Origin of the sequence: Nonomuraea diastatica (assembly GCF_004349015.1) — a bacterium.
Taxonomy (GTDB): domain Bacteria; phylum Actinomycetota; class Actinomycetes; order Streptosporangiales; family Streptosporangiaceae; genus Nonomuraea; species Nonomuraea diastatica.
This window is the reverse complement of sequence record NZ_SMKP01000001.1, coordinates 54371-136442: the sequence shown is the minus strand read 5'-3', so window position 1 is coordinate 136442 and position 82072 is coordinate 54371. Positions and strand designations below refer to the sequence as shown.

Below are 82072 nucleotides of genomic sequence, written 5' to 3'. Positions count from 1 at the left end.
ATCCGACAACCGCTCCACCAGCAGCATCCCGACACCCTCAGCCCACCCGGTGCCATCCGCCCCAGCAGCGAACGCCCGACAACGACCGTCAGGCGACAAACCCCGCTGACGCGAGAACTCCACGAACGTTCCGGGCGTCGCCATGACCGTCACACCGCCGGCCAGCGCCAGTTCGCACTCGCCCGACCGCAGGGCCTGCACCGCGAGGTGCAGCGACACCAGCGACGACGAGCACGCGGTGTCCACCGTCACCGCCGGACCCTCGAACCCGAACGTGTACGACACCCGCCCGGACGCGATGCTGCCCGAGTTGCCGGTGCCGACCAGCCCCTCCAGCTCCTGGGGCACGGTGGCGGGGGCGTAGTCGTGGTACATCACCCCGGCGAACACGCCGGTACGGCTGCCGCGCAGCCCGGCGGGATCGATCCCGGCCCGCTCCATCGCCTCCCACGACGCCTCCAGCAACAACCGCTGCTGCGGATCCATCGCCAGCGCCTCACGCGGCGAGATCCCGAAGAACGCCGGGTCGAACTCCCCCGCCTCGTACAGGAAACCGCCGTGCCGCGAATAGGTGGTCCCGTGACTGTCCGGGTCCGGGTTGTAGAGCTTGTCCAGGTCCCAGCCGCGGTCGGCGGGGAACTCGCCGACCGCGTCCTGGCCGGAGGCCACCAGGTTCCACAGGTCCTCGGGTGAGAGCACCCCGCCGGGGAAACGGCAGGCCATTCCCACGATCGCGATCGGCTCGCGCGCCGCCTCGGCGAGAGAACGGTTCTGCGCACGCAGCCGTTCCGTCTCCTTCAAGGAGGAACGCAGGGCCTCGATGAGCTTGGTGTCGTTCGCAGCCATTCTCGCCTCGTACTCTTCGTGCTACCGAAAGGGGGATCTACGCCTGGGCGGCGGGGATGTTCTCGGTGATCGTCCGCATGACCGCGGCGGCGTGGTTGTTCAGGTAGAAGTGACCGCCGCGGAAGACGTGCAGGTCGAACGCGCCGCTGGTGTGCTCCTTCCAGCGCGCCGCCTCTTCCGTGGTGACATGGGGGTCACGGTCGCCGGTCAGGACGACGATCGGTGCGCCGATCCTGGCGCCGGGCGTGCAGCGGTAGGTCATGATGGCCGTGTAGTCGCCGCGCAGCGACGGCAGGATCATGCTCTGGAGCTCGGGGTCCTCCAGCATGCGCACGTCGGTGCCGCCGAGCCGCCGCACCTCGGCGATCAGCGCCTGGTCGCCCTCCTGGTGCACGGTCTCGACGCGTACGCACGAGGGGGCGCGCCGGCCGGAGGCGAAGAGCACCTGCGGTGCGATGTCCCGCTCCATCAGCCTTCTGGCCACCTCGAACGCGACCACGGCGCCCATGCTGTGCCCGAAGAAGGCCATCGGCCGGTCCGCCAGCGGCACGATCTCCGCCGTGACGCGGTCCGCGAGCTCGCCGATGTCGTCGATGCACGGCTCGTGGCGGCGTTCCTGCCGGCCCGGATACTGGATCGCCAGGACGTCGAACCGCGGCGTGAGCTGCTTGGCGACCGGGTGGAAATAGGAGGCCGAGCCGCCCGCGTGCGGGAAACAGATCAGGCGCGTGGCGCTCTCACGGCTGTCCGGTGCGGCGAAGAAGCGCCGCACCCACGTTCCGGTTTCGGTGATCACTGGGTTTTCCTTCCGTTGATGTCCGCACTCACCCTGGCGACCAGGAGTTCGGCGCCTGGAATGTGTGCGGCTCGTCCCAGGCGGGCGGCCGCGAGGAGGCGCCGGTGTACTGGCCGCCGTACCGTCCGCTGGGCCAGGACCGGCCGTCCCGGCCGTCCGCCCGCGTCGCGGACCAGGGCGGCGGTGGGGCGTTCCCCTCCTCCGCGCCTGGCGCGAGGCGGTGCAGCAGCGCCGTCACCACCGCGGCCAGCTCCTCCTGGTCCAGATCGCCGCGTACGAACCTGAACACCGCCCCGTCGCCGCCCATCACATCGGCAGGTTTCCGTGCTTGCGGTACGGGACCTTCGCGGTCTTCGCGCGGAGCATGGCCAGCGACCGCGCCAGGACGGCCCTGGTCTCGGCCGGGTCGATCACGTCGTCGACCAGCCCGCGCTCCGCGGCGTAGTAGGGGTGCATCAGCTCCTGCCGGTACTCCCTGATCAGCCGGACGCGGGCAGTGTCGGGGTCGTCGGCCGCGGCGATCTCCTTGCGGAACACGACGTTCGCGGCACCCTCGGCACCCATGACGGCAATCTCGTTCGTGGGCCAGGCGAAGGACAGGTCCGCTCCGATGGAGCGAGAGTCCATCACGATGTACGCCCCTCCGTACGCCTTGCGCAGGATGACCTGGATGCGCGGAACGGTGGCGTTGCAGTACGCGTACAGCAGCTTGGCCCCGTGCCGGATGATGCCGGCGTGCTCCTGGTCGCGGCCGGGCAGGAAGCCGGGGACGTCGACCAGGGTGACCAGGGGGATGCTGAACCCATCGCAGAACTGCACGAACCGGGCCGCCTTCTCGGAGGCGTTGATGTCCAGCACGCCCGCCAGCGAGGCCGGCTGGTTGGCCACGATGCCGACGACCTGGCCGTCGATCCTGGCCAGGGCGCAGACGACGTTGGTGGCCCACGTGCTGTGCACCTCGAAGAAGTCGCCGTCATCGGCGATCTCGTGGATGACCTCGCGCATGTCGTACGAGCGGCTCAGCTCCGAGGGCACGATGTCGAGCAGCGCCTCGCACCGCCGGTCCGCCGGGTCGGCGGTGGCCAGGCCGGGCGGCGACTCGCGGTTGTTGGCGGGCAGGAGGGAGAGGAGGTAGCGGACCTCCTCCAGGCAGTCGGTCTCGTTGTCGTAGACGAAGCCCGCCGCGCCCGAGACGGTGCCGTGCACCTGGGCCCCGCCGAGCTCGTCGTGGCTGATCTTCTCGCCGGTGACCGCTTCGACCACGTTGGGGCCGGTGATGTACATCTGCGAGATGCCGCTGACCATGAAGGTGAAGTCGGTGAGCGCCGGGGAGTAGGTGGCGCCGCCCGCGCAGGGGCCGAGGATCACGCTGATCTGCGGGATGACCCCGGAGGCCTGCACGTTGCGCTGGAAGATCCCGCCGTAGCCGGCGAGCGCGGTCACGCCCTCCTGGATGCGGGCGCCGGCGCCGTCGCTGAGGCTGACGAGCGGCGCGCCGGTCGTCATGGCGAGATCCATGAGTTTGTGGATCTTCTGGGCGTGCGCCTCGCCCAGCGACCCGCCGAAGATGCGGAAGTCGTGCGCGTAGACGAAGACGGTGCGGCCGTGGACCTTGCCCCAGCCGGTGATCACGCCGTCGGTGTAGGGCCGCCGGTTCTCCATGCCGAAGCCGCTGGCGCGATGCCGGCGCAGCGGCTCTATCTCGGTGAAGGTGCCCGGGTCGAAGAGCAGGTCGAGCCGCTCGTCGACGGTGAGCTTCCCCCTCGCCCGCTGCGGGTCCTTGGCCTGCCGAGCTTCCCCGCCGCGCGCCTGATCCTTGATCATGCCGAGTTCGGCCACCCGCTCCCGCAGGGAGAGAGGCGGTTCCAAGCCGCGTTCTGTGGTCAGAGTCACGTTGCGTATATCCTCTCGGCCTATGAGCGGGATATCAGCGAATACGCCCTTCGAGCGCGTGCCCGGATGCCCCGCCCCAGTCACGTTTCATTCCAGCCCATGGGGCTGCGGCCTAGCTACGGGATTCGCCCCCTAATATCCGCCTGCATTCCCCTACGGAATCCCCTAGGAGGGGGCGAGGAGAAAGCGCGGCATTCCAGGGGATCGGCCGGAGTTTTCCGCGGTGCCGTCACCGCGGTTCAGGGGGGCGATAAGGGTTGCCTGCTCCGGGCGGCCGGGCCCGCCGCGAGCAGCACGTCTAGTGGGGCATAGGGGTTACCCCACGCTTCCCGCATCGCGAATACTGGTGCCGCTCGGCAACCTGAAATCTCGCCGGTGTGCCCGGCCGGGGCGCACCAGCGCGGCGTGTAAGGAGACACCGGTGGACTTTGGTTTATTCTATTTCGCGGACGGTGTCCGGACCGGAACCGACCAATACCGGCTGCTGCTCGAAGGGGCCAGGTTCGCCGACACCAACGGTTTCTCCGCGGTGTGGACACCCGAGCGGCATTTCCATGAATTCGGCGGCCGTTACCCCAATCCGGCGGTGACCGCGGCGGCCGTCGCCGCCGTGACGGAGAACGTCGCGATCCGCGCGGGAAGCGTCGTGGCCCCGCTGCACCACCCGGCGCGCATCGCCGAGGAATGGGCGGTGGTGGACAACCTCTCGGGCGGCCGGGCCGGCGTCTCGTTCGCGCCCGGCTGGCACGTGGTCGACTTCGCGCTGCGGCCCGAGAACTACGCGGACCGCCGCCAGGTGACGATGGACACCATCGACACGGTGCGGCGGTTGTGGCGGCAGGAGGAGGTGGAGCTGGTCGACGGCGCGGGGGAGTCGGTCAAGCTGCGCACCCATCCGGTGCCGGTCCAGCCGGAGCTGCCGACGTGGCTCACCAGCTCGGGCAACCCGGAGACGTTCCGCCAGGCGGGCGACCTCGGCGTCGGCATCCTCACCCACCTGCTCGGCCAGAGCCTCGACGACCTCGTCCGCAAGGTCGCCGAATACCGCGAGCACTACGCCAGGGCGCACAACGGGACAGGCCACGTAGCGCTCATGTTGCACACGTTCGTCGGGGAGGACCGCGCCAAGGTGCGGCAGGTGGTGCACGATCCGTTCACCGACTACCTGCGCAGTTCACTCGGCCTGGTCCTGAAGGCGGCGGAGGAGCTGATGCCGGGCATCGACCCGGACCAGATGGACCCGGAGGACATCGAGTTCCTCCTGGAGGTCTCCTTCGAGCGGTACTTCGAGACGGGCGGCCTGTTCGGCACCGTCGACGACGGCATGGCGCTGCTGGGCTCCCTGGAGAAGATCGGCGTCGACGAGGTGGCCTGCCTCATCGACTTCGTCCCCGACACCGATGCCGTCCTCGACGGCCTGCGCCATCTCGCCCAGCTCAAGCAGCGGTGGGAAGCACGGTGAGCGCGCCGCCGGCCGGCGCCGTCATGATCGACAGCGTGCGGTTGAGACGTGCGCTCGGTCACTATCCGACGGGCGTCGTGGTGATCGCCGCCCTGGCGGACGGCGAGCCGCACGGTTTCACCGTCAACTCCTTCACCTCCGTCTCCCTCGACCCGCCCATCGTGAGCTTCTGCGCCGCCCACACCTCGACCACGTGGCCGTACATCCGGGCCGCGGGCGCGTTCACCATCAGCATGCTGAGCGCCGGTCAGGAGCGGGTGTGCCAGTCGTTCGCGAAGAAGGGGGCCGACCGGTTCTCCGGAGTCGGCTGGACGGTGAACGGGAGCGGCCATCCGGCGATCACCGGCGCGGTCGCGTGGATCGACTGCGTGCTCGACTCCTGCCACCTGGTGGGAGACCACGAACTGATCCTCGCCAGGGTGATCGACCTGACCACCAACGACGACGCCGGCGACGACCCGCTGGTCTTCCACCGCGGGCGGCTGGGCAGGGTGCTGCTCTGACCGGTGGAAACGACGCGGGCGCTCTCCGGCCGGAGAGCGCCTGGCCGAGATCCGGCAGACTGACGCCGAGCCCGCCGCCCGCCACTTCGTGATGATGCGCGACGGCGCCACGGCCGCCGGCTGCCCGTTCGACCCGGCGCTGATCTGCGAGACCTTCCTGCGCGGAGTCGAGAGGTCCCGCAGGTTCATGCCGCCACCGGCATGGGACCGGCGGGGGCCTGAAGACTCCGCGGACGCGGCCTGGGCCACTCAGAAACCGAAAACCCTAGCTCAACGCTTCGAGCTAGGGTTTCTGTGTGGTGCGCCGCCAGGGACTCGAACCCCGGACCCGCTGATTAAGAGTCAGCTGCTCTGACCAACTGAGCTAGCGGCGCAACAGGTGTAACTGTATCAGCCGCCGGACAGTGCCCGCACATCATCCGAGCCGGGCCGCCAGCCCTTCGTACGCCCCCAGCACCAGGTCCCAGAACCGCTTCACGTCCAGCGCCGTTCCCACCTGCGCGTTCGCCCGCCGGTCGCCGACCCTGAAGTCCGTCACCGTCATCCCCCGGGTGTAGAGCCCGGCCGTCTCCACGTTCACCACGGCGGGGACGCAGCTGAACAACGACGGGTCCAGCACGTACGCCACCGCGCACGCGTCGTGGATGGCCGGCCCGCTGTCGGCCGTGACCACGCCGTAGAACCGGGCCGCCGGCTCCAGCAGGTCGCGGCCCAGCCGCCCGAGCGGGCGCATGCGGTCGAGCACGCCGGACGTGACCACGGCCGACAACGTCACGTCCAGCCCCATCATCGTCACCGTCCACCCGGCGTCGAAGACGATCGCGGCCGCCTCGGGGTCGGCCAGCATGTTGAACTCGGCCGCCGGGTTGTGGTTGCCCCGCGTGAAGGAGCCTCCCATGATGACCAGGTCGCGGGCCCACTCGACGACGCGCGGCTCGCGGCGTACGGCGAGGGCGAGGTTCGTCAGCGGCCCGACGGCCACCAGGGTGATCTCGCCGGGAGCGGCCCGCAGCGTCTCCACGATGAAGTCGGCCGCGTGCCCCTGCGACGCTCCCCGCTCGGCCGCGGGCAACCTCACGTGGCCGAGCCCGGTGGCGCCGTGCACGTGCGAGGCCCGGACGGTGCGCCGCAGCAGGGCGCCGGCGCTGCCCGGCGTCACCGGCACGTCGCCGAGCCGCAGGAACTCCCTGAGCGCCACGGCGTTGGCGGTGGTCAGCTCCAGGTCGACGTTGCCGCCCACCGTGGTGATGCCGGCCAGGCGCACGGACGGGGAGCCCGCGATCAGTGCCAGGGCGAGAGCGTCGTCGATGCCGGGATCGCAGTCGATGAGAACCTTTTTCACGAAAGGTGAGGATACGCATGGATCGGGCCGGGCAGTTCCCCCAAAGCTGCCCGGCCCGATCGGTGGCGGTCCTGGCCGACGTCTTCCCCCAAAAACGCCGACGGTCCCGCACTCGCGAACCGCGGTCCCCCTCCGCGTCCGCTCCGGTGAAGGTCTATTGGCCTCTCGACCTGCTACAACGCTACCGAGGCGAATGCAACGGTCGCGTCATAACGGGGTCGAATATCTGTTTAATCCCACCTACGGAAGTTCCAACCGAACCTCCGTACCTTCCTGAAGTGACCTGCTCACCGTGCAGTACTTCTCGTGCACCCGCTCGGCCACCGCCTCGAAAACGGCGCGGGCGTCCTCCGACGGCAGCTCCACGTCATAGGTGACCGTCACGGGGCCCAGCTTGCTCTTCTCGACCTTCTCCGCCTGCACGGTCATCTCCAGGCGTACGAGCCGCTTGTTCCGCTGGGCCGTGAGCGGCTCGACGGTCACGATGTTGCACCCGCCCACCGCCGCCAGCAGCAGCTCGACCGGAGTGAACACGCCGTCCTCGTCGCCACCGCCGATCCGCACCTCGGCGCCGCGGGCGTTCGTGGCCCGGAATCCGCCGTCATCCGTCCGCTCCACATGCACATTTGCCATGTTCCCGACCTTAGCCACCCCGCGCAGCGGCCGGTCCAGGGGCGTGGCGGCGGCCCATTTAGCTGATTCCTCAGCTGTGCTCAGAAACCTTTCATCTTCGTTCAGCACCGTGATGGACATGGCTAGCGAGGCGAATGCGAACCAAGGTCCCGTCCTCTTCTGGTGCGGTGTCGCGGTAGCCGAGTTCGGCGCGATCCAACCGGGTCTCGGCCATCCGTGGAGCCCCACCTCCTACCTCACCGCGGCACTGCTCGCCGGGGTCGGCCTGCTCAGCGTCAAGGCCGCCGGCCACCTGCGCACGGAGGAGGCCAGGCAGCGGCTGCGGCTCGGCGGCTACCTGACCGGAACGCTGCTGGTGGCGTACCACGTCGGCGCGGCGCCCCAGGCGACGGAGCCCGGCCGCGTGGCCTGCCTGCTCCTGTATGCGCTGGCAGCCGTCATGGCGGTCCTGAGCCACCGCGTCCCGCCGGAGAGCAGGCCGGTCCTGCTGATCGCCACCGGCGTCGATCCGCGCTCCCTGCGCGCCCGCCTGGCGAGGGCCGCCAACACCGTGGCCGTCTACCGGACCGAGCGCGCCACCGATGAGCTGCGCGATCTGGAAGCCAGGTACGGTCTCGTCCTCGTCGTCGGCCGGGAACACGACCCGAGGGTCAAGGAGCGCCTGAGCGCCTCCGGGCTGAGCCGCGAGATCCCCGACATCGCCGAGCGCCAGGTGGTGGTGGCCGGTCCGCGCCCGTTCAAGCGGTACGTCAGCGGCGCGTTGTCACGCCTCGCCGTTCCCAGATCACAGATCCGTTTCGAAAACGGACATAAGGTTTAGGCCGACGTTACGCGTCATCTGAGACGGTGGGTGACGGACAAGGAGGCAAGGTGACGACTTTCCCCGGAACCGCCCGTGTCGAGATGGTCATGGGTAGGCCCGTCAGCGTGGACATCCGCACGGCGCTCCCGGCACGCGAGCTGACCCCTCTGCTGGACGACGCTTTCGCCTGGCTCAGGTGGGTGGATGACACCTTCAGCCCGGTCAAGGAAGACAGCCAGATCGGCCGGCTCAACCGCGGCCAGACCATCAAGCAGATCCCCGAACTCATCGAGGTCCTGCACCGCTGCGACGAGCTCAACCGGCTCACGGACGGCTGGTTCGAGGCCCGCATCAACGGCGTGACCGACCCGTCCGGCTACATCAAGGGCTGGGCGCTCGAACGCCTGTCGCGCGCGCTGGTCAACGCGGGCGCCGGCGACCACCGCATCAACGCGGGCGGAGACATCAGGCTGCGCGGCTCGGCCGCCCCCGGCAAGCGCTGGCGGATCGGCATCCGAGACCCGCGCACGGACCTGGTCCGCAAGGTCGTCCTCGCCCACGACCTGGGCATCGCCACCTCGGGCGGCGCGCCCATCGTCAACCCGCGCACCGGCGAGGAGCAGCGTGGGCTCGGCTCGGTCACGGTGATCGGGCCCGACCTCGGCATGGCGGACGCCTACGCCACCGCCATCTACGCCATGGGGCCCGTCCTGGCCAGGCGCTTCGCCACCCGGCTCGCGGAGTCGGGGCCGTACCAGACGATGTTTATTCTGCGGGACGGGCAGGACGTCAGCACGCCCGGCTTCGCCCAGTACAGCGGCAGCCAGGCCCAGCTGGCGGGCTGAATCGGGGCGAGGGCTAGGCGTCGGGGTGTTTACGCAGATATTCCAGGTAGATCGGACGCAACGCCTCCCCCAGCTCGCCCTCGCCCGACGCGATGGCGTCACTGAGCAGCGCCGAGACCCTGCTGAGGTCGTTGGCGCTCTCGTCATGGTGACCGGTGGCGGCTTCGGCGGCGGGGATCACCTTCAACAGGTCCCACAGAAACCCCAGGTCCCCATGGCGTACGGCATAACGCACCGCCCGATCGTGCAACTCGTTGGCCGGCAACGACTCGAGCCCGTTCGCGTTCATCTCGTACCTCCCCTGCACGCACCTTCCCGAGCAGGACGGGCCATAACCGGCGACCACCGGCGGTGACCGCCGCGCATCGTTGTGCTCGCGCCTCTATCGCGGCGCCGTTCCCAAGTGGGAGGATCAAGCAGCGTGAGATTCATCATCAGAACCCTTGCGGCAGCGGTGGCCCTGTGGGTCGCCATCCAGCTCGTCCCGGGCATCGGCGTCGATCTCGAGACGAACACGGCGCAATACTGGGGCGTCCTGGTGATCGTGGCGCTGATCTTCGGCATCATCAACGCGATCGTCAAGCCCATCGTCAAGACGCTGGGGTGCGCCCTCATCGTGCTGACGCTCGGCCTGTTCCTGCTCGTGATCAACGCCGCCATGCTGCTGTTGACGAGCTTCATCGCCGACCAGGTCGACATCCCCTTCCACGTCGACAACTTCTATCCGGCCGCGTTCTGGGGCGCGATCATCGTCAGCGTGGTGAGCTGGCTGCTCGGCCTGTTCATCCCCGACAACGACTGAGTCCCCCATGGAGCTCGACGGTGCCGGCCTGACGTGCGCGCAGGTGCACGAGGCGGCGTACGACGGGGCCCGGGTCACGATCTCCTCCCTCGATCGGGCCCGGGCCGCGTGGGCCACCGCCCAAGGGCTGCGGGGCCCCGTCTACGGACGGAGCACCGGAGTCGGCGCCAACAAGGCCGTCACTGTGGAAGCCCCCGGTCTCGACCTGCTGCGCAGCCACGCGTGCGGCGCCGGCGCACCGATCTCGCCCGCACGGGCCAGGGCGATGCTCGTCGTCCGGCTCAACCAGTTCGTCGCGGGCGGATCCGGCATCGACCCGGCCGTGCTCCCGGTGCTGGCGCACGCCGTCAACGCCGGTTTCACCCCGCCGATCAGGACGTACGGCGCCATCGGCACCGGCGACCTGACGGCCCTGTCCATCACCGCCCTGTGCCTGCTGGGCGAGCACCCCTGGCGCCACGACGGCGCCTCACCGGCCGAGGAGCCCCGCTTCCCGCTGGCGTCGAGCGACGCGCTGCCGTTCATCAGCTCGGGGGCCGCCACGCTCGCCGACGCCGCCATCGCCTGCCACCGCCTGCGCCTGCTCCTCGAAGCGGCGGTCGACGTCGCCGCGATGTCGTTCACCGCCGTCGACGCCTCCGCGGAGCCGCTGGCCGCCGCCGTCCAGGAGGCCCGCCCCCATCCCGGACAGGCCGTCGTCGCCACCCGCCTGCGGGCCCTGCTCAGCCAGGGGCTGGCCACCCGCATCCAGGACCCGTACGGATTCCGGGCCTTCGCCCAGGTGCACGGCGCGGCCGTGGACGCGCTCGACCGGACCACCGCGACGATCGAGATCGACCTCAACGCGGCGACCGAGAACCCGCTCATCTCCGGCACCCTGGCCTGGCACAACGGCAACTCCCACGCGGCCCCGGTGGCGCTGGCCCTCGACGCGCTGCGGGCGGCGATCGTGCAGACCGCCCAGCTCAGCACCGCCCGCCTGGCCGCGCTCATGGACCCCGCCTACACCGGCCGCCTGCCGTTCCTCGCCCGGCAACGTGGCTCCTCCGGGGCCCTGATCCTGGAATATGTGGCCCAGGACGCCATGGCCGTGCTGCGCCACCTCGCGGTGCCGGTGACGACGGGCACGGCGGTGATCTCGCTCGGCACGGAGGAGCACGCGAGCTTCGCCACCCAGGCCGCCCGCCTCACCCTGCGCTGCCTGGAGCCCTTGGCGCTCGTCCTGGCCTGCGAGCGCACCGCGGCTCTCAGGGCCCGCCAGGCTCCGCCCCCGGACCGGCCACTCACCGACGACCTGGAGGAGTCACGCCTCGCCCTTTCGGCACCGGGACACCTGGCGTGACGCGTTACCGGAGGGCGGACGCCCGGGCGACCGAGCCGCGTTCCCTGAGCGCGGGCGCCTGCACGACGTGCCGCCGCCGGGTGCCACCGTCGGCCGCCGCGGCCATGAGCCGGACCGCAGCCCGCACGATGCCGTCGATGCCCCAGTCGACCGTCGTCAGGCCGGGCGTGAGCAGGCCCGACATGGGATGGTTGTCGTAGCCCATGACCGACACGTCGCCCGGGATCGACAGCCCGAGCTCCTGAGCGGCCGCGTAGACGCCGTAGGCGATCGAGTCGGCGAAGCAGAAGACGGCGCTCGGCTCTTTCGCCGCCAGGATGTCGTGGGCCACCGCCGTCGCGTCGGCCAGGCCGTGGGGCGAGGTGGCGACCTGGATGTCCAGGCCCAGCCGCTCGGCCTCGGCCATCACGTGCACGTCGGCGGGGCGGTCGGGCGTGCTGGCCCGGGTGGGCGTGAGCACGGCGATGCGGTGGTGGCCGAGGGCGCGCAGGTGCTCGAGGGCCAAGGTCACGCCGCGCCGGTTGTCGAAGACGACCTCGCCGGCCGTGCCCGCGATCGAGTCGCCGACCGCGATCACCGGCAGCGACTCGCACAACTCCGGCCAGAACGCCGCCGCCGGGTCGATCGGCTGCACGATCATGCCGTCGACCCGCTGGTCGCGGAGCTGCTGAGCCACCGCCCGCTCCCTGGCGGGATCGCCGAACGCGTCGAGGATCAGCGAGTAACGATCCTTCTCGCGCAGCCCCCTGCTGATGCCGACCGCCAGGGACTGCTGCCACAGGTCCTCCAGCGAGCCGCACAGCAGGCCGATCATGCCGGTGCGGCCGCTGGCCAGCGCCCTGGCGATGGGATCGGCCTCGTAGCCGAGCTCGGCCGCCGCGGCCCGCACGCGCTCCTTCGTCTCCTCGGACACCTGCAGGCCGCGCAGCGCGTAAGAGACGGCCGCGGGGGACAGGCCCGTCGCCTGAGCCACCTCGCGGATCGTCGCTCTCTTTCGAGGCATTAGGCCAGCCTATTGGGTGCCACCGACAGAAGCTGATTTCCCGACGCAGGCATGTCGGCTCCGTCATCCGACGGTGAGGACATGTCTTCAGCATCCATCCTGACGCACCGCGTGTCGAGCCGCGGGACCCGGTCCTCGGTGACCCGCCCGCGGTCGGCGCGCGGGCAGTTGACAAGCGTCAGGTGAAGCGGTTCACTGAATCGTATCACTGAACCGTTTCACGTAGCGGATTTCGCTGCGTAGACGCTTTGCATGTATTGTGAGTAGGAAATAGGGGAAGGAGTGACCCGTGAGCATCGACGTGCACCAGCACCTCTGGACCAGTGCGTTCGTCGACGCCCTGCGCGCTCGCACCTCCCCGCCCCGCCTCGACGGCTGGACGCTGCTCCTCGACGGCGAGCCGCCCTACGACGTCGACCCCGCCGACCACCAGCACCGCGACACCACCGGCCTGGAGCTGGCGCTGGTGTCGCTGTCCAGCCCGCTCGGCGTCGAGTTCCTGCCGCCCGAGGAGTGCTGGCCGCTGATCGACGCCCACCACGACGGCGCCCTGGCGCTGGGCGAGCCCTTCGGCGCGTGGGCGGCCACCTGCCACCGCGACGTCGACCCCGACCGCCTGGCCAAAGATCTCGCCAGAGGCTTCGCCGGGCTGCAGATGCCGGCGACGGCCGTGCCCGACGACCGGCTGCTGGAGGTGCTGACCGGCCTGGACCTGCCGCTGTTCGTGCACCCCGGGCCGGCCGCCCCTTCCGAGGGCGCGCCGCCGTGGTGGCCCGCGCTGGTGCCGTACGTGCAGCAGATGCACGCCGCATGGCACCACTTCCACGCCGTCGTCAGGCCCCGGCACCCGAGGCTGCGCGTCTGCTTCGCCCTCCTGGCCGGGCTGGCGCCGCTGCACTCCGAGCGCCTCATCGCCAGGGGCGGCGGCGGGCGCGGCCTGATCGACCCCGGCTTCTACGTGGAGACCTCCTCCTACGGCCCGCGCGCGATCGACGCGATCGTCCGCGAGCTCGGCATCGACGTCGTCGTCAACGGTTCCGACGCGCCCTATGCCACCGCACCCGACCCCGGACTCGGCGCCGCGGCCGCGCACGCCATCCGGGTCGTCAACCCCCGCCGCCTACTCAGCAGAAAGGAGTCTCGTACGTGAGCACCGACCAGATTCAGGACGAGGGCATTTGCACCCGGCTCCCGGAGCGCGCTCTCGACCGGCGTGAGCTCCGCGACCTGGTGAACGACCTGGCCGCCCGCCCGGAGGAGTGGCTCGGCCAGGTCGACTTCCCCGCCGACGGCGGCAGGCACTACGCCTCGCTCTACCGCGACGCGTACGTGGACGTCTGGCTGCTGTGCTGGCGTCCCGAGGACGACACGGGCTGGCACGACCACGACATCTCCTCGGGGGCGGTCCACGTGGTGCGGGGCGCGCTGCTGGAGTGCAACCCGCGCATCGGCGGCCAGCACCTGGAGACCGTGGTGACGGAGGGCCAGTCGTTCGCGTTCGGGCCCGACCACATCCACCGGCTCACCGGCGCGGTCGACCACAGCGTCTCCATCCACGCCTACTCGCCGCCGCTGTGGCGGCTCGGCCAGTACTCGATCGAGTCGAGCGGCGTCATGCGCCGCGTCTCGGTGAGCTACGCCGACGAGCTCAGGCCGTTGGACGAGCCGGTCGGTTCTGTGGCCTGAGCACGCAACAACTCCCGCAGGGCTCCACGTCGGGCAGGGTGATCCACAGGCAGCAGGTCCTGCGGAAATAGCCGTCGCCGGCGGGCTCGATCAGCCCGTCGACCGGCGGGCCGACCTCCCTCAGCAACCGCATGTAGTCGCCCTCGACGATCGAGGTCAGCGGATGGGCGACGGCCTCGGCGGTGGACCCCCACAGCGTGCGCTCGCCCACCTTGGCCAGGGAGCCGAGGGCCTTGACCAGCGGCGCCTGAGACTCGGCCAGCGCCTCACCGATCGCGCCCGCGCCCGAGCCCCAGCTCACTCGCGTCGCCGCGAGGGTCACCCCGGCGGCGGACACCTTGAGGTAGGTGTCACGCAGCCGCATGAGCGGCACCTTCCCGTCCAGCGCCCACCCGAGCACCATCGGCAGGGTGTGCCAGTAGCCGTAGGTCTTCCAGAACAGCGCCGCGCCGACGTGCCGAGGCGCGTTCCAGCGCGCGGCCGTCTCGTCGGCCAACTCGGCGAGCAGGGTGTACGGCTCCCGCACCAGCTCGGCGGCGGGCGTCCAGCTCTCGTCGGGCTCGATGACGAGGCGGGGCTCCACGCCGAGGATCCCGCCACGCGCGTCGGCGACCCGCTGGAGCACCTCGGTCAGCACCGCGAACCCCCGCACATCCGTAGGCAAGCCTTACCTGCCCAACGTAGCAGGGCGTCCGGCCTTCGACCCCGCCACGATCTGCACCGCGAGCACCCCTAGCCCGGCCATCAGCGGCACCGACCATCCGCCCGAGACCTCCCTGAGCAGCCCGAACACCATCGGTCCCAGCGCCGCGACGCCATATCCGACCGACTGGGCCACCGCCGACAACGCGGTCACCGTGGCCGGGTTCGCCGGGCGCAAGGCGATGATCAGCAGCGCCAGCACGAACGAGGCGCCCTGGCCGACGCCGAGCACGATCATCCACAACCACGGCAGTGTCGTCGGGGCCAGCAACATCCCCAGATACCCGAGCACGGTCAGCACGCCCGCGCCCACCACGTACGGCACCTGCGAGCTCCGCCGCCCGGCCAGCACCGGAACGGCGAGCGAGGTGCCCACCTGGACGAGGTTCGTCAGGCTGAGCAGGTAGCCGGCCTGGTCGGCGGGCACCCCGGCCTCCAGGAAGATCGTCGGCAGCCAGGCCAGCATGACGTAGAAGGTCAGCGACTGCAGCCCCATCAGGGCGGTGACGTACCACGTCACGGGGCTGCGCAGCACCGTGCCGATCGGCCGGGGGCCCTCCTGCCCCCCGGCGCGTCCGCGCCGCGCCTGCGGGAGCCAGAGCACGGCCGCGAGCAGCGCGGGCACCGCCAGCAGCGCCGAGACGCCGCGCCAGCCGTACCCTGTGACGTGTTCGAGCGGGATCACCAGCGCCGAGGCGGTGGCCGCGCCGGCGACGACGGAGGAGACGTAGACGCCGGTCATGAGGTTGAGCCGGGAGGGGAAGTGTTGCTTGACGACGCCGGGCATGGCGACGTTCATGACGGCGATCGCGGTGGCCGCCAGGGCCGAGCCGAGGTAGAGCATGGGCGCGCCGTCGAGACCGCGCAGCGAGACGCCCGCCGCGATGACGAGCAGGCCGGCGAGGAGCGTGCGGTCGAGCCCGATGCGCCGGGCGAGCAGCGGCACCACCGGCCCGAAAACGCCCAGGCAGACCACCATGACCGTGGTGATCGCGCCGCCGCCCGCAGGCGAGAGCCCGACGTCGTCCATGATCTCGTCGAGGAGCGGCGAGATCCCCGCGATCGCCGGACGGAGGTTGAGCGCGGCCAGCACGAACCCCGCGACGAGCGCCACAGATCGCAACGACATAGGCGACTACTCTCGCATAACCGGTTGACAACGTTGTCGGACCCCTCGTCGGTGAGACATGATCCTGGCGTGAGACCGACGATGAAGGACGTCGCCTCGGCGGCGGGCGTGGCGCTCAAGACCGTCTCGCGCGTCGTGAACGGCGAACCCGGCGTGCACCCCGCCACGGCCGAGCGGGTGCGGGCGGCCATCGACCGGCTGGGCTACAGCCGCAACGAGAGCGCGAGAGTGCTGCGCAGAGGCAGGACCGCGACGATCGGACTGGTCATCGAGGACGTCGCGGACCCGTTCTACTCCGGCCTGAGCAGGGCCGTGGAAGAGATCGTCATCGACCACGGCTGCCTGCTGCTGAGCGGGTCGTCGGGCGAGCAGCCCGGCAGGGAGCGTGAGCTGGTCGAGACGTTCTGCGCGCGCCGGGTCGACGGGCTGATCGTGGTGCCCGCCGGCGAGGACCACACGTACCTGCGCAGCGAGCTGGAGGCCGGGACGCCCGTGGTGTTCGCCGACCGGCCGCCGGGCGCGGGACTCGACGTCGACACCGTGCTCGCCGACAACGTCAGCGGAGCCGGGCAGGCGGTCCGCCACCTCCTGGGCCACGGCCACGGCCGGATCGCCTTCCTCGGCGACGACCCGGCCATCTTCACGGCGGCCCAGCGCCTCCAGGGCTACCGCGCGGCCCTCGGCGGCCTGTACGACGAGCGGCTGGTGGCGATGCGGCCGCCGTCGCTGGAGGCCGTACGCGCCGACCTGGCCGGCATGCTGGCCCTCGACGATCCGCCGACGGCGGTGTTCGCCGGCAACGGCCGCTACACCGTGACCGTGCTGCGCGCCCTTGCGGGGCAGCGGCTGGCGCTGGTCGGGTTCGACGACTTCGAGCTGGCCGACCTGCTGCAACCCGGGGTGACGGTGGTGGCTCAGGACCCGTCGTGGATGGGGCGGGTGGCGGCCGAGCTGCTGTTCCGCCGCCTGCGGGGCGACGTGGGGCCGTCCGAGCACATCGAACTCCCCGTCCGTCTCATCCCTCGCGGCTCCGGTGAGATCCCCGCCGCCCCTCACCCCTGACCACGGCCCCGCACCCACCGACCGGCCCGCCTCGGACCGGGTCACCTCGGCGGCCACCTGCGGAAGAGCCGCTTCCCGGATCCGCGCGTCGCGGCGCTGTGACGCGCCCGCCCCTCGGCGACGTCTTGGTCAACGGCTAGCGTTTCCCCGGAGCGATGCCGCCGCTGACGTATAGTCGTTGCGCATCAGTTCTGCAAAAGTGTTCACACACGTCATTCAGGAGCGCGCGCATGAATGCCGCCGACGTCGCACCCGAGGCGCAGACCCGATTCCCCCATGAGCTGATGTACACGGCGGCGCAGCAGTACTACATGGAGGACGCCACTCAGGGCGACATCGCCAAACGGCTGGGCGTCAGCAGGGCGACCGTCAGCCGGCTGCTCACGGAGGCCCGCAAGCAGGGCATCGTGGAGATCAAGGTGCACCGGCCCGCCTCGATGGAGGACGGCCCGCTGGCCGCTGAGGTGGCGCGGGCGCTCGGCCTGGGGCAGGTCTTCATCGTGCCCAAGGTCAGCGGCCCCGCGCTGGGCCCGTGGCTGGCCCCCGGCGTGGCGCGCGCGCTGGCCGGGGTGGGGCTGGAGTCGGGCGACGTCGTGCTCGTCTCGTCGGGCACCACGGTCTACGAGTGCGCCCGCGAAGGGCTCGGGCACTATCCGGGCGTCACGATCGCGCCCGCCGTGGGCGGCCAGGAGGAGCCCCAGCCCTGGTTCCAGACCAACGAGACCACCCGCATCCTGGCCGAACGCGTCGGCGGCGTGCCCGCCTACCTCTACGCGCCCGCCCTGCCGGGCCCCGAGCTGTTCTACTCACTCCAGCACGAGCCGTCCGTGCGCCGGGTCATGGACCTGTGGGCGCACGCCAAGTGCGCCCTCGTGGGAGTCGGCTCGGCGCCGCTGATGCGGCAGATGACGCCCGCTTTCATGCCGCGCGACGCCGAGGCCCTGCGCCAGGCCGTGGGCGACGTCTGCATGCGCGTCTACGACAGGGAGGGCATCCCGCTGACCTACCCGGGCAGCGAACGCCTGGTCGCCGCGCGGCTGGAGGAGCTGCGCCGCATCCCGGCCACCATCGCCGTCGCCGTCGGCGCGGAGAAGGTGCTCTCGATCATCTCCGGCGCCCGTGGCGGCTACTTCAACCAGCTCGTCACGGATGCCCCGACGGCGGAGGGCATTGTGGCCGCCGCACGCCAACTCTGAACATCTTTGCTGGACAAAGTTTCTGAACGCGCGCTAACGTGAGCCGCACCACAGGATAAGCCCCTGGTGAGGGGCTATGTCCATGTCTCGGGGGCAGCGAGCGTTTGGATCCGTCCGCGAGGACGTAGCGAGTGAGGAACGAACCCGTGAACAGAGCTCAGATGCGGACCACCGCGTTCGCCGTGGCGGCAGTGCTCGCAAGCTCGGTGCTGGCCGCGTGCGGCTCAGACTCCGGCTCGACCGGCGGGGACACCGCTGCCGGCGGCGACGTGCAGAACGCCAAGGTCGCCTTCCTCATGCCCGACCTCGCCTCGACCCGTTACGAGCTGCAGGACAAGCCGTTGTTCGAGGCCAAGATGAAGCAGCTCTGCCCGAGCTGCCAGGTCATCTACCAGAACGCCGACTCCGACGCGGCCAAGCAGCAACAACAGGCCAACTCCGCGCTCGCCCAGGGCGTCAAGGCGATCGTGATCGACCCGGTCGACTCCGCCGCCGCGGCCACCATCGTCAAGTCGGCCCAGTCGCAGCAGGTGCCGATCATCGCCTACGACCGGCCGATCCCGGCCACGCCGGCCGACTACTACATCTCGTTCGACAACGAGAAGATCGGCTCGATGATCGCCCAGTCCCTGGTCGACCACCTCAAGGAGGAGCAGGCCGAGGGCGGCATCCTCCAGGTCAACGGCTCCCCCACGGACGCCGCGGCCGGCCTGATCAAGAAGGGCATCCACAGCGCCGTCGACCCGAGCGGCTTCAAGCTGCTGGCTGAGTACGACACCCCCGACTGGCAACCCGAGAAGGCGCAGACCTGGGTGAGCGGCCAGATCACGCAGTACAAGGGCCAGATCGCCGGCGTGGTCGCGGCCAACGACGGCACCGGCGGCGGCGCCATCGCCGCGTTCAAGGCGGCGGGCGTGGAGGTGCCGCCGGTCACCGGCAACGACGCCGAGCCCGCCGCCGCCCAGCGCGTCATCGCGGGCGACCAGTACAACACGATCTCCAAGCCCATCAAGATCGTGGCCGAGGCCGCGGCGAACGTGGCCTGGGGCTTCATGCAGGGCGAGAAGCCCGCGGGCAAGGCCACGCTCTACGACACGCCGTCCGAGCTGTTCGTCCCCACGGTGGTCACCAAGGACAACATCAAGGAAGTGCTCTTCGACAGCGGCATCATGAAGGCCGCCGACATCTGCACGGGCGCGTACGCCAAGGGCTGCGACGAGCTCGGCATCAAGTAGGAGAGCACCGATGACCGTCCTGTCGCTGCGCGGGATCAGCAAGACCTTCGGCGCCGTGGCCGCGCTCACCGACATCGAGCTCGACGTCGCCGCGGGCGAGGTCGTCGCGATCGTGGGAGACAACGGCGCGGGCAAGTCGACCCTGGTCAAGATCCTGGCGGGCGTGCACGCGCCCGACTCGGGCAGGGTCACCTTCGAGGGCCGCGACGTCGAGATCCCCACGCCGGCCGCCGCGCACAAGCTCGGCATTGCCACCGTCTTCCAGGATCTGGCGCTCTGCGAGAACCTCAACGTGATCCAGAACCTGTTCCTCGGCCAGGAGGTCCGCCCGCTGCGGCTGGACGACGTGGCCATGGAGACCCGCTCGTGGGAGTTGCTGCGCCAGCTCTCCGCCAAGATCCCGAGCGTGCGGGTGCCGGTCGCGGCCCTGTCGGGCGGCCAGCGGCAGACCGTGGCCATCGCCAGGTCACTGCTCGGCGACCCCAAGGTGATCATCCTCGACGAGCCCACGGCCGCGCTGGGCGTGGCGCAGACGGCCGAGGTGCTCAACCTCGTCGAGCGGCTGCGCGAGAACGGCCTGGGCGTCATCATGATCAGCCACAACATGGCGGACGTGAAAGCCGTCGCCGACACCGTGGTGGTGCTGCGGCTCGGCCGCAACAACGGAGTCTTCGGCGTGGCCGACGTCTCCACCGAGGACATCATCGCCGCCATTACCGGCGCCACCGACAACGCGGTCTCCAGACGAACCGGCAAGGGAGCGTCGTCGTGAAGGAGCGCCGTCGCCTGGAGGAGCGCCCGGAGCGCAGCGACCAGAGCAGGGGAAGGCGGCGGCATAGGGCGACCGAGCCCGCCGAACGAAGTGAGGCCATGAAAACAGTGACCACGACCGCTGACAGGCAGGACGAGCGCCTGCAGGATCGCGCGGGGCTGGCCGGCGCGGTCACCGACGTGATCGAGCGCGCTCGCGGCGGCGACCTGGGCGTCATCCCGGTCGTGGTCGGGCTCGTGGTCATCTGGACGGTGCTGCAGGTCCTCAACCCGATCTTCCTGTCCAGCGCGAACCTGGTGAACCTCACGCTGGAGTCCGCCGCCGTCGGCATCATCGCGCTGGGCGTCGTGTGCGTGCTGCTGGTCGGGCAGATCGACCTGTCCGTCGGGTCGGTCAGCGGGCTGTCCGGCGCGGTGCTCGCGGTGCTGTTCGTGAGCGAGGGGTTGCCTGTCTGGCTCGCGATCGCCGCCTCGGTGCTCATGGGCGCGGCCGTCGGCTGGTTGTACGGGCAGCTGTTCAACCGGTTCGGGGTGCCGAGCTTCGTGATCACACTGGCCGGCCTGCTCGGCTTCCTGGGCCTGCAGCTGTACGTGCTGGGCGCCAAGGGGTCGATCAACCTGCCATTCGACTCGGGCCTGGTGAACTTCGCCCAGCTCGACTTCGTCCCTGCCTGGTTGTCGTACACGTTCGCGGTGGTCGCGGCCGTGTGGTTGTTCGCCAGCGGGTTCCTCCACGCCCAGCAGCGGCGCAAGGCCGGGTTGTCGGCGAGAACCGTCACCGCCCTGGCCGTCAGGAGCGCGGCGCTGCTCGTGGTGCTGGCCTTCGTGGTCTGGTATCTCGGCCAGACGCGCGGCGTCGGCTGGATGTTCGTCTTCTTCGTGGCGCTGGTGCTGATCATGCACTACCTGCTGTCGCGGACGAAGTGGGGCAGGGCCGTCTACGCCGTCGGCGGCAACGTCGAGGCCGCGCGCCGCGCGGGCATCAACGTCAGAGCGATCTACACCTCCGTGTTCGTGCTCTGTTCGACGTTCGCCGCGGTCGGCGGCATCCTGGCCGCCGCCAGGCTCGCGGCAGCCAACCAGAGCAGCGGCGGCGGCGACGTCAACCTCAACGCCATCGCGGCGGCCGTGATCGGCGGGACGAGCCTGTTCGGCGGGCGCGGCACGGCGTTCGGCGCGCTGCTCGGCGTCATCGTGATCCAGTCCATCTCCAGCGGGCTGACGCTGCTCAACCTGGACTCCTCGATCCGGTTCGTGGTCACCGGGGTGGTGCTGCTGCTTGCGGTGGTCGTCGACTCGGTGTCGCGCCGGTCGAGGACCTCACACGGCAGGGCCTGATGGCGATCATCTGCGTGGACGCGGGGACCACGGTCATCAAGGCGGTCGGCTACGACTCCTCGGGGGCGGAGTCGTACGTCGCCCGGCGGGAGACCACGGTCTCCCGGCCGGCGCCCGGCCACGCCGAGCAGGACATGGACGCCGTCTGGGCCGCGGTCGCCGACACGGTCCGCGAGGTCGCGGCCCGGATGGGCGAGCCGGGCGCCGGCGCAGGTGCGGGGCCGGGTGCGGGGCCGGGTGCGGGCCCAGGTGTGGACAGGGTCGACTTCGTGGCGGTGACGGCGCAGGGCGACGGCTGCTGGCTGGTCGACGCCACCGGCCGGCCGACCGGGCCGGCGATCCTCTGGAACGACGCCAGGGCCGCCGCCACGGTCGACGCCTGGACCCGTTCGGGGCTCGCGGCGGCGGCCTTCCGCCTGAACGGCTCCTCGGCCGCGTCCGGGCTGCCGCACGCCATCCTGACCTGGTTGCGCGCGAACGACCCCGGCCGGCTCGACCGGTCACACGCCAACCTGACCTGCGGCGGCTGGATCTTCTCCCGGATGACCGGGAAGCTCGTGGCCGACGAGTCCGACGCGTCCGCGCCGTTCATGGACCTGCGTGCGCGGGCGTATTCAGCCGAGCTTCTCGGCATGTTCGGCATGGAATGGGCCGGGCGGCTGCTGCCCGAGATCCGTTCCTGCCCGGTCGCCGAGCTGACGGCGGGCGCCGCCGCGTCGCTCGGCCTGCCCACCGGCACGCCGGTCGTGATGGCCCCCTACGACATCGCCTCGACGGCCCTGGGCGCGGGCGCGGTGGCGCCGGGGCAGGCGTGCGGCATCCTCGGCACCACGCTGTGCACCGAGGTCATCGTCGGAGCCCCCGACCTGGACGGCGACCCGATCGGCATCACGATCGCGCTGCCCGGCGGCTATCTGCGGGCCTTCCCCACGTTCGCCGGCACGGAGGTCGTGCAGTGGACGTGCCGCCTGCTGGGCCTGGACGACCCGGCCGAGCTGGGCGAGCTGGCCCGGCAGAGCCCGCCGGGCGCGGGCGGCCTGACGTTCCTGCCCTACCTGTCGCCCGCCGGGGAGCGGGCGCCCTTCTCCGACCCACTGGCGAGGGGCGCGCTGCACGGCATGTCGTTCGAGCACGGCCGCGAGCACGTCGCCAGGGCCGCGCTCGAAGGGCTCACGATGGTCATCCGCGACTGCCTGGCCGCCACCGGCACCGCGCCGACGGAGCTGCGCGCGAGCGGGGGCGGCTCGGCCAGCGCCACCTGGCTGGCGATGATCGCCGACGTCACCGGGCTGCCCGTGCGCCGCCCGGCCGACGCCGAGGTGGGCGCGCGGGGCGCGTACCTGGTGGGGCTGGCCGCCACGGGCGCCGCGCCGTCCGTCGCCGACGCGGCGGCCCAGCACGTACGCCTGCGCGACGCCGTCGAGCCCGATCCCGGGCGCCAGGCCCGCTATACCCGGCTCTTCGACGACTTCCTGAGCCTCCGGGGCGCCAGCGCAGGCACGTGGCCGCTGCTCGCCGACATGAGGGGCTGTACATGAGCGTGTGGATCGGCGTCGACCTCGGGACGCAGAGCGTCCGGGCGATGGCCGTCACCGGCGGCGGCGACGTGCTCGGCGCCGCCGCGCGCCCGCTGACCAGCCACCGTGACGGTCCCCGCCACGAGCAGGACCCCGAAGAGTGGTGGCGGGCGCTGGCCGGCGCCACCCGCGAGGCGCTGCGTGACGTGCCTCCGGGGCGGGTGGCGGGAGTGGCGGTGGACGCCACCTCTGGAACGATCCTGCTCGCCGACGCCCGCGGCGGGGCGCTGACGCCCGCGCTGATGTACGACGACCGGCGGGCGGCGGACGAGGTCGCGCGGGTCAACGAGGTGGGCGGGCACGTGTGGGAGCGGCTCGGCTACCGGCGCATGCAGCCCAACTGGGCGCTGCCGAAGCTGCTGTGGTTGCTGCGCGACGCGCCGCAAGGGGCGCGGCCGGCGCACCAGAGCGACTTCGTCAACCGGCGGCTGACCGGCCACGAGGTGGCCACCGACCTGAGCAACGCGCTCAAGACCGGCGTCGACCTGATCGAGGAGCGCTGGCCCGCCGAAGTGCTCGACGCGCTGGGGGTGCCCGCGGAGATCCTCCCCGAGGTCGTACGGCCGGGCGCCCGGCTGGGTGTGGTGTGTCCTGAGGCCGCCGAGCAGACCGGCATCCCGGCCGGCACGCCGGTGGTCGCCGGGACCACGGACGGCTGCGCGGCCCAGCTCGGCGCGGGGGCGCAGCAGGCCGGCAGCTGGAACTCCGTGCTGGGCACCACGCTGGTGCTGAAGGGCGTGACGGAGGAGCTGATCCACGACCCGCTCGGCGTCGTCTACTCGCACCGCGCGCCGGACGGCTCGTGGTTGCCCGGCGGGGCGTCGAGCACGGGAGCGGGCGTGCTGAGCCGGGACCTCCCCGGCCGTGACCTCGACACGCTCAGCGCCCAGGCCGCCGCCAGGTTCGGCCCGGATCCGGGATCGCCGGGTCTCTCTGCCGGATGGCCGAGGGCGATCACCTACCCGCTGGTCTCCCGGGGGGAACGGTTTCCCTTCGCCGCGCCCGACGCGGAGTCCTTCACGCTCGGCTACCCGGCCGACGACGTCGACCGCTACGCGGCGATCCTGCTCGGCGCGGCCCTCGTCGAACGGCTCTCCTTCGACTACCTCGACCTGCTCGGCGCCCCCGCGGACGGCGAGATCATCCTGACCGGCGGCGCCACCAGGAGCGCGTACTGGACCCGGCTCAGGGCCGACGTCCTCGGCCGCCCGGTGACGTTGCGGGAGAACGCCGAACCCGCGCTCGGCATGGCCGTGCTCGCGGCCGGCAGCGCCACGGGTGGGCTCGATGGCGGGTCTCCCGGGGAACACGGCCGGATGATCAGGACGCGGGCCGTGGTCGAGCCATCAGGGGCCGACCTGCGCGAGGCGTACCTGCGTTTCGTCGCCGAGCTGGAACGCCGCGGCTGGCTCGGCGAGGCCGCCGCACGACACGCCCGTGAAAGGACCGCCCGATGACCGAGCTCGTGCTCGTGCGCCACGGCGAGACCGTCTGGCACGCCGAGAACCGCTACGCCGGGCTCACCGACATCGAGCTGACCCCGCGCGGCCACGAGCAGGCCGCCCGGCTCGCCGGATGGGCCGCGACCGCGGGCCTTGAGGGCGTGTGGGCCTCGACGCTGAGCCGGGCCCGCATCACCGCCGAGGCGAGCGCCACAGCGGCGAAGGTGGCGACGCGCGTGGACGCCAGGCTGCGCGAGCTGGACTTCGGCCAGGGCGAGGGCCTGACGTCGGCAGAGATGGCGGCCCGCTTCCCCGAGGCCCGCGCCGCGTTCGAGGCCGACCCCGCAGCACACCCGCTGCCGGGAGGCGAGGACCCGCGTCAGGCCGCCGAGCGTTTCGTCGCCGCGCTGCACGACATCGCCGCCGCGCACCACGGCGGACGCGTGCTGGTGGTCGCGCACACCACCGCTCTCAGGCTCGCCCTGTGCCACCTCATCGGGGTGCCGCTCGGCGAATACCGGCGGCTGTTCCCCCGTCTGGACAACTGCGCGCTGACCGAGCTGCGGCTGAACGCGGGACGGCCGGCGCTGCTGCAGTACAACTCCCCGATTGGAGCCGTTCGTTGACCATCCGAGTCCTTGCCGCAGGCGACCACTTCGTCCAGAACCGCCTGCTCATCGACGCGCTCAGGCGGGAGGTGCCCTCCGAGGTGGACTTCCGCGAGCTGACGCTGCCGTGGCCGGTGGAGCCGTTCGGCCGGGTGGGCGAGGTCGAGGAGGCATCCGACGTGGAGGACGCGCTGATCGAGGCGCTGCGCGGCGTCGAGGTCTGCGTGACCCAGATGGCCCCGCTGACCAAGCGCGTCCTGGACGCCTCCCCCGATCTGCGGCTGTTCTGCGTGAGCAGGGGCGGGCCGGTGAACGCCAATCTGGAGGCGGCCGCGCAGGCGGGCGTGGCCGTGACGTACGCGCCGGGCCGCAACGCCGTGGCCACCGCCGAGCACACGCTCGCCATGCTGCTCGCCGCCACCCGCAGGATCCCGCGGACGCACGCCGACCTGGCGGGCGGCGTGTGGCGGGGCGACTACTACACCTACGACAACGTGGGCCCCGAACTGGAGGGCGGCACGGCCGGCCTGATCGGGTACGGCGCCATCGGCAGCCGCGTGGCCCGCATGCTGGCGGGTTTCGGCGCGGAGGTCCTGGTCCACGACCCGTACGTGGACGTGCCCGGCAAGGTGAAGCTCCCCGAGCTGCTCGAACGCTCCCGTTTCGTCTCCCTGCACGCCCGCGCCACCCCCGAGACCACCGGCATGATCGGCACGGCCGAGATCGCCGCCATGCCGCAGGGTTCGGTCCTGGTCAACTGCGCGCGCGGCGCGCTGCTGGACTACGACGCGCTGTGCGACGCGCTGGAGTCCGGGCACCTGTTCGGTGCCGCCATGGACGTCTTTCCCGAGGAGCCGATCCCGCCGGGCTCGCGCCTGCTCGCCGCGCCGAACCTGGTGATGACCCCGCACCTGGCCGGGGCCAGCAAGGAGACGGCGATGAAGGCGGCCTCGATCGTGGCCGCGGACGTGGCCCGCTACGTGCGCGGCGAGCCACTGGCCCATGTGGCTACCCCTTGAGCGCGCCCGCCATGAGCCCGCGCATGAAGAACCGGCCGAGCAGGATGTAGATCAACATCGTCGGGATGGACGAGAGGATGGCCGCCGCCATCTGCTGGCTGTACGGGGTGGCCTGCGCGCCCGCGATGTTGTTCAGCATGACGGTCGCCGGCCAGCTCGTCGGCCCGGTCAGGAACACGGCGAACAGGAAGTCGTTCCAGAGCGAGGTGAACTGCCAGATGACGACCACCGCGATCGCGGGCGCCGACACCGGCAGCACCACCGACCAGTACGTCCGCAACATGCCCGCGCCGTCCACCCGCGACGCCTCGATGAGCTCGTCGGGGATCGTGACGTAGTAGTTGCGGAAGATCAGCGTGCAGATCGGGATGCCGTAGACGACGTGGGCGAGCACCAGCCCGGGGATGCCGCCGTAGAAGACGCCCTGCAGCCCGGTCAGGTCGTTCAGCCCGACGAGCAGCTGCACCAGCGGGATCATCACTCCCTGGTACGGGATGAACATGCCGAACAGGAACAGGGTGAACAGCAGGTCCGCGCCGGGGAAGCGCCACTTGGACAGCACATAGCCGTTCATGGAGCCCAGCGCGCACGACAGCAGCGAGCCGGGCACGGCCAGCAGCACGCTGTTCCACAACCCTGGGGCGAGTTTCTCCCAGGCGACCCGCCACGCCTCGGTCGTCCACGTCTGCGGCAGGTTCCAGGCCTGGCTGGGGTCCGCCTCCGTGAGCGGCTTGAAGCTGGTGACCAGCAGGACATAGATCGGGATCAGGAAGATCACCACGAAGGCGATCAGCACGCCGAACCGCGTCCAGGCGAACGCCGTGCCCCTCCGCCCGGCCCTCACCGCTGTCATTGACGCCTCTCCTTACGCACGGACCAGATCAGGTACGGGATCACGAAGATCGCCACGCTGAGGACGATGTAGGAGGCGATCGTGGCCCCCTTGGCGGGATCGTGGGAGTCGAAGACCGCCACCCACATGAACACCGCGGGAACGTCGGTGATGATCTGCTTGCCCGACACCGCGACGATCAGGTCGAAGACCTTGAGCGAGATGTGCCCCAGGATGATCAGCGCGGACAGGGTCACCGGCCTGAGCAGGGGCAGCACGACGTGCCGGTAGACGCCCCACTCGTTGCAGCCGTCCACGCGGGCGGCCTCGCGCAGTTCCTCGGGCACACCGCGGAAACCGGCCAGGAACAACGCCATGACATATCCGGACATCTGCCAGATGGCCGGCAGCGCCATCGCCGCCATGCCCCAGTCCGGATCCCTGAACCACTGCCACTGCGGCAACCCGATCGCGTCGAACAGCCGGTTGAGCCCGACCGCCCGCTCGCCCGTCCCCGAGTTCATCAGCCACCGCCACACGATCCCGGTCGCGACGAACGAGATGGCCATCGGGAACAGGTAGATCGCCCGGAACGTCCCCTCGCCCCTGATGCCCTTCTCCATGAGGAACGCCAGCAGCCACCCGAGCACCAGCGCCCCGAGCACGAACACGACCGTGAACACGATCGCGTGCTGGACCGACAGGTGCCATCGGGCCTGGTCCCAGATGTCGATGAAGTTCTGCAGCCCCACGAACTCGCCCTCGGACACCTCATCGTGCTTGTCCGTCATGGCCAGCCGGAAGTTCCAGCCGAGCATGCCGTACACGAAGACGCCGATCAGAATGATCGACGGCGTGACGAGGAGAAGCCCGGGCAGCCACGTGCGCGCCCGCCTCACAAGCAATCCCTCCCACGGACGCGGCAGGCCGCCGAGTGCGGCCTGCCGGGCCCGTCGCGTGGTTGTCCTACCGGATCCTCTACTGGGCGTTGGCCGTGGCCGCGTCGGCCAGCCCCTGCTGCAGCGCCTTGACGTCCTTGGTGCCGAGGAACAGGCCGACCTGCTCGTTGATCGCGGCCAGCCACGGCTGGTTCACCGCCACACCGTGCTGGACCGACCCGGCGAGCTTGTTGCTCGACCAGTCCTTCAGCGCGTCGGCCAGGTAGTCGGTGTAGAGCGACTCGTCGGCATCCTTGCGTGCGGGGATCGAGCCCTTCTTCGGGTTGAAGGCGTCCTGGCCCTCCTTGCTTGCCGCGACCTTCAGCCAGGCCAGCGCCCCGTCACGGTTCTTCGCGCCCTTGGGCAGGGTGAAGCTGTCGGACAACCACAGGTACGTGCCCTCGGTGCCGGGAGCGGGCGCCCAGTCGAAGTCGGTCTTCGACTCCTTGCCCAGGCCGCCCTCCGGAGGGTTGTGGAAGTAGCCGTAGGCCCAGTCGCCCATGATGTTGAAGGCGGCCTCGCCGTCGGCGACCTGCTTGGCCGCGGGCTGCCAGTCGTCCTGCGGGTCGCCCGCGTACTCCATGATCTTGGCGAAGTTCTGCAGGGCCGTGGTCACCTGCGGGCTGTTCCAGTCGGCGCCCGGATTGAACAGGGCGTTGTACGCGTCGGTGCCCAGCGAGCCGAGCAGCACGCTCTCCAGCAGGTGGGTGACGGTCCACTCGGAGCCGATCGACAGCGGGATCTTGCCCTTGGCCTTGACCTTCTCCAGGGCCGCGACGAACTCCTCGATCGTCTTGGGCGCCCCGGCCACACCGGCCTCCTTGAGCACCGCCGGGTTGAACCACAGGACGTTGGACCGGTGGATGTTCACCGGCACCGAGTAGATCTTGCCCTCCACGCTGATCTGCTCGACGAGCTGGGCCGGGAAGACCTCCTTGAGCTTCAGCTCGTCGTAGAGCGAGGTCAGGTCCTCCAGGTTGCCGGCCTTGATGTAGCCCTGCAGCTCGGCACCCGCGTGGCCCTGGAAGGTGTCAGGAGGGGTGCCCGCCTGGAGCTTCGACTGCAGCAGGGCCTTGGCCTTGTCGCCGGAGCCGCCCGCCACCGCCGCGTCGAAGAAGGTATAGGTCGGGTTCTGGTCCTCGAAGATCTTCCGCATCGCGGCAAGGCCGTCGGCCTCACCCGGGCCCGTCCACCAGGAGAAGACCTCAACCTGCTGTTTCCCGCCGCTGTCGGCGGAGGGCGACTGTGCTGTCTGCGCACCGCCACCGCCGCAGGCCGTCAGGCCCAGCACGCTCACCATCGTGATCGAGGCGGCCACCAACCACCGTCGCATCGCACACCATCCCTTCGAAGCCCCCCGAAGCAGGTGATTCTTGACAACGTTGTCAACAACGGCTATCAACCCACTTTCCCCGCCGCGCCGTCAAGGGAGAGCGGGTAACAGGTCCGCATAATCAGCTCAAGCGCGCCTCAACACGCCGCCGGGACCCGACACCACCGTGACGCTGAAACCGTGGCCCCCCGCCAGGTCGTCGCCGTGCGCGGCGACCACCGTCGCCCCCTTCGACACGCCCAGCGCGATCAGGGCCGGCAGGTCGCAACCCCCGCCGGGAGTCCACGTGGCCAGCACCACGTCCGACTCGGTCAGGCGTACGGGCCGGTCGAGCTCGGCCATCCTGGCCAGCAGGTCCGCGTGCGACAGCCGGCGGCCGCCGGCCGGCAGGAGCGCGGTCTGGCGCCTGGCGTCGAGCACGGGCAGCGCGGTGGGCGCGAGCGAGACCAGCTCGCTGAAGTCGATCGTGTCGAGCGCCGCGCCCAGCGAGACGATCTGCCGCACGCGGGACCGCTCGGCCGCGCGCACCGCCGTCGCCGCCAGGTCCGGCGTTGTGACGAGGGTGCGCGCGTCGCACTCCCGCAACCACGCGGCCAGCTCGTACGCGCCGAGCGCCGGATCGATGGGCGCCGCCACCCCGCCCGCGGCCAGCACCGTGTGCACGGCCAGCGTCTGCGCGCCCGCCGTCGAGACGTGCACGCCCACCACCTGATCACGCCGCGCACCCCTGGACACCAGGCCCGATGCCGCCCTGGTCACCTCGGTCACCAGCTCGCGGTAGCCGTAGACGCGACCGCCCCGCACGTCGACGAGTGCCGGCCGGTCGCCACGCCCGTAGGCCAGCCGGAAAACCTCGTGGATCACGGTGCCGGTGGTCGGCTTCATGCCTGACAACGTACGGCCGCCTGACGGGACCGGCATCCGCCGATGTGTGTAGGCCGATATGCATTATTCGGGCGGGCCCGAGCCCTGCGTGGCTCGAGCCCGCGGTCACGCGCCCACGACCGGACCGCCACCCCTCCGAGGAGGCCCGGCCGGCACGGACACGTGACGACCCACACGCGAGGCAAGCCCCGCGATCGAACGGTAAGCCCTCCGGGCACCCCCGCACATGCTCTGACATGGCCATTCGACGATGTAGACGGCCGGCGCGGCCATGTGTAGAAGCTCAACGGCTGCCGATCATCCATGCGGCGATCTGTGTACGCGTGGAGAAGCCCAGCTTCGACAGGATGTTGGCCACGTGGCGGGCGGCGGTCGCCGGGCTGATGACCAGCTCGTCGGCGATCGCCCGGTTGCTGAGCCCTCTCGCGACCAGCTCGGCGATCTCGCGTTCCCTGGCCGTGAGCCTGCTCTCCTGGACGACCGGGACGAACGCCGCCGCCGGCGGGTCGGGCCGCGTGCCGTCGAGCACGCAGGACACCGCCTGGTCGGCCGTCATCTTCGCGCCCTCGGCCCAGAGCACGGCCACCAGCTCGTCGCCGAGGAGCGCCCGCGCGGGACGCAGGACGTTCTCGGTGCGCGCGTCGGGCTGGCGGCCGCGCAGCGCCACGGAGGCCGCGATCAGCAACACCCCCAGCCGGTGGTCGCCCTCGGCCGTGGCCAGGCTCGCCCACGCCTCCAGCCTTCTGGCGATGCCGCAGCGCAGCCCGGCGTCGCGGCTGAGCACCAGCGCCTCGGTGAGCATGGCCCTGGCCGTCGCCAGGTCTCCCTGGTCGAGCGCCACACCGCCGAGCCCGGCCAGGCCGCTCGCCTTCTGCTGCCTGGCGTCGACGTGCCCGATGAGGCTCAGCGCCGACTCGTAGTGCCGCTTGGCCGCGGCCAGGTCTCCCGTGCTCCTCGCCACCTGCGCCAGGCCGATGTGGCCGGACGAGCGCCCGACGTGGTTGTCGAGCTCCTCGTTGATCGCCAGGACCTCGCCGTACGCGCGCCGCGCCTCGCGCAGCCGGCCCTGGCGCAGGGCCGACGCCGCCCTGCCGCTGTGGGCCAGCGACTCCAGGATGCGGTCGCCGGACCGCTTGGCCGCATCCAGCGCCCGGGCCGTCATGTCGTGATCGCCGGTCAGCCAGGCCAGCACGATCAGGCCGGCGGCCACGCCGTACATGTCGTGGGCGGTCGCGCACGCGGCCAGCCCGGCGCGGACCCACCGCAGAGCGGGCTCCCTGTCACCCGCCGCCAGGGCCAGCTCGCCGCGCAGGATCGTGGCCTGTCCGCGCAGCGCCGGCGGCACCCGCGGGGCGTCGAGAGCCAGCAGCCGGTCGAGCCGGTCGGCCACGTCGAGCTTGCGCCCGCAGCCGGTCAGCAGGAAGCGCACGTCGGTCAGCATGGTGAGCGCGGTCTCCGGCGCCTGGGTGGAGATCGACCAGTCGCAGGCCGCGGCGACCTCGGCCTTGAGCCCGTCGAACAGGTTGATGTAGCGCTCCACCACCGGCCACGACATGCGCCGCTCCGGCGCCACCACCCTCCTGAACCCGGCCGCCATGCCGGCCAGCGCCATCAGGTGGCGGTGCCGCACCTCGGTCGCCTCCCCCGACTCGGCGAGTTGCTCCAGCGCGTATTCGCGAACCGTCTCCAGCAGCCGGTAGCGCGCCTGGCCAGCGATCTCGCCGTCGAGCGCCACCAGCGACTTGTCGACCAGGTCGCACAGCCGGGGCAGCACCTCCTCCTCGGGCAGGCCGGGGCCCGAACACACACGTTCGGCCAGGTCGAGCGTCCACCCGGCGCGGAAAACGGTCGTACGGCGCAGCAGCACCCGCTCCTGCGGGCTGAGCAGCCGGTAGCTCCAGTCGACCGCCGCCCTGAGCGTCCTGTGCCGGGCGGGAGCCGTCCGCGGGCCGCCCGCCAGCAGCCGGAACCGGTCGTCGAGCCGCTCCACGAGCTGGCGTACGGACAACACCCTGACCATGGCGGCGGCCAGCTCGATCGCCAGCGGCAGCCCGTCGAGCTCCCGGCACAGTGTCACGACCAGCGGCAGCGTGTCGGCGGTCAGCTCGAAGCCGGGCCTGGCGGCGGCCGCCCTGGCCGCGAACAGCCGCACGGCCTCGCTGCCCTCGCCGTCGATCGACAGCGGCGGCACCCGCCAGACCGTCTCCCCGGGCACGCGCAGCGGCTCCCTGCTGGTGGTCAGGACGGTGAGCCCGGGACATGAGCCGAGCAGGTCGCGGCAGAGCTCGGCGCACTCGCCGATCACGGGCTCGCAGTTGTCGAGCAGCAGCAGCACACGCCGGCCGCCGATCAGCGCGCCCGGGTCGCCCGTGACGCCCAGCGACGCCGCCACGTGCGCTCTGACCTCGCCCTCCCCCACGTCGGCCAGCTCGGCCAGCCGCACTCCGCCCGCGTGGACGGGGGCGACCCGCGCCGCGAGCCGCAGGGCCAGCCGGGTCTTGCCGATGCCGCCCGCCCCGCACAGCGTCACCACCCGCGAAACGCGCATCAGCTGGACAAGCTCGTCCACATCGGACTCCCGGCCCACGAACGTGTTCGACTCGGCCGGCAGGTTGGTGAGGTCAGCGAATCGCAGCATCACTGTGAGTGTGTCACCAACTACGTCGCGCGCCCACAGTGAAATCCACGAGAAGTATGGGTGCCCGCGCACACTGACCTCTGAACCCTCCACTCCACCGCCTGCCGCTCCCGTCACGCCAGGGCGGCCTCGATCACCGCTCGCGCCACCTCACCCACCGCGTCCGCCCGGTGCCCCGGGTTCTCCAGCACCACCCCCACCGCCACCTCCGGCGCGTCCGCCGGCGCGAACGCCGTCACCAGCGCATGGTCTCCCGTGACCATGCCCTTCTCGGAGGTGTCGGACTTGGCGGCGACCTCCACCCCGGGGATGGCCGCCGGGCCGCCCGCGTGCGTGACCGTCGTCATCATCGCCGCCAGGTACCTCGCCAGCACGGGTGACAGGGCCGTACGGTAGGGCGCCGGATTAGCCCGGCCGATCACCGAGCCGTCCGGCAGCCGCTGCTCCTCCACCAGGTACGGCCGCATCAGCACCCCGTTGTTGGCCACGGCCGCCGACAACATGGCCAGCATCAGCGGCGTCACCCGGTCGTAGTGGCGGCCGATCGCGGACAGCGCGGTCCGCGCCCGGTCCATGGCGACCGGATACCTGCTGGGCGTCGTGCCCAGCGGGATCGTCAGACCCGTCGCATTGAACCCGAAAGCCTCGGCCTGGTCCCGCAGCAGGTCCTGCCCAAGCTGGAGCCCGATGCCGGCGAACGCGGTGTCGCACGACGCCATGAACGCGTACGCGAGTGTCGGCCGCTCCTGCGCGCAGCGGTCGCCGTTGTCCACGTACATGGGGGTGCCGGGCAGTCGCAGGCGGGCGGGCGCGTCCACCACGGTCGACGGGGTGTACTCGCCGGAGGCCAGCGCCGCCGCCGTGGTGACCAGCTTGAACGTGGACCCGGGCGGATACAGCCGGTGCAGCGCCCGGTTCACCATCGGCCGCGCGGGGGCGTCGCGGAACCGCCTGGCCGTCTCGGCGAGCCGGTCGGGGTCGAAGGTGGTCAGGGCGTTCGGGTCGTAGGCCGGGTAGCTGGCCAGCGCCAGGATCGCCCCCGTCGCCGGGCTGATGGCCACCGCCGCGCCCGGGACCCCGGTCGCCTTGAGACTCTGGTAGGCCGCCCACTGCGCCCGCTCGCTGATCGTCAGCCGGACGTCGGCCCCCTCCACGACGCCGTCCCTGACCAGCGACTGCACCCGCACCTTGGCGTCGTCGCCGGACAACACCGCGTCCTGCGCGCGTTCGATGCCGGTGGAGCCCGACAGGGAGACGTGGCCGGTGACGGGCGCGTACAGCTCGCCGTGCCGGTAGACCCGCCGGTAGAGGTACGGGCCCTCGCCGGTCGGGCGGCTGACGGCGACGGGCGTGCCCTCGTAGGTGAGGATGTCACCGCGCGGACGTTCGAACCTGGCGATCAGGGGCCGCTCGTTCCGGGGGTCGGCGTTGAGCGTGTGCGAGCCGAACGCCTGGATGAGCGTCACGTGCGCCAGCAACACGAACAGCATGGCCGCGCACGACCTGGCGACGCGGCGGAGCGGGATGTCGATCCGCCGCGCCCACGATGCCATGCCCTTCGGTCTACCAACCGGGGCGCAAAGCCCGGGCTAGATGAGACTGCGGTAGTAGGAGATCTTGTTACGGATGTAGCTCTGCCGCTCGCCGAGGTTCGCGATCTGCGCCCGCACCTGGTCGTCGTGCTCCTCCAGGAGCTTGATGCGGTCGGGGATCGTGTGGTCGCCCGCGCGTACGAGCTCGGCGAAGCGGAGCATCTGGGCGATGGGCATGCCCGTGTCGCGCAGGCAGCGCAGCGTGCCCAGCCAGCCGATGTCCTCCTGGCTGAACCGGCGTTGCCCGGCCGCGTTCCTGCCGACGCGCTCCAGCAGGCCGATCTTCTCGTAATAGCGCAAGGTGTCGATGCTGAAGCCGGTTTCCTGCGCGACTTGGGCGGGTGTGTACACGCTCATGTGTCCTCCTCCGCCGGCCACATCCGGTCGTGACGCTGCTCCACGCGCCCAAGCATCCCACCTGGAGCGCACTCCAGGTCAACCGGTCCGGCGGGGCTTGACACGGAGTGCGCTCCAGCTCCCAAAGTCAGACCCATGAACATCGCCATCGGCACGATTCCCTTCGGCACGACCGTCGACCTGCACGACACCTTCGCCATTCTCGACCGGTTCCACGAGGCGGGCGGCACCATGCTCGACACGGCCAACAACTACCCGTTCTGGGTGGAGGGCCGCACGGGGGACGAGAGCGAGCTGGCCATCGGCAAGTGGCTGGCCGCGCGGGGCAACCGCGACGAGATCTTCATCAGCACGAAGGCCGGCGCCCGGCCCACCGTCCCCGGCGACACCACCCTCGACTCGGCCGAGGGCCTGTCCGCCCCTGTCGTCGCCAGGGCCGTGGAAGGCAGCCTCAGCAGGCTCGGGACCGACCACATCGACCTGTACTGGTCGCACATCGAGGACCGCTCCGTACCGCTGGAGGAGACCCTGGGTGCGTTCGACGAGCTGGCCCGGAAGGGCAAGATCCGCGCGGCGGGGGCGAGCAACATCGCGACCTGGCGGCTCGAACGGGCCAGGAACATCTCCGCCGCGAACGACTGGATCGCCTACACCTACGTCCAGCTCCGGCACACGTACCTGCGGCCCCGGCCGCTCACCAGGCCGGCGGAGGCGGGGCACACGCTGGCCTCCGACGAGACCTTCGACTACCTGGCCGCCGAACCGGACATGACGTTGTGGGCGTACAACACGCTGATGTTCGGCGCGTACACGCGTCCCGACCGGCCCATTTCCGAAATGTACGATCATTCGGGCACGACCCGGCGCCTGGCCGTGCTCCACGAGGTCGCCAAGGAACTGGGCGCGACCCCGAACCAGGTCGTCCTCGCCTGGCTGATGGCCGACGGCATCGTCCCCATCGTCGGCGTCTCGACGATGGCCCAGCTGGAGGAGGCCATCGGCGCCGCCGACCTCAAGCTGGACCAGGACCTCCGCGCCCGCCTGGACTCCCCCGTGTGACCTGGCTCCCGCGCCCTCACGGCGGGGCCACCGGCGCGAGTGCCGAGTGGGTGCTGCTCAGGGGAGGTGGTCGGCGAGGTAGCGGCGGACGAGTTGCTTGCACTCGGCGATCAGCCTCGCGTCGCCGCGGGGATCGGTTCTGAAGGCCAGTTTGAGCACCGCGTCCGTGGCCTCGACCGCCACCAGCAACGCCCGGTCCAGGCCGGGGCCCACGGGCGCGCCCAGGAGTTCGAGGGTGAGCCTGCGCAGCCGGTCGGCCACCACCGCGTTGTTCTCGTGGGTGCCGTCGAGCGCCTGCTTGCTCCCCTCCACCGGAATCCCGCCCGTGGTGACCAGCACCTCGCCGAAGTCCATGACCGAGAACCCGGGAGTCGTGCGCTTCATGTCGACGAACTCGTCGACGGCCAGGTCGACGAGGTCGGTCCAGTGCGAGGGGTCGGCCGTCGCGACGCGTTCGGTGATGCGCCCGAGGAACGCCTCCAGGTTGCGCCTGGCCAGCGCCCGCACCAGGCCCTGCTTGTCGTGGAAGAACTGGTAGAAGGTACCGATCGGCACCTCGGCCCGGCGAGCGACCTCCTTCGTGGTCAGTGCGTCGTAACCGACCTCGTCGAGCAGGAGCGCACACTCGTCGAGCATCCGTTCCACCCGTTCCAGGCTGCGGCGCTGGGCGGGACGGCGGCGCAAGGTACTCGTCATGGTCACCATCCTGTCCTATTACCGGCAGAAAAGGTCCATTACCGTGGCTCGGTAACGTGAGCGAGGAGAGCCTGGAATGTTCCTGTGGGGCACGGCCACCGCGGCCTACCAGATCGAGGGCGCCGTCCACGAGGACGGCAGGGGTGTCTCCATCTGGGACACGTTCGCGCACGAGCCCGGCCGGACCCGAGACGGCCACACCGGCGACGTGGCGTGCGACCACTACCACCGCTGGCGCGAGGACGTCGCACTCATGTCGGGTCTGGGGCTGAACGCCTACCGTTTCTCGATCGCCTGGCCGCGTGTGCAGCCCACGGGCTCGGGCGCGGTGAACGAGAAGGGGCTCGACTTCTACGACCGGCTCGTGGACACGCTGCTGGCGGCGGGCGTCCAGCCGGTGCCGACGTTGTTCCACTGGGATCTCCCGCAGGCGCTGCAGGACCGCGGCGGGTGGATGAGCCGCGAGACAGCCGAGCGCTTCGCCGAGTACGCCGCGATCGCCGCCCGTCGCCTGGCCGACCGTGTCCCACTCTGGATCACCCTGAACGAGCCGTTCGTGCACATGGCCTTCGGCTACGCCATGGGCGTGCACGCTCCCGGCCAGGCCCTCATGACGGACGCGCTCCCCGCCGCCCACCACCAGCTGCTCGGCCACGGCCTGGCCGTGCGGGCGCTGCGCGCGGCCGGAGCCCGGCAGGTGGCGCTCACCAACAACTGCACCCCGGTCAGGGCGGCGTCGGCGGACGAGGCCGACGTCAAGGCCGCCGAGGCGTACGACACCCTGCACAATCGCCTGTTCAACGACCCCGTGGTGCTCGGCAGATATCCAGATCTGTCGGCCTACACCGCCGCCCTCGACTTCCTGCAGGACGGCGACCTGGAGACCATCGCCGCACCCCTGGACGCCCTCGGGATCAACTACTACCAGCCGACCCGCATCGCCGCCCCCACGGCCGAAGGGCTGCCGTTCACCGACGCGGGCATCACCGGCCATCCGACCACGGCCTTCGGCTGGCCGGTCGTCCCCGACGGCCTGCGCGAGCTGCTCACGGGCCTCACATCCCGGTACGGCGCCGCCCTCCCCCCGATCCTCGTCACGGAGAACGGCTGCTCCCAGGACGACGTGCTGACCGAGCACGGCACCGTCGAGGACGCCGGGCGCATCGCGTTCCTGCGGGGCCACATCGAGGCGATGCGGCAGGCCATGGCCGCAGGCGTCGACGTGCGCGGCTACTTCGTCTGGTCGCTGCTGGACAACTTCGAGTGGGCCGAGGGCTACCACCAGCGCTTCGGCCTCGTCCACGTGGACTTCGCGACCCAGCGCCGCACCCCGAAGGCGTCGTACGCGTGGCTGAAGGAGTTTCTCGCGGGTCAGAACACCGACACGTGAACGTGGTCGTAGTGGTTGGCGGTCACCCCGCCCCGGTTGGACATCGGGTCCCAGCCGCCGCCCGAGCGGATGTCGTAGTAGCGCTGCTTCCAGATGATGTACATCACGCCGAGCCTGGCGCCGTTCTTGATGAGCCACGCCGCGAGGGCGTCGCCGTTGGCCGCGTCGGCGCCGCCGGCCATAGTGCCGCCCCTGGACATCATGAAGTCGCAGGCCCGGCCCTTGCCGTGTTCGCCGGGGTCGCCGGGGCGCAGGCAGCCGACGCCGTACTTCATGGGGAAGTTCTGCATGATCTCCGCGCGGACCGAGACCATGCGCTGGGTCAGGCCCTCTGACCCGCCGGGCTGCTGGAAGCCGTACTTGGAGAGCAGGCGCTGGACCTCGCGCCGCTTGCCCTGCATGGCCTTGATCTCCTTGCGGAGCTTCTCGATCTTCTCGTTGGCCTTGAGCTTCGCCTCCTTGTGCTTCTTGATCAGCCTCTGGATGCTCCTGACCCGCTCGGTGCGCTCGTTGGCCATGTAGCCCATGTTGGCGGCCTGGCCCAGCATTTTGTACGGGTCTTCGTTGGGCGCGATCAGCCGGAAGTTGTCGAGCGGGCCGACGATGTAGGCGGTCTGCGCGATCCGGCCCACTTCGGCCTGGGCCGCCTTGAGCTTGGCCTCCAGATCGCCGGAGGTGTCGGTGGCCTTCTTCGCCTGGATCCTGATCTCTTCCAGGATCTGGATCTGGCCGCGGTACTGCTCGCTGAGCCGGGCCGCCTGCTTGGTGAGTTTGCGCAGCTCAGCGGGCGAGGGGTCGGCTGCGGCCGGTTGTCCGGGCTGGAGGCCGAGCAGCCCGGCGAGGACGGTGACAAGAACGGCGAAGCGCCAGATCCTCACACCCGCCCCCTCCCCTCATAGACGGACCGAAACTATAGAAGATGATCTTGATCTCTGTCATCCGAACGACCGAACTGCCGCACCTTTGGCGATGATTCTGGGCATTTGTCCGGCTCCGGGACGAGCCAGCAAATTGGGCCTTGCGTAGATCGCTCCAAACGTCAAGATGACGGCGAACTCGTCTCTGCGAAGGGGCAGACACCCGTGTCTCGATCATCGATCCTCGCCGCCGCCGTGATCCTCGGCCTAGGCACGTCCCTCGTGGCCACCGCGCCCGCGCAGGCGTCCGTGGACCCGCTGCCGGCCCGTGACCGCATCGAGCTCTACCAGCTCGACAGCCCGCCGGGCACCGCCCAGACCCTCAGGGAGAAGGGTTTCGACGTCGTCCAGCACGAGATCAGGGACGGCAAGGAGCACATCGAGCTCACCGCCGCCAAGGACGACCTCGGCACGCTGGAGAAACTCGGCCACGAACCCGCACCCGTACGCAACCAGCGGGGCCAGAGCCAGCTCGAGGCCGCCAGGGCGCAGGCGGCGGGCGGCTACACCGTCTACACGTCCTACTCCGAGCCCGGCGGCATCGCCGACCAGCTCAGGGACATCGCGAAGGCCAACAGGGACATCGTCGAGCTCCAGTCCATCGGCAAGTCGCTGAACGGCCAGGACATCCTGGCCGCCAAGGTGACCACGGGCGCCAGGCTGCTGCCCGACGGCATCAAGCCCTCGACCCTCTTCTCGGCCACGCAGCACGCCCGCGAGTGGATCACCACCGAGGTCGACATGCGGCTGCTGAAGTACGTCATCGCCAACAAGCGCGCGCTCAGGGACCTGCTCAACAGGACCGAGTTGTGGTTCGTGCCGGTGGCCAACCCCGACGGGTACGACTTCACGTTCACCGAGGGCAACCGCCTGTGGCGCAAGAACCTGCGCGACAACAACGGCGACGGCCGGATCACCGGCGCCGACGGCGTCGACCTCAACCGGAACTTCCCCACGAACTTCCACTACGACGAGGAAGGCTCGTCGAGCATCCCCAGCAGCGAGACCTACCGCGGCACTGGCCCGGCCAGCGAGCCCGAGACCAGGGCCATGGACGGCCTGCTGCGGCGGGTCAGATTCGAGATGCAGCTCAACTACCACTCGTACGGCCCGCTGCTGCTCTACCCGGTCGGCGTGCAGATCGCCACGGAGACGGCCGACAACCCGATCTACGAGGCGCTCACGGGCGACGACGCCAAGCCCGCCATCCCCGGCTTCGACCCCGACCTCGGCGCCGAGCTGTACACCACCAACGGCGACACCAACGACCAGGCGCACTTCCGCTACGGCACGCTGTCGTGGACGCCCGAGCTCAACGAGGGCTGCGACGGCTGCGGCTTCGTCTTCCCCGACGACGAGGCGCTGGTGCAGGCGGAGTTCGAGAAGGGCCTGCCGTTCGCGCTCGACGTGGCCAGATCCGCGGTCGACCCGGTCGAGCCGGTCAGCCATCTGGGCAACACGACCCCCGACTTCGTGCTCGACCCGTTCGAGGTCAGCCACGGCAAGAACCAGGTCGTCCAGGTCAACGCCAAGCGCAGGCTGGGCCCGGTCTTCCTGAACTACCAGGTCAACGGCGGCCGTACCCGGGTCGCCCCGACACACGAATGGAAGGGCGGCGAACGCTACGGCGACGGCTACGACCGCTACTACCACCGGCTGCGCGGCAAGATCACCGCGACCAGGGCCGGCGACAAGGTGAAGGTCTGGTTCAGCTCGATCGGCAGGAAGAGCGACAGCTTCACCTACACCGTCGCCGACGACATCGGCGGCAAGGTGCTCGTGCTGGCCGCCGAGGACGTCACCGGCATCAGCCCCGACCAGGAAGGCACGGAGGCGAAGTACGCCGGCGAGTACGCCGCGGCGCTGAAGGCGGCCGGCTACTCCTCCGACGTGTACGACCTGGACCGGATGGGCCGCAAGGCCCCGCACCCGCTCGGCGTGCTCAGCCACTACAAGGCCGTGGTCTGGGAGACCGGCGACGACGTCATCCCGCGCTCCGCGGGCCAGGTGCCCGGCACCACGTCCAAGGCCGGCGTGGACACCGAGCTGGCGGTCCGCGACTACCTGAACGAGGGCGGCAAGCTGCTGCACGCGGGCAAGTACGCGTCGTACGCGGCCAACGGCAACGGCCTGTACTTCTACGAGCCGGACCAGCCCGGGAACCCCGAGTGCACGGAACCCGGCGACCCGCCCTGCATCCCGGTGTTCAACGACTTCCAGCAGTACTGGCTCGGCGCCTACGTCTATTTCGACGACGGGGGCACCGACCACGGCACCGGGCAGCCATTCCCCCTGAAGGGCGCCGCCGGCGCGTTCGAGGGCTTCGAGGCGACCCTGGAGCCGGGCCACACCAACGCGTTCGTGGCGACCTCGGCGATCCTGCCCGCCGACCGGTTCCCGCGCTTCGCGAGCTCGGCTCCGATCAAGTGGGCCCGGCCCGGCAGCCCGTTCGACCCGCACTCGGGCTCCTGGGACGTCTACAGCGGCATCGCCGACGTGTCGTGGAAGCGGCTGACCAAGACCGTCGACCTGACCGGCAGGAGCGGCGGCGAGCTGTCGTTCTGGACGTCGTACGACATCGAGAGCGCCTGGGACTTCCTGACGGTGGAGGCCAGGACGGCGGGCGGCGACGACTGGACCACGCTGCCGGACGCGAACGGGCACACCTCCCAGGACACCGGCGACAGTTGCGACGTGGAGAACAGCGGCGGCTGGCGCATGATCCATCCGTTCACGCAGCGCTACCAGGGCGCCGGCTGCGAGCCGGCCGGGACGTCCGGCGCCTGGCACGCGGCCTCCGGCACCTCGGGTGGCTGGCAGCAGTGGAAGATCGACCTGACCCCGTACGCGGGCAAGCAGGTCGAGGTCTCCGTCTCGTACATCACCGACTGGGCCACCCAGGGCGCGGGCGTCTTCCTCGACGACTTCGCGCTCACGCTGGACGGCGCGGTCGCCGAGGAGACCTCGTTCGAGGCGGACCTGGGCGGCTGGAGCGTCGGTGACCCGCCCGAGGGCTCGGCGCCGTCGACCAACAACTGGTTCCGTACGGACCAGCTCTTCGAGGAGGGGGGCGGAGTCGTCACCAAGGACACCGTCTACCTGGGCTTCGGCGCTGAGAGCGCGATCGGCGAGGACGCGCGTACGGACCTGGTCGAACGGTCCATGCGGCACCTGCTCGGCGATCCTCGCTGACAGCGGCGGAGGGGTGCGGCGCACCGGCCGCACCCCTCTTGCGTGCGCGTCCAGAACATGGTTCGGTCACCTTGAGGCATCCCCAGAGCAAGCAAGCATTCGGTCAAGCAGGAGGCTCACGACATGCGCCAGCACGACAAGCTGTTCATCGGGGGCGAATGGGTGGCCCCAGCGGGCACCGCAACGATAGACGTCATCTCCCCGCACACCGAGGAGGTCGTCGGCCGGGTGCCCGACGGCACGCCCGAGGACGTGGAGCGCGCGGTCGCGGCCGCCAGGCAGGCGTTCGACCACGGGCCGTGGCCCCGGATGACGTTCGCCGAGCGGGCCGAGGTGATCAGCAGGCTGGCCGCGATCTACAACGAGCGGCAGGGCGAGATGGCCCAGCTCATCACGGAGGAGATGGGCTCGCCCATCACCTTCTCCAACCTCGCGCAGGCGCCCCAGCCGCTCGGCATGCTGCAGTTCTACGCCGAGCTCGGCAAGACGTTCGAGCAGGAGGAAGAGCGGCCAGGGCTGTTCGGCCCGCTCACCGTGCGCAGGGAGCCCGTGGGGGTCGTGGCGGCCGTGGTGCCGTGGAACGTGCCGCAGTTCGTCACGATGACGAAGCTCGCGCCCGCGCTGCTGGCCGGCTGCACGGTCGTTCTCAAACCGGCGCCGGAGACGCCGCTGGACGCGTACCTGCTGGCCGAGTGGGCGGTCGAGGCGGGCCTGCCCGCGGGCGTGCTCAACATCGTGCCCGCGGGCCGCGAGACGGGCGAGCACCTGGTCTCGCACGCGGGCGTCGACAAGGTGGCCTTCACCGGCTCGACGGCGGCCGGCCGGCGCATCGCGGCCATCTGCGGCGAGCAGCTCAAGCGGGTCAGCCTGGAACTGGGCGGCAAGTCCGCCGCCATCATCCTCGACGACGCCGACCTGGCCGCCGGCATGGGCTTCCTGTCCATGGCCAGCCTCATGAACAACGGCCAGGCGTGCGTGGCCCAGACCCGCATCCTGGCCTCGCGCAACCGCTACGACGAGGTCGTGGACGCCATCGCGAACATGGTCGGCTCCCAGCCCGTCGGCGACCCCGCCGACCCCACGACCGGTATCGGCCCGCTGGTGGCCAAGCGGCAGCAGGAACGCGTCGAGGGCTACATCAAGATCGGCATGGACGAGGGCGCCAAGATCGTGGCCGGCGGCCTGGAGCGGCCGTACGACCGGGGCTGGTACGTGGCGCCCACCGTCTTCGCCGGCGTCTCCAACGACATGCGCATCGCCCGCGAGGAGATCTTCGGCCCGGTCCTCGCCGTGATCCCGTACGACGACGAGGCCGACGCCGTCCGCATCGCCAACGACAGCGACTACGGCCTGGCCGGCACGGTGTGGACGGCCGACACCGACCACGGCATGGAGGTGGCCCGGCAGGTCCGCACCGGGACGTACGGCGTCAACTGCTACATGCTGGAGACCAACGCGCCCTTCGGCGGCTACAAGGCCAGCGGCATCGGCCGCGAACTCGGCCCGGAGGGGCTCAACGGCTATCTGGAGTACAAGACCATCGCCCGGCTCGGCTGACCGGACGGAAGGAGGGCCCCGCGGCCGGCCGCGGGGCCCTCGTCGTGCGGAATGTGCACCCAGCGCGCCCCCGCAACGCTAGGTGCAGATCCCGCCACTCGCAGTGCATACCCCACTCCCCCGGTGATCCACCCGATGGAGGCACTGAAAGTGCGGATCGCCTTACCCATGGTGATCCGCCGGCGGCGAGCCACGCTGGGCGACCGCCTGACTACTGAAGTATGTCCCATGGTCACCGTCACGACGGCTTCCGTCCCCAGGGACTTTCTCCCAGCGGTTTTTATCCATCCGCCCTAGGTAGACGTGTATTACTCACGAAAAGTTCGAAGAGATCCATTTGCCAATTTTGCCGATGAGTTCGGGGGTGGCGGCGGTCTCCGCGTGGCCGTACCCCGGCTCGATCCAGAGCTCCTTCGGCTCGCGCGCGCCGTCGTGGAGCTGGTGCGCGTGCTCCACCGGGAAGAACGTGTCGGCCTCGCCGTGGACGATCAGCAGCGGCACCGGTGTGATGAGCCCCGCGGCCTCGTGCGGCGGCATCGGGATCGGGTCCCAAGCGCCGGGCGCGATCCTGGTGCGCTTGACCAGCCGGGCCGCCAACCGGCCGGCCCGCCCCTCGATGGCCCAGTGCACCTGCCGCATCGGCCTGGTGCCCCGGTAGTACCACCGGGCCGGGCCGCTCACCGCGACCACCGCGTCCACGCCGCGCATCAGCCCCGCATGGCGTACGGCCACCGCCGCCCCCATGGAGAAGCCCACGACCGCGACCCTGGAGTAGCCGACCATCCGGGCGTGCCTGACGGCGGCGTCCACGTCGAGGATCTCCGCGTCACCCACGGTCGTCAGGCCGCCAGAACGGCCGTGGCCGCGAAAGTCGAAGGCCACCACGCCCCCGTAACGGCTCAGCACGTGCACGATGCGGCGCGCGGCCCGCTCCCGCCACGAACCGGTGAAGCCGTGCGCCACCACGATCCCGACGTCCAGGGGCCCGACGTCCAGGGGCCCAACGTCCAGGGGTCCTGACGGCGCCGGATCGGCCCCGGCGGCGGGCAGTCTGGCGGGGGTGTGCGAGGCGTCGATGCGAACCCCGTCCACGGTCCTCAGCATGACGGGGAAGTTGGGCGCGAAAGGCATGAAGACGAGCTTAGGTTCGCTCCGCGTCCATCCCGTGCTTGGCCGCCCACACCGCGATCTGGGCGCGCGAGTCGAAGCCCAGCTTCTCCATGATGTTGGCGACGTGCCTGGCCACGGTCGCCGGGCTGATCACCAGCTCCAGCGCGATGACCCGGTTGCTCATCCCCCGGGTCAACAGCCCCGCGACCTGCCGCTCCCGACCGGTCAGCCCGTCGTAGCGCAGGCCAGGAAGCGCGGAGGACCCCGGCGGCCCCTGCGCGGCCGCCCCGGATCGAGCGCGGTCGAGCGCCCGGGCGGCCACCTCCTCGGGCGTCTGCTTCATGCCCTGGGCCCACAGCAGCGCCACCCGGCCCTCACCGAGCCGCGCGCGGGCGAGAGCCAGCAGTTCCTGGACACGGCCGGGCGCGCCGAACTGCCCGATGGCCTCGCGCAGCGCGGTGGCCGCCGCCGCGGCCGACACCGCGCCCTCGATGTCGTCCTGCGCCCTGGCCAGCGCGGACAGCGCCATGAGAGCGCGGACGATCCCGCGCCGCTGGCCGGTCTGCATGCTCAGGGCCAGTCCGTCGGCCACGTGCTCACCGGCGGTCGCGAAGTCGCGCAGCCCGGCCGCCACTCTGGCGATCTTGGTGTTGCAGCGGGCCAGCTCGATCCGGTTGTCCATGTCCGCGAGCAACGGCAACGCCGCGGCGTGGTGGAACATGGCCGTCTCCAGGTCTCCGGCAGCCTCGGCCACCGCGCCCAGATGGGTCAGCGCCCTGGCCAGGGTCCAGTGGTGACCGGTCTTCCTGGCGATGGCCAGCGCCTCCTCGCCGTAGCGCTGGGCCTGGCGCAGGCGGCCGTGGAAGAGCGCCAGATTCAGCTGGGCGATCCGGACGGTGGCCAGGTTGAACAGGTCGTCGTGGGCGGTGGCCGCGGCCTGCAGCTCGTCGAGGTAGGCCAGGGCCTCCTTGCTCTTCCCCCTGCGAAAGAACACGGTCAGCGCCACGCAGTAGTTGATGCCGAGCCAGTGCGCGTAGGGGTGTCTCTTCTGCTCCTCGATGGCCCGCACGACGAGCTCCTCCGCGCGGGCCAGCTCGTCGCCGAGCTCCAGCCCGTACGCCAGGCCGCCGTTGGCCACCGCCACCAGCTCGGGCGGCACCTCCGACAGATCGAGCGCGAGCAGCCGCTCGTGCCAGCCGACGCTCTCGCCGAGGTCGCCGCGGACGGCCTGGATCGCCAGGGCCGTGCTCGCCAGCCGCAGCCCGAGCACCGGCTGCTCGGACTCCACCGCCCAGTCGACGGCCGCGCGGCAGTCGTCGAGCAGGGACCGCCCCTGGTGAACGCCTGCTTGATAGCCGTCCAGGACATCCCGCGGTTGAGCGAGTCAGCGCCGTAGCACTGCTCCAGTTCCCCGCAGATCACGCGCAGGTGCTTGTCGCGCAGCTGTGCGGCCTCGCCCGCCTCCTCCAGGCGCTCGGCGGCGTACTGCTTGATGGTCTCCAGCAGGCGGTAGCGGCCGGCGGCGCCGGGGTGGAGCACCAGCGACTTGTCGACCAGGGCGCTGAGCAGGTCGAGCACCTCGGCGCCGCGCAGGATGCCGCCGTCCGCGCACACCCGCTCGGCCAGCTCCAGGTCGAACAGCCCGGCGAAGACCGACAACCTGCGCAGCAGCACCCGCTCCCTGGGCGTGAGCAGGTCGTGGCTCCACTCGACGGTGGCGAGGAGCGTGCGCTGCCGGGCGGGGGCGGTACGGTCGCCGGTGGTGAGCAGCCTGAACCTGTCGCCGATGCGGTCGGCGATCCGGCCGGGGCTCAGCAGGCTGGTACGGGCCGCCGCCAGCTCCAAACCGTCGAGCGCGCGGCACAGGCGTACGACGTCGTCCATGTCGCCCGGGACCCCGCGCGCGCCGGCGGCCAGCGCCCGCTCCACGAAGAGCAACACGGACTCGGCGTCCGGGTGGTGGTCGTCGGGCAGTTCGAGCGGCGGCACCCGCCACACCAGCTCGCCGGGGATGCGCAGGGGCTCGCGGCTGGTGATCAGGAACGCCGGCTCCGGGCACTCGGCGATCAGCTCGGCCACCAGCTCGGCGCACCGCTCGACCAGGTGCTCGCAGTTGTCGAGCAGCAGCAAACGGGGCTGACCGCGCAGCCTGGCCGCCACCGTGTCGAGCAGCGGGCGGCCGGCCTCCTCGCGCACGCCGGCGAGCTCCCGCTCCACGAGCTCGGGACGGCCGACCCCGGCCAGCTCCGCCAGCCAGACGCCGCCCGGGTAGGAGGACAACAGCCCGGCGGCCGCCCGCAGCGCGAGCCGGGTCTTCCCGATGCCGCCGACCCCGCACAACGTCACCACCCGGGTCTCGCCGATCAGCCGGCGCAGGTCGCCGACGTCGCGTTCGCGGCCCACGAACCGGTTGGGCTCGGCGGGGAGGTTGTGCCGGGGCAGCTCGGACATGTGGTCACCCCGCATCGCAGAAGGATCACACTTTCCGACAGTGTCGCACTTTCCCCGCCGGGAGACCTGCGCATCGGACCGCGCGCTCATGTCCTCCCCCGGCCATCGACGCGGCGGCGCGAACCAGGGCTCAGCGCGGCGGCGGCCCATCGCGATCACAGGCCGAGCGAGCTCACGACCGTCCTTTCGTCGACGACGCGCAGCGCGGGATTGCCGAGCAGCCTCCTGGCCAGGTCGTAGGGCGCGACGACGACGCCCGCCCCCCGCTCCTGGGCGAGCACGCGGCAGCCGACCAGGCTCGGCTCGTGGGCGACCACGACGTGGGCGCCGGACATCATGGCCAGGTCGATCACCCGCAGCCCCCTGAACGGATCGTTGACCGCGCTGATCAGGACGTCGTCCTTGGCGATCGCCACCCGCGTGGCGAGCCTGCGCAGGTCGCCTGCCAGCTCGTCGTGGTCGAACACGCGCCGGCCGTCGAACGTGAGCGCCGGACCCGCCAGCGGCCCGAACTCCACCCCGCGCTCGTCGAGCAGCTCGGCGAACGGCTTGGCCCCCTCGACCGGGAGGAAGGAGTAGACCTGCTCGACCTGCGTGGCGGCGGGGTCGTAGTTGCGCTGGGTGATCATCATGCGGGCGGAGCCGGAGGCCGCGAGCACCGCGACGCCACCCGCCCAGGCGACGGCGTGGATCGCGACCGGCAGCGCCGCGCCGGGCGGGACGTTGACGATGACCCGCTCGCCGTAGCCCAGGCCCTGACGGCGCAGGCCCGCCGCGGCACGGGTGACCCGCTTGACGAACATCGCGTACGACAGCACCTCGCCTGTCCGGACATCGCTCACCGCCGGCCGTTCGCCCCGGGTCGGCGCCGCGGCCATCACCAGCTCTGTCCAGGTCATGCCGTTAATGTAGGGACCCTGGCCACGATTGCCATGCGCACAATTGTGCAACCGGCTATGTACGTGAGGCCCGCCGTCGTCCCGCTCGCGCTCGCCACCAGCGCTCGCCATCAGAGGGGATCAACTAGACTTAGTGGGTCGCGACTTCGCGCGGCCGCCTTCACGACACAGAGCGAGACCTCATCATGCCTTTGAACAGCCGCGACGACCTGCGGAACATCGCGATCATCGCGCACGTCGACCATGGCAAGACCACGCTGGTCGACGCCATGCTCTGGCAGTCCGGGGCCTTCCGCGCCAACCAGGACGTCGACGACCGCGTCATGGACTCCAACGACCTCGAGCGCGAGAAGGGCATCACCATTCTCGCGAAGAACACCGCGGTCAAGCACAGCGGCATGACCATCAACATCATCGACACTCCCGGCCACGCCGACTTCGGCGGCGAGGTCGAGCGCGGGCTCTCCATGGTCGACGGGGTCGTGCTGCTGGTCGACGCCTCCGAGGGGCCGCTGCCGCAGACCCGCTTCGTGCTGCGCAAGGCGCTGTCGGCGAAGATGCCGGTCATCCTGTGCATCAACAAGGTCGACCGCCCCGACGCCCGCATCAAGGAGGTCGTCGACGAGGTCTATGAGCTGTTCATGGATCTCGACGCCACCGAGGAGCAGATCGACTTCCCGATCGTCTACGCCTCGGCCAAGGCGGGCAGGGCCTCCATGGAGCGCCCCGACGACGGCGGCATGCCCGACTCGGGAGACCTCGAGCCGCTGTTCGACATCATCAAGTCGACCATCCCGGCGCCGACCTACGACCCGAGCGCGCCGCTCCAGGCCCACGTCACCAACCTCGACGCCTCCTCCTATCTCGGCCGCATCGCGCTGTGCCGCATCCACCAGGGCGTCATGCGCAAGGGCCAGCAGGTGGCCTGGTGCCGCACCGACGGCACGATCCAGCGCGTAAAGATCACCGAGCTGCTCATGACCGAGGCTCTGGAGCGCAAGCCGGCCGAGGAGGCGGGCCCTGGTGACATCATCGCCCTCGCCGGCATCCCCGAGATCATGATCGGCGAGACGCTGGCCGACCCCGACGACCCGCGCCCGCTGCCACTCATCACGGTCGACGAGCCAGCCATCTCGATGACCATCGGCACCAACACCTCGCCCCTCGTGGGCAAGGTCAAGGGCTCCAAGGTCACCGCGCGCATGGTGAAAGACCGCCTCGACAAGGAGCTGGTCGGCAACGTGTCGCTCCGGGTGCTGCCCACCGAGCGGCCCGACGCCTGGGAGGTGCAGGGCCGCGGCGAGCTGGCGCTGGCCATCCTGGTCGAGCAGATGCGCCGCGAGGGCTTCGAGCTCACCGTCGGCAAGCCGCAGGTGGTCACCAAAGTGGTCGACGGCAAGGTGCACGAGCCCGTCGAGCGCCTCACGGTCGACTGCCCGGAAGAATACCTCGGCGCGGTCACCCAGCTCCTGGCGGTGCGCAAGGGCCGCATGGAGCACATGACCAACCACGGCACCGGCTGGATCCGCATGGAGTTCGTGGTCCCGGCGCGCGGCCTGATCGGATTCCGCACGGAGTTCCTCACCGAGACCCGCGGCACAGGCCTGGTCCACCACGTCTTCGACTCCTACGAGCCCTGGTTCGGCGAGCTGCGCACACGCAACAACGGCTCGCTGGTGGCCGACAGGTCCGGCCCGGTGACCGCGTTCGCGATGCTCAACCTGCAGGAGCGCGGCACGCTGTTCGTCTCCCCGACGACCGAGGTCTACGAAGGCATGATCATCGGCGAGAACTCCCGGTCCGACGACATGGACGTGAACATCACCAAGGAGAAGAAGCTCACCAACATGCGCTCCTCCACCAGCGAGGAGACGGAGAAGCTGATCCCCCCGCGCGTGCTCTCCCTGGAGCAGGCGCTCGAGTTCATCCGCGAGGACGAATGCGTGGAGATCACTCCTGACGCCGTGCGCATCCGCAAGGTGGTGCTCGACGCCGCAACCCGCGGCCGCGCGGCGGCCCGCGCCAAGCGCTCCTGACCGGAGCCGCCACATGGCGCTCCGGTCAGGAGCGCCGCACATGGCGGCGGCCTCCGCGTCGGTGAGCGTGGCGGCGGCCTCCCGGTCCGGCCGGCTGGGCGGGAGTTCAGCGGGGCGGCAGCTCGCTGCCTCTCACGTGGGTGCAGAGCCACTCGACCAGGGGCCCGAAGTCACGCCACGTGCCCGCCACCCGCTCGCGCACCTGCGGCGTGTGCACCCACGGCTCCGGCTCGAACCGCATCCCCGCGTGGAGCGACCTGTGCCGCAGCAGCTCGATGCGGGGGTGGTCGGCGTCGAAGCCGCGCGGCCTGGTCTTGAGCCGCTCGCCCTGAAGCGTGTATCCGGCCGCCTCCAGCGAGCCGGTGATCGACTCCAGCGGCTTCCCCGACAGGTCTTCGTCAACGGCCGCGCGATAGCGGGCGACCTGGTCGGGGGCCTTCGTGTAGACGCCGCCCGCGGTGAACAGCCCGGCCGCGCTCAGCTCCACGTAGAGCCCGATGCCCGGCATCAGGTCGACGAACGCGCCCTGATGCGTTTTGTACGGCGACTTGTCCTTGGCGAAGCGCACGTCACGATGGGGCCGGAAGAGCTGCGCCGGCCCGAACTCCGCGGCCAGCTCGTCGGCGAGCGCGAGCATCGGCTCTCGCACGGCCTCCTCGTAGAGCTGTTTGTGCCGACCGAAATAGGTCTTCGAGTTGTCAGCCTCAAGACCCTCGTAGAACAGGAACGCCTCGTCGGGAAAGCCGGTGAACCCCATGCGCCAAGCCTGCCATGCCACCCATGCGCCCCGGGTCACCGCCTCATGTACTTTCTCCCCGGCGCCGGGCTCCGGTCGCCGTACAACTCGGAGACCGTGACGAACGTGAAGCCCCTTCTCGTGAGCGCGTCGAGCAGGGCGGGCACGGCTTTCACGGTGGTGCGGTGGATGTCGTGCATGAGGATGATCGATCCGGGCGTGGCCCGGCCGGCCCGCCTGGCCACGATCCTGGGCGTCCGGTCCCGCCAGTCGAAGGTGTCGACATCCCACAGGATCTGGGCCATGCCCGCGCGGCGTGCCTCGGCCGCGACGTGCCGGTCCGTCAACCCGTACGGCGGCCGCATCACCCGCATCCTGACCCCGGTGAGCCGGCGCACGAGGCGGCCGGTGTGCCGCAGCTCCCGGTGGAGCTCCTTGCGCGTCAGCTCCGACAGCGCCTGGTGGCTCCAGGAGTGGTTGCCGATCTCGTGCCCGTCGGCCACGATGCGCTGGACGGCTCTCCCGCCGCCGGCGGCCACCATCTCCCCGACCACGAAGAACGTCGCCCTGACGTCGCGCTCGTTCAGCAGGTCGAGCAGCCGGCCCGTGTGCTCGCCCGGGCCGTCGTCGAAGGTCAGGGCCACGCACTTCGCCAGAGCGCAGTCGACGTGGCGCGGCCAGTCGGCCTGCATCGACGCCAGCCGCCTGGCCAGGACGGAGGGCTCGATCGGCGGCGGCTGGACGGGCACGATCGGGAGCGCCGGAGGATGGGCGTGCACCACCACCTGGGTGGCGAAGCTCACCAGAGCCAACAGGGCCAGCGGCAGAGCCCACCCGCGCATGCGTCCCCCCGAAACACCGCGTACGGGGGGCTACGGATAGTCCTGGGCCGGTTTCCCCCGTAGTTCCCTGACCAGGTCGTCCCACCAGGGTGGGATATCGGCCCGCAGTTCTTTGGAGCGGCGCGCCACGCGCATGGCACATCCGGCCGGATCCGTACCCAGATGCCGACGTTTCACCGGTCCTTCCTGCCAACGGTAAAAGCCATCCCTATAGCGCACGACCAGGCCTATCCACACCGAGATGGTCGCATCGTCGCCCACGTCGTACGCGCTGGTGACGCCCAGACCGTGGAGCTCCGCCTGGAGCTTCTCCGTCGCCGCTCGGGCCTCATTCACCCGCCACCCCCTGCCGACGTTCCGCGCACACCAGGGATGTACCCAAACAACGGGCGTCCCCGACGCGGCGTTCATGTGAAGCTCATTGGTCGTGCGTCTCGCGGGGCTCGGCGACCACCATGATGAACCTGAGCTCCGCTTCGGCCCTGTTCGCATAGCGGTGAGGGCGATCGGCGGTGAAGAGCACCGCGTCGTCCTTGCCGATCGTGTGGCTCTTGCCGTAGACCGTGATCGTCAGCTCGCCGTCGAGCACGGTCAGCATCTCGCGGGTGCCCGGCGGGTGGGCGTCGCCGTCGTGGTGCTCGCCCGGGGCCAGCCGCCAGTCCCACAACTCCAGGATCATCGGCACGTCCGCGCCCACCAGCAGGCGGGCCTGCACGTCGCCCTGGCGGAACGTGACCACGTCGGCCTTGTCGATGACGCGCACCATGGGCACGTCGGCGACCTCGACGAGCCGTGCCACGGTGACGCCCAGGGCGGAGGCGATCCTCGTGAGCGTGGAGACGCTCGGGTTGGTCCGGCCCTGCTCCACCTGGACGAGCATCCCCCTGCTCACCCCCGACCTGGCGGCCAGCGCGTCGAGCGTCAGCCCGCGATGCGAGCGCTGGGCGCGGACGTTGTTGGCGATGGCCTGGGTGATCAGTTCGGGGTCCTCCATGGAGTGCAGTGTAGTGAAAAACCTGTACAGCCTGTTGCGCCTATTATGTTGTACTAAGGGTTCACTATGTTGGACTGAGAAGGGGCGGGAAATGACGGTGATCCTGGCGGCCGCCTGCGCGGTGGTCTACGGCACGGCCGACTTCTTCGGCGGCCTGGCCACCAAACGAACCCAGGTGTTGTCGGTCGTCGTGCTATCGCAGATCGCCGGCCTGGCGCTGATCCTCGGCCTGCTGCCGCTGCTGCCCGGCGCGTTCACCAACACGGCCCTGTCATGGGGCCTGGCCGCCGGTCTGTCGGGCGCCGGCGGGCTGGTGTTGTTCTACCGGGCGCTGGCCACGGGCGTCATGTCGGTGGTCGCGCCGACGACCGCGGTCACCTCGGCCGCGCTGCCCGTCGTGTTCGGGCTGGCGATCGGCGAGCGGCCGGCGTTCTGGGCGCTGGTCGGGGTCGCGCTCGCGCTGGGCTCGGTGCTGCTGGTCAGCCAGGACACCTCCGGCGGCGGGCACGGCTCGCTCGCCTCGGTGGCGGCGGCGCTGGCCGCGGGCGCCGGGTTCGGCGGCTTCTTCATCCTGCTCTCCATGGCCCCGCACGAGTCCGGCCTGTGGCCGCTGGTCGGCGCCAGGCTCTCGTCGGTGACCATGGTGGCCCTGCTCGCCGTGGTCACCCGGCGGGCGCTCAGACCACGGTCGGGATCGCTGCGCATCATCGTCGCCGCGGGCGTGCTCGACATGACGGCGAACGTGCTCTTCCTACTGGCCCAGCAGGACGGTCTGCTCAGCCTCGTCGCCGTGCTCGTCTCCCTCTACCCCGCCAGCACCCTGCTGCTGGCCCGCCACGTGCTCGGCGAGCGCCTGCGGGCCGTCCAGGTGACCGGTGTGGCCTGCGCGCTGGGGGCGGTCGCGCTGATAGCCGTTGCACAGCACCCCTAGCCTTGCTACGTTTCGCCCGTGCGCCCTGATCGGGCACGTTCCGGTGATGAGTCGTTGAGGCACGTCGCGGTGCCGTACGCCTCGGATGAGGCGTTCGTGAGCGTCACCGTCCCGCGCGTGCGCGCGGCGCTGGGCGAGGGCAGGCGGGTCCTGGTGATCACGGGCCCGGCCACGTTCGGCCTGCTCGCCGACGCCCTGGGCCGCGACGCCGGGCGCGTCGACAGCCGCGACGCCTCTTCCTGGTACTCCCATCCCTACCGGACGCTGGCCGCGCTGCACGACTACACGCGCGACCGCCGTACGTTCGTCATCGGCGAACCCGGCTGGGAGGACCGGAGCGGGCGAGAGGTCACAGAGCTCATCCGCTACGAGTCCGTGGTCAACGCCGCGCTCCGCGCGCGGCCGGCGATCCTGTGGTGCCTGTACGACGTGCGGAAGGTCCCCGCGGGCGTGCTCGATCACACCCAGGTCACTCATCCCCTGCTGCTCGGCCCCGAGGGCGAGGCGGCCGGTGCCCGGTTCGTGGACCCGCACGACCTCGTCCTGGACACCGATCGCGCACCCCTGCCCGAGCCGCGCGGCGACGCCAAGACGTTCGGGTTCACCGCACGCGAGCTGAAGCGGCTGCGCCGGACCGTCGGCGACTACGCCAGAGCGGCTGGCATGAACGGCGACCTGATCACGTCGCTCGTGCTCAGCGCGTCGGAGGTCGCGGCCAACAGCATCGAGCACGGTGCCGGGCACGGCACGATCACGATGTGGGTGGAGGACGGGGAACTCGTCTGCGAGATCGCCGACCCGGGCGGCGCGCTCGACGACCCCTTGCCCGGCTACATACCACCCGAGCCCGGATCCCCCAGGGGATACGGGCTCTGGATCAGCCGGCAGCTGTGCGATCTCGTCGAATTACGTGCGGAAGGCGGCCTGTTACGCGTCCGTCTCCGTCTCGCCATGGGGTCCTAGGCGTGTACTAGGCGGCGGCGCTCTGCGCGGGCACGCGTACGGCGCCCTCCTCGCGGGCGTACTCCTCCAGCATGCCGCGCAGCTGGCGGCGGCCGCGGTGGAGGCGCGACATCACGGTGCCGATCGGTGTGCCCATGCGCTCAGCGATCTCCTTGTACGCGAAGCCCTCGACGTCGGCCAGGTAGACGGCCACGCGGAAGTCCTCGGGCAGGCTGCGCAGGGCGTTCATCACGATGTTGTCGGGGAGCCGGTCGAGCGCCTCGTTCTCGGCGGAACGCAGCCCGGTCGAGGAGTGGGACTCGGCGGCGTGCAGCTGCCAGTCCTCGATGTCCTCGGCCGCGGACAGCTTGGGCGAGCGCTGCTTCTTGCGGTAGTCGTTGATGAAGTTGTTGGTCAGGATGCGGTGCAACCATGCCTTGAGGTTGGTGCCCTCGCGGAACTGGTGGTAGGACGTGTACGCCTTCGCCACCGTCTCCTGAACCAGGTCCTCCGCGTCGGCCGTGTTGCGAGTCAGGCGCATGGCGGAGGCGAACAGCTGTGACGTCACGGGCACGACATCCCGTTCGAACCAGTCCTGACGCTGCTCATCGGTCATAGTGATCAAATCAATCCCCCTTGCGCTTTCCCCCGTTTCGGCACAAGCCGCCTGACAGCGGTTCCATCATCGCAAGCACCAGGTAAGGGGCGCGTTAGTGCGGTTCCGCCTTGGTCAGAAGGGGTTTCCGTCCATCTGCTCGCGGCGTGTGCTGTCACGTCCACGGCCGGACAAGTCTCATTATCATAACACTACCCACCCAATTTCACAGTAAGAGTGGCAAGAGTCACATGGGATAGCGTATGAGCATGAGTTTCGTCGACCGCCACGACCCTGGCACCCGCCGCTGGGTGGCCGAGGCCATACGGAAGGTCGAGGCCGATGCCAACCGTAGTTGCGACACACATCTGCACGTCTTTCCGCTGCCCTCGGACTGGGGTGTAAACCTCTACTTGAAAGACGAGTCGGTGCACCCCACAGGTTCACTCAAACATCGGCTCGCTCGTTCTCTCTTCCTCTATGGCCTGGCCAACGGCTGGATCGGGCCCGCCACGACCGTCGTCGAGGCGTCGAGCGGATCCACCGCCGTCAGCGAGGCCTATTTCGCCCGGCTGCTCGGCCTGCCCTTCACCGCCGTCATGCCCGCGTCCACGTCGCCGGAGAAGTGCCACCTCATCGAGGTCTACGGTGGGAAGTGCCATCTCGTGAGCGATCCGGGAGCGATCTATGAGGAATCTCGCCGCCTGGCCGCCGAGACCGGCGGGCACTTCATGGATCAGTTCACCTACGCGGAGCGGGCCACCGACTGGCGCGGGAACAACAACATCGCCGAGTCGATCTATTCCCAGATGTCCTTGGAACCCTACCCGGTGCCCGCGTGGATCGTGGTCGGCGCCGGCACCGGCGGCACGTCATCCACCATCGGCCGCTACATCCGCTACCGCCGCCACGCCACCCGCCTGGCCGTCGCCGACCCCGAGGGGTCGGCCTTCTACCCGAGCTGGGTCTCCGGCGACACCACGGTCACCGCGCCTGGCTCCCGCATCGAGGGCATCGGCCGCCCCCGCGTGGAGCCCTCCTTCCAGCCGGCCGTCATCGACCGCATGGTCGCCGTGCCGGACGCCCGCTCGATCGCCGCCATGCACTGGACCCGCGAGGTGACCGGCCTCCACGTGGGCGGATCGACGGGGACGAACATGGCGGCCTGCGTGGACCTCATCGCGGAGATGCGCGAGTCGGGCGAGCGGGGCAGCATCGTCACGCTGGTCTGCGACAGCGGCGACCGCTACGAGGGCACGTACGGCGACCCGGGCTGGCTCGCCCGGCAGGGCCTGGACGTGGCACCCCACCTGAGGGAGCTGCGCGCGTTCCTGCCCCGGTAGAGGCATCAGGAGGCGGGTCTGGCGGGATCGACGGCGAAGATCTTCGCCACGTCGTCCAGCATGGCGTGCGCCCCCTGGATGCCCACAGCACTCATCCAGGTCAGGTCGCTCACCTCGTGCTTGTCGCCTTTGAGCTTGCCCCACAGCGGGTTGTTCATGAACTTCTCCTTGGGCCCGTCAGACGACGGATCCGGATATGTCGCGACGAAGATCTCGTCGGCGTCCAGCTCCGCGATCCGCTCCTGGCTGACGTCCACGGCGATGGCGTCCTTCGCGGCCGGCTGGCTCTCCGGCCGGGGGAACCCGACGTCCTTCATGACCACGCCGGAGTACGAGTTCGCCACGTAGAGCCGCGTCGTCGGCTCGCCGGCGAAGCGCACGATGGAGATCGTCGGCAGCTTGCCGTCCTTCTTCTTGATCGCCGCGCCGATCGTGGCGGCGCGCTCCTCGTACTCCTTGATCCTGGTGTCGGCGAGCGTCTCCTTGCCCAGGGCCTGACCCATGAGCCGGAGGTTCTCCTTCCAGATGGCCCCGGTGGTCTCGCTGAAGACCGTGGGAGCGATCTTGGAGAGCTTCTCGTACAGCGCCTCGTGGCGGACCTTGGCCGAGACGATCAGGTCGGGCTTGAGCGCGATGATCTTCTCCAGGCTCGGCTGCTCCAGCGTCCCGACCGGAGCGGCCTGCTTGCCGTACCGCTCGGCGACGGCCCCGAGATAGCCGGGAAGCTCGGTGTCGATCGACCGGTAGGTGGTGTAGCCCACCACCGGCGTCTCCAGGGTGAGCACCGCGTCGACGAAGCTCTGGTCGAGCGCCACTACCCGCTTCGGCTGCTCCGGGATCACCGTCTCGCCCATGACGTGCTTTACGGTCCTGAAGGGGGCGCTCGGCGAGGGGGCGTCCGCGGGCTCCGCGGAACCGCAGGCGGCGATCCCCACCGCGAGGACAGCGCAGACCAGCGCGCGCAACGGTCTCATCAGCACCCTTTCGGTCAAAGTAAGGCAAACCTAATTTAGGTTAGCCCTGCCTAAGCTGGCATACTGCACCGGGATCCGGCAATCATCGAGGGAGGGCACGGGTGAGCGCAACGGCCGTCGCCCCCAGGCTCCGTGGCGTCCGTCACCGGCGGCTCACGGTCCTGTTCGTGCTGCTCGCCGCCGTGGTCGTCGCCGTGGTGCTGAGCGTCACCATCGGCTCCAAGTCCGTGCCGCTCACCGACGCCTGGCACGCGCTCACCGCACCCACCGGCACCGAGAACGACATCGTCATCCGCGCGCTGCGCGTCCCCAGGACGGTCCTCGGCGTGCTCGCCGGAGTCGCGCTCGGCGTGGCCGGCGCGCTCATGCAGGGCCACACCCGCAACCCTCTCGCCGACCCCGGCCTGCTCGGGGTCACGCAGGGGGCGGCGTTCGCGATGGTGTCCTCGATCGTCCTGCTCGGCGTCTCCAGCCTGCTCGGCTACATCTGGTTCGGCCTGGCGGGGGCGCTGGTGGCCAGCGTCGCGGTGTTCGCGCTCGGCATGACGGGCGGCAAGGGCAGCCCGACCCCGGTCACACTGGCGCTCGCGGGCACCGCCGTGAGCGCCTTCCTCTACGCGCTGACCTCGGCCATCGTGCTGCTGGACGAGCAGGCGATGGACGTCTTCCGCTTCTGGCAGGCGGGCTCGATCTCAGCCAGGGGCGCCGACGTCGTCTGGCAGGTGTTGCCGTTCATCCTGGTGGGCCTCGTGCTGGCGGCGGTCAATGCCCCTGGGCTCAACGCCCTCTCGCTCGGCGAGGACGTCGCCAGGAGCCTCGGCCAGAACATCCCCATGACCCGCGCCGTCGGCGTTGCCGCCGTCACCCTGTTGTCGGGCGCGTCGGTCGCCGCCTGCGGCTCCCTGGCGTTCGTCGGGCTCATCGTGCCGCACCTGACCCGTCCGCTGTCGGGCACCGACCACCGGTGGCTGCTGCCCTACTCCGGGCTCGTCGGCGCGGCGTTATTGCTGGTCGCCGACGTGGTCGGGCGCGTGGTGGCCCCGCCGGGGGAGCTGGAGGTCGGTGTGGTGCTCGCGCTGCTCGGGGCGCCGTTCTTCGTCGCCCTGGTGCGGCGCAGGAAGCCGGTGCGCCTGTGACCACTCTCCCCCTGCGCGTCGCCGGCCTGTCCTGGCAGATACGCCCGCGCGGCATCGTGCTCACCCTGACGGGGCTGGTCCTGCTCGCCCTGCTCATGGCCCTGAACATGCGCATCGGCGACATCGAGATGAGCCTCGCCGACGTGGTCGCCGGCACGTTCGACGTCAACAACGCAGGCCACTTCGTCATCATGGAGCTGCGCCTGCCGCGCGCGCTCACCGGCGCCCTCGTCGGCGCGGCGCTCGCGGCGTCCGGTGCGATCATCCAGTCCATCGCCCGCAACCCCCTGGCCAGCCCCGAGATCCTCGGCGTCACCACCGGCGCCTCCGTCACGGTCGTGGCCGGCGTGGTCGCCAGCGGCAGCGTCTACGGCGGCGTGAGCGGCCTGCTGTCCACCCTCGGCATCCCCGCGCTCGCCCTGCTCGGCGGCCTGCTCGGCGCCGCCGTCGTCTACGGGCTGGCGTGGCGGCGCGGCCTGGACGGCTACCGCCTGGTGCTGGTCGGCATCGGCGTGGCCGCCGTGTTCACCAACGTCAAGTTCTGGCTCCTCACAGTCGGCGACGTCAACGACACCAGCCGCGCCATGATCTGGATCAGCGGCTCGCTCAACGGCCGGGGCTGGGAGCACGTGACGCCCACGGCGCTGGCCCTGGCCGTGCTGGTGCCGCTGACCCTGCTCGGCACCCGCTCGCTCGACGCCCTGCGCTTCGGCGACGACACGGTCACCGCCCTCGGCGTCCGCATGAATCCGGCCCGCGCCCTGCTGATCCTCGCCGCCGTGCTGCTGGCCGCCGTGGCCACCGCCTCCGCCGGCCCGATCGCGTTCGTGGCCCTCGCCTCGCCGCAGATCGCGCTCAGGCTGGTCCGGTCAGGACGGCCGCCCCTGCTGTGCTCGGCGGTCATCGGCGGCGTGCTCACCACGGGCGCCGACCTGATCGCGCGCACCGCGTTCTCCCCGCTCGAACTGCCCGTCGGCATCGTCACCGCCGTGCTGGGCGCCCCCTACCTGATCCATCTGATCTGGAGGTCACGCAAGTGAGACTGCAGGCCGCCGACGTCAGGCTCGGGTACGGCGAGCGCGTCGTCGTCGACGGGCTCGACCTCGGCATCGAGGCGGGCACCGTGACCACCATCATCGGCCCGAACGGCTGCGGCAAGTCCACCCTGCTGCGCGCGCTCGGCCGCCTGCTCAAACCGCAGGGCGGCGAGGTGCTGCTCGACGGCAAGCGCATCGACAAGATCCCCACCCGCGAGGTCGCCAAGATCCTCGGCATGCTCCCCCAGGCGCCCGTCGCCCCCGAAGGGCTGACCGTGGCCGACCTGGTGGCCAGGGGCCGGCATCCGCACCAGACGTGGTATCGGCAGTGGTCCTCCGACGACGAGGGCGCGGTCACCGCGGCGCTGGACATGACGGGCCTCGCCGACCTGGCGGAACGGCCCTTGGACGAGTTGTCGGGCGGGCAGCGGCAGCGGGCTTGGATCTCCATGGCCCTGGCCCAGGGCACCGACCTGCTGCTGCTCGACGAGCCCACGACCTTCCTCGATCTCGCCCACCAGGTGGAGGTGCTGGAGCTCGTACGCCACCTGCACCAGCGGGCCGGCCGCACGGTCGTCATGGTCCTCCACGACCTCAACCTGGCCGCCCGCTACGCCGACCGGCTGGTGGCCATGCGCGCCGGGCAGGTGATCGCCTCGGGCACCCCGCACGAGGTGCTGACCGAAGAGCTGCTGCGCGAGGTGTTCGAGCTGGACGCCAAGGTCATCGAGGATCCGGTGGCGGGGACTCCCCTGGTGGTGCCGATCGGCCCTCGCGCCCGTCCCGCAGATCGGGAAGGCTGAGCCTGCCCAGCGGCGTGTACGCCACGACGGCGGCGATGGCCAGCCAGCCCACCCCCGCGACGACCATCAGCGCGTACGCGTTGCGCGTCTCCGACTCGAACACGCCCGTGGCCAGCGACGCGAGCGGGATGGACAGGAAGGCGATCATCCTGGTCGTGCCGAGCACCCGTCCGAGCAGATGGTCGGGGACGAGCAGCTGGCGCACGGTCGCGACGGCCACGATCGACGTCCCCGCCGCGGCGAACTGCCCCAGCCAGGCGAGCCCGATCGGCACGGGGCCGCGCGCCACGATCATGGCCAGCATCGACAGACCGCCCGCGGCGACGGCCCAGCAGATCACCTGCCCCGGCGGATACCTGCGCAACAATCGGCTGCCCAGCCACGCCCCGATCACCGCGCCCGCCCCCTGGAAGGCGTAGACGACGCCGATCTCTCCCGGGGTGAACCCGTGGTAAGAGCTGAGGTAGTAGACGAGCCCGGCCAGCAGCAGCCAGACCCCGAAGTTGCACGCCGCGATCGCGAGCGCGGTGGTGAGCACCACCTTGTCGCCACGTAAGAGGAAGCTGAGACCCTCCCGGACGTCCGTGAGCATGGACCGGCCGCGTTTCGTCAGCGCGCCCCGCGCTACCCTGACGGGCCAGATCAGCAGGGCCGACAGCAGGAACGTGCCCGCGTCCACGTAGATCGCGGCCTGGTGGCCGAGGCCCACGACGAGCGCGCCGCCGATCACGGGGCCGGCCATGTTCACCGCGTGCTCGCCGATGTGGAACCGCGCGTTCGCCTGCGGCAGCCGCTCCACCGGGACCAGCGAGGCACCATCGAGCGGAACGCGGGCTGGTAGAGGGGATCGACGCAGGCCAGCAGGAACGCCACCGCGTAGATCGCCCAGAGCTGCCGCACGCCGGTCGTCACGATCACCGCGAGCAGCACGGTGACCGCGCCGGACATCAGGTCGCCGATCACGAGCACGCGCCGCCGGTCGACCCGGTCCGCGAGCACCCCGCCGAGCACGCCGAGCACGACGTACGGCAGGTATTCCATGGCGTACACGAGTCCGGTGCCGAGCGCGAGCCGGTCAGGTCGTAGACCAGGAGCGGCAGGGCCAGCCGGTAGATCCAGGTGCCGAGCGAGGAGGCGAGGAACGCGCTGAGCAGCAGCCAGTAGCGCCGTCCCATGGGTTCAAACCTCGGTGAGGGCCTGCCCGATGTCGCCGTCGCCAGGTGCCAGGACCGCGGCCCTGAGCAGGTCGTCGCGGGCTTTGTCCGGGTGTCCCGAGGCCCGGTGCACCACCGACCTGTTGAACAGCAGCTCGGCCGTCTCCTCACGCTTGAGCGCGCTCGTCAGGTCGGCCAGGGCCGCGCCGTGGTCGCCGAGCCCGAAGGCCAGCTCGGCCCGTCCCGCCCAGGCCGCGACCAGATCGGGGTCGAGCTCCAGGGCCCGGTCGAAGGCGGCGCGCGCCTCCGGGTGGCGCGCCTCGGCCAGCTCGACCTGGCCGAGCACGCACAGCAGGTGCGGATCGCGCGGCGCGAGCCGCAGCCCCCGCTCGACGTCCTGCCGGGCCTCGGCGTACGCGCCGGCCGCCGCGCTCAGCCCGGACCTGTTCACGTACGCGGGCGCGAACTCGGGGTCCAGCTCCAGCGTGTGGTCCAAGTCGGCGCGGGCGCCCGCGATGTCGCCCGCCGCGTAACGCAGCTCGGACCGGTTGTAGTACGCCTCGGGGAAGGGCGGGCTGAGGCGCATGACGGCCTCGTAGTCGGCCAGCGCCTCGCCGTCGCGGCCCAGCTTGTGCAGCAGGTTGCCCCGGTCGAGGTAGTAGTCGGGATAGCCGGGGTCCGCCTCGACGGCCCGCGTGTAGTCGGCCAGCGCCTCCTGCGCCCGGCCCGTCATGGCCAGGAGCTGGCCCCTGTTGGCGTGGAGCACGAGCTTGTGGATCGGATGCTCGGCCGGCAGGTCGGCCTCGGCCAGGTCGATGGCCTGCTGCACCAGCTCCATCGCGGCGGCGGGCCGGCCCCTGCGCACCTCGACCAGCGCCTTGCCGTTGAGGTCGAAGCCGAGGTGGAAGGCCCGGCCCCTGGGGTCGGGCAGCAGCGACGTGATCGTGATCGCCTCGTTGATCCAGGCCAGCGCCTGCTCGGGGTCGCGCCGGGCGGGGTCGTGGTGGCGTACGAGGATCATGGCGGTGGCGTAGGCGATGGTGGCGCGGTGCCGGGGATCGGTGCTCTCGCGCCTGGCGCGGTCGTAGAGCTCGCGGGCCTCGTCCTCGCGCTCGATGGCCTCCAGCGAGGCGCCTACGCGCTGCAGGAGCTGCCGCCACCGCTGCGGGTCGGCGTCGTACGCCATGCCGCGCAGCGCCTCCAGGCCCGACTCGGCCATCGCATGGTGGAAACCCTCGTCGCGGTAACGGTCGAAGTCGGCCGGCAACGCCCCGATTAACGGCCCGGTCGACGGCCCGGTCGACGGCGCCTGCGGGCCCTCGTCGAGCCGCAGCAGGCCGGGGTCGAGCCGGCGCCGCAGCACGGCGACGAGCTCGGTGTCGGTGTGGTCGGCGGCGTCGAGGTTCGTCACGGTCACGGCGAGCGGGCCCGCGCGGTCGAGGTGGTCACGGACGAACTCGGCCAGCCCGTTGGCGATCCTGAGGCTGCGCCGGGCGGCGGGGATGAGGATGCGCTGTGCGCGGGGGAGGTCGTCGGCCAGTGAGCGCCTGCGCGCCGGGACGATGTCGCGGAGTTTCGGCCCGGCCGTCCGGATCTCGATGTCATGAGCGGCGACCAGCTCGGGATGCCGTGCCAGGGCGGCCGGGACGAGATGGCCGAGCAGCCCGGCGGCGAACGTGTAGGGGCCGCCGATGCGGCGGTCGGCGTCCAGCATGATCGTGTCCACACGACCCCATTTCCGTGGTCCGGTAGGGCCGGCGCCCGCGATCAGGCGCCGGCCGGGCGCGTCAGGCGCCGTGCCTCGGCGCGGCCGCAGCGGACGGCCTCACGGTTCCTGGCCGGTGAACAACGATCTTCTTCATGGATGCCCCTTCGTCGTCGAATGGATCCGAGCATTCAGGTTGATGACCGGTACATGTCAGCACACGAAAAAGACATCAATCAATGCTTATCTGGTAAGGCGTATTTCAGGACGAATTACGGCCAAGCCGGAAATTTCCTCAGTCGCCGAGGATCGCGTCCACAAAGACCTCGGGATCGAACGGCGCCAGATCGTCGGGCCCCTCGCCCAGCCCGACGAGCTTGACCGGCACCCCGAGCTCCCGCTGCACCGAGATCACGATGCCGCCCTTGGCGGTGCCGTCGAGCTTGGTCAGCGCGATGCCGGTGATGTTGACCACCTCGGCGAACACCTGGGCCTGGCGCATGCCGTTCTGGCCGGTGGTGGCGTCGAGGACGAGCAGCACCTCGTCGACCGTGGCCTTCTTCTCGATGACCCGCTTGACCTTGCCCAGCTCGTCCATGAGACCGGTCTTGGTGTGCAGGCGGCCGGCGGTGTCGACGATGACGGCGTCGACCTTCTCCTCCATGCCCTTGGCGACCGCGTCGAAGGCCACGGACGCCGGGTCGCCGCCCTCGGGGCCGCGCACCGTGTCGGCGCCGACCCGCTCGCCCCAGGTCTGGAGCTGGTCGGCGGCGGCCGCGCGGAAGGTGTCGGCAGCGCCGAGCACGACCTTCTTGCCGTCGCCGACGAGAGAACGCGCGAGCTTGCCCGTGGTGGTGGTCTTGCCGGTGCCGTTGACGCCCACGACGAGCACCACCGCGGGCCGTTCGCCGTGTTTGCGCACGTGCAGCGTGCGGTCGAGATCGGGGTCGATCTGCGCGAGCAGCTGCTCGCGCAGCAGGCCGCGCACCTCCCCGGGCGTGCGGCTGCCCAGCACCTTGACCTTGGCGCGCAGCTCCTCGACCATGATCTGGGTCGGCGCGACGCCCACGTCGGCCGTGATCAGGCTCTCCTCGATCTCGTCCCACACCTCGTCGTCGAGCCGGTCGCGGGAGAGCAGCTCCAGCAGCCCGCGGCCGAGGGCGCTCTGCGAGCGCGCCAGCCGCGAGCGCAGCCGCACCATCCGGCCCGCGGACGGAGGCGGCACCTCGACCTCGGGCTCCACCACGACCGGCTCGGCCGGCTTGGCCGGAGGCGGCAGCGTGGTGGTCGCGCCCTCGCTCTCCTCGCCCGTTCCCGCCGGCCGCTTCTCCTCGGGAAGCACGGGAGACTCGGGCGGCTTGACCGGCGGAGGCGCCTTTCGGCCCGGCCGGAAGAGCAGGAAAAGACCGCCGGCCGCCAGCAGGGCGACGACGGCCACGATCACGATGACGCCGAGATAACCATCCACAAGATGTCAGTTTTCCAGATCGACCGCCATGGTCATGCCCAAGGCCACGCCTATCAGGCAGACTCGCGTTCTCTGAGCCGCTGGCTGACCACCTGCGTCACGCCGTCGCCGCGCATCGACACGCCGTAGAGGGCGTCGGCGATCTCCATCGTGCGCTTGTTGTGGGTGATCACGATGAGCTGCGAGCTCTGCCGCAGCTCCTCGAACAACGTCAGCAGGCGCTGCGTGTTGGTGTCGTCGAGCGCGGCCTCGACCTCGTCCATCACGTAGAACGGCGACGGCCGCGCCTTGAAGATGGAGATCAGGAACGCCACCGCCGTCAGCGAGCGCTCGCCGCCCGACAGCAGCGACAGCCGCTTGACCTTCTTGCCCGGCGGCCTGGCCTCGACCTCGATGCCGGTGGTCAGCATGTCGGCCGGCTCGGTGAGCACCAGCCGGCCCTCGCCCCCGGGGAAGACCCTGGTGAAGATCTGCTCGAACTCCCCGGCCACGTCGTCGTACGCCGAGGCGAACATCTGCTCCACCCGGTCGTCGACCTCCTTGACCACCGTCAGCAGGTCGCGCCTGGTCTTCTTGAGGTCTTCGAGCTGCGAGGTGAGGAACGCGTGCCGCTCCTCCAGCGCCGCGAACTCCTCCAGCGCCAGCGGGTTGACCTTGCCGAGCTGGTTCATCTGCCGCTCGGCCGCCTTGGCGCGCTTCTCCTGCTCCTCGCGGACGTACGGCACGGGCGGGTCACCGGGCACCGGGGCGCCGGGGCCGTACTCGGAGATCAGGGACTCGATTTCGACGCCGAACTCCTCCAGCGCCCGCTGCTCCATCTGCTCCAGCCGCAGGCGCTGCTCGGTGCGGGCCACCTCGCTGCCGTGCACCCGGTTGACCAGCTTGTCCAGCTCCTGGCCGAGCTCGCGTACGCGCAGGCGCACCTGCTTGAGCTCGGCGTCGACGGCGACCCTGGTGAGGTCGGCCTCGTCGCGTTCCCTGGCGGCCAGCTGGATGGAGGTCGCCAGCGCCTCGAGCACCCGTTTGGCGCCCTTGCTGACGGCCTCGGCCACGGCGGCCTGCTGCCTGCGCCTGGCGCGCTGGGCGGCCGCCTGGGCGCGTTCCTGGCGCTCGCGCTGGGCGGCCCGCAGCAGGCCGTCGGCGCGGCCCTCGATGCCCTTGACGCGCTCTTCAGCGGTGCGCACCTGCAGGCGGGTGTCCATCTCGCGCTGCCTGGCGGCCTCGCAGGCGCTCGCCAGCTCGTCGCGGCCGTCGGTGGCGGGCTCCGACTCCAGCTCCTGGGCGTATTCGGCCTCGGCCAGCCGGATCTCCAGCTCGGCCAGCTCTTCCAGGCCCTCCGCGCGGGCCTCTTCCGCCTTGGTGACGCTCCTGGCCAGGCGCTCGGCCTCGGCGCGGGCGGCGCCGGCGGCGGCCTCGAGCTGGGCCAGCTGCCTGGCGGCCGCGGCGTTGCGCTGGTCGGCCTCCCGCTGGCGGCTCCTGACCTGGTCGAGCGTGCCCTGCGCGGCGCTCACGCCGGCCTGGGCGGTCGTGACGGCGGTCTGGGCCTCGCCGACGCGGGCCTGGGCGGCCTCCAGGGCCGTCTGAGCGGCCTGCTCGTGGCCGATCGCCTCGTCGAGGGCGCGGGCGTTCTCCTCCGCCCTGCTCCCGGCCTCCTCCAGGTCTTTGACGGCTTCGTCGAGTGCCGCGCGCACCTGGAGCACGGAGGTGCCGCCGTCGGACCCGCCCTCGGCCGCGTACGCGCCCACCAGGTCGCCGTGCGTCGTGACGGCCCGCAGGCCGGGATGGCGCTCGACCAGCTCGCGCGCGGACTTCAGATCGTCGACGACCGCCACGTCGGCCAGCACGTGATCGAGGGCCGGACGGAGATGGCCGGGCACCGTGACGAGGTCGGCCACCCAGCGACTGCCGTCGGGAGCCGTTCCCCGCCGCCGCGCCGCCACGCCCGGCACCCCAGCGGATCCTTGACCCGACGCATCCGCCGCCCCGGGTCCCTGGCCGGACGCACCCGCCACCTCGGGTCCCTGACCGGACACGCCCGCCGCGCCGGGGGCGGCTGCGGGCTCCTGGCGGGGCGGTGCCGGTGGGAGCCGGTCGGCGGCGTGGGCGACGAGGAGCGTGGCCTGGCCCTTGCCCTGGGCGCGGAGCAGGTCGATGGCCTCGACGGCGGTGTCGAGGGTCTTCACGGTGATCGCCTCGGCGACGGGACCGAGCACGGCCGCCACGGCCGGCTCCGCCCCCGGCGTGACCTGCATGGCGGCCGCCAGCGGGCCGAGCACCCCGGCCAGGCCGGCGTCCAGCAGGGCCGCGCCGCCGTCGCCCTTGGCCAGCCCCAGCTCCAGCGCCTCCTTGCGCGCGGCCAGCGCGGCCACCGAACGCTGGGCCTCCTGGTCGGCGGCGCGGGCGGTGGCCACGGCCGACTTCGCCGCCTGCAGAGCGGCCCGCGGCGCGTCGAGGCAGGACTTGGCCTCCTCGGCCGCCGCCCGCGCCTCGTCGGCGACCGCTGCGGCCTCCTCGACCATGGCCTGCGCCGTGGCCAGCTCCTCGGCCAGCGCGGGGTCGGCGGCGGGCTCCTCCAGCCGGCGTGCCTCCAGGTCTTCCGTGGCCTGGCGCTCGCGCTCGGTCGCGTCGGCCACCGCCGCCTGGAGTCTGCCGATCTCCTCCTCGGCGGCCCTGGCTCTGCTGCGTACGGAATCGACCTGGCCGCGCAGCTTGGCCAGCCCTTCCCGGCGGTCGGCGGCGGCCCTGGCGGCCATCGCGAGCCGCTGCTCCTCCGCGTTCAGCTCGGCCTCGGCCTCGGAGCGCCGCTCGACGGCCGCCTCCAGGAGCTCGTGCGCGTGTTCGAGCTCGGCCCTGAGGATCAGCTCCTGCTCGCGAGCCTCGGCAGCCTCGCGCTCCAGCTCCTCCGGGTCACGGCCCCTGCGCTCGATGGCGGCGGCGTCGAGCGCGTGCCGGTGGCGTTCGGCGGCGAGCTGTTCCAGGCCGGTGATGCGCTCGCGCAGCGACGAGAGCCTGAAGTAGGTCTCCTGGGCGGCGGCCAGCCGGGGCTGCGCCTCTGCCTCGGCGGCCTCCAGCGCGGTCTCGCGCTGCTGGCCCTCCGCCAGCTCGGTCTCCACCTGGTTGCGCCTGGCCGTGATCGCGGCCTCGTCGGCGGCCTCGCGCTCCAGGGTGGCACGCAGCGTGCCCACGTCGTCGGCCAGCAGCCGGAGCCTGGCGTCACGCAGGTCGGCCTGGATGACGGCGGCCTTGCGGGCGATCTCCGCCTGGCGGCCCAGCGGCTTGAGCTGGCGGCGCAGCTCCGTGGTGAGGTCCTGCACACGGGTCAGGTTGGCCTGCATGGCGTCGAGCTTGCGCAGCGCCTTTTCCTTGCGCTTGCGGTGTTTGAGTACGCCGGCGGCCTCTTCGATGAACGCCCGCCGATCCTCGGGCCCGGCGTGCAGCACGGCGTCGAGCTGGCCCTGCCCGACGATGACGTGCATCTCGCGGCCGATGCCCGAGTCGGACAGCAGCTCCTGGATGTCGAGCAGGCGGCAGGTGTCGCCGTTGATCGCGTATTCGCTCTGCCCCGACCGGAACATCAGCCGGCTGATCGTGACCTCGGTGTAGTCGATCGGCAGCGCGCCGTCGCTGTTGTCGATGGTCAGCGTCACCTCGGCGCGCCCGAGCGGGGGCCTGGAGGAGGTGCCGGCGAAGATGACGTCCTCCATCTTGCCGCCGCGCAGCGACTTGGCACTGTGCTCGCCCATGACCCAGGCCAGGGCGTCGACGACGTTGGACTTGCCCGAGCCGTTGGGGCCGACGACGCAGGTGATGCCGGGCTCGAACCGCAGGGCGGTCGCGGAGGCGAAGGACTTGAAGCCGCGCAGGGTGAGGGTCTTCAAATACAAGCGCGGCCCCCTTCTCCCTAGACGACTTCGGAAAGACTACTGGTCCCTGATGCGCCTCGCGGGCGCATGCCGTCGGAACCGACGCGACCAGGGCAAAGGAAGCTTTCCGAGGAGGGGAAAATAACAAGGGACGCCTCTTCGAGACGTCCCTGGGTCTTGCGCTCCGATCACTCTCAGGTGAGTGCCGGCTCGCGCTCTTGCATGCGGCTTAGTGCCTCATCGCGGGTTTGCGCCGCAAGAGCGTCATTCGTGGCCTGAAGTCGGATGAGTTCTGCCTCCAGATCCCGGATACGCTGCTGCAGGCGGCGCATTTCCGAGACCATTCGAGGGTCAGGACCGCCGACGTGGCCGAGTAGAGCCTTCGCCATGGTAAAGGGTCCTCCACGCTGAGTGACCAGACTGGTTCGCGCACTTCTATTCCGCGGGAGGGGTGCGCGTGGTACTTAACAAGAGTCGCACCGGCAGTGTGGGCGGTCAAGTCGATCGAACCACTGAGCCCTACTGATGGGCACTCCCGACATACAACTATACCCCATTTGGGGGGTTTAAGGGAAGTCGTTATCGCTCCACAAAACCGCCCAAACTACCTCGTGGTTCGCTCCAACGTTCCACTACTCCATCGACCCTGCCCGGCGTGTCGCAACCTCTGAGCAGCTCCAGCAGCTTGACGCACGCCGACCACGGCCCCTCGGCGACCACCTCCACCCGGCCGTCCTCGGTGTTGCGCGCCCATCCCGCCAGTCCGAGCTCGAGCGCTCTGGCCCGGGTCCACCAGCGGAACCCCACACCCTGGACCCTCCCCCGCACCCAGGCGGTCACCCGGACGCTCTCCGGATTTTCCGTATTTTTCGTGTTCTCCGACATCTGGTCTCCCATGTGGTCTCACGCCACCAAAGCCTCCGACCCGAGAGCGTGCCGGGCCGCCGCGTCGCGAAACGCCCGGATCGCCGCCGTCTCGGCCCCCCGCGCCCAGGCCAGGCCGAGGATCGACGGAGGCAGGCCGACGACGGGGACGAAGCTCACGTCGGGGCGCCTGTGGTGGGCGGCCGTGGGGGCGCAGAACAGCATGCCGCCCCGGCCGAGCGCCACCTGGGTCAGGCCCTCCTGGCTCGTGGTCACCGTACCTGCCAGGGGAATCGGACGTCCGGAAGGGGTTACGGAGGGTGTCACGCGTTCCCGCCAGGCGCGCGGTGCGGGACCGTCCAGGCCGATCAGGGGCAGGCCCGCCAGTTCCTCCGCGCCGATGCTCGCCCGGCCGGCCAGGGGATGGCGGGCGGAGACACCCAGCTCGTACGACACCCGGTTCAGGCCCTCGCCCACCGCCAGGTCGGGCTCGTCCACCGGCAACAGCGTGAACACGATGTCCACCTGTCCGGCCCGCAGCCTGCTGAACGGGTCGGACAGCGGGATCTCCACCAGCTCGACCTCGCATCCGGGGTTGCGGCTCTCGAAGGCGCGTACGCCGCCCGTGACGACATCCGTGGGCGTGGCCAGGAACCCCACCCTGAGCACCCCCGTCACCTCGCGGGCGGCCGCCTTCGCCCGGTTCACGGCCGTGGCCAGCCCTTCGTACGCGGGCCGCAGGTCGGCCAGGAAACGTTCGCCGAGCGGCGTCAGCCGCACCCGCCTGCTGGTCCGCTGGAAGAGCCGGCCGCCGATCCTGGTCTCCAGCGAGCGCATGAGCTGGCTCACCCGGCCCGGCGACAGGTAGAGGCGCTCGGCCGTACGCGCGAAGTGCAGCTCCTCGCTGAGCACGACGAAGCACTCCAGTTCCCTGAAGTCCATCTCCACCTCCACCGATTGCTTAGCCTGCCTAAACCAAGCTTTCGGCCTTCGTCATTGTTCCCGCCCGCGGGCGCCAGGAGGCTGAGCGACATGACGTTGACCGATGCACACGCCTCCACCCAGGCGCGATGGCTCGCCGTGACCTCGGTCGCGGTCGGCACCTTCACCATCGTGACCAGCGAGATGCTGCCCGTCGGGCTGCTGACCTCGATCGCCTCCGACCTTCGCGTCTCCGACGGCACGGCCGGGCTGATGATGACGGCCCCAGGGCTGGTCGCGGCGGTCGCCGCGCCCCTGCTGGCGGTGACCACCCGCCGGGTCGACCGGCGGGTCACGCTGCTGGGGCTGATGGCGTTGCTGGCGGTGGCCAACCTGGCGGGCGCGCTCTCCCAGAGCCATGCCGTCATGATGGCCGCCCGGGTGCTGACCGGGGTGAGCATCGGCGGTTTCTGGGCGTTCGCGGCCGGGCTGGCGCCCCGGCTGGTGCCCGGCCGGTCGGTCGGACGGGCCACCTCGATCATCTTGTCCGGGGTGTCGGTGGCGTCGGTGCTGGGGGTGCCGGCGGCCACGTTCGTGTCGTCGTTCGCGGGGTGGCGGAGCGCGTTCATCGCCATGGGGGCGGTGGCGCTGGTCCTGCTCGCCGTACTGGCCGCCACCCTGCCGCCGCTGCCCGGCGACCCGCCGCCGGCCGAGGACGGCCCCACCGCCCCTGCCCGGCCGCGGCACGAACGCACGCCCGCCCAGGACACCCTCACGACCGCCCAGAACGCCCTCCAGAGCCCGCAGAGCCCCCCTGACGACCGGAACGCCCTCCAGGGCACAGAGCCGGGCGCACGGCCGGGAACACGGCCGGCGTGGCTCTCACGGCCGCTCAGGCTCGTGCTCGTGCTGACCGTCCTCATCGTGTCCGGCCACTTCGCGGCCTACACCTACGTACGGCCGTTCATGGAGCAGGTCTCGCACGCCGGTCCCGCCCTCATCAGCACGGCGCTTCTCGTGTACGGCGCCGCCGGCGTGGCGGGCAACTTCGCCTCGGGCGCGCTGGCCGCCAGGAATCCCCGGCCGGTGCTGATCGCGCTGGCCGCGCTCATGGCCCTGGCCACGGCGGCGCTGCCGGTGATCGGGCTGCCCCTGGCCGTGCTCGTGGTGTGGGGCCTGGGCTACGGCGGCGTGGGCGTCGCCCTCCAGCTGTGGATCATGCGGGAGGGCGGCGGCGAGCTCGGCACGGCGCTGTTCGTCAGCGCCTTCAACGTCTCCATCGCGCTCGGCGCGTTCGCCGGCGGCAGGGTGGTCGACGGCGTCTCGATCATCGCGGTGATGTGGCTGGCGGCGGGCCTGACCGCGCTGGGCGCGGTCGTCGCTGGCATCTGGGGCAGGAGTAGGACGACCGGTTCATGAACGCCTCACGCCGGATCGGGGTGCCGCAGCGGGAGCACGGCAGGTCACGCCGGCCGTAGACCTCCAGGGAACGTTCGAAGTAGCCGCTGTCGCCGTTGACGTCGACGTAGAGGCTGTCGAACGACGTGCCGCCCTGCTGGAGGGCGGCGGCCATCACCGTGCGGACGGCGGCGAGCAGTTCGGTGATCTTGGGCCTGGTGAGCGTCTGCGTGGGGCGGGCCCAGTGGAGCCGGGCGATCCACAGGGCCTCGTCGGCGTAGATGTTGCCGACACCGCTGATCAGCGATTGGTCGAGCAGGGCCCGCTTGATCTCGGTGTGCCTGGCTCTGAGCCTGCGGGAGAACTCGTCCTCGTCGAACGCCGCCTCGAACGGGTCGGGCGCGATGTGGGCGATCGGCTCGGGCACACCGCCGGCCAGGGAGGTGAGCATGACGTGGCCGAACGTACGCTGGTCGACGAAGCGCAGGTCGGGGCCGCCGTCCTCGAAGCGGACGCGTACCCTGAGGTGTTTCTCCGGCGGCGCGTCACCGTCGACCACCAGCAGCTGGCCGCTCATCCCCAGGTGGGCCATGAGCGCCTCTTCCGCGCCCGACAGCGGCAACCACAGATATTTGCCGCGGCGCTCGGACGACAGCAGCGTGCGGCCCTTCAGCCGCGCGGTGAACTCGTCGGGGCCGGGCATGTGACGCCTGATCGCGCGGGGGTGCAGCACCTCCGCCGAGGCGATCTCACGGCCGATGACCCATTGTGCGAGGCCGCGCCTGACGACCTCGACCTCAGGCAGCTCGGGCATCACGCACCTCGCCCTCTGGACGCTGAACTATCACCTTGTGGAAACCCAGGCGCCGACAAGGTCAGCTCGCGGGCTGGCTCTCCCGCTGCTCCCTGCGGGCCCTGATGCGGGTCCACGCCGCCTCGGCCGCCTGCTGCTCGGCCTCCTTCTTGCTGCGCCCGGTGCCCGAGCCGTAGGACTCGCCGCCGACCCGCACCATCGCCGTGAACGACTTGGCGTGGTCGGGGCCGCTCTCCTCGACATGGTATTCGGGCACGCCGAGCGCCTCGGAGGCGGTCAGCTCCTGCAGGGAGGTCTTCCAGTCGAGCCCCGCGCCCAGCGACGCCGAACGCACGATCAGCGGGTCGAACAGCAGGTGCACCACCCGGAACGCCTCGTCGAGGCCCTTGTCGACATAGACCGCGCCGATCAGCGCCTCGAGGGTGTCGGCCAGGATGGACGACTTGTCGCGCCCGCCGGTGCCCTCCTCGCCCCTGCCGAGCCGCAGGAACCGGCCCAGTCCGAGCCCGCGGGCCACATCGGCCAGCGCCCGCATGTTGACCACCGCGGCGCGCAGCTTCGCCAGCTGGCCCTCGGGCAGGTCGGGATGGTTGCGGTAGAGGGTGTCGGTGACCACCAGGCCCAGCACCGAGTCGCCCAGGAACTCCAGGCGCTCGTTGGTGGGCAGCCCGCCGTTCTCGTACGCGTAGGAGCGGTGTGTCAGCGCCCGCTCGAGAATTCCGGGGTCAAGGGCGACCGCCAGGACCCGCTCCAGCTCGTCTCTGGCGACCTCCACGGCCACCGGCTTAGGACCTGCGCCCACGTGCTTCCTCCTCGGACATCTTCACATGGCGCGCCGACTGCGGAAGATGCCCGAAAACGTGGTGGGCGTCGGGGTAACGCGTAGCCCCGGCGTCCACCACGGCCGCGGGCGAACCGCCGCCGCACGCATCTGAGACGGTAACGCCGACCGAGGCACAATGGCACCCGGTCGGCATCACGTCAATCAGGCGGACGGCTCGATGACCTGACGACGGTTGTAGGTGCCGCAGGTGGGGCACGCGATGTGCGGCTGCTTCGGCGAACGGCACTGCGGGCAGCTCACCAGGGCGACAGCAGTCGTCTTCCACTGGGAGCGACGGGCGCGGGTGTTGCTCCGCGACATCTTTCGCTTCGGGACGGCCACGTCACTTCTCCTGATCGTTATCGTTCTCGGAAATCAGACCTTGCAACGACGCCCACCGGGCGTCGATCTTCTCGTGCCGGTGATCCGTGCCGGCCTCGGCCAGCTTGATCCCGCACTCCGCGCAGAGCCCTTCGCAGTCATCCCTGCACACCGGGCTCAACGGCAGCGCGAGCACCACCGCGTCGCGGAAGGTCGGCTCGAGGTCGAGCAACTCTCCGTCGAGCAGCGAATCCTCCTCCGAGGCGTCCTCGTCGGAGTAGAAGAACAGCTCCTGCAAGTTGACCTCGACATCCGAGGTGACAGGGTCGAGGCACCGCGCGCACTCCCCGGCGAGCGGGGCCTGCGCCGTGCCTGAGACGAGCACGCCTTCCATCACTGCTTCGAGCCGGAGACCCAGCTCGACTTCGGCGTCTTTGGGGACACCGATCATGTCGACGCCGAGATCTGCCGGTGCCGGGAGCGACAGGGTCGTCTGCCTCATCGTGCCCGGCCGCTTTCCCAGGTCGTGAGTGGAGATCACCCAAGGGGAGCGGGGGTCGAGGTGCTGAGTCATCCTGCTCTCGCTAGGCATGGCGAAAACCGTCGCCGTCGTACAAGGCCGAATAGAAAGAATACCAGCCCCTGCGGGGGGCGCGCCCCCCGCAGACCCCCCACAGGCATCGCGCTGCGCTCATGACCCCAGCGCCGAAGCACGCCCGCGCCCCCTAGCCCCTCAGGCGCTCGATGAGGAGCTTGTGCACCAGGTCCGGCACGAGGCCCGACACGTCTCCACCGTATCGGGCGATCTCCTTCACCCTGCTGGAGGAGAGGAACGAGTATTCGGGGTTGGTCGGCATGAACAGCGTCTCGACCCCCGACAGGCGGTAGTTGAGCTGCGCCATCTGCAGTTCGTAGTCGAAGTCGCTGACCACCCTGATGCCCTTGACGATGGCGGGGATGTCGTGCTGCCTGCAGAAATCGACCAGCAGGCCATGGAACTTCTCGACTTTGACGTTCGGATAGTCCTTGGTCACGGTCTGCAGGATGTCGATCCGTTCGTCAACCGTGAACAGGCTGCTCTTCTCGACGTTGATGAGAACGGCCACGGTCACCTCGTCGTACAGCCGCGCGGACCGGCCGATGATGTCGAGGTGGCCATTGGTGATGGGGTCGAACGACCCCGGGCAGACTACGCGGCGCAAGACGCCTCCCAGGTCTACGGGCAGGTCTACGGGTTCCCGGCGGCGCGACCGTACCAAACGGACGCTTCACCATATCGACGGACCCTCTCCTCAACGTAGCCTTCCGGCCACATAAGGGCCTTTCCCCTGCTTTCCCGCTCGAACGCCACCAACGCCTCTTCAGCCAGCCAGCCGTTGTCGCGCAGCGACTCCAGAACCCGCTCCACCTCGCCGTCGGACGTGGCGTAGGGCGGGTCGGCGAACACGATGTCGTACGGCTCATCAGGCGCTTTCCCGACCACCCGCGTCACCTTGTCGGCCACCACGCGCGCGCCGTCGAGGCCGAGCGACTCGACGTTGGCCCTGATCGTCCTGACGGCCCTGGCATCGGACTCGACGAGCAGGGCCACGGCCGCGCCCCTGGACAACGCCTCCAGCCCGACCGCGCCAGAACCGGCGTACAGGTCGATCACCCGGGCGTCGCGGATCCCGTGGAGTGAATCGAGCGTCAAGAGGATCCCTTCTCGCGCCCTGTCACTGGTCGGTCTCGTTCCGCGCCCCGGCGGCACGGCCAGGCGCCTGCCACCCGCGATGCCTGCGATGATCCGCGTCATGTGACCCATTGTTCCGCATGTTCGCGCAGGTCAAGGATGCACAAGTGTCTGCCTCGAGTACGCAAGGGTGATTCACATCGGGGGGATCGGCCCGCATGATGAGTTCTGCGGCCTTCAAGGTGACCCACATGAAGGCCGACCGGCGTGATCGTGAGCCCTTCCGCACGCCGGTTCCCTCGGCACCTGACCCGAGGGTGGGCCCAGCGGGGACGGCATTCGGGGGGAGGCCGTCCCCGCGGCTGGGCCTTTCACATGATCATCTTTATCGCGGCCTACGCCGCCTTCCGGAGGCCCTGCCCGACGGCAGCCGTGACACCGGCGACCGCCTGGATGCGCGTCAGGTCTTCTCCAGGTATTCCGCACGCTCGTCGGCCAGCAGCCGTTCGATCTCCGCGCGCAACCCCTCGTGGGAGGCGAGCTCGGGGTCGCGGGCCAGCAGCGCGCCGGCCTCCTCCCTGGCCGTGGCGATGACGTCCTCGTCGCGGAGCAGTTGCAGCAGCTTCAGCGAGGAGCGCTTGCCCGACTGCGCCGCGCCCAGGACGTCGCCCTCCCGCCGCTGCTCCAGGTCGACCCGTGACAGCTCGAACCCGTCGAGCGTCGCGGCCACCGCGTCGAGGCGGGCGCGGGCAGGGGTGCTCTCGGAGAAGTCGGAGACCAGGAGGCACAGGCCGGGCAGGCCGCCCCGGCCGACGCGGCCGCGCAGCTGGTGGAGCTGGGAGACGCCGAAGCGGTCGGCGTCCATGATGATCATGACGGAGGAGTTGGGCACATCGACCCCGACCTCGATGACCGTGGTGGCCACCAGGATGTCGAGCTCGCCCCGCGTGAAGGCGCGCATGAGCGCGTCTTTCTCCTCCGGAGGCAGCTTGCCGTGCAGCGTGCCGACCCGCAGGTCGTGGAAGGGCCCCTCGGACAGGAGCTTGGCCACGTCGAGCACGGCGAGCGGCGGGCGGCGCTCCTCTTCGGCGGGGGTCGCCAGATCGCCCTCGTCGCCCTCCAGGTCGCCGATGCGGGGGCACACGATGTAGGCCTGCCGGCCCAGCGCCACCTCCTCCCTGACCCGCTCCCAGGTGCGTTCGAGGTAGTGGGGCTTCTCGGCGGCCGGGACGACGTGGGTGGTGATGGGGGCACGACCCGACGGGAGCTGGGACAACGTCGAGATCTCCAGGTCGCCGAAGACCGTCATCGCGACCGTGCGCGGGATCGGCGTGGCCGTCATCACCAGGACGTGCGGGCGCGTTCCGCCCGCCTTCTCCCGCAGCGCGTCGCGCTGCTCCACCCCGAACCGGTGCTGCTCGTCGACCACGACCAGCCCGAGGTCGGCGAACTGGACGTGCTCCTGCAGCAGCGCGTGCGTGCCGACGACGATGCCCGCCGTGCCGGAGGCGGCGTCGAGCAGGGCAGAACGGCGAGCGGCGGCGCCCATCGAGCCGGTCAGCAGGGTGACGGCCGTCCCCCCGAACACGCCCCCCTGCGCCAGGTCGCCCAGCATGGTGGTGATCGAGCGGTGGTGCTGCTGGGCGAGCACCTCGGTGGGCGCCAGCAACGCCGCCTGGCCGCCCGCGTCGACCACCTGGAGCATCGCGCGCAACGCCACCACCGTCTTGCCCGCGCCGACCTCTCCCTGCAGGAGCCGGTGCATCGGATGCTCCAGCGCGAGGTCGTCGGCGATCTCATCGCCGACCTTCGCCTGCCCCTCCGTCAGCGAGAACGGCAGCCGCGCGTCGAAGTCGTCCAGCATGCCGCCGGACCGCGTGGGCCTGGGCCTGGCGGGCCAGGCCGTGGCCGCCTGCCGCCTCTGGAGCAGCACCGCCTGCAACACGAACGCCTCGTCGAACTTGAGCCTCTTGCGCGCCCGGCCGACCTCGGCGAAGTCTTTCGGCCGGTGGATGGCCACGAGCGCCTCGCCCAGGTCCTGCAGGCCGTGGCGGGCCCGCAGCTCGGCGGGCAGCGGATCCTCGAGTGGGCCCAGCGTGTCGAGCACCACGCCGACCGCGCGCCTGATCGCCCACGGCGTCAGGTCCTTGCCCGCCGGGTAGATCGGCACTGGCGCCGCCGCGAACTCCTCCGCGCTCGCCTCACCCTCCTCGAACAGCTCGAACTCCGGGTGAGCGAGCTGCCAGCGCGGCTTGGCCCGCGCGCCGAACAACCCCACCTTGCCGGCGAACATCCCGCGCCGCCCCGGTTTGAGCCGCGACTCGGCCACGTGGGAGCCCTTGCCGAAGAACGACAGGTAGAGCCTGTTGCCGTTGCCGTCGACGATCTCGACCTCCAGCCAGGTGCCGCCCCGGTTGCGCATGGGCTTGCGCATCAGCCTGGTCACCTCGCCGACCACCGTGACATGCTCGTCGACCGCGAGCGCGTCGAGTGAGGTCAGCTCGCCGCGCTCGGCATAGCGGCGCGGATAGTGGCGCAGCAGGTCGCCGACCGTCTCCAGGCCGAGCACGCTGTGCAGCAGCTTGGCGGTCTTCGGGTCGAGGGCCTTCGTCAGAGGCTCGTCGAAACGGCTCACGGCATTTAGTTCTACCGCCTGAGGCCGACAGGAATCCCCTCCGCCGCCGCCCGCGTGCCGATCTGACGGCCTGCACCGGGAATCCGGAGCTCGCACGGACCGCGCCCGCCGGTCCCCTCGGCCTCCGGACCGGGCGGGCACCCCCGCGGGACGGTGCTCGCCCGGTCGGCGTCCGGACCGGGCGAGCACTCCCGCGGGACGTCGCTCACCGTCATTCCACGCCGATCAGGAGCGGGTAGCCACCCTGCTCGCCGTCGTACACGACGAGGTCGACGTCGGGGCGCGTACGCCTGAGACGGTCCTCGACGCGGCCGGCGAGCCCTGCGGGCGCGTGCGCGCCCGTGACCAGGGTCACCAGCTCGCCGCCGCCCGCCACCATCCGGTCCACGACCGTGGTGGCCACGTGGTCGATCGTGTCGCCGATCACGGCGACGTCCCCGTCGATCAGGCCGAGCACGTCACCGGGGCGGCACAACCCCGCGCTGGTGAACGCCTCCCCGCCGGCCACCGTCACGTGCCCGCGCCTGGTGTGGCCCGCCGCGTCCGTCATCGCGACCACGTCGTCGTCGAAACGGCGCAGCGGATCGTGTACGGCCAGGGCCGCCAGCCCCTGCACGGTTGCCTCCGTGGGCAGCACGCTGACCGTGACGCCGTCCTCGCGGGCGATCTCCGCGGCCGCGGCGGCGACCGCCCTGACCCCCTCGTCGTTCGGCAGGACGGCCACCTCGCCTCCCGCCTGCCTGATCGCGGCGAGCATGGCGGGCAGCGTGGGCCTGGCGCCGGGAGCGCGCCGCACCACGACCGCGCCGCACTCCTCGAACAGCGCCGCGATCCCGTCGCCCGCGGCCACCGCCACCACGCCCCTGCCCGCGCCGCCGCGGTGGGTGCGTTCAGCCAGATACGTGATCCTGATCCGGTGCGGCCTGCCCGCCCGCAGCCCCGCCTCGACCGCCGGCCCAGCCTCGGCCACGTGGACGTGCACGTTCCAGAGTCCCTCGCCGCCGACCACGACCAGCGAGTCGCCCATGGCGTCGAGCTCCTCGCGCAGCGCGTGGACCGCGCGGTCGCCGGCGTCCAGTAGGTACATCACCTCGTATCCCGCACCCACCTCGGCCATGGGCGCCACCCGCGCGGTCGGTGCGGGAACGTCGTAGTGGCCGGCGGACGAGCCGGTGATCACTGAGGCGAGCGTCTCGAGCACGATCGCCGCACCGGCGCCGCCCGCGTCCACGACGCCGCTGCGGGCCAGAACATCGAGCTGGCCGGTCGTCCGGCGCAGCGCGACCCTGGCCTCCTCCGCCGCCTGCCGCGCCACCGCGTCCAGGTCGCCGGTGCCGGTGTCCTGGACGGCCCTGGCGGCGGACTCCAGCACGCTCAGCACCGTACCCTCGACCGGCCTGGCCACTGCCTCCCTGGCCAGCGTGGCGGCCCTGAGCAGCCCGGCGCGTAGGTCGGGACCGTCCTTCAGCACCTCGGCGAGACCGCGCAGCGCCTGGCTGACGATCACTCCGGAGTTGCCGCGCGCCCCGACGAGGGCGCCGTACGAGAGGGTCTGCCACACCACGGCCGCGTCCACGTCGTCGGGCAGCGACTCGACGGCCTCGGCCGCCGAAAGCATGGTCAGGTGGAGGTTGGTGCCGGTGTCGCCGTCGGCGACGGGGAACACGTTGAGCGCGTCGATCTCCGTCCTGGCCTGGCCGAGCGCGTCGGCGGCCAGGCGGGCCCAGCGGCGCACGGCGGGCGGGTCGAGGATCTTCATGCCGGTCCTTCGACCTCCCCGATGCGCTACGGTTGTGCGAGGAGAATATCGCCGCATCGGACCTGGTCCAGTGCTCTGGTTCGCGCCCATCGGGGTGGATCGGATATTCTCGTCTGGCTGGCCGGTCGTCCCGGCATGCCCTCCGCCCGGAATTCATCCGCGGACAGGGCTACATCGACTGTTTTAAGGAGCGATACCGTGGCTTCCGTCTGCGATGTCTGCCACAAGGGGCCGACGTTCGGCAACAACGTGTCACACTCCCACCGCCGCACCCGCCGTCGTTGGAACCCCAACATCCAGACGGTCCGCGCGGTCGTCGGCGGCACGCCGAAGAAGCTGAACGTGTGCACCTCGTGCATCAAGGCGGGCAAGGTCACCCGCTAGCCCGCAGGTTTCACGAAGCCCGTCCGTTCCTGAGGGAGCCGGCGGGCTTTCGTCATTCCCGCCCCCGAGACCGGGTCTCTCGGCGCTCGCTCGCCTCCCATCCGAAACACCTGGCCGGGGCGGGAGGAACGCCTGGGGGATCGTAGGGCGCGGGGCGCGGCGGAGGCCCCGGAAGGCCGGTCAAGGACGCGACGCACGGCTCCAAGAGGGTCCCGGGCGCGCGGCCGCAGGAGGGCCCGGCCCGGGGCACGACGCACGGCCCCAGGAGGACCCGTGCGGGACGCGGGCGGCGTCTCGGTCCCCCCTGACGGGCCCGGCGGCCGGAGTGCGGCTCAGCGCCCCGGCGAACGGCGTACGGCCTTCCGTTCACGTGCCAGGGGCGCCGGTGGCGGTGGAGACTCGCTCGAAAGGCGCTCGGAGGTGGTTGAGAGTCCGGCGAGAGAAGACGGTCAGCGCCAGTGCCAGGCGTGGTCGACGGGGCCGATGCCGCCGCCGAGGGGGAAACCCCTGGCGATCGCCCCCGTCACGTACTCCTTCGCCTTGCCCACCGCCGACGGCACGTCGTCGCCCACCGCCAGACGGGAGGCGATGGCCGAGGCGAGTGTGCAGCCCGTGCCGTGGGTGTGGCGGTTGTCGAGGCGTTCCGCGGCGAAGCGGAACTCCTCGGTGCCGTCGGTGAGCAGGTCGACCGGGGCGCCGGGCAGGTGGCCGCCCTTGATCAGCGCCCACGCGGGCCCCAGCTCCAGGACGGCGTCGGCGGCCCTGCGCAGGCCGTCCTCGTCCTCGACCTTGATCGAGGTGAGCTGCTCCACCTCCCACAGGTTCGGCGTCACCACGGTGGCCACGGGCAGCAGGCGCGTCCGCATCGTCTCGACGGCTTCGGGAGCCAGCAGCGAGTTGCCGTGCTTCGACACCCCGACGGGGTCCACGACCAGCGGCGCGTCGTACGGACCGAGCGCGTCGGCCACCGTCTCGACCAGCACCGGCGAGGCGAGCATGCCGGTCTTCACGGCCTGCGCGCCGATGTCGCCGAGCACCGAGTCGAGCTGCGCGCGTACGGCCTCGGGCGGCAGCTCCCAGTAGCCCTGGACGCCCAGCGAGTTCTGGGCGGTCACGGCGGCGATGACGCTCATGCCGTGGACGCCCATGGCCATCATGGTCTTCAGGTCGGCCTGGATGCCCGCGCCGCCCCCTGAGTCGGAGCCGGCGACGGTCAGCACGCGTGGTGGGGTGGAAACCGCAGCGGAAGGGGCGCTTTGCGGGGATCGCTCCGTCATGTCCCCTATCCAACCACTCAGCTGACGACGCACTCCCCGCTGACCATTCCGCAGTTGGCCGCCGGCGCGCCCCTGCCCGTCGCGGTGAACGACACCTCGACCGTGGCCCCCGCGGCCAGCTGCGCCGACACGTCGAGAATCAGCAGGTCACCGTCCTGCGTCCAGTCGGCGCCCCGAACGTCCACGACCCTGCCCTCGACCGGGACGGAGACCGTGGGGTTCTGCAGCGTCTCCGCCGAGGTGTTGGAGAGGCGCAGGTTGACCGCGTACGTGGTCATCCGCTGCCTGATGGTCTGCTGGACGTTCACCGAGCCGTTGCCGGACGGCGAGCCGAAGGATCCCGTGTCGTCCGAGGGCTCGGGGACGCTGGTGGTGGTCGGAGCGGCGCCGATGTCGGCGTCCACGGAGGAGGGCTCGTCCAGCGGCGTGTCCTGAGGCACGCTCTCCTCGTCCGGCTCCTGCGCCGGCTCCTGCGCGGGTTCCTTGGCCGGCGCCTTCGACTTCTTCACCCTGGTCTTGGTGGGCGTCGGCCTGGCCGGCTCCGTGTGGCGCGGGCGGGCTTGGTACGTGACGGTGGGCGTCGGGGTCTCGGCCGGTCCGGTGTCCTTCACCGGCTCGTCCGAGGGCTCCTCTTCCGGCTCCGTCTCCTCCACGGGAGGCTGGGAGATCTCCGGTCCCGGCCGGTTGGTGGCGCCCTGCACGGCCGCGCACGTGGTGTCCGCGCACTTGTCCGTGCCGCCGGAGGTGCTCATGAGCTTGACGCCC

Annotated in this window: 76 protein-coding genes, 1 tRNA gene and 1 pseudogene (1 of these 78 only partly in view); 30 read left to right on the top strand and 48 right to left on the bottom strand. The window is 70.9% G+C overall.

Going from position 1 to position 82072, the window contains the following annotated elements; translation table 11 throughout:
* From E1294_RS00690 to E1294_RS00675, 4 genes are all read right to left on the bottom strand, one after another.
* On the bottom strand, nt 1–846 hold an 846-nt coding region (locus E1294_RS00690), incomplete at its 3' end, for a beta-ketoacyl synthase N-terminal-like domain-containing protein (protein ID WP_132503631.1).
* Nucleotides 847–883: 37 nt separating this feature from the next.
* Entirely contained in the window at nt 884–1642 is a 759-nt protein-coding gene (locus E1294_RS00685; protein WP_246082729.1) for a thioesterase II family protein, read from the bottom strand.
* Nucleotides 1643–1670: 28 nt separating this feature from the next.
* Nucleotides 1671–1949, bottom strand: a complete 279-nt coding sequence (locus E1294_RS00680) for an acyl-CoA carboxylase subunit epsilon (RefSeq protein WP_246082733.1) — start codon at nt 1947–1949, stop codon at nt 1671–1673.
* Complete coding sequence (locus tag E1294_RS00675; protein ID WP_132503645.1) at nt 1949–3466, bottom strand: acyl-CoA carboxylase subunit beta; 1518 nt, start codon at nt 3464–3466, stop codon at nt 1949–1951. Before E1294_RS00675 ends, E1294_RS00680 begins: the two co-directional genes overlap by 1 nt.
* A gap of 490 nt (nt 3467–3956) precedes the next feature.
* On the opposite strand from E1294_RS00675, the gene E1294_RS00670 reads away from it, so the two are divergent.
* On the top strand, nt 3957–4997 hold the full coding sequence (locus E1294_RS00670) for a MupA/Atu3671 family FMN-dependent luciferase-like monooxygenase (protein WP_132503629.1): 1041 nt from the start codon (nt 3957–3959) through the stop codon (nt 4995–4997).
* Nucleotides 4998–5032: 35 nt separating this feature from the next.
* A complete protein-coding gene (locus tag E1294_RS00665; protein WP_246082728.1) occupies nt 5033–5500 on the top strand; it encodes a flavin reductase family protein in 468 nt (155 codons plus the stop codon).
* Nucleotides 5501–5797: 297 nt separating this feature from the next.
* Here the strand turns inward: E1294_RS00665 and E1294_RS00655 are convergent.
* The 3 genes from E1294_RS00655 to E1294_RS00645 all read right to left on the bottom strand — a co-directional run bounded on the left by E1294_RS00655 (nt 5798) and on the right by E1294_RS00645 (nt 7475).
* Nucleotides 5798–5874 (bottom strand) — tRNA-Lys (locus tag E1294_RS00655).
* Nucleotides 5875–5915: 41 nt separating this feature from the next.
* Nucleotides 5916–6842, bottom strand: coding sequence for a nucleoside hydrolase (locus tag E1294_RS00650; protein ID WP_132503628.1), 927 nt, complete (start codon nt 6840–6842; stop codon nt 5916–5918).
* Nucleotides 6843–7082: 240 nt separating this feature from the next.
* Nucleotides 7083–7475, bottom strand: coding sequence for an OsmC family protein (locus E1294_RS00645; RefSeq protein ID WP_132503627.1), 393 nt, complete (start codon nt 7473–7475; stop codon nt 7083–7085).
* A gap of 118 nt (nt 7476–7593) precedes the next feature.
* On the opposite strand from E1294_RS00645, the gene E1294_RS00640 reads away from it, so the two are divergent.
* Together E1294_RS00640 and E1294_RS00635 are read left to right on the top strand one after the other, a co-directional pair.
* A complete protein-coding gene (locus E1294_RS00640; RefSeq protein ID WP_132503626.1) occupies nt 7594–8295 on the top strand; it encodes a ferredoxin reductase domain-containing protein in 702 nt (233 codons plus the stop codon).
* Nucleotides 8296–8345: 50 nt separating this feature from the next.
* Entirely contained in the window at nt 8346–9122 is a 777-nt protein-coding gene (locus E1294_RS00635) for an FAD:protein FMN transferase (RefSeq protein WP_132503625.1), read from the top strand.
* Nucleotides 9123–9135: 13 nt separating this feature from the next.
* On the opposite strand, the gene E1294_RS00630 is transcribed toward E1294_RS00635, so the two are convergent.
* Nucleotides 9136–9411: a hypothetical protein gene (locus E1294_RS00630; RefSeq protein WP_132503624.1), complete on the bottom strand. Its 276-nt coding sequence runs from the start codon at nt 9409–9411 to the stop codon at nt 9136–9138.
* Nucleotides 9412–9543: 132 nt separating this feature from the next.
* On the opposite strand from E1294_RS00630, the gene E1294_RS00625 reads away from it, so the two are divergent.
* Nucleotides 9544–9924: a phage holin family protein gene (locus E1294_RS00625; RefSeq protein WP_132503623.1), complete on the top strand. Its 381-nt coding sequence runs from the start codon at nt 9544–9546 to the stop codon at nt 9922–9924.
* A gap of 7 nt (nt 9925–9931) precedes the next feature.
* Entirely contained in the window at nt 9932–11266 is a 1335-nt protein-coding gene (locus E1294_RS00620; RefSeq protein ID WP_132503622.1) for an aromatic amino acid ammonia-lyase, read from the top strand.
* Nucleotides 11267–11270: 4 nt separating this feature from the next.
* Here the strand turns inward: E1294_RS00620 and E1294_RS00615 are convergent, their stop codons facing one another.
* Entirely contained in the window at nt 11271–12269 is a 999-nt protein-coding gene (locus tag E1294_RS00615; RefSeq protein ID WP_132503621.1) for a LacI family DNA-binding transcriptional regulator, read from the bottom strand.
* 289 nt (nt 12270–12558) lie between these two features.
* On the opposite strand from E1294_RS00615, the gene E1294_RS00610 reads away from it, so the two are divergent.
* Together E1294_RS00610 and E1294_RS00605 are read left to right on the top strand one after the other, a co-directional pair.
* Nucleotides 12559–13419 carry an amidohydrolase family protein gene (locus E1294_RS00610; RefSeq protein ID WP_132503620.1) on the top strand — a complete coding sequence of 287 codons (861 nt, stop codon included), beginning with the start codon at nt 12559–12561 and terminating at the stop codon, nt 13417–13419.
* On the top strand, nt 13416–13955 hold the full coding sequence (locus E1294_RS00605; protein ID WP_132503619.1) for a cysteine dioxygenase: 540 nt from the start codon (nt 13416–13418) through the stop codon (nt 13953–13955). Before E1294_RS00610 ends, E1294_RS00605 begins: the two co-directional genes overlap by 4 nt.
* Here E1294_RS00605 and E1294_RS00600 read toward each other — a convergent pair.
* On the bottom strand, nt 13918–14607 hold the full coding sequence (locus E1294_RS00600) for a hypothetical protein (RefSeq protein ID WP_132503618.1): 690 nt from the start codon (nt 14605–14607) through the stop codon (nt 13918–13920). The two genes, E1294_RS00605 and E1294_RS00600, sit on opposite strands and share 38 nt — an antisense overlap.
* A 15-nt stretch (nt 14608–14622) precedes the next feature.
* Nucleotides 14623–15786 (bottom strand): CynX/NimT family MFS transporter, encoded by a 1164-nt coding sequence (locus tag E1294_RS00595; RefSeq protein WP_165977012.1) that lies wholly within the window; start codon nt 15784–15786, stop codon nt 14623–14625.
* Between the two features lie 69 nt (nt 15787–15855).
* On the opposite strand from E1294_RS00595, the gene E1294_RS00590 reads away from it, so the two are divergent.
* The 9 genes from E1294_RS00590 (at nt 15856) to E1294_RS00550 (ending at nt 26034) form a co-directional block, all read left to right on the top strand.
* Nucleotides 15856–16848, top strand: coding sequence for a LacI family DNA-binding transcriptional regulator (locus tag E1294_RS00590; protein WP_425465186.1), 993 nt, complete (start codon nt 15856–15858; stop codon nt 16846–16848).
* Between the two features lie 230 nt (nt 16849–17078).
* Nucleotides 17079–18044 (top strand): sugar-binding transcriptional regulator, encoded by a 966-nt coding sequence (locus E1294_RS00585; protein ID WP_132503617.1) that lies wholly within the window; start codon nt 17079–17081, stop codon nt 18042–18044.
* Nucleotides 18045–18190: 146 nt separating this feature from the next.
* The gene (locus E1294_RS00580) at nt 18191–19279 is read left to right on the top strand and encodes an ABC transporter substrate-binding protein (RefSeq protein ID WP_220447485.1); all 1089 of its coding nucleotides are present in this window, start codon (nt 18191–18193) and stop codon (nt 19277–19279) included.
* A gap of 10 nt (nt 19280–19289) precedes the next feature.
* The gene (locus E1294_RS00575) at nt 19290–20051 is read left to right on the top strand and encodes an ATP-binding cassette domain-containing protein (protein WP_132503616.1); all 762 of its coding nucleotides are present in this window, start codon (nt 19290–19292) and stop codon (nt 20049–20051) included.
* A gap of 98 nt (nt 20052–20149) precedes the next feature.
* The gene (locus tag E1294_RS00570; RefSeq protein WP_132503615.1) at nt 20150–21388 is read left to right on the top strand and encodes a sugar ABC transporter permease; all 1239 of its coding nucleotides are present in this window, start codon (nt 20150–20152) and stop codon (nt 21386–21388) included.
* Nucleotides 21388–22926: an FGGY-family carbohydrate kinase gene (locus tag E1294_RS00565; protein ID WP_132503614.1), complete on the top strand. Its 1539-nt coding sequence runs from the start codon at nt 21388–21390 to the stop codon at nt 22924–22926. Before E1294_RS00570 ends, E1294_RS00565 begins: the two co-directional genes overlap by 1 nt.
* Nucleotides 22923–24422, top strand: coding sequence for an FGGY-family carbohydrate kinase (locus E1294_RS00560; protein WP_132503613.1), 1500 nt, complete (start codon nt 22923–22925; stop codon nt 24420–24422). The genes E1294_RS00565 and E1294_RS00560 overlap by 4 nt, the downstream gene beginning before the upstream one ends.
* On the top strand, nt 24419–25033 hold the full coding sequence (locus E1294_RS00555; protein ID WP_132503612.1) for a histidine phosphatase family protein: 615 nt from the start codon (nt 24419–24421) through the stop codon (nt 25031–25033). Before E1294_RS00560 ends, E1294_RS00555 begins: the two co-directional genes overlap by 4 nt.
* Nucleotides 25030–26034 (top strand): 2-hydroxyacid dehydrogenase, encoded by a 1005-nt coding sequence (locus E1294_RS00550; RefSeq protein WP_132503611.1) that lies wholly within the window; start codon nt 25030–25032, stop codon nt 26032–26034. The genes E1294_RS00555 and E1294_RS00550 overlap by 4 nt, the downstream gene beginning before the upstream one ends.
* Here E1294_RS00550 and E1294_RS00545 read toward each other — a convergent pair.
* The 7 genes from E1294_RS00545 to E1294_RS00515 all read right to left on the bottom strand — a co-directional run bounded on the left by E1294_RS00545 (nt 26024) and on the right by E1294_RS00515 (nt 34609).
* Nucleotides 26024–26887 (bottom strand): carbohydrate ABC transporter permease, encoded by an 864-nt coding sequence (locus E1294_RS00545; RefSeq protein WP_132503610.1) that lies wholly within the window; start codon nt 26885–26887, stop codon nt 26024–26026. The genes E1294_RS00550 and E1294_RS00545 overlap by 11 nt on opposite strands.
* A complete protein-coding gene (locus E1294_RS00540) occupies nt 26884–27765 on the bottom strand; it encodes a carbohydrate ABC transporter permease (protein WP_181958438.1) in 882 nt (293 codons plus the stop codon). Before E1294_RS00540 ends, E1294_RS00545 begins: the two co-directional genes overlap by 4 nt.
* Before the next feature lie 79 nt (nt 27766–27844).
* Nucleotides 27845–29137, bottom strand: coding sequence for an ABC transporter substrate-binding protein (locus tag E1294_RS00535; protein ID WP_132503608.1), 1293 nt, complete (start codon nt 29135–29137; stop codon nt 27845–27847).
* A gap of 126 nt (nt 29138–29263) precedes the next feature.
* Entirely contained in the window at nt 29264–30022 is a 759-nt protein-coding gene (locus E1294_RS00530) for an AMP-binding protein (protein ID WP_165977011.1), read from the bottom strand.
* A 283-nt stretch (nt 30023–30305) separates the two neighbouring features.
* On the bottom strand, nt 30306–32660 hold the full coding sequence (locus E1294_RS00525; protein ID WP_132503606.1) for an ATP-binding protein: 2355 nt from the start codon (nt 32658–32660) through the stop codon (nt 30306–30308).
* Nucleotides 32661–32773: 113 nt separating this feature from the next.
* Entirely contained in the window at nt 32774–34213 is a 1440-nt protein-coding gene (locus tag E1294_RS00520) for a peptidoglycan D,D-transpeptidase FtsI family protein (protein ID WP_165977010.1), read from the bottom strand.
* Nucleotides 34214–34249: 36 nt separating this feature from the next.
* The gene (locus E1294_RS00515; RefSeq protein ID WP_132503605.1) at nt 34250–34609 is read right to left on the bottom strand and encodes a MerR family transcriptional regulator; all 360 of its coding nucleotides are present in this window, start codon (nt 34607–34609) and stop codon (nt 34250–34252) included.
* A gap of 135 nt (nt 34610–34744) precedes the next feature.
* Here E1294_RS00515 and E1294_RS00510 point away from each other — a divergent pair, with 135 nt between their 5' ends.
* Complete coding sequence (locus E1294_RS00510) at nt 34745–35668, top strand: aldo/keto reductase (RefSeq protein WP_132503604.1); 924 nt, start codon at nt 34745–34747, stop codon at nt 35666–35668.
* 57 nt (nt 35669–35725) lie between these two features.
* Here E1294_RS00510 and E1294_RS00505 read toward each other — a convergent pair whose 3' ends face one another.
* Nucleotides 35726–36364, bottom strand: coding sequence for a TetR/AcrR family transcriptional regulator (locus tag E1294_RS00505; RefSeq protein ID WP_132503603.1), 639 nt, complete (start codon nt 36362–36364; stop codon nt 35726–35728).
* Nucleotides 36365–36440: 76 nt separating this feature from the next.
* Here E1294_RS00505 and E1294_RS00500 point away from each other — a divergent pair, with 76 nt between their 5' ends.
* Entirely contained in the window at nt 36441–37754 is a 1314-nt protein-coding gene (locus tag E1294_RS00500; RefSeq protein WP_132503602.1) for a GH1 family beta-glucosidase, read from the top strand.
* Here the strand turns inward: E1294_RS00500 and E1294_RS00495 are convergent.
* Complete coding sequence (locus E1294_RS00495; RefSeq protein ID WP_132503601.1) at nt 37736–38632, bottom strand: coiled-coil domain-containing protein; 897 nt, start codon at nt 38630–38632, stop codon at nt 37736–37738. The genes E1294_RS00500 and E1294_RS00495 overlap by 19 nt on opposite strands.
* A gap of 204 nt (nt 38633–38836) precedes the next feature.
* Here E1294_RS00495 and E1294_RS00490 point away from each other — a divergent pair, with 204 nt between their 5' ends.
* On the top strand, nt 38837–41863 hold the full coding sequence (locus E1294_RS00490) for a M14 family metallopeptidase (RefSeq protein WP_246082727.1): 3027 nt from the start codon (nt 38837–38839) through the stop codon (nt 41861–41863).
* A 123-nt stretch (nt 41864–41986) separates the two neighbouring features.
* Nucleotides 41987–43420, top strand: coding sequence for an aldehyde dehydrogenase (locus tag E1294_RS00485; protein ID WP_132503600.1), 1434 nt, complete (start codon nt 41987–41989; stop codon nt 43418–43420).
* A 312-nt stretch (nt 43421–43732) separates the two neighbouring features.
* On the opposite strand, the gene E1294_RS00480 is transcribed toward E1294_RS00485, so the two are convergent.
* The 4 genes from E1294_RS00480 to E1294_RS00470 form a co-directional block, all read right to left on the bottom strand.
* A complete protein-coding gene (locus E1294_RS00480; protein WP_246082726.1) occupies nt 43733–44551 on the bottom strand; it encodes an alpha/beta hydrolase in 819 nt (272 codons plus the stop codon).
* Between the two features lie 10 nt (nt 44552–44561).
* Nucleotides 44562–44873 carry a response regulator transcription factor gene (locus E1294_RS56995; RefSeq protein ID WP_281284349.1) on the bottom strand — a complete coding sequence of 104 codons (312 nt, stop codon included), beginning with the start codon at nt 44871–44873 and terminating at the stop codon, nt 44562–44564.
* 653 nt (nt 44874–45526) lie between these two features.
* Nucleotides 45527–46996 carry an ATP-binding protein gene (locus E1294_RS55370; protein WP_165977009.1) on the bottom strand — a complete coding sequence of 490 codons (1470 nt, stop codon included), beginning with the start codon at nt 46994–46996 and terminating at the stop codon, nt 45527–45529.
* A 140-nt stretch (nt 46997–47136) separates the two neighbouring features.
* Nucleotides 47137–47880: an AMP-binding protein gene (locus tag E1294_RS00470; RefSeq protein ID WP_165977008.1), complete on the bottom strand. Its 744-nt coding sequence runs from the start codon at nt 47878–47880 to the stop codon at nt 47137–47139.
* 185 nt (nt 47881–48065) lie between these two features.
* Here E1294_RS00470 and typA point away from each other — a divergent pair, with 185 nt between their 5' ends.
* Entirely contained in the window at nt 48066–49916 is a 1851-nt protein-coding gene (gene typA / locus E1294_RS00465) for a translational GTPase TypA (protein WP_132503597.1), read from the top strand.
* Nucleotides 49917–50022: 106 nt separating this feature from the next.
* Here the strand turns inward: typA and E1294_RS00460 are convergent, their stop codons facing one another.
* From E1294_RS00460 to E1294_RS00445, 4 genes are all read right to left on the bottom strand, one after another.
* The gene (locus tag E1294_RS00460) at nt 50023–50673 is read right to left on the bottom strand and encodes a DUF2461 domain-containing protein (RefSeq protein ID WP_132503596.1); all 651 of its coding nucleotides are present in this window, start codon (nt 50671–50673) and stop codon (nt 50023–50025) included.
* 35 nt (nt 50674–50708) lie between these two features.
* Nucleotides 50709–51494 carry a polysaccharide deacetylase family protein gene (locus tag E1294_RS00455; RefSeq protein WP_132503595.1) on the bottom strand — a complete coding sequence of 262 codons (786 nt, stop codon included), beginning with the start codon at nt 51492–51494 and terminating at the stop codon, nt 50709–50711.
* A 30-nt stretch (nt 51495–51524) separates the two neighbouring features.
* Complete coding sequence (locus E1294_RS00450; protein WP_132503594.1) at nt 51525–51830, bottom strand: hypothetical protein; 306 nt, start codon at nt 51828–51830, stop codon at nt 51525–51527.
* A gap of 82 nt (nt 51831–51912) precedes the next feature.
* Nucleotides 51913–52488, bottom strand: a complete 576-nt coding sequence (locus E1294_RS00445) for a helix-turn-helix domain-containing protein (protein ID WP_132503593.1) — start codon at nt 52486–52488, stop codon at nt 51913–51915.
* A gap of 91 nt (nt 52489–52579) precedes the next feature.
* On the opposite strand from E1294_RS00445, the gene E1294_RS00440 reads away from it, so the two are divergent.
* The gene (locus tag E1294_RS00440) at nt 52580–53419 is read left to right on the top strand and encodes a DMT family transporter (RefSeq protein ID WP_132503592.1); all 840 of its coding nucleotides are present in this window, start codon (nt 52580–52582) and stop codon (nt 53417–53419) included.
* Between the two features lie 18 nt (nt 53420–53437).
* Nucleotides 53438–54382, top strand: coding sequence for a sensor histidine kinase (locus E1294_RS00435; RefSeq protein WP_132503591.1), 945 nt, complete (start codon nt 53438–53440; stop codon nt 54380–54382).
* A gap of 7 nt (nt 54383–54389) precedes the next feature.
* Here the strand turns inward: E1294_RS00435 and E1294_RS00430 are convergent, their stop codons facing one another.
* A complete protein-coding gene (locus E1294_RS00430) occupies nt 54390–54977 on the bottom strand; it encodes a sigma-70 family RNA polymerase sigma factor (protein WP_165974470.1) in 588 nt (195 codons plus the stop codon).
* 248 nt (nt 54978–55225) lie between these two features.
* On the opposite strand from E1294_RS00430, the gene E1294_RS00425 reads away from it, so the two are divergent.
* The gene (locus E1294_RS00425) at nt 55226–56299 is read left to right on the top strand and encodes a PLP-dependent cysteine synthase family protein (protein ID WP_132503589.1); all 1074 of its coding nucleotides are present in this window, start codon (nt 55226–55228) and stop codon (nt 56297–56299) included.
* Between the two features lie 5 nt (nt 56300–56304).
* On the opposite strand, the gene E1294_RS00420 is transcribed toward E1294_RS00425, so the two are convergent.
* Nucleotides 56305–57273 (bottom strand): ABC transporter substrate-binding protein, encoded by a 969-nt coding sequence (locus tag E1294_RS00420; RefSeq protein WP_132503588.1) that lies wholly within the window; start codon nt 57271–57273, stop codon nt 56305–56307.
* Between the two features lie 101 nt (nt 57274–57374).
* On the opposite strand from E1294_RS00420, the gene E1294_RS00415 reads away from it, so the two are divergent.
* The 3 genes from E1294_RS00415 to E1294_RS00405 are packed head-to-tail and all read left to right on the top strand — an operon-like array spanning nt 57375 to nt 60249.
* Entirely contained in the window at nt 57375–58409 is a 1035-nt protein-coding gene (locus E1294_RS00415; RefSeq protein WP_132503587.1) for a FecCD family ABC transporter permease, read from the top strand.
* Nucleotides 58406–59449, top strand: a complete 1044-nt coding sequence (locus tag E1294_RS00410) for a FecCD family ABC transporter permease (protein ID WP_246082725.1) — start codon at nt 58406–58408, stop codon at nt 59447–59449. The genes E1294_RS00415 and E1294_RS00410 overlap by 4 nt, the downstream gene beginning before the upstream one ends.
* Nucleotides 59446–60249, top strand: coding sequence for an ABC transporter ATP-binding protein (locus E1294_RS00405; RefSeq protein ID WP_181958437.1), 804 nt, complete (start codon nt 59446–59448; stop codon nt 60247–60249). The genes E1294_RS00410 and E1294_RS00405 overlap by 4 nt, the downstream gene beginning before the upstream one ends.
* Here E1294_RS00405 and E1294_RS00400 read toward each other — a convergent pair.
* The 8 genes and pseudogenes from E1294_RS00400 to E1294_RS00360 all read right to left on the bottom strand — a co-directional run bounded on the left by E1294_RS00400 (nt 60170) and on the right by E1294_RS00360 (nt 70245).
* Nucleotides 60170–61290: pseudogene (locus E1294_RS00400) on the bottom strand (MFS transporter). The gene E1294_RS00405 and the pseudogene E1294_RS00400 sit on opposite strands and share 80 nt — an antisense overlap.
* Nucleotides 61209–61424, bottom strand: a complete 216-nt coding sequence (locus E1294_RS00390) for a hypothetical protein (protein WP_132503584.1) — start codon at nt 61422–61424, stop codon at nt 61209–61211. The pseudogene E1294_RS00400 and the gene E1294_RS00390 overlap by 82 nt, the downstream one beginning before the upstream one ends.
* A 4-nt stretch (nt 61425–61428) precedes the next feature.
* Nucleotides 61429–63129, bottom strand: coding sequence for a tetratricopeptide repeat protein (locus tag E1294_RS00385; RefSeq protein WP_132503583.1), 1701 nt, complete (start codon nt 63127–63129; stop codon nt 61429–61431).
* 274 nt (nt 63130–63403) lie between these two features.
* A complete protein-coding gene (gene ftsY, locus E1294_RS00380) occupies nt 63404–64576 on the bottom strand; it encodes a signal recognition particle-docking protein FtsY (protein WP_132503582.1) in 1173 nt (390 codons plus the stop codon).
* A gap of 53 nt (nt 64577–64629) precedes the next feature.
* Entirely contained in the window at nt 64630–68460 is a 3831-nt protein-coding gene (locus tag E1294_RS00375; RefSeq protein WP_132503581.1) for an AAA family ATPase, read from the bottom strand.
* Nucleotides 68461–68633: 173 nt separating this feature from the next.
* Entirely contained in the window at nt 68634–68828 is a 195-nt protein-coding gene (locus tag E1294_RS55365; protein ID WP_090938435.1) for a hypothetical protein, read from the bottom strand.
* A gap of 190 nt (nt 68829–69018) precedes the next feature.
* Nucleotides 69019–69324: an acylphosphatase gene (locus tag E1294_RS00365; RefSeq protein ID WP_132503580.1), complete on the bottom strand. Its 306-nt coding sequence runs from the start codon at nt 69322–69324 to the stop codon at nt 69019–69021.
* 18 nt (nt 69325–69342) lie between these two features.
* Nucleotides 69343–70245, bottom strand: coding sequence for a LysR family transcriptional regulator (locus tag E1294_RS00360; RefSeq protein WP_132503579.1), 903 nt, complete (start codon nt 70243–70245; stop codon nt 69343–69345).
* 90 nt (nt 70246–70335) lie between these two features.
* Between E1294_RS00360 and E1294_RS00355 the strand changes: the two genes are divergently transcribed.
* A complete protein-coding gene (locus tag E1294_RS00355) occupies nt 70336–71643 on the top strand; it encodes an MFS transporter (RefSeq protein ID WP_132503578.1) in 1308 nt (435 codons plus the stop codon).
* On the opposite strand, the gene mutM is transcribed toward E1294_RS00355, so the two are convergent.
* The 8 genes from mutM to E1294_RS00315 form a co-directional block, all read right to left on the bottom strand.
* Nucleotides 71552–72436 carry a bifunctional DNA-formamidopyrimidine glycosylase/DNA-(apurinic or apyrimidinic site) lyase gene (gene mutM, locus E1294_RS00350; protein WP_132503577.1) on the bottom strand — a complete coding sequence of 295 codons (885 nt, stop codon included), beginning with the start codon at nt 72434–72436 and terminating at the stop codon, nt 71552–71554. The two genes, E1294_RS00355 and mutM, sit on opposite strands and share 92 nt — an antisense overlap.
* Nucleotides 72437–72497: 61 nt before the next feature.
* Complete coding sequence (rnc, locus tag E1294_RS00345; RefSeq protein ID WP_132503635.1) at nt 72498–73217, bottom strand: ribonuclease III; 720 nt, start codon at nt 73215–73217, stop codon at nt 72498–72500.
* 204 nt (nt 73218–73421) lie between these two features.
* The gene (gene rpmF / locus E1294_RS00340) at nt 73422–73601 is read right to left on the bottom strand and encodes a 50S ribosomal protein L32 (protein WP_033409409.1); all 180 of its coding nucleotides are present in this window, start codon (nt 73599–73601) and stop codon (nt 73422–73424) included.
* 1 nt (nt 73602) lies between these two features.
* Complete coding sequence (locus tag E1294_RS00335) at nt 73603–74172, bottom strand: YceD family protein (protein ID WP_132503576.1); 570 nt, start codon at nt 74170–74172, stop codon at nt 73603–73605.
* 133 nt (nt 74173–74305) lie between these two features.
* Nucleotides 74306–74782: a pantetheine-phosphate adenylyltransferase gene (coaD, locus tag E1294_RS00330; protein ID WP_132503575.1), complete on the bottom strand. Its 477-nt coding sequence runs from the start codon at nt 74780–74782 to the stop codon at nt 74306–74308.
* A 26-nt stretch (nt 74783–74808) separates the two neighbouring features.
* The gene (gene rsmD, locus E1294_RS00325) at nt 74809–75375 is read right to left on the bottom strand and encodes a 16S rRNA (guanine(966)-N(2))-methyltransferase RsmD (protein ID WP_132503574.1); all 567 of its coding nucleotides are present in this window, start codon (nt 75373–75375) and stop codon (nt 74809–74811) included.
* A 337-nt stretch (nt 75376–75712) separates the two neighbouring features.
* Entirely contained in the window at nt 75713–77887 is a 2175-nt protein-coding gene (gene recG / locus E1294_RS00320) for an ATP-dependent DNA helicase RecG (RefSeq protein ID WP_132503573.1), read from the bottom strand.
* 211 nt (nt 77888–78098) lie between these two features.
* Entirely contained in the window at nt 78099–79646 is a 1548-nt protein-coding gene (locus E1294_RS00315; protein ID WP_132503572.1) for a DAK2 domain-containing protein, read from the bottom strand.
* A gap of 198 nt (nt 79647–79844) precedes the next feature.
* Between E1294_RS00315 and rpmB the strand changes: the two genes are divergently transcribed.
* Nucleotides 79845–80030 (top strand): 50S ribosomal protein L28, encoded by a 186-nt coding sequence (gene rpmB, locus E1294_RS00310; RefSeq protein WP_132503571.1) that lies wholly within the window; start codon nt 79845–79847, stop codon nt 80028–80030.
* A 449-nt stretch (nt 80031–80479) separates the two neighbouring features.
* Here rpmB and thiD read toward each other — a convergent pair whose 3' ends face one another.
* Nucleotides 80480–81307 carry a bifunctional hydroxymethylpyrimidine kinase/phosphomethylpyrimidine kinase gene (gene thiD / locus E1294_RS00305; protein ID WP_132503570.1) on the bottom strand — a complete coding sequence of 276 codons (828 nt, stop codon included), beginning with the start codon at nt 81305–81307 and terminating at the stop codon, nt 80480–80482.
* Nucleotides 81308–81324: 17 nt separating this feature from the next.
* Nucleotides 81325–82072, bottom strand: partial view of a hypothetical protein gene (locus E1294_RS00300; RefSeq protein ID WP_132503569.1) — the 3' end only. It continues 872 nt past the right edge of the window; 748 of the gene's 1620 nt are visible here — the last part of the coding sequence; its start codon lies beyond the right edge, outside the window; its stop codon occupies nt 81325–81327.

Bases quoted from the DNA above. Each gene is read 5' to 3' on its own strand.
- E1294_RS00680 (WP_246082733.1), bottom strand. From the start codon at position 1,949: ATGGGCGGCGACGGGGCGGTGTTCAGGTTCGTACGCGGCGATCTGGAC.
- E1294_RS00675 (WP_132503645.1), bottom strand. From the start codon at position 3,466: ATGATCAAGGATCAGGCGCGCGGCGGGGAAGCTCGGCAGGCCAAGGAC.
- E1294_RS00645 (WP_132503627.1), bottom strand. From the start codon at position 7,475: ATGGCAAATGTGCATGTGGAGCGGACGGATGACGGCGGATTCCGGGCC.
- E1294_RS00640 (WP_132503626.1), top strand. From the start codon at position 7,594: ATGGCTAGCGAGGCGAATGCGAACCAAGGTCCCGTCCTCTTCTGGTGC.
- E1294_RS00630 (WP_132503624.1), bottom strand. From the start codon at position 9,411: ATGAACGCGAACGGGCTCGAGTCGTTGCCGGCCAACGAGTTGCACGAT.
- E1294_RS00620 (WP_132503622.1), top strand. From the start codon at position 9,932: ATGGAGCTCGACGGTGCCGGCCTGACGTGCGCGCAGGTGCACGAGGCG.
- E1294_RS00615 (WP_132503621.1), bottom strand. From the start codon at position 12,269: ATGCCTCGAAAGAGAGCGACGATCCGCGAGGTGGCTCAGGCGACGGGC.
- E1294_RS00595 (WP_165977012.1), bottom strand. From the start codon at position 15,786: ATGTCGTTGCGATCTGTGGCGCTCGTCGCGGGGTTCGTGCTGGCCGCG.
- E1294_RS00585 (WP_132503617.1), top strand. From the start codon at position 17,079: ATGAATGCCGCCGACGTCGCACCCGAGGCGCAGACCCGATTCCCCCAT.
- E1294_RS00575 (WP_132503616.1), top strand. From the start codon at position 19,290: ATGACCGTCCTGTCGCTGCGCGGGATCAGCAAGACCTTCGGCGCCGTG.
- E1294_RS00570 (WP_132503615.1), top strand. From the start codon at position 20,150: ATGAAAACAGTGACCACGACCGCTGACAGGCAGGACGAGCGCCTGCAG.
- E1294_RS00565 (WP_132503614.1), top strand. From the start codon at position 21,388: ATGGCGATCATCTGCGTGGACGCGGGGACCACGGTCATCAAGGCGGTC.
- E1294_RS00560 (WP_132503613.1), top strand. From the start codon at position 22,923: ATGAGCGTGTGGATCGGCGTCGACCTCGGGACGCAGAGCGTCCGGGCG.
- E1294_RS00555 (WP_132503612.1), top strand. From the start codon at position 24,419: ATGACCGAGCTCGTGCTCGTGCGCCACGGCGAGACCGTCTGGCACGCC.
- E1294_RS00545 (WP_132503610.1), bottom strand. From the start codon at position 26,887: ATGACAGCGGTGAGGGCCGGGCGGAGGGGCACGGCGTTCGCCTGGACG.
- E1294_RS00535 (WP_132503608.1), bottom strand. From the start codon at position 29,137: ATGCGACGGTGGTTGGTGGCCGCCTCGATCACGATGGTGAGCGTGCTG.
- E1294_RS00530 (WP_165977011.1), bottom strand. From the start codon at position 30,022: ATGAAGCCGACCACCGGCACCGTGATCCACGAGGTTTTCCGGCTGGCC.
- E1294_RS00525 (WP_132503606.1), bottom strand. From the start codon at position 32,660: ATGCTGCGATTCGCTGACCTCACCAACCTGCCGGCCGAGTCGAACACG.
- E1294_RS00520 (WP_165977010.1), bottom strand. From the start codon at position 34,213: ATGGCATCGTGGGCGCGGCGGATCGACATCCCGCTCCGCCGCGTCGCC.
- E1294_RS00515 (WP_132503605.1), bottom strand. From the start codon at position 34,609: ATGAGCGTGTACACACCCGCCCAAGTCGCGCAGGAAACCGGCTTCAGC.
- E1294_RS00510 (WP_132503604.1), top strand. From the start codon at position 34,745: ATGAACATCGCCATCGGCACGATTCCCTTCGGCACGACCGTCGACCTG.
- E1294_RS00505 (WP_132503603.1), bottom strand. From the start codon at position 36,364: ATGACGAGTACCTTGCGCCGCCGTCCCGCCCAGCGCCGCAGCCTGGAA.
- E1294_RS00500 (WP_132503602.1), top strand. From the start codon at position 36,441: ATGTTCCTGTGGGGCACGGCCACCGCGGCCTACCAGATCGAGGGCGCC.
- E1294_RS00485 (WP_132503600.1), top strand. From the start codon at position 41,987: ATGCGCCAGCACGACAAGCTGTTCATCGGGGGCGAATGGGTGGCCCCA.
- E1294_RS00480 (WP_246082726.1), bottom strand. From the start codon at position 44,551: ATGCCTTTCGCGCCCAACTTCCCCGTCATGCTGAGGACCGTGGACGGG.
- E1294_RS56995 (WP_281284349.1), bottom strand. From the start codon at position 44,873: ATGAAGCAGACGCCCGAGGAGGTGGCCGCCCGGGCGCTCGACCGCGCT.
- E1294_RS55370 (WP_165977009.1), bottom strand. From the start codon at position 46,996: ATGCGGGGTGACCACATGTCCGAGCTGCCCCGGCACAACCTCCCCGCC.
- E1294_RS00470 (WP_165977008.1), bottom strand. From the start codon at position 47,880: ATGACCTGGACAGAGCTGGTGATGGCCGCGGCGCCGACCCGGGGCGAA.
- typA (WP_132503597.1), top strand. From the start codon at position 48,066: ATGCCTTTGAACAGCCGCGACGACCTGCGGAACATCGCGATCATCGCG.
- E1294_RS00460 (WP_132503596.1), bottom strand. From the start codon at position 50,673: ATGGGGTTCACCGGCTTTCCCGACGAGGCGTTCCTGTTCTACGAGGGT.
- E1294_RS00455 (WP_132503595.1), bottom strand. From the start codon at position 51,494: ATGCGCGGGTGGGCTCTGCCGCTGGCCCTGTTGGCTCTGGTGAGCTTC.
- E1294_RS00445 (WP_132503593.1), bottom strand. From the start codon at position 52,488: ATGGAGGACCCCGAACTGATCACCCAGGCCATCGCCAACAACGTCCGC.
- E1294_RS00440 (WP_132503592.1), top strand. From the start codon at position 52,580: ATGACGGTGATCCTGGCGGCCGCCTGCGCGGTGGTCTACGGCACGGCC.
- E1294_RS00430 (WP_165974470.1), bottom strand. From the start codon at position 54,977: ATGACCGATGAGCAGCGTCAGGACTGGTTCGAACGGGATGTCGTGCCC.
- E1294_RS00425 (WP_132503589.1), top strand. From the start codon at position 55,226: ATGAGTTTCGTCGACCGCCACGACCCTGGCACCCGCCGCTGGGTGGCC.
- E1294_RS00420 (WP_132503588.1), bottom strand. From the start codon at position 57,273: ATGAGACCGTTGCGCGCGCTGGTCTGCGCTGTCCTCGCGGTGGGGATC.
- E1294_RS00390 (WP_132503584.1), bottom strand. From the start codon at position 61,424: ATGGGACGGCGCTACTGGCTGCTGCTCAGCGCGTTCCTCGCCTCCTCG.
- E1294_RS55365 (WP_090938435.1), bottom strand. From the start codon at position 68,828: ATGGCGAAGGCTCTACTCGGCCACGTCGGCGGTCCTGACCCTCGAATG.
- E1294_RS00365 (WP_132503580.1), bottom strand. From the start codon at position 69,324: ATGTCGGAGAACACGAAAAATACGGAAAATCCGGAGAGCGTCCGGGTG.
- E1294_RS00360 (WP_132503579.1), bottom strand. From the start codon at position 70,245: ATGGACTTCAGGGAACTGGAGTGCTTCGTCGTGCTCAGCGAGGAGCTG.
- E1294_RS00355 (WP_132503578.1), top strand. From the start codon at position 70,336: ATGACGTTGACCGATGCACACGCCTCCACCCAGGCGCGATGGCTCGCC.
- mutM (WP_132503577.1), bottom strand. From the start codon at position 72,436: ATGCCCGAGCTGCCTGAGGTCGAGGTCGTCAGGCGCGGCCTCGCACAA.
- E1294_RS00335 (WP_132503576.1), bottom strand. From the start codon at position 74,172: ATGCCTAGCGAGAGCAGGATGACTCAGCACCTCGACCCCCGCTCCCCT.
- rsmD (WP_132503574.1), bottom strand. From the start codon at position 75,375: ATGACGCGGATCATCGCAGGCATCGCGGGTGGCAGGCGCCTGGCCGTG.
- E1294_RS00315 (WP_132503572.1), bottom strand. From the start codon at position 79,646: ATGAAGATCCTCGACCCGCCCGCCGTGCGCCGCTGGGCCCGCCTGGCC.
- thiD (WP_132503570.1), bottom strand. From the start codon at position 81,307: ATGACGGAGCGATCCCCGCAAAGCGCCCCTTCCGCTGCGGTTTCCACC.